At 72.6% G+C, this 115,343-nt stretch carries 95 protein-coding genes; 57 read left to right on the plus strand and 38 right to left on the minus strand.

All coding sequences use genetic code 11. The features are described 5' to 3' along the window. The first annotated feature begins 378 nt into the window (after positions 1-378). From ACIPN7_RS20485 to ACIPN7_RS20510, 6 genes are all read left to right on the plus strand, one after another. Positions 379-561 (plus strand): hypothetical protein, encoded by a 183-nt coding sequence (locus ACIPN7_RS20485; protein WP_400546450.1) that lies wholly within the window; start codon positions 379-381, stop codon positions 559-561. Then, positions 558-2,219 carry a DNA (cytosine-5-)-methyltransferase gene (gene dcm / locus ACIPN7_RS20490; RefSeq protein ID WP_400546453.1) on the plus strand — a complete coding sequence of 554 codons (1,662 nt, stop codon included), beginning with the start codon at positions 558-560 and terminating at the stop codon, positions 2,217-2,219. The genes ACIPN7_RS20485 and dcm overlap by 4 nt, the downstream gene beginning before the upstream one ends. 141 nt (positions 2,220-2,360) lie before the next feature. Further along, on the plus strand, positions 2,361-4,619 hold the full coding sequence (locus tag ACIPN7_RS20495; protein ID WP_400546456.1) for a DUF262 domain-containing protein: 2,259 nt from the start codon (positions 2,361-2,363) through the stop codon (positions 4,617-4,619). Then, a complete protein-coding gene (locus ACIPN7_RS20500) occupies positions 4,616-7,387 on the plus strand; it encodes a Z1 domain-containing protein (protein WP_400546459.1) in 2,772 nt (923 codons plus the stop codon). Before ACIPN7_RS20495 ends, ACIPN7_RS20500 begins: the two co-directional genes overlap by 4 nt. A 2-nt stretch (positions 7,388-7,389) precedes the next feature. Continuing rightward, positions 7,390-8,463 (plus strand): PD-(D/E)XK motif protein, encoded by a 1,074-nt coding sequence (locus ACIPN7_RS20505; protein ID WP_400547207.1) that lies wholly within the window; start codon positions 7,390-7,392, stop codon positions 8,461-8,463. Positions 8,464-8,544: 81 nt separating this feature from the next. After that, positions 8,545-9,111, plus strand: coding sequence for a very short patch repair endonuclease (locus ACIPN7_RS20510; protein WP_400546462.1), 567 nt, complete (start codon positions 8,545-8,547; stop codon positions 9,109-9,111). A 75-nt stretch (positions 9,112-9,186) separates the two neighbouring features. On the opposite strand, the gene ACIPN7_RS20515 is transcribed toward ACIPN7_RS20510, so the two are convergent. Together ACIPN7_RS20515 and metH are read right to left on the minus strand one after the other, a co-directional pair. Beyond that, positions 9,187-10,881, minus strand: a complete 1,695-nt coding sequence (locus ACIPN7_RS20515; protein WP_400546465.1) for a DUF262 domain-containing protein — start codon at positions 10,879-10,881, stop codon at positions 9,187-9,189. Positions 10,882-11,193: 312 nt separating this feature from the next. Next, positions 11,194-14,724, minus strand: a complete 3,531-nt coding sequence (gene metH / locus ACIPN7_RS20520; protein ID WP_400547210.1) for a methionine synthase — start codon at positions 14,722-14,724, stop codon at positions 11,194-11,196. A gap of 141 nt (positions 14,725-14,865) precedes the next feature. Here metH and ACIPN7_RS20525 point away from each other — a divergent pair, with 141 nt between their 5' ends. The 3 genes from ACIPN7_RS20525 to ACIPN7_RS20535 all read left to right on the plus strand — a co-directional run bounded on the left by ACIPN7_RS20525 (position 14,866) and on the right by ACIPN7_RS20535 (position 18,142). Next, the gene (locus ACIPN7_RS20525; protein WP_400546468.1) at positions 14,866-15,645 is read left to right on the plus strand and encodes an SDR family NAD(P)-dependent oxidoreductase; all 780 of its coding nucleotides are present in this window, start codon (positions 14,866-14,868) and stop codon (positions 15,643-15,645) included. Between the two features lie 366 nt (positions 15,646-16,011). Further along, complete coding sequence (locus ACIPN7_RS20530; RefSeq protein ID WP_400546471.1) at positions 16,012-17,286, plus strand: serine hydrolase domain-containing protein; 1,275 nt, start codon at positions 16,012-16,014, stop codon at positions 17,284-17,286. A 43-nt stretch (positions 17,287-17,329) separates the two neighbouring features. Beyond that, positions 17,330-18,142: a DUF554 domain-containing protein gene (locus tag ACIPN7_RS20535; RefSeq protein WP_400546474.1), complete on the plus strand. Its 813-nt coding sequence runs from the start codon at positions 17,330-17,332 to the stop codon at positions 18,140-18,142. Between the two features lie 19 nt (positions 18,143-18,161). Here the strand turns inward: ACIPN7_RS20535 and ACIPN7_RS20540 are convergent, their stop codons facing one another. Next, positions 18,162-19,103, minus strand: coding sequence for a LacI family DNA-binding transcriptional regulator (locus ACIPN7_RS20540; protein ID WP_400546477.1), 942 nt, complete (start codon positions 19,101-19,103; stop codon positions 18,162-18,164). Positions 19,104-19,264: 161 nt separating this feature from the next. Between ACIPN7_RS20540 and ACIPN7_RS20545 the strand changes: the two genes are divergently transcribed. The 5 genes from ACIPN7_RS20545 to ACIPN7_RS20565 are packed head-to-tail and all read left to right on the plus strand — an operon-like array spanning position 19,265 to position 24,153. Then, entirely contained in the window at positions 19,265-20,086 is an 822-nt protein-coding gene (locus ACIPN7_RS20545) for an ABC transporter permease (protein ID WP_400546480.1), read from the plus strand. Continuing rightward, positions 20,083-20,892: an ABC transporter permease gene (locus ACIPN7_RS20550; protein ID WP_400546483.1), complete on the plus strand. Its 810-nt coding sequence runs from the start codon at positions 20,083-20,085 to the stop codon at positions 20,890-20,892. Before ACIPN7_RS20545 ends, ACIPN7_RS20550 begins: the two co-directional genes overlap by 4 nt. Then, positions 20,889-21,935, plus strand: a complete 1,047-nt coding sequence (locus tag ACIPN7_RS20555) for an ABC transporter ATP-binding protein (RefSeq protein WP_400546486.1) — start codon at positions 20,889-20,891, stop codon at positions 21,933-21,935. The genes ACIPN7_RS20550 and ACIPN7_RS20555 overlap by 4 nt, the downstream gene beginning before the upstream one ends. Beyond that, entirely contained in the window at positions 21,932-23,029 is a 1,098-nt protein-coding gene (locus ACIPN7_RS20560) for a PotD/PotF family extracellular solute-binding protein (RefSeq protein ID WP_400546489.1), read from the plus strand. Before ACIPN7_RS20555 ends, ACIPN7_RS20560 begins: the two co-directional genes overlap by 4 nt. Before the next feature lie 29 nt (positions 23,030-23,058). After that, positions 23,059-24,153: an adenosine deaminase gene (locus ACIPN7_RS20565; protein ID WP_400546492.1), complete on the plus strand. Its 1,095-nt coding sequence runs from the start codon at positions 23,059-23,061 to the stop codon at positions 24,151-24,153. Positions 24,154-24,166: 13 nt separating this feature from the next. Here the strand turns inward: ACIPN7_RS20565 and ACIPN7_RS20570 are convergent, their stop codons facing one another. Next, positions 24,167-24,850, minus strand: coding sequence for an SDR family NAD(P)-dependent oxidoreductase (locus tag ACIPN7_RS20570; RefSeq protein WP_400546495.1), 684 nt, complete (start codon positions 24,848-24,850; stop codon positions 24,167-24,169). A gap of 92 nt (positions 24,851-24,942) precedes the next feature. Here ACIPN7_RS20570 and ACIPN7_RS20575 point away from each other — a divergent pair, with 92 nt between their 5' ends. Genes ACIPN7_RS20575 through ACIPN7_RS20585 form a run of 3 tightly spaced genes read left to right on the plus strand, consistent with a single transcriptional unit; the run spans position 24,943 to position 28,105 of the window. Beyond that, entirely contained in the window at positions 24,943-25,791 is an 849-nt protein-coding gene (locus ACIPN7_RS20575) for a helix-turn-helix domain-containing protein (RefSeq protein WP_400546498.1), read from the plus strand. Between the two features lie 41 nt (positions 25,792-25,832). Beyond that, on the plus strand, positions 25,833-26,933 hold the full coding sequence (locus tag ACIPN7_RS20580; RefSeq protein ID WP_400546501.1) for a GNAT family N-acetyltransferase: 1,101 nt from the start codon (positions 25,833-25,835) through the stop codon (positions 26,931-26,933). 26 nt (positions 26,934-26,959) lie between these two features. Next, positions 26,960-28,105 carry a GNAT family N-acetyltransferase gene (locus tag ACIPN7_RS20585; protein WP_400546504.1) on the plus strand — a complete coding sequence of 382 codons (1,146 nt, stop codon included), beginning with the start codon at positions 26,960-26,962 and terminating at the stop codon, positions 28,103-28,105. Here the strand turns inward: ACIPN7_RS20585 and ACIPN7_RS20590 are convergent. After that, positions 28,102-28,914 carry a TrmH family RNA methyltransferase gene (locus ACIPN7_RS20590; protein WP_400546507.1) on the minus strand — a complete coding sequence of 271 codons (813 nt, stop codon included), beginning with the start codon at positions 28,912-28,914 and terminating at the stop codon, positions 28,102-28,104. The genes ACIPN7_RS20585 and ACIPN7_RS20590 overlap by 4 nt on opposite strands. A 42-nt stretch (positions 28,915-28,956) precedes the next feature. Further along, positions 28,957-29,739 (minus strand): enoyl-CoA hydratase-related protein, encoded by a 783-nt coding sequence (locus ACIPN7_RS20595; RefSeq protein WP_400546510.1) that lies wholly within the window; start codon positions 29,737-29,739, stop codon positions 28,957-28,959. A gap of 60 nt (positions 29,740-29,799) precedes the next feature. Between ACIPN7_RS20595 and ACIPN7_RS20600 the strand changes: the two genes are divergently transcribed. After that, on the plus strand, positions 29,800-30,975 hold the full coding sequence (locus tag ACIPN7_RS20600; protein WP_400546513.1) for an acyl-CoA dehydrogenase family protein: 1,176 nt from the start codon (positions 29,800-29,802) through the stop codon (positions 30,973-30,975). On the opposite strand, the gene ACIPN7_RS20605 is transcribed toward ACIPN7_RS20600, so the two are convergent. After that, positions 30,941-31,528 carry a TetR/AcrR family transcriptional regulator gene (locus ACIPN7_RS20605; protein WP_400546516.1) on the minus strand — a complete coding sequence of 196 codons (588 nt, stop codon included), beginning with the start codon at positions 31,526-31,528 and terminating at the stop codon, positions 30,941-30,943. The genes ACIPN7_RS20600 and ACIPN7_RS20605 overlap by 35 nt on opposite strands. A gap of 72 nt (positions 31,529-31,600) precedes the next feature. Between ACIPN7_RS20605 and ACIPN7_RS20610 the strand changes: the two genes are divergently transcribed. Genes ACIPN7_RS20610 through ACIPN7_RS20620 form a run of 3 tightly spaced genes read left to right on the plus strand, consistent with a single transcriptional unit; the run spans position 31,601 to position 36,088 of the window. Continuing rightward, positions 31,601-33,160, plus strand: coding sequence for a carboxyl transferase domain-containing protein (locus ACIPN7_RS20610; protein ID WP_400546519.1), 1,560 nt, complete (start codon positions 31,601-31,603; stop codon positions 33,158-33,160). Continuing rightward, positions 33,160-35,115, plus strand: a complete 1,956-nt coding sequence (locus ACIPN7_RS20615; RefSeq protein WP_400546522.1) for a biotin carboxylase N-terminal domain-containing protein — start codon at positions 33,160-33,162, stop codon at positions 35,113-35,115. Before ACIPN7_RS20610 ends, ACIPN7_RS20615 begins: the two co-directional genes overlap by 1 nt. After that, positions 35,108-36,088, plus strand: coding sequence for a hydroxymethylglutaryl-CoA lyase (locus tag ACIPN7_RS20620; protein WP_400546525.1), 981 nt, complete (start codon positions 35,108-35,110; stop codon positions 36,086-36,088). Before ACIPN7_RS20615 ends, ACIPN7_RS20620 begins: the two co-directional genes overlap by 8 nt. On the opposite strand, the gene ACIPN7_RS20625 is transcribed toward ACIPN7_RS20620, so the two are convergent. Together ACIPN7_RS20625 and ACIPN7_RS20630 are read right to left on the minus strand one after the other, a co-directional pair. Further along, entirely contained in the window at positions 36,085-36,678 is a 594-nt protein-coding gene (locus ACIPN7_RS20625) for a hypothetical protein (RefSeq protein ID WP_400546528.1), read from the minus strand. The genes ACIPN7_RS20620 and ACIPN7_RS20625 overlap by 4 nt on opposite strands. A 28-nt stretch (positions 36,679-36,706) precedes the next feature. Continuing rightward, a complete protein-coding gene (locus ACIPN7_RS20630) occupies positions 36,707-38,245 on the minus strand; it encodes a WXG100 family type VII secretion target (protein WP_400546531.1) in 1,539 nt (512 codons plus the stop codon). A 183-nt stretch (positions 38,246-38,428) separates the two neighbouring features. On the opposite strand from ACIPN7_RS20630, the gene fgd reads away from it, so the two are divergent. Beyond that, entirely contained in the window at positions 38,429-39,430 is a 1,002-nt protein-coding gene (gene fgd / locus ACIPN7_RS20635) for a glucose-6-phosphate dehydrogenase (coenzyme-F420) (RefSeq protein ID WP_400546534.1), read from the plus strand. 25 nt (positions 39,431-39,455) lie between these two features. Here fgd and ACIPN7_RS20640 read toward each other — a convergent pair whose 3' ends face one another. Beyond that, entirely contained in the window at positions 39,456-40,115 is a 660-nt protein-coding gene (locus ACIPN7_RS20640; RefSeq protein WP_400546537.1) for a response regulator, read from the minus strand. Positions 40,116-40,123: 8 nt separating this feature from the next. Further along, complete coding sequence (locus ACIPN7_RS20645; protein ID WP_400546540.1) at positions 40,124-41,290, minus strand: sensor histidine kinase; 1,167 nt, start codon at positions 41,288-41,290, stop codon at positions 40,124-40,126. Between the two features lie 132 nt (positions 41,291-41,422). On the opposite strand from ACIPN7_RS20645, the gene ACIPN7_RS20650 reads away from it, so the two are divergent. Genes ACIPN7_RS20650 through ACIPN7_RS20660 form a run of 3 tightly spaced genes read left to right on the plus strand, consistent with a single transcriptional unit; the run spans position 41,423 to position 44,153 of the window. Next, a complete protein-coding gene (locus tag ACIPN7_RS20650) occupies positions 41,423-41,842 on the plus strand; it encodes a hypothetical protein (RefSeq protein WP_400546543.1) in 420 nt (139 codons plus the stop codon). Further along, positions 41,839-43,443, plus strand: a complete 1,605-nt coding sequence (locus tag ACIPN7_RS20655) for a multicopper oxidase family protein (RefSeq protein WP_400546546.1) — start codon at positions 41,839-41,841, stop codon at positions 43,441-43,443. Before ACIPN7_RS20650 ends, ACIPN7_RS20655 begins: the two co-directional genes overlap by 4 nt. Positions 43,444-43,463: 20 nt before the next feature. Further along, positions 43,464-44,153, plus strand: coding sequence for an HAD hydrolase-like protein (locus ACIPN7_RS20660; protein ID WP_400546549.1), 690 nt, complete (start codon positions 43,464-43,466; stop codon positions 44,151-44,153). On the opposite strand, the gene ACIPN7_RS20665 is transcribed toward ACIPN7_RS20660, so the two are convergent. Both ACIPN7_RS20665 and ACIPN7_RS20670 read right to left on the minus strand, forming a co-directional pair. Then, the gene (locus ACIPN7_RS20665) at positions 44,143-44,667 is read right to left on the minus strand and encodes an O-acetyl-ADP-ribose deacetylase (protein ID WP_400546552.1); all 525 of its coding nucleotides are present in this window, start codon (positions 44,665-44,667) and stop codon (positions 44,143-44,145) included. The two genes, ACIPN7_RS20660 and ACIPN7_RS20665, sit on opposite strands and share 11 nt — an antisense overlap. Further along, positions 44,664-45,128 carry a GNAT family N-acetyltransferase gene (locus tag ACIPN7_RS20670; protein ID WP_400546555.1) on the minus strand — a complete coding sequence of 155 codons (465 nt, stop codon included), beginning with the start codon at positions 45,126-45,128 and terminating at the stop codon, positions 44,664-44,666. The genes ACIPN7_RS20665 and ACIPN7_RS20670 overlap by 4 nt, the downstream gene beginning before the upstream one ends. A 222-nt stretch (positions 45,129-45,350) precedes the next feature. Between ACIPN7_RS20670 and ACIPN7_RS20675 the strand changes: the two genes are divergently transcribed. Beyond that, positions 45,351-46,913: an HNH endonuclease gene (locus tag ACIPN7_RS20675; RefSeq protein WP_400546558.1), complete on the plus strand. Its 1,563-nt coding sequence runs from the start codon at positions 45,351-45,353 to the stop codon at positions 46,911-46,913. 45 nt (positions 46,914-46,958) lie between these two features. On the opposite strand, the gene ACIPN7_RS20680 is transcribed toward ACIPN7_RS20675, so the two are convergent. The 3 genes from ACIPN7_RS20680 to ACIPN7_RS20690 all read right to left on the minus strand — a co-directional run bounded on the left by ACIPN7_RS20680 (position 46,959) and on the right by ACIPN7_RS20690 (position 51,164). After that, positions 46,959-48,194, minus strand: a complete 1,236-nt coding sequence (locus tag ACIPN7_RS20680) for a DUF6596 domain-containing protein (protein ID WP_400546561.1) — start codon at positions 48,192-48,194, stop codon at positions 46,959-46,961. Positions 48,195-48,212: 18 nt separating this feature from the next. Continuing rightward, complete coding sequence (locus ACIPN7_RS20685; protein WP_400546564.1) at positions 48,213-48,596, minus strand: YciI family protein; 384 nt, start codon at positions 48,594-48,596, stop codon at positions 48,213-48,215. A 90-nt stretch (positions 48,597-48,686) separates the two neighbouring features. Further along, entirely contained in the window at positions 48,687-51,164 is a 2,478-nt protein-coding gene (locus ACIPN7_RS20690) for a DNA topoisomerase (ATP-hydrolyzing) subunit A (RefSeq protein ID WP_400546567.1), read from the minus strand. 176 nt (positions 51,165-51,340) lie between these two features. Between ACIPN7_RS20690 and ACIPN7_RS20695 the strand changes: the two genes are divergently transcribed. The 5 genes from ACIPN7_RS20695 to ACIPN7_RS20715 all read left to right on the plus strand — a co-directional run bounded on the left by ACIPN7_RS20695 (position 51,341) and on the right by ACIPN7_RS20715 (position 57,192). Further along, positions 51,341-51,796 carry a hypothetical protein gene (locus tag ACIPN7_RS20695; RefSeq protein WP_400546570.1) on the plus strand — a complete coding sequence of 152 codons (456 nt, stop codon included), beginning with the start codon at positions 51,341-51,343 and terminating at the stop codon, positions 51,794-51,796. Between the two features lie 116 nt (positions 51,797-51,912). Continuing rightward, a complete protein-coding gene (locus ACIPN7_RS20700) occupies positions 51,913-54,735 on the plus strand; it encodes a GNAT family N-acetyltransferase (protein ID WP_400546573.1) in 2,823 nt (940 codons plus the stop codon). Positions 54,736-54,769: 34 nt separating this feature from the next. Continuing rightward, positions 54,770-55,348 carry a DUF5998 family protein gene (locus tag ACIPN7_RS20705; RefSeq protein ID WP_357476849.1) on the plus strand — a complete coding sequence of 193 codons (579 nt, stop codon included), beginning with the start codon at positions 54,770-54,772 and terminating at the stop codon, positions 55,346-55,348. Beyond that, a complete protein-coding gene (locus ACIPN7_RS20710; RefSeq protein WP_400546576.1) occupies positions 55,345-56,550 on the plus strand; it encodes an alkaline phosphatase family protein in 1,206 nt (401 codons plus the stop codon). Before ACIPN7_RS20705 ends, ACIPN7_RS20710 begins: the two co-directional genes overlap by 4 nt. A 9-nt stretch (positions 56,551-56,559) precedes the next feature. Next, entirely contained in the window at positions 56,560-57,192 is a 633-nt protein-coding gene (locus ACIPN7_RS20715; protein ID WP_400546579.1) for a thymidine kinase, read from the plus strand. Between the two features lie 13 nt (positions 57,193-57,205). Here ACIPN7_RS20715 and sepH read toward each other — a convergent pair whose 3' ends face one another. After that, entirely contained in the window at positions 57,206-58,369 is a 1,164-nt protein-coding gene (gene sepH, locus ACIPN7_RS20720) for a septation protein SepH (protein ID WP_400546582.1), read from the minus strand. Positions 58,370-58,489: 120 nt separating this feature from the next. Here sepH and ACIPN7_RS20725 point away from each other — a divergent pair, with 120 nt between their 5' ends. Continuing rightward, on the plus strand, positions 58,490-59,353 hold the full coding sequence (locus ACIPN7_RS20725; RefSeq protein ID WP_400546585.1) for an inositol monophosphatase family protein: 864 nt from the start codon (positions 58,490-58,492) through the stop codon (positions 59,351-59,353). A 311-nt stretch (positions 59,354-59,664) separates the two neighbouring features. After that, entirely contained in the window at positions 59,665-59,964 is a 300-nt protein-coding gene (locus ACIPN7_RS20730) for a DUF4193 domain-containing protein (protein ID WP_020014531.1), read from the plus strand. Between the two features lie 83 nt (positions 59,965-60,047). On the opposite strand, the gene ACIPN7_RS20735 is transcribed toward ACIPN7_RS20730, so the two are convergent. Beyond that, positions 60,048-60,491, minus strand: coding sequence for a DUF3093 domain-containing protein (locus ACIPN7_RS20735; protein WP_400546588.1), 444 nt, complete (start codon positions 60,489-60,491; stop codon positions 60,048-60,050). 77 nt (positions 60,492-60,568) lie between these two features. Here ACIPN7_RS20735 and dut point away from each other — a divergent pair, with 77 nt between their 5' ends. From dut to ACIPN7_RS20755, 4 genes are all read left to right on the plus strand, one after another. After that, positions 60,569-61,045: a dUTP diphosphatase gene (dut, locus tag ACIPN7_RS20740; protein ID WP_397396741.1), complete on the plus strand. Its 477-nt coding sequence runs from the start codon at positions 60,569-60,571 to the stop codon at positions 61,043-61,045. 125 nt (positions 61,046-61,170) lie between these two features. Then, entirely contained in the window at positions 61,171-61,896 is a 726-nt protein-coding gene (locus tag ACIPN7_RS20745) for a DUF3710 domain-containing protein (protein WP_400546591.1), read from the plus strand. 15 nt (positions 61,897-61,911) lie between these two features. After that, positions 61,912-62,298 (plus strand): OB-fold nucleic acid binding domain-containing protein, encoded by a 387-nt coding sequence (locus tag ACIPN7_RS20750; protein WP_400546594.1) that lies wholly within the window; start codon positions 61,912-61,914, stop codon positions 62,296-62,298. A gap of 92 nt (positions 62,299-62,390) precedes the next feature. Then, positions 62,391-63,071, plus strand: a complete 681-nt coding sequence (locus ACIPN7_RS20755; protein WP_400547213.1) for a DUF3159 domain-containing protein — start codon at positions 62,391-62,393, stop codon at positions 63,069-63,071. A 3-nt stretch (positions 63,072-63,074) separates the two neighbouring features. Here the strand turns inward: ACIPN7_RS20755 and ACIPN7_RS20760 are convergent, their stop codons facing one another. Further along, complete coding sequence (locus ACIPN7_RS20760) at positions 63,075-63,740, minus strand: TrkA family potassium uptake protein (protein ID WP_285103589.1); 666 nt, start codon at positions 63,738-63,740, stop codon at positions 63,075-63,077. Continuing rightward, the gene (locus tag ACIPN7_RS20765; protein ID WP_400547216.1) at positions 63,740-64,393 is read right to left on the minus strand and encodes a potassium channel family protein; all 654 of its coding nucleotides are present in this window, start codon (positions 64,391-64,393) and stop codon (positions 63,740-63,742) included. Before ACIPN7_RS20765 ends, ACIPN7_RS20760 begins: the two co-directional genes overlap by 1 nt. A gap of 87 nt (positions 64,394-64,480) precedes the next feature. Here ACIPN7_RS20765 and ACIPN7_RS20770 point away from each other — a divergent pair, with 87 nt between their 5' ends. The 4 genes from ACIPN7_RS20770 (at position 64,481) to acnA (ending at position 71,697) form a co-directional block, all read left to right on the plus strand. Further along, on the plus strand, positions 64,481-66,478 hold the full coding sequence (locus tag ACIPN7_RS20770) for an APC family permease (RefSeq protein ID WP_400546597.1): 1,998 nt from the start codon (positions 64,481-64,483) through the stop codon (positions 66,476-66,478). Positions 66,479-66,536: 58 nt separating this feature from the next. Beyond that, positions 66,537-67,937 carry a class I SAM-dependent RNA methyltransferase gene (locus ACIPN7_RS20775; protein WP_400546600.1) on the plus strand — a complete coding sequence of 467 codons (1,401 nt, stop codon included), beginning with the start codon at positions 66,537-66,539 and terminating at the stop codon, positions 67,935-67,937. Between the two features lie 47 nt (positions 67,938-67,984). Beyond that, a complete protein-coding gene (locus ACIPN7_RS20780) occupies positions 67,985-68,803 on the plus strand; it encodes an SGNH/GDSL hydrolase family protein (protein WP_400546603.1) in 819 nt (272 codons plus the stop codon). 131 nt (positions 68,804-68,934) lie between these two features. Next, on the plus strand, positions 68,935-71,697 hold the full coding sequence (gene acnA / locus ACIPN7_RS20785) for an aconitate hydratase AcnA (protein WP_400546606.1): 2,763 nt from the start codon (positions 68,935-68,937) through the stop codon (positions 71,695-71,697). A 124-nt stretch (positions 71,698-71,821) separates the two neighbouring features. On the opposite strand, the gene ACIPN7_RS20790 is transcribed toward acnA, so the two are convergent. From ACIPN7_RS20790 to ACIPN7_RS20810, 5 genes are all read right to left on the minus strand, one after another. Next, entirely contained in the window at positions 71,822-73,717 is a 1,896-nt protein-coding gene (locus tag ACIPN7_RS20790; protein ID WP_400546609.1) for an OmpL47-type beta-barrel domain-containing protein, read from the minus strand. Positions 73,718-73,746: 29 nt separating this feature from the next. Then, the gene (locus ACIPN7_RS20795; protein WP_400546612.1) at positions 73,747-77,742 is read right to left on the minus strand and encodes a ThuA domain-containing protein; all 3,996 of its coding nucleotides are present in this window, start codon (positions 77,740-77,742) and stop codon (positions 73,747-73,749) included. 37 nt (positions 77,743-77,779) lie between these two features. Then, a complete protein-coding gene (locus ACIPN7_RS20800; protein ID WP_400546615.1) occupies positions 77,780-78,838 on the minus strand; it encodes a multicopper oxidase domain-containing protein in 1,059 nt (352 codons plus the stop codon). 334 nt (positions 78,839-79,172) lie between these two features. Then, a complete protein-coding gene (locus ACIPN7_RS20805) occupies positions 79,173-79,790 on the minus strand; it encodes a hypothetical protein (protein WP_400546618.1) in 618 nt (205 codons plus the stop codon). A 118-nt stretch (positions 79,791-79,908) separates the two neighbouring features. Next, complete coding sequence (locus ACIPN7_RS20810) at positions 79,909-80,814, minus strand: alpha/beta fold hydrolase (protein WP_400546621.1); 906 nt, start codon at positions 80,812-80,814, stop codon at positions 79,909-79,911. Between the two features lie 81 nt (positions 80,815-80,895). Here ACIPN7_RS20810 and ACIPN7_RS20815 point away from each other — a divergent pair, with 81 nt between their 5' ends. The 5 genes from ACIPN7_RS20815 to ACIPN7_RS20835 are packed head-to-tail and all read left to right on the plus strand — an operon-like array spanning position 80,896 to position 84,764. Then, entirely contained in the window at positions 80,896-81,528 is a 633-nt protein-coding gene (locus ACIPN7_RS20815) for a TetR/AcrR family transcriptional regulator (protein ID WP_400546624.1), read from the plus strand. A 51-nt stretch (positions 81,529-81,579) separates the two neighbouring features. Beyond that, on the plus strand, positions 81,580-82,362 hold the full coding sequence (locus ACIPN7_RS20820) for an alpha/beta fold hydrolase (RefSeq protein ID WP_400546627.1): 783 nt from the start codon (positions 81,580-81,582) through the stop codon (positions 82,360-82,362). Between the two features lie 40 nt (positions 82,363-82,402). Continuing rightward, the gene (locus ACIPN7_RS20825; RefSeq protein WP_400546630.1) at positions 82,403-83,089 is read left to right on the plus strand and encodes an NUDIX hydrolase; all 687 of its coding nucleotides are present in this window, start codon (positions 82,403-82,405) and stop codon (positions 83,087-83,089) included. After that, on the plus strand, positions 83,089-83,835 hold the full coding sequence (locus tag ACIPN7_RS20830; protein ID WP_400546633.1) for a nucleotidyltransferase domain-containing protein: 747 nt from the start codon (positions 83,089-83,091) through the stop codon (positions 83,833-83,835). The genes ACIPN7_RS20825 and ACIPN7_RS20830 overlap by 1 nt, the downstream gene beginning before the upstream one ends. Beyond that, positions 83,832-84,764, plus strand: a complete 933-nt coding sequence (locus ACIPN7_RS20835) for a threonine/serine dehydratase (protein WP_400546636.1) — start codon at positions 83,832-83,834, stop codon at positions 84,762-84,764. The genes ACIPN7_RS20830 and ACIPN7_RS20835 overlap by 4 nt, the downstream gene beginning before the upstream one ends. A gap of 4 nt (positions 84,765-84,768) precedes the next feature. On the opposite strand, the gene ACIPN7_RS20840 is transcribed toward ACIPN7_RS20835, so the two are convergent. Together ACIPN7_RS20840 and ACIPN7_RS20845 are read right to left on the minus strand one after the other, a co-directional pair. Next, positions 84,769-85,473 (minus strand): DUF4241 domain-containing protein, encoded by a 705-nt coding sequence (locus ACIPN7_RS20840; protein WP_400547219.1) that lies wholly within the window; start codon positions 85,471-85,473, stop codon positions 84,769-84,771. Between the two features lie 10 nt (positions 85,474-85,483). Next, positions 85,484-86,374 (minus strand): aminoglycoside phosphotransferase family protein, encoded by an 891-nt coding sequence (locus ACIPN7_RS20845; protein ID WP_400546639.1) that lies wholly within the window; start codon positions 86,372-86,374, stop codon positions 85,484-85,486. Positions 86,375-86,474: 100 nt separating this feature from the next. On the opposite strand from ACIPN7_RS20845, the gene ACIPN7_RS20850 reads away from it, so the two are divergent. Together ACIPN7_RS20850 and ACIPN7_RS20855 are read left to right on the plus strand one after the other, a co-directional pair. Beyond that, a complete protein-coding gene (locus tag ACIPN7_RS20850; protein ID WP_400546642.1) occupies positions 86,475-86,903 on the plus strand; it encodes a DUF1801 domain-containing protein in 429 nt (142 codons plus the stop codon). Between the two features lie 103 nt (positions 86,904-87,006). Beyond that, the gene (locus ACIPN7_RS20855) at positions 87,007-89,070 is read left to right on the plus strand and encodes a HelD family protein (protein ID WP_400546645.1); all 2,064 of its coding nucleotides are present in this window, start codon (positions 87,007-87,009) and stop codon (positions 89,068-89,070) included. A gap of 9 nt (positions 89,071-89,079) precedes the next feature. Here the strand turns inward: ACIPN7_RS20855 and ACIPN7_RS20860 are convergent, their stop codons facing one another. Beyond that, on the minus strand, positions 89,080-90,531 hold the full coding sequence (locus ACIPN7_RS20860) for a GuaB1 family IMP dehydrogenase-related protein (RefSeq protein WP_400546648.1): 1,452 nt from the start codon (positions 90,529-90,531) through the stop codon (positions 89,080-89,082). 173 nt (positions 90,532-90,704) lie between these two features. Between ACIPN7_RS20860 and dxs the strand changes: the two genes are divergently transcribed. Together dxs and ACIPN7_RS20870 are read left to right on the plus strand one after the other, a co-directional pair. Continuing rightward, positions 90,705-92,600: a 1-deoxy-D-xylulose-5-phosphate synthase gene (dxs, locus tag ACIPN7_RS20865; protein WP_400546651.1), complete on the plus strand. Its 1,896-nt coding sequence runs from the start codon at positions 90,705-90,707 to the stop codon at positions 92,598-92,600. A gap of 20 nt (positions 92,601-92,620) precedes the next feature. Beyond that, the gene (locus ACIPN7_RS20870) at positions 92,621-93,712 is read left to right on the plus strand and encodes a glutamate--cysteine ligase (protein ID WP_400546654.1); all 1,092 of its coding nucleotides are present in this window, start codon (positions 92,621-92,623) and stop codon (positions 93,710-93,712) included. A gap of 7 nt (positions 93,713-93,719) precedes the next feature. Here the strand turns inward: ACIPN7_RS20870 and ACIPN7_RS20875 are convergent, their stop codons facing one another. After that, positions 93,720-94,091, minus strand: coding sequence for a helix-turn-helix domain-containing protein (locus ACIPN7_RS20875; protein WP_400546657.1), 372 nt, complete (start codon positions 94,089-94,091; stop codon positions 93,720-93,722). A 606-nt stretch (positions 94,092-94,697) separates the two neighbouring features. Between ACIPN7_RS20875 and ACIPN7_RS20880 the strand changes: the two genes are divergently transcribed. After that, positions 94,698-95,111 (plus strand): GNAT family N-acetyltransferase, encoded by a 414-nt coding sequence (locus tag ACIPN7_RS20880; protein WP_400546660.1) that lies wholly within the window; start codon positions 94,698-94,700, stop codon positions 95,109-95,111. Between the two features lie 27 nt (positions 95,112-95,138). Here the strand turns inward: ACIPN7_RS20880 and ACIPN7_RS20885 are convergent, their stop codons facing one another. Further along, positions 95,139-95,705: a hypothetical protein gene (locus tag ACIPN7_RS20885; protein ID WP_400546663.1), complete on the minus strand. Its 567-nt coding sequence runs from the start codon at positions 95,703-95,705 to the stop codon at positions 95,139-95,141. A gap of 179 nt (positions 95,706-95,884) precedes the next feature. After that, positions 95,885-96,529 carry an MSMEG_1061 family FMN-dependent PPOX-type flavoprotein gene (locus ACIPN7_RS20890; protein ID WP_400546666.1) on the minus strand — a complete coding sequence of 215 codons (645 nt, stop codon included), beginning with the start codon at positions 96,527-96,529 and terminating at the stop codon, positions 95,885-95,887. A gap of 64 nt (positions 96,530-96,593) precedes the next feature. Between ACIPN7_RS20890 and ACIPN7_RS20895 the strand changes: the two genes are divergently transcribed. The 4 genes from ACIPN7_RS20895 to ACIPN7_RS20910 all read left to right on the plus strand — a co-directional run bounded on the left by ACIPN7_RS20895 (position 96,594) and on the right by ACIPN7_RS20910 (position 103,241). Next, positions 96,594-98,813 (plus strand): DEAD/DEAH box helicase, encoded by a 2,220-nt coding sequence (locus ACIPN7_RS20895; protein WP_400546669.1) that lies wholly within the window; start codon positions 96,594-96,596, stop codon positions 98,811-98,813. 66 nt (positions 98,814-98,879) lie between these two features. After that, positions 98,880-101,408 carry a tetratricopeptide repeat protein gene (locus ACIPN7_RS20900; protein WP_400546672.1) on the plus strand — a complete coding sequence of 843 codons (2,529 nt, stop codon included), beginning with the start codon at positions 98,880-98,882 and terminating at the stop codon, positions 101,406-101,408. Positions 101,409-101,542: 134 nt separating this feature from the next. Continuing rightward, positions 101,543-102,424 carry a hypothetical protein gene (locus ACIPN7_RS20905; RefSeq protein WP_400546675.1) on the plus strand — a complete coding sequence of 294 codons (882 nt, stop codon included), beginning with the start codon at positions 101,543-101,545 and terminating at the stop codon, positions 102,422-102,424. A 70-nt stretch (positions 102,425-102,494) separates the two neighbouring features. Then, positions 102,495-103,241, plus strand: a complete 747-nt coding sequence (locus tag ACIPN7_RS20910) for a metallophosphoesterase family protein (protein WP_400546678.1) — start codon at positions 102,495-102,497, stop codon at positions 103,239-103,241. Here ACIPN7_RS20910 and ACIPN7_RS20915 read toward each other — a convergent pair whose 3' ends face one another. After that, the gene (locus ACIPN7_RS20915) at positions 103,242-104,012 is read right to left on the minus strand and encodes a methyltransferase domain-containing protein (protein ID WP_400546681.1); all 771 of its coding nucleotides are present in this window, start codon (positions 104,010-104,012) and stop codon (positions 103,242-103,244) included. Positions 104,013-104,276: 264 nt separating this feature from the next. Here ACIPN7_RS20915 and ACIPN7_RS20920 point away from each other — a divergent pair, with 264 nt between their 5' ends. Then, the gene (locus tag ACIPN7_RS20920) at positions 104,277-104,507 is read left to right on the plus strand and encodes a helix-turn-helix domain-containing protein (protein WP_400546684.1); all 231 of its coding nucleotides are present in this window, start codon (positions 104,277-104,279) and stop codon (positions 104,505-104,507) included. Positions 104,508-104,665: 158 nt separating this feature from the next. On the opposite strand, the gene ACIPN7_RS20925 is transcribed toward ACIPN7_RS20920, so the two are convergent. Beyond that, positions 104,666-105,298, minus strand: coding sequence for a metallophosphoesterase (locus ACIPN7_RS20925; protein ID WP_400546687.1), 633 nt, complete (start codon positions 105,296-105,298; stop codon positions 104,666-104,668). Between the two features lie 83 nt (positions 105,299-105,381). Then, positions 105,382-107,082, minus strand: a complete 1,701-nt coding sequence (locus ACIPN7_RS20930) for a hypothetical protein (protein ID WP_400546690.1) — start codon at positions 107,080-107,082, stop codon at positions 105,382-105,384. A 104-nt stretch (positions 107,083-107,186) separates the two neighbouring features. On the opposite strand from ACIPN7_RS20930, the gene ACIPN7_RS20935 reads away from it, so the two are divergent. Beyond that, the gene (locus tag ACIPN7_RS20935) at positions 107,187-108,617 is read left to right on the plus strand and encodes a PLP-dependent aminotransferase family protein (RefSeq protein WP_400546693.1); all 1,431 of its coding nucleotides are present in this window, start codon (positions 107,187-107,189) and stop codon (positions 108,615-108,617) included. Here the strand turns inward: ACIPN7_RS20935 and ACIPN7_RS20940 are convergent. The 4 genes from ACIPN7_RS20940 to ACIPN7_RS20955 form a co-directional block, all read right to left on the minus strand. Beyond that, entirely contained in the window at positions 108,562-109,884 is a 1,323-nt protein-coding gene (locus tag ACIPN7_RS20940) for an amino acid permease (RefSeq protein WP_400546696.1), read from the minus strand. The two genes, ACIPN7_RS20935 and ACIPN7_RS20940, sit on opposite strands and share 56 nt — an antisense overlap. Positions 109,885-109,933: 49 nt before the next feature. Beyond that, positions 109,934-111,742 (minus strand): potassium channel family protein, encoded by a 1,809-nt coding sequence (locus ACIPN7_RS20945; protein WP_400546699.1) that lies wholly within the window; start codon positions 111,740-111,742, stop codon positions 109,934-109,936. Between the two features lie 91 nt (positions 111,743-111,833). Continuing rightward, positions 111,834-113,987, minus strand: a complete 2,154-nt coding sequence (locus tag ACIPN7_RS20950) for a 3-hydroxyacyl-CoA dehydrogenase NAD-binding domain-containing protein (RefSeq protein WP_400546702.1) — start codon at positions 113,985-113,987, stop codon at positions 111,834-111,836. 3 nt (positions 113,988-113,990) lie between these two features. Beyond that, the gene (locus tag ACIPN7_RS20955; RefSeq protein WP_400546705.1) at positions 113,991-115,241 is read right to left on the minus strand and encodes a thiolase family protein; all 1,251 of its coding nucleotides are present in this window, start codon (positions 115,239-115,241) and stop codon (positions 113,991-113,993) included. Between the last annotated feature and the right edge of the window lie 102 nt (positions 115,242-115,343).

The raw sequence follows: 115,343 nt of genomic DNA on the forward strand, positions 1-115,343 counted from the left end.
TTGCGCTACCTGCCGACCCTTGCCCTTGACCAGCGCCGATGTAGGTCAGGACGTGAAGCACTCATGAGACCCTCGGCACCGCTGAATAGGGCTCTTAGTGTCGGGCATGGCAGACCAATGCGATCCGGAGACACCTGGGTCGCGCTCGCCGCCCGAGACCACTTGTCACCTACCCATGCAGCAGTCCCGACATCGCCGACCCACCTGTCACCCGAGTGCACTGCCAGGACTCGTCCTGCTTGGCGTTACGCGTCCTTTAGACGCCCATCGGGTGCGCGGATCGACGGTCCCGCCAGCAATCACATGGCGCTCTGGGAGGAGGTAGCCTCTGAGGTCCTGAGACGTGGACGTGCGCTCGTACGATCCGACACTGCGAACATGGCAGCCCTGATCACGAGGCACTGTCAATGTGGGGTGATGTTGATCGTTCGACTGCGCGGCGGGTTGCGCGCCGGGGTTGGTGGCTGGTTAGCTACGAAACGTAAAGAGCAAGCTTTGACTCAGTTGTGGCGCCAGGAGTTCTTCTGGGTGGCGTCGCAGCCATCGACGGGAGACCTGTGACGGACGACGCGTTCACGTTCATCGACCTCTTCGCAGGCATCGGCGGTTTCCACGCCGCGCTCTCGGGCCTGGGTGGTCGATGCGTCTACGTGGCGGAGAAGGACCCTGCTGCCCGTCGGGTGTACCAGGCGGCCTGGCTGGACAAGGAGCTCGACAAAGAGCCTACCGTCGACATCAACGATGACGTCCCGCTCGACACGGGCCACACGGTGAGTGAACTCGTGGAACGTGCTGAGCGCGGTGAGATCAAGCTCACAAATATCCCGAAGGACTTTGATGTCCTTGCCGCTGGATTTCCGTGCCAGGCGTTCAGCAAGTCTGGTAAGCAAGAAGGTGTTCTTGACCAGGTCCGCGGAACGCTGTTCTACAACATCCTGGTAATCGTGGCGATCCGCAGACCGAAGATCATCTTTCTGGAGAATGTCAAGAATCTAGTCGGACCCGCCCACAAGAAGACGACGTACCGAACGATCATCGAGACTCTTACCAAACAGCTCGGGTACGTTGTCAATCCCGACCCGACCATTTTCTCGCCGCACTTCCTCTCGCCCGAGATGGGAGGCGGGCCGCAGAGCCGAGAGCGCGTGTACATCCTCGCTGTACGGAACGACCTGTTGACTGGCTCGGATAGACCGTTCACAGGACCTGTAAGGTCGCCCGGCTGGTCGCCGGACGAGTGGCGCCTAACAGAGACCCGTCTTTCGGAGCGTGATGCGCCTGCGGCCATCACTGATGAGTGGGTAGAGAGCGCTTTGAAGGATCCGCAGCTTTCTGACCGGGCCAGGGAGGTGTCCCGCCTTCTTGGTGACATCGAGCAGTACAAGCTCACCAAGACTGACGACTGGTTCGGTGTCTACGAGACTCTGGTGAAGAAGGTGAGCGCTAGTGCACAGCACAAGCCCAACTCGCGGGGCTCTCGATTTCCCGGCCACCCGATCTGGTTCAACGTCAAGGATGAGGCCTGGGCAGCGCAGGAGAGGGCTGACGCGCGGGCGCACGAAGTGCCTGGCGCGAAGGCACGGCCGTGGAAGGTCGAGTTCCTCGACAAATCGAGCCGGTTCGTGACAGATTACGTCGACGTCCTTGATGGGCCAGCAGGTGTTTCATTGCTCGATCGGATCACGGAGCTCAAGAACAAGGCATGGCGAAAATTCGAGTGGCAGGCGCAGGATGCGACGTCTCTGAGCGAATGTCTCATCCAGGTCCGACCGTCAGGTATCCGGGTTAAGAAGGCGACATACACGCCGGCACTCGTCGCTATCAACCAGGCCCCCATCCTAGGAAAGGACAAGCGCAGGCTGACGCCCTACGAGGCCGGCCGGGTACAAGGGTTCCCCGATCATGTCTTCAAGGCGATGCAGCGGGTCGGGCAGCCTGACGGTCAGTCCTACAAGCAGTTCGGTAACGCCGTGCATGTCGGTACCGTCCAGTACGCGCTGGTCCGCTTCATGAAGCACCACTTCGGGAACGTCGAGCTTGATGGTGGTACGGGGCTCGGAGTCCTGCTCAAGCACTCCAGGGCGCACAGGGCTTGGCGTATCGACGAGGACGCCGCCTCGCTGGCTGCGGTAGCCGGGGAGAGGGCGCCGCTCACCTTGGCAGGCGCGATCGTCGACGACCTTGAGGACGCCGACCCGCGACTCGCGACGCTGATCTAGGTCGACCGTCGCCCTTCTTGTGATACGGAGCCTAGTTTCACCCACCTGACGCGGCGGTTCACCCACAGGTGACGCGGTCGGCATGGGGGCGATGTGTACTGTGATCGAGGTCATTGTCGCGATCAGTCAGGAGTCTTGTCGGTGGACTACGTCAGCGCCAGGTCGAAGGCTGCCGCGGTCGCCAGGATGTACCTGCTCGCTGACTGGACCCCAGAACCGCTCGGCCCTGGCAGCACGGAGAAGCGATCGGCGTTCGAGGCGCTCGGCGCCGCGATTGGCCTCGACCTCACGTCGGTGCGCTCCAAACACAAGTGCGCCGAGAGTCTTGCGCGCGCCCTCGGCACTGAGTGGGACGCGGGCTGCTGGTCGGCCGGCGACACGGTCACGCTCTTGGGAATGAACCGTCTCGTCGACGCGGCGAGCCGCGCCAGGATCGCATCGGTCGAAGCTCCCGAGGCGACTTCGCTGGTTGAGCGGCTCCTCTCCGCAGGAATCAGGCAGAAAGCCCAGCACAACAAGGAAGAACTGATGCCCCAGGATCTTACTGAGCTCGAGCGGGACGTTGCTGACTACCTCGCACGATTGAGCCAGTCCGGCCCTGTGCCGGAGGACTTCGGCCCTGTGTCGGCGCAATTCGGTCCGGAGGCCGTCCGGTTCGACGATGGCAGTTGGCGAGATCGCCTGAGCGACGTCCAGTCGTGGCTCCACCTGGCTGGCGCGTTGGACACCTCTTCTGCTGAAGCCTTCGACAGCAACCTCGCTCACCTGCTCGGCCTTGATGGTCCTGTCGCCATGGATGAACTGCTCGGTTCGCTGGAACAGCGCCTCGACCGAGCACTCGCGCTTCGAGACGAGTTCCTGGCGACGATGGAGGAGACCACAGAGGGCGCGGTAACCGAGGAGAGCGCGTCTCAGCGTTGGGTCGACTCCTGGGACGAGGTGATCGAGGACGAGGGTATCGAACAGAGCGGACAGATCGATGCTGTCGCTGACACCTGGCCTATCCAGACCTTCGTGCAACGCGCACGCAACGGACAACTCGATCTCAGCCCCTCCTACCAGCGGGCCGACGTCTGGCCGACGGGCGACGCGCAGAGGCTCATCGAGTCGATCCTCCGTGGCATCCCGTTGCCCTCGGTCATCATCCTCGAGAAGGTCGCTGCCGGCCGCACCGCGTACGAGGTCGTGGATGGCAAGCAGCGGCTGACCTCGGTCCTTCGCTTCATCGGGGCACACCCCAATGCGATCAAGATCGTGACCGCTAAGGCCGACGAGTGGGGCGTATCCGACGCTCTGGGCACCTTCCAGAAGGACTACCCGGCGTTCAAGTCGCTCTGGGCGGAGCACGAGCCTCAGCGATTGACCGCTCAGGTGGAGCGGCAATATCACTTTCCGTTTGCGCTGCGCGCGACGGATACGGCCGACAGTAGGAACCCCCTGACGGGAGATCGCGAAAAGCTCCGCGGCAAGTACTACAGCCAGATCCGTGACGAACTGATCGAGATGCAGGGCCAGCCATTGCCCGTATCTGACGTGTTCGAGCTCGCCTCGGACTACAAGATCCCGGTCATCAAGTACAAGAAGGTCACGACAGCGCAGATTCACGAGGTGTTCTCGCTCTACAACAAACAGGGCAAGCACCTCAACGCCGAGGAGATTCGTAACGCGCTGTACCACGAGCTCGATCTGATGCGCGCGCTCCTGGTCACTGCGGGCGACTCGAAGGACGTGGAGGCTGTTGCACCCTTCCTCCTGCCCGACTGGGACGACCTCGCCTCGACAGGCGCCGTCCTGACCCGGTACGAGTTTGGCGACGTAGGCTACAAGCGCACCAAGATCCTGTCGTGGGTCGCTGCCGCGCTCTTCCTCGACGACGCCGGGAAGGACGGCATCACCCGCTCGACGGCCGCGCACATCAATGCGCTGCTCCAGCGGGTCACCAACGACCGCCGTGATCCGCTCCGGGCCTCTGACACCGTTCGCCGTGCGATGCTCCTGCTCGATCACGGTCTCGACGCGCACGCCTGCGCCGCCGAAGCATGGCCGAAGCGGTTCCGGAGCGGCAGTGACAACGGCTCGGGCAAGTGGCAGGAACTGCGCCTGGTCGCCAGCCTCGTCGCCCTGTCAGCGGCATCTGCCGTCCTCGGGGACGAGCTCGTCGACATCTTCGAGGACGCGGTCCCAGAAATCAGGAAGGCCTCCGGGACCTGGGGCAAGCCACGAAAGAACCAGTCCAGGGACCAGTGGCGGTGGATCGGCTTTGTCGTCGGTGAGCTCCTAGCGAAACTAGGTGTCGATCCCGAGACGGCGCACGCCGCCCTCGCCGACCGGTTCGGTGCGTCGGGCCTGCGGACGCTGGTCGGGAAGAGCGAGGCGCCCGACGGCTTCGTCCGCGCATGAATGCGCACGACGGCGCGCACCACGGCGTCGAGCGGGTCACGCTCGTCAGAGAGCCGGGTGAATCCGACAGCTGGTGGACCGCTTACGCTGACCGCCTCGCGGCGTCAGGCATCGGAGGAACGAGCCGCGAGGTCATCGAAGCCGATGCTCGTTACATCGTCGATCACGGCATCTTCGGCGCCGGTGAGCCAACAGCCTCACGTTGGCCAGCGACGCGTGAGCGTCGAGGACTTGTCATGGGCGCTGTGCAGTCGGGCAAGACAGCCTCGATGCTGGCTGTCGCAGCCATGGCACTTGACCGGGGCGTCGACGCACTCGTCATCCTCGGGGGCACGCGAACGACACTTTGGATCCAGACGTTCGAGCGATTCCTCGGACAACTTGACACTCAGCCGAACGCGACCCGTCGCCGGCTCAGGATTCCCGCAGGGGAAGGCTCGGAGCTCGATGGCTCGGACCTCAGCCTGCTCTACTCACTGAGCGACTCAGGCGTGAAACGCGCGCTGCAGCGACGGCGCCCGATCATCGCCGTAGCGATGAAGAACACCGCGCACCTGGAACGACTAGGTCGCAACCTGCGCGACGTCGTCTACCCGCTCGCCATGCAACGAGACGAGCCGTTCCACCTTCTCGTCATCGATGACGAGGCTGACGACTCGTCCGTCGTCGATGCATCAGCCGAGGGCTTGGACGAGATCGACGTCCGTCGCAAGCAAATCCCTCGCCGGATCGTTGACCTGTGGGAGTCGCGCCAGCAGCGTGGCGAGACCGTGCAGGCCAACGTCTATGCGACCTATCTGGCATACACCGCGACACCTCAGGCAAACTTCCTCCAGGACGACACCAACCCTCTCGCGCCTACCGACTTCGTCGCCAGCCTCCGAACACCTGGCCCTTCCGGTGACCCTGTCGTTCGTGAGTCCGGCTACCGCATCCCCGACGGGATCAGAGGCTGGTACACCGGGGGCGAGATCTACTACAAGGCACTCGCAGACGTCCCTCTCTGTCTGCCTACAGACGATGCTGACCCGGCCTCACTCGTCCCTGACGCCGTGCGAGGCTTCCTCGTCGCCGCTGCCATCCGTCTGAACCGGTCTCAGGGCCGTGTGGGCCCATACAGCGCCCGAGGGAGCCGCTTCAGATCCTGGAATGAAGCGAAGGCCATAGTCATAGACCCCATGTCCATGCTGATCAACCCTTCATCCGCGAAAGAGAGTCACTTCGACGTCGCAGACGCCGTGATTGCCTGGGCGGGGGGCCACACCGAGGACCATTGCGACGGAGTAAACGTAGGCGCGCAAGGGCGTGACCTCGGCACAGAGGGCCTTGTCCGGGACATGGACGAGCGCCGTGACGCGTGGGTCACATGGCTCGATCGCTACCGCAGTGGAACCGCCAAGGTAGATGAACTCCTCACGCTGACGGACCCGAGGCCGGTTCCCGAAGCGTGGGACGTGGTCCGCCGTCTCATCCTCGAGGAGATCGCGCCCGGGACAAGGGTCGCCGTCATCAACAGCGACGAGCGGGCTGACGACCGCCCAGAGTTCTCGCCTCGGAGGGACGCGAACGGCGTTTGGTGCGCACCGGCGAACATATCGACGATATTCGTCTCCGGGAATGTCATGTCCCGGGGGCTCACGCTCGAAGGTCTCATGACGACTCTCTTTACGAGGAGTGCGTCGACGCCGCTCGCGGACACGCAGATGCAGATGCAGCGCTGGTTCGGCTACCGGGGCGGATATATCGATCTCTGCCGTGTACTCATGCCGAGGGATCAGCTCAACCTGTTCATGGACTACCACGAGAACGACGAGGCTCTACGGCGTGACGTCCTGCGGGCTATGGATTCGGGCACAGTCCCAGACCTCACGATCCTCCAGGGGCGGACATTCCGAGCGACAGGGAAGATTGCGAACCTGCGCGCCGAACCACTGTTCCCTGGACCGCGGCCGTTCGTCCGACACATGAACCCGGCAGGTGCTGATGGGGACAACCTAGGACTTGTCTCCAACCTCTTCGCCGGTGAGGTGCTCGCAGTGCCCGCCGGGTCCGCCAAGCGCGGCCTGCTCTTGCCCGATCCATTGAGTCTCACGGATGCTGCCGGTCTGCTTGAGAGACTTCGGTACGTCGACCATGGTCCAGGCTCGAGCGGGTTAGAGGCCTCCCGGTGGCAGTCAGTTGCAAACCATGCGCAGATCCCAGCGACTGACGAGTCCCTTCCGCTCTACAGAGCGCCCGACGTGGAGGGGTCGCGAGATCTAGGCAGTGAGTCGCCGTACGCGATCGCGGCATACCTCCGACTTTGGTCGGCAGTGGTCTCGCGGCGCGTTCCGGGACTGACATCCACGGACGAGCCGTCGGTGAGGTGGAGCCTCATCGAACGGGACCTCTTGGTGAGGCGTCAGCCGCGTTTTTGGGTAGGTCTTCGGTTCGGTGACGGGGAGGCGGTCGTGGATGGCCCGCTCACCAACGTCGCCTGGCCGGTGCGCCCGATGCTCAGAAGGGTCGTGGAGGGGACGAATGACCTCGACGCGTCGTGGGGTTCTCGGAACTACAGTGGCGATGTCATCCGCGGTGACGACCTCTTCGATCTTGTCGCCCGTGGGATCGAGCCCCAGGTAACACCCACGGGGGCTCGGTTGCCAGGGTCGGACGGGCTGATCCTGTTCCACGTCGTCGACCGATTCGATGGCCACCAGACGATTGCTGCTGGCGTGAGCGTGCCACTGGGCGGTCCAGACCACATCCGAGCACGATCGGGGGCGTGACGATGGAGAACGACAGGACGACATCCTTCGAGTGGCTGCGCGCCAAGCTGGAGCAGCATCCGTATGCGCCACGCCCTGGGCAGCGCGATCTGATCTGGGCCGACCCGATCCACTCGGCTGCCGTAGCTCGTGACGAGAATGGGTCCATCGAGATCTTCATCGCAGGACGTGAGATCAGAGCGACGACCGCCATCCTGCGTGAGACGCTCAAGCACCAGTCCTGGGCGAACGTGGACGGTGACGCGCTGCAGGCGAACCGTCTGGTTCTGCCCGAGTCATCGAACCTGCCCGGTGTAGCAGCATTCATCTGCGCGGAACTGTTGGCGAACGGACTGCAGGGTGACCCGCAGGAAGCCTTCAGCCGCACCGAGCCGGTCGTGGCTGCCCTGCTCTATCGCCAGATGCTCGGCAACGAGGTCCTGACCGGCCTCGCGGGAGAGCTTCTGCTCCTTGAGGCGCTCACTCGTCAGAGTTCGGACCCGGATGGCGTCGTCGAGTGCTGGTACGGGAGCGTCCCGTCGGCGCGAGACATTCAGCTCGGTCCGATCGGAGTCGAGGTCAAGGCGACCTCTGGGCCGTCCTCTACGCACGCGGTCCAAGGTATCCATCAAGTCGAACTCGGCCACGGTGTCAAGGACGAGCCCGAGACTGCGTTGTACCTCCTGAGCATTGGCATCAGGTGGCTACCCGGCGAAGCAGTGGGCGGTACCTCGATCCCGGCGCTCGTCGAGGAGATAGTGGGCCGGGTGGCCTTAGAGACCCAGGAGCGTTTTCTTGCCCGGCTGAGGCAGTATGGCGGGGACGCAGGCATTGGCTACGATCACGCGCACGACCAGCAAGAGCCACGGTACTCGCGCAGGTTCATGTCCACCTTTGAACGCCTCTACGACATGCTCGATCCCCGGATCCGAGTGTTGCGAGGTTCCGACGTCGACAACATCACTCACGTCGAGACGGACTCGATCAAGTTTCGGGTGGCGCTACCGCGACAGATTGACGGAGAGATCAACCCCACGACGGACATGGAGCCGATCGCCAAACGGCTCATGTCGGAGGCGAGTCGCGCATGGCGTTGACCATTCCGTTCACGAGCGCCGCCAGTGTTATTTGGCTCGGTGGCTGTTCACGGTCCTGCGGGACTGGTGCATGATCGCTGCATGGGGGACCTGATGAACGAGCGCGAGGATCTGACCCTGACTGAGGTGTCACGCCTAGCGATGGCCGCTCAGAGCGTGCCGCGCCATCCCGGTCCGTCATCGGACGGAATCTCGGAGCGGATGTCATCGGCGCGCCGCCGAGACACAAAGCCGGAGATCGCGCTGCGTCGGGAGCTGCACGCCCGTGGACTGCGATATCGAGTGGCGTACCCGGTGCCCGGTCAGCGTCGACGGACCATTGACATCGCGTTCACCCGGGCGAAGGTCGCCGTCATGGTCGACGGATGCTTCTGGCACGGCTGTCCGGAGCACGGGACTCGGCCCCGCTCCAACTCGGAGTGGTGGCGTACGAAACTTGCCGCGAACGCCGCACGGGACGCGGACACCAACCGTGTGCTGCAAGCCCTGGGCTGGCTGGTGATCCGCGTCTGGGAGCACCAGCCAGCCGAGTCAGCGGCGGACCTGGTTGAAGCGGCGCTCCAGGACCGACGTGCCGCAACGTGCGGAGGTATCAAATCGGCAGCGGTGATTCCAGAAGTACGCCCTCTCCGGGCGTGTCAGGGCTGACGACTCTGGCTCAGGTCGTTGCGTGGCATCCCAACGCGATCTGCCGTGGAGAAACGCGGTACCGACGACGCATTCTTAGAAGTGCCACACCTTGTCGTACGCGCGTGTCGCCAGGCGCGCAGTTCGAGCCTGCACCTGGTGCTGACCCCACGTCGGCTCGATCGCAATGTCCGCGACGTCGAACATTTTCGAATAGTTCGCCAGAATGTCTCGCTTCTTCTCGAAGGGTAGGCTGTCCATTTCGCTGTTGACTTTCTGGTCGAGCCACAGAAGGTTGCCCATCATCCCGACCCATGGCTGTCCGCCACTCTGCGGCGCGACGTGCTCGATGTTGCACTTTGCATGGTCGATGGCAGTGTGGAGTCCGGCAGCATCATGCATCTTGCGCAGCGTGTACTGGACGAGGCGCTTTGTGCGAGACGACTTCTCGGTGAACTGGAGAACCCTCGCGAACTCCGCCTCGAACGTGGCGCGGGTGGAGATCCCCTTCCGCAGTTGCTCGACGAGTTTGTCCACGATCAGGCCCGCGGTCTGGGGATCTGCTGCGGCTGAGACCTCGCGTGCATACCGCGCGTACATCTGGCTCTGGCCACCAGTGCTGCTCGCACCGACGACTGCAGTCGTGATGAAGTGAAAGTTCTCGACCGCGGTCATCGCTTGACGGAGCTTCTTGAGTTTGATTACCCCTCTTGTGTGTGCGCGAAGGAGCGCGAGGAGGAGTGGGCGCGGCTGTCGAACTGCAAAGATCTCTAAAGCGACAAGCGACTCCTTTACGCCAAGTTCCTCTGCTAGGCACGACCAACCGTTAGGGTTGGCGATTCGCGCGTATAGCGCTGCATCATCAACGAGCGCTTTGATCGTGTCTTCAGTGCTCATGCCCCCGAACTTGTCTGCCTTGATCCGGCGGAAGAGCTTTCGTTCGGAGACGTACGCGTTGCGTGAGAGCCACCAGTGGAGGATGTACGTGTTGGGATTGACACCATTTCCAGCCTCGGCGAGTGTCTCCCGCATGACCTGCCACTGTTCGGCGGGAAGGTCGAGGTCGCCGTTCTCCGCCTTCAACTGCGACATCAGTAGATTTTTCAGGAGGTCCACGACGTCAAGGTCGCGACCTCGGGAGTTCAAGGTCTCGAAGATCATGTACGCGTCGTCGACGTTGTCCAATACGATCCAGATTACCTGCAGTGATAGTACGCGGTCTCGAATTCTTTTGAGTCTGATGACGTAGTCATGGTCATCCTCGAGACGAACGCCGCCAGCGACGGCGGGACGTTCCTCAGACAGGCGCGTCGTAATGTCAGCGAAAGCCCGCTTGATGTTCGTCTGGTCCTCGTTAGCCGGCTGCACCACCGTTCGGGGCGCCCGCATCTGCACCTGCGAGGCTAGGAAGGTCCCTGCGGGCTCCGACTTCAGAACGAAGTGGTCGATGTTGTCGTCGTCCGTGCGCTCGATGTACTTCGTCACGCCGTCGGCAAGATCGGTCCGCCCGATCCCGACAAACATGTCGCGCAATGCGCAGAGCATGAGCGTCAGGGTCGTAATGCGTTGTTGCCCATCCACGATCGGGAAGGTGTCACGCTGAGTCTGGAACGCGACCATCGGACCGATGAAGTAACCATCGTCGTTGCTGTCGACGACGTCGGTCCAGAACTCGTCGAGGTTTTCCTGCCCCCACGAGTAAGGCCGCTGGAACCGAGGGATCTCGTAGTAGTCGGACTTAAGAATGTCCTTGATATCGCGGAGAACGGGTTGGAACGTGATCGTTGGCAACGTTGATCCTTCCGGTGCATCACGGGCGGGCAGGTGCAGGGAAGAGCCAGGTCAGGCTAGCGGGACGCGCCCGGATAGCCCAGCGTGAAAAGTCCCGTTCACCCACACGGCGCGATCAGGTGGGGCGACGTAGGGACATCCGGTATGGCGCGAGGATGCTGTTCCTGATGCGTCAGGCCGTCCGCTGGCGAAGTCGGGACCGGATAGCGAGAGCTGAAGCGGCCACGATGATTCCCACTTGGCCTCCGAGCGCCTGGGCCTCCCCGCTGCCGTCGCAGTTCGTGAGAAACTTATGCGGCTCGCTCTTGTTAGTCACACGGAGAAGTACTTCGCTTCCGGGTGGTGGAACACGAAGGCATCGGTGGACTGCTCCGGGTGCAGCTGGAGCTCGTCGGACAGCGTCACGCCCACCCGCTCCGGTCGCAGCAGCTCCACGACCTTGTGCCGGTCCTCCATGTCGGGGCACGCGGGGTACCCGAGCGACATCCGCGCCCCGCGGTACTCCAGCTTGAACATGCCCTCCACGTTCTTCGGGTCCTCGTCCCCGAAGCCCAGCTCCGAGCGCACCCGGGAGTGCCAGAACTCCGCCAGCGCCTCCGTGAGCTGCACCGACAGCCCGTGCAGCTCCATGTACTCGCGGTACTTGTTCGCCTCGAACAGCTTGGCGGTGTGCGCGGACACCGTGTCGCCCACGGTCACGAGCTGCACCGGCAGCACGTCGAACCGCCCGGTCTCCTCGACGAAGGACCGCGGCCGGACGAAGTCCGCCAGGCACAGGTGCCGGTCGCGCCGCTGCCGCGGGAAGTGGAACCGCAGCCGCTCGGTCCCGACCTCGCCCCCGGAGCCGCCGTCGGGCGCCCCGGTCCCGTTGAGGTCCCCGTGGTGCGCGACGACGACGTCGTCCCCCTCGGACCACACCGGGAAGTACCCGTACACCACGGTCGGGTCCATGATCTGGTCCGTGCGGATGCGGTCCATCCACTCCGCGAGGCGCGGTCGGCCCTCGGTCTCGACGAGCTCCTCGTACGAGGCACCGTCCTCGGAACGGCCGGGCTTGAGACCCCACTGGCCCATGAACGTCGCGCGCTCGTCGAGGAACGCCGCGTACTCCGAGAGCTGGACGCCCTTGACGATCCGCGTGCCCCAGAACGGCGGCTCCGGCACGGGGTTGTCGGCGGCCACGTCGGAGCGGGCGGGCAGGTTCTCGGGCGCCGTCTGGGTCACCGTCACCACGCCGTGCCGCCGCTTGCGCAGGGCGGGCAGGCCGACGTCGTCCGGCGAGGCGCCGCGCGCGACCCGCACCAGGGGCTCCATGAGCCGCAGGCCCTCGAACGCGTCCTTCGCGTAGCGGACGGTGCCAGGGAAGGCGCCGGCGAGGTCGTCCTCGACGTAGGTGCGCGTCAGTGCGGCCCCGCCCAGCAGCACCGGCCAGCGCTTCTCGTACCCGCGGGAGGCCAGCTCCTCCAGGTTCTCCTTCATCACCACGGTCGACTTCACGAGCAGCCCCGACATGCCGATCACGTCGGCGTCGTGCTCGATCGCGGCGTCGATCATGGCGCTCACCGGCTGCTTGATGCCGATGTTGACCACCGTGTAGCCGTTGTTCGTCAGGATGATGTCCACGAGGTTCTTGCCGATGTCGTGCACGTCGCCGCGCACGGTCGCCAGCACGATCGTGCCCTTCGACCCGTTGTCGCCCTCGACCCGTTCCATGTGCGGCTCCAGCAGCGCGACGGCGGCCTTCATCACCTCCGCCGACTGCAGCACGAACGGGAGCTGCATCTCGCCCTTGCCGAACAGCTCGCCCACCACCTTCATGCCCTCCAGCAGGTGGTCGTTCACGATGTCCAGGGCCTTCATCCCGGCGCCCAGGGCCTCCTCGATGTCCGGCTCCAGGCCTTTGCGGGCGCCGTCGATGATGCGCCGCGCGAGCCGCTCGCCCACGGGCAGCGCCAGGAGCTCCGCGGCGCGCGCGTCCCGGATCGCCCCGGCGTCCACGCCCTCGAACAGGTCCAGCAGCTTGGACAGCGGGTCGTAGGTCAGGTTCCCGTCGGCGTCCCACTCGCGGCGGTCCCACACGAGGTCGAGCGCCGTCTGCCGCTGCTCGTCGGGGATGGAGGACAGCGGCAGGATCTTCGCCGCGTGCACGATCGCCGAGTCCAGTCCGGCCTCGGTCGCCTCGTGCAGGAACACCGAGTTCAGCACCGCGCGCGCCGCCGGGTTCAGGCCGAACGACACGTTCGAGACGCCGAGCGTCGTGTGCACGCCGGGGTACTTGCGCGTGATGCGCCGGATCGCCTCGATGGTCTCGATCGCGTCGCGCCGCGTCTCCTCCTGGCCCGTGGCGATGGGGAAGGTCAGGGCGTCGACAATGATGTCGTCCACCCGCATGCCCCAGTCGCCCACCAGGGTGTCGATCAGCCGCGACGCGATGGCCACCTTGCCGTCGGCGGTCCGGGCCTGCCCCTCCTCGTCGATCGTCAGGGCGACGACGGCGGCGCCGTGCTCCACCACCGCCGGCATGATCCGCCCGAACCGCGACGTCGGCCCGTCGCCGTCCTCGAAGTTCACCGAGTTGACCACGCCGCGGCCGCCCAGCAGCTCCAGGCCCGCGCGGATCACGGCGGGCTCCGTGGAGTCGATCACCAGCGGGAGCGTCGACGCGGAGGCCAGGCGGGAGACGACGTCCCGCACGTCCGCGACGCCGTCGCGCCCCACGTAGTCCACGCACACGTCCAGCAGGTGCGCGCCGTCGCGCGTCTGGGCGCGGGCGATGTCCACCACGTCGTCCCAGCGGGCGTCCAGCATCGCCTCGCGGAACGCCTTGGACCCGTTGGCGTTGGTGCGCTCGCCGATCGCCAGGAAGCTCGTCTCCTGCCGCAGGTCCGTCGCGGAGTACAGCGAGGCGACGGCGTTCTCCCGTACGGGCTCGCGCGCGGCGACGGGCTGCCCGCCCACGGCCTCGACCACCAGGCGCATGTGCTCCGGCGTGGTGCCGCAGCAGCCGCCCACCAGGCCCAGGCCGAACTCGCGCGCGAACTGCGTGTGCGCGGCGGCCAGCTCCTGCGGCGTCAGCGGGTAGGACGCGCCGTGCGGACCGAGCACCGGCAGGCCCGCGTTCGGCATGCACGCCACCGGCATCTGGGCGTGCTGCGACAGGTGCCGCAGGTGCTCGCTCATCTGTTCCGGACCGGTGGCGCAGTTCATGCCGATCGCATCGATGTCCAGCGCCTGCAGCGCCACCAGCGCCGCGCCGATCTCGGAGCCCATCAGCATGGTCCCGGTGGTCTCCACCGTCACCGACACGATGATCGCGACCCGCTGCCCGGTCTCCGCCATCGCCTGCCGGCAGCCCGTCACCGCGGCCTTGGCCTGCAGCAGGTCCTGGCTGGTCTCGATCAGCAGCGCGTCCGCGCCGCCCTCGATCAGGCCCGCCGCCTGCTCGGCGAACGTGTCGCGCAGGTGCTCGTACGTGGTGTGCCCCAGCGACGGCAGCTTGGTGCCCGGGCCCATCGAGCCCAGCACCCAGCGCGGCCGGTCCGGCGTCGCGTGGGCGTCGGCGCGCTCGCGCGCGATCCGGGCGCCCTCGCGGGCCAGCTCGCGGATGCGGTCGTCGATGCCGTAGTCCGACAGGTTCGACCAGTTGGCCCCGAACGTGTTCGACTCGATCGCGTCGACGCCCACCTCCAGGAACGCGTCGTGCACCCCGGCGATGAGGTCGGGCCGCGAGACCGTCAGGATCTCGTTGCACCCCTCCAGCCCCTGATAGTCGTCCAGGGTCGGGTTCGCCTCCTGGATCATCGTGCCCATCGCGCCGTCGGCCACGACCACGCGCGTGCGCATCGCCTCCAGCAGGGCGGCGGAACGCTCGGCGAGCGTGGGCAGGGCGGCGGGCAGCGCGGTCACCCGGGCAGCGTAAGCCTTGGTCGCACGACGTCGCCGTGCGTGCCCGGCAGGCGGTCTCCCCCCGGTATCGTCCGCGACATGATGATGCACGACTACCTGGCCGCCCTGTTCTCCCTGGAGGGTCGCACCGCCGTGGTGACCGGCGGCAGTTCCGGCATCGGACGGGCCATCGCCGAGGCGCTCGCGCTGGCGGGGGCGCGCACCGTGCTCCTGGCGCGCGGCGCCGACCGGCTCGACGAGGTCGCCGCCGGCCTGCGCGAACGAGGCTGCGACGTGGAGACCGTCGTCGTCGACCTCTCCAGCCGCGACGGCATCCGCGCCGCCGCCGACGGGATCGTCGCGGCCGCCGGCGAGCCCGACATCCTCGTCAACAGCGCGGGCATCAACCTGCGCCCCCACCTCGGCCAGGTCGACCAGGAGACCTGGGAGGTCACCATGACCGTCAACCTGGAGGCGCCGTTCATGCTCGGGCAGCGGTTCGCGCCCGGCATGGCGGCCCGCGGCTTCGGCCGGCTCATCCACATCTCCTCGCAGCAGGCCCACCGGTCGTTCGTCGACAGCGGCGTCTACGGCGTCTCCAAGGGCGCCCTCGAGTCGCTCGCCCGCTCCCAGTCCGAGGCCTGGTCCCCGCGCGGTGTCACCGCCAACACCCTCGTGCCCGGGTTCGTCCTCACGCCCCTCAACCAGCACCTGCAGGACGACGCCGAGAAGGTCACGGCGCTCGCCGCCCGCACCACCGTGGGCCGCAACGGCGTGCCCGAGGACTTCGCGGGCGCCGCCGTCTTCCTCGCCAGCGCCGCCTCGGGCTACGTCACGGGCCACTCGCTCTTCGTGGACGGCGGCTTCTCGGTGCACTGAGCCCGGGTCGCGGCTTCGCGCCGTGTCGTGGTGCCGCCGGTGCCGCCGGTGCTGCCGCGTCTGGTCCGGGGTAAGACCTGCGCAGCCGGAGGGGTAACGGAGAGGTAGCACTGCTACGTGCTCGTAACCCTCCCGGCTGCGTAGGCGTTTCCCCGGCGGGGGGCTACCGCGGTGGCAGTCGATCTGCGCTGTCGCCGAGCGCCGGAGAAGTGTCGTGCGATCGAGGTTGGTTGCCGAGAGTAGACAACGTCTACCCAGAGCAACGGACTCCGATCGCCGACGTCCTCCGCGAGGCTCGTCCGCACGTCTTGCCGGTGCACCGGGTTTTCGGTGCACCTTGTGGTGCGGCCCGCGAGACTGACGCACGTGACGACGGGGCACGACAACGCGAACGCGGCGCGACGAGCGCGGGGACAGAGCACGCGGGGACGGGGCGCGCAGGGACGGGGCGCGCAGGGACGGGGCGCGCAGGGACAGAGCGTGCGGGGACGGGGCGCGCGGGGAGGAGCGCGGAGGGCGCTGCGCGGTGCGGCGGTGCTCGCGGTGGCGGTCGGTCTGGCGGGCCTGGCCGGGTGCGGTGCCGGGGGAGTCGAGTCGATCGAGCCCTTCCTGGACGAGACCCTGCCGGCCGGTTCCAGCGGCGCCCTCGTCGCCGGGCGGGGCACGACGATCGACGTCTGCCGCGGCTGGGGCGCCCCGGAGGAGCAGGACGCGGCGGGCGAGCAGGACGCGGCGGGCGAGCAGGACGCGGCGGGCGGGGAGCGCCCGGGCTGCGACACCGTCTTCGACATCATGTCGATGACCAAGCAGTTCACCGCGGCGGCGATCGTCCGGCTGGAGATGGACGGGCTGCTCGACGTCGCAGACCCGCTCTCGGACCACGTCCCGGGCGTCCCCGCGGACAAGCGGTCGATCACGATCGAGCACCTGCTCACCCACACCTCGGGACTGCCGGACAGCCTCGGTCCGGACGACGAGCCGCTGACCCGCGACGCTTTCCTGCGCGAGGCGCTGGGCTCGGAGCTGCTGTCGCGTCCCGGCGAGACGTACCTGTACTCCAACGTCGGCTACAGCCTGCTGACCGTCGTGGTCGAGGAGGCGTCGGGCCAGGACTACGAGGCCTACCTCGCCGAGCACCTGTTCCAGCCCGCCGGCATGACACGCACGGGCTACGTGCTGCCGGACTGGTCCACCGCGCACCTGGCCGTCGAGTACGACGCGGACGGCCGCGCGCAGGGCACGCCGCTGGACCACCCCTGGGCCGACGACGGCCCGTACTGGAACCTTCGGGGCAACGGCGGCCTGCTGTCCACGCCGCGCGACATGTTCCGCTGGCACGTCGCCCTGCGCGACGACACCGTGCTGGACGAGGCCGCACGGCGCGAGCAGTTCGAGCCGCGGGTGCGCGAGGCGCCCGACGACACCTACTACGCCTACGGCTGGGTCGTGGACGACCCGGACGATCCCCGGATTCTCTGGCACAACGGCGGCAACGGGCGGGCCTACGGCGAGATCGGGCGGGACCCGGCCGGCGAGGTGTTCGTGTTCTGGGTGGCCAACCGGTCCGCGGGCGACGGCTGGGACCTGGGGGAGAGCGGCACCGACCTCACCTCCGGGCTCTTCGAACGACTCAGCGGCTGAGCGGTCGAGCGGCGAGTCCGCGGCGCCGCAGTAGGCTCGCGCGGTGAACGTCGACTTCCCGGGCCTGGGCACTCTTGTCAACGTCGGGACGATCGTCGTCGGGTCGCTGCTCGGCATGGCGGTGGGGCACCGGCTGCCCCAGCGCACCCACGCGGTCGTGACCGACATCCTCGGCCTCGTGACCCTGCTGGTCGCCGCGCTGTCGGCGGTCGCGGTCACCGACGCGGCCTTCGTCTCCGCCACGGGCTCGGGCGCGCCCGTGCTGATCGTGCTCGGCTCCCTGCTGATCGGCGGCATCACCGGCTCGCTGCTCCGCATCGAGGATCGCCTGGAAGGGCTGGCCGGCACGATCCAGGGCTGGCTGGCCCGGCGCTCGGGCGGCCGGCGCACGTCCCACCGTCCCGTGCTGATCGACACGAGCGAGACCGGTCAGGACCCCGCGGCGCGGGAGCGCTTCATCGAGGGCTGGCTCACCGCGTCGCTGCTGTTCTGCGTCGGGCCGCTCGCGATCCTGGGGTCGCTGTCCGACGGGCTGGGCCGGGGCATCGACCAGCTCCTGCTCAAGTCGGTGCTCGACGGCTTCGCGGCGCTGGCGTTCGCGTCGTCGTTCGGCGTCGGGGTGCTGCTCTCCGCGGTGTCGGTCGGCGTGGTCCAGGGTCTGGTCACGCTGGCCGGGGTGCTGCTCGGGTCCGTGCTGCCGGACGCGCACATCGCCGCGCTCACGGCCACGGGCGGCCTCATGCTGGTGGGCATCGGCCTGCGGCTGCTGCACCTCAAGCAGATCCCGGTCGGCGACCTGCTGCCCGCCCTCGTGGTGGCGCCCCTGCTCACGCAGCTCGTGATCGTGCTGCGCTGAGCACGGGCCGCGGCCGGCGTCAGCCCCGCACGGGCACCGGCAGCCGCACCTGACGCCCCGTCTCGTCCTGTCCGTCGAGCTGGCGCGCCAGCAGGTCCATCGCGGTGCGGCCCAGCTCCTCGCCGTCCACGTCGATGGCGGGCGTGTGCTCCAGGCCGAGCGCCTCGATGACCGTGGGCTCCGTGCTCACCACCAGGTCGCGCGGCACCTCGACGCCGCGCGTGCCCAGCGCCAGCAGCAGACCCAGCCCGATGGACGTCGCGTACGGCACGACGGCGGTGGCTCCCGTCTCGACCACGGCCGGCGTCACCTCGACCCCCGCGACGAACGTCGCCGGGCGCGGGCCGAGCACGGTGAGCTCGGCGCCGGCCCGCTGCGCGGCGTCGCGCACGGCGGCGGTGCGCTGCCGGTCCTGCCAGGACCCCTCGGGCCCGCCCACGTAGACGATGCGCCGGTGTCCCTCGGCGGCGAGCCGGGTGGTCAGGGTGCCGAAGGCGGAGGCGGTGTCGGCCACGACCGACGTCATCCCGTCGATCTCGCGGTCCACCAGGACGGCGGCCTTGGCCGCGCCGATCCCGGCCACGAGCGTGTCGGTGCCGCGCGGCGCGACGACGAGGAACCCGTCGACCTGCCGGGACAGCCGCTCGACGGCGTCCGCGGAGTCCAGGGCGTGCACGGCCACGGTGAGCTGGAGGCCCGCCTCCTCGGCGCGCGCCTGGGCGCCCGCGATGATCGGGGTGAAGAAGGTGTTGTCCAGGGTGGGGACGACGATGGCGATGATGCCGGTGCGCCCGCGCGCGAGCTCGCGCGCCGCGCGGTTGGGCACGTAGCCGAGCCGGGCGGCCGCGGCCACCACGCGCACCGCGGTCTCGGGGGCCACCAGGCCGCTCCCGTTCAGCGCGCGTGACGCGGTCGCCTTGGAGACGCCGGCCACCGCGGCGACGTCGGACAGATCAGGCACCCGTACCTCCTTGGTCGTTGCGCACACTCTAGACGGCCGATGCAACCGTTTCCGCCCGCTCTGCCCGTGCGTGTAACAGGAAGTTAACGCGGGATTGCAGGAGCGCGGCCGCACATGCCTTAGGGTCCGATGGAACCGGTTCCATCAACGAAAGACGGCTCGTGCGAGCACGTTCCACAATCCTGCTGCTCCTGCCGGGGCTGGCGTTCCTGCTCGTCGGGTTCCTGCTGCCGGCGGTCGCGATGCTGTTCGCCCCGCCCGGCGTGACGTTCGCCCAGGTGATCGAGCGCATGGGCGCGATGCTCACCGACCCCTACGACCTCGGGATCATCTGGCGCACCGTGCGCATCGGCCTGATCGTCACCGCCCTGTGCGTGGTGCTCGGGTTCCCGATCGCCTCGCTGCTGGCCCGGTCGCAGTCCCGGTGGGCGGGCGTGCTGCTCGCGCTGGCGATCTTCCCGCTGCTGCTGAGCAACGTGGTGCGCACGTTCGGCTGGCTGGTGGTGCTCGGCTCCAACGGCGTCATCGGCCAGCTCCTGACCGGCCTGGGCCTCGTGGAGAAGGCGCCCCAGCTCCTGTACACGGAGCTGGCGATCGTGCTGGGCCTGGTCCAGCTCTTCCTGCCGCTGGCGGTCATCACCTGCTACTCCGCCGTCGCGCAGGTTGATCCCGGGCTCGACGAGGCGGCCCGGGGCCTGGGCGCCAGCCGCACCCGCTCGTTCTGGACCATCCTGGTGCCGCTCTCGCTGCCCGGCATCGTGGTCGCGGCCACGCTGGTGTTCGCGGGCTCCGTCACCGCGTACACCACGCCCTACCTGCTCGGCGGTTCGAGCCAGCGCATGCTCTCGACCCAGCTCTTCTCCTACGCGAGCGTCACGGTCGACTGGGCGGCGGCGTCGGCCACGGCGATCGTGATGACGGTGCTGGTCTTCCTGGTCTCCGGGATCTCGGCGTTCGTCGGCCGGAAGGGGGCCACCTCATGAGCCGAACCGTCACGCTGCGCCACCCCGTGGCCGGCACGCTCGCCGTGGCGGGCTACGTGATCATGATCGTGCCCATCCTGTTCGTCGTGGCCACGGCGTTCACCGCCGGCAGCACGCTGCGCTTCCCGCCCGAGGGGCTGTCGCTGAAGTGGTTCGGCGAGGCGGTGGCGTACTCGCCGTTCACGGAGGCCGTGGTCTCCAGCCTGGAGCTCGCGGTGCTCGCCACCGCGCTGGCCCTGGTGCTCGGCGTGCCGGTCACGCTGGCGATCCACCGGGGCAGGATCCCCGGCAAGGGGCTGCTGGAGGGCCTGTTCCTGTCGCCGCTCGTGGTGCCGGAGCTGGTCGTGGGCCTCGCGCTGTACCAGCAGCTCATGATCGGCCTGCACCTGGACAACTTCACCACCCTGCTGCTCGGTCACACGGCGCTGCTGCTGCCCTACGCCGTGCGCGTCACCGGGGCGTCCCTGGCGCTGGCGGACCCGGCCCTGGAGGAGGCGGCCCGCGGCCTGGGCGCCTCGCCGCTGCGGGCGTTCGTCACTGTGACGCTGCCGATGCTGCGTCCGGGCCTCATCTCGGCGGGGCTGCTCGGCTTCGTCACCTCGTTCAACAACGTGCCGCTGTCGCTGCTGCTGCAGACCCGCGACTTCCGGACGCTGCCCGTCACGATGCTCGACTACGTCCAGCAGAGCTACGACCCGATGGTCGCCGCCGCGTCCACGCTCGTGCTGGCCGCGACGGTCGTGGTGGCCGTCGTCGCCGAGCGCACGGTCGGCTTCGCCAAGATCTTCGGAGGAATCAACCGATGACCACCCCTGCCGCCGAGCTCGTCGGCGTCTCCCAGCGGTTCGGCAGCTTCACCGCCGTCGACTCGATCGACCTGCGGATCCCGCGCGGCCGCCTGACCACGCTGCTGGGCCCCAGCGGCTGCGGCAAGACGACGACGCTGCGCATGCTCGCCGGGTACGCCTCGCCGACGTCGGGCCGCATCCTGATCGACGGCCAGGACGCGACCCGCACCCCGCCGGAGAAGCGTGACCTGGGCATGGTCTTCCAGTCCTACGCGCTGTTCCCGCACCTGACGGTCGCCGACAACGTGGCCTACGGCCTGACGATGCGCAAGGTGCCCGCGGCCGAGCGGCGGCGCCGGGCCGGGGAGGCCCTGGAGCTCGTGGGGCTGGGGCACCTGGGCGACCGCAAGCCCAAGCAGCTCTCGGGCGGCCAGCAGCAGCGTGTCGCGCTGGCCCGCGCCATCGCCATCCGGCCCCGGCTGCTGCTGCTCGACGAGCCGCTGTCCAACCTGGACGCGCGGCTGCGCGTGCAGATGCGCGCCGAGATCCGCCGCATCCAGTCGGAGACCGGGCTGACGGTCGTGCTCGTGACGCACGACCAGGACGAGGCCCTGGAGATGTCCGACGAGATGGTGCTGATGCGCGCCGGCAAGGTCGTGCAGACCGGCGCGCCCCGCGACGTCTTCCCCGCGCCGGCCGACAAGTTCGTCGCCGAGTTCCTCGGCTACGAGAACTTCCTGACCCTGGCCGACGGCCGCGAGGCCGCCGTCCGCCCCGAGCACCTGCGCGTCCTTCCCGCGGACACCCCGCTGGACGGGCAGGCCGACGGCGCCGTCGCGCTCGACGCGGTCGTGGCCGACGTCGCCTACCGCGGCGTCGACCTGCTCGTCACTCTCGACGCCACCGACCCGGCCGGCGCGCCCGTGCGACTGCTGGCCGACCACCGGGCCGACGCCGCGACCGGGCCGGCGCCGTCGGCCGGCGACCGCGTCCGCCTGCTCGCGCCCCGGGCGCGCCTGGCCCTCCTGACCGCCGAACCCGCAACCGAAGGACTGTCATGACCCACGCTGTGCCTGCCCGCCGCGCCGCGGCACCGTCCGCCCGCCGCGCCACGGCGTTCGCCTCAGGCCTCGCGGCCACCGCCCTGCTGGTCTCCGGCTGCTCCGCCGGGGACGACGCCGCGGCCGAGGACACGATCGTCGTCTCCACGTTCCCGTTCGGCGTGGAGGAGTTCCAGGAGGCGGTGATCGACCCGTTCACCGCGAAGACGGGCATCAAGGTCGAGGTGGAGACCGGCTCGAACGCCGACCGGCTCTCGCAGCTCCAGGTGGCGGGGGACGACTCCGGCATCGACGTCATGCTGATCTCCGACTACTACGCCGCGCTCGGCCAGGAGAGCGACCTGTTCCAGGAGGTCGACGCCGCGAAGGTGCCGTCCCTGGACGAGGTGGCCGACTTCGCGCTCGAGGACGGCTACGACGGCCCCGCCTACAGCTACCAGCTCAACGGGACCATCTACTCGACCGAGGCGCTCTCGGCCGAGGAGGCCGCGCAGTGGGACCTGTACGGCGACGACCAGCTCGCCGGGAGCCTCGCGCTGCCGGACATCTCGGTCACGGCCGGGCAGCTCATGATCTCGGGCGTGGGGGAGACCTACGGTGACGGGCCGTACGACATCGACACCGCGCTGGACACCCTCGGCGGCTGGGCCCCGGGGATCCTGCAGTTCTACTCGTCGTCCACCGAGGTGACGAACCTGCTGACGCAGGGCGAGATCGTCGCCGCGGACTCCCTGAGCGGCTTCGCGACCGACCTGGTCGCCTCGGGCGAGCCGTACGCCTGGACGCCGCCGGCCACAGGCCGGTACATGGCCACCAACCGCGCCATGATCCCCGCGGGCGCCCCGAACGCGGACGGCGCGCACCAGTTCATCGACTACCTGCTCTCGGCCGCGGCCCAGACGAAGTCCGCCGAGCTCGTGGGCGACCTGCCCGTCAACCCCGCCGCGACCGTGCCGGACTCGATCGCGGCGGTCGTGGGCGACATCGCGGCCGACCCGGTCGCGGCCGGCTACTCGACGCTCGACCCGGCGGAGCTCGTGCCCACGCGCGGCGAGTGGGTGGACCGGTTCGCCCGTGAGGTGACGGCCGGCTGACCGGGCCCGACACCATGACGAGCACTGACATGAACACTGAACCGACCGGCACCGCGCTGGACCGCATGCCCAAGGTCGACCTGCACTGCCACCTCATCGGCACCGTCCGGGCCGGCACCTTCGCGGAGCTGGCCCGGCGTGAGGGCCTCGACCTGCCGGCCGAGCCCGAGCGGATCTTCGCGGACATCAACTCCCTGCCGCCGGACCCGGACCTGTACCGCGACACCCGCATCCCGGTGCCGCAGGGCCGTAGCGCGGACGAGCCCGAGGTCTCGTACTCGCTGTTCCAGGCCTCCCGCTGGGTCACGCAGGTGCTGCGCGACGCCGACGACCTCACCCGGATCACCTACGAGGCCTTCGAGGCGGCGCACCGCACGAGCGCGACGCGCCACCTCGAGGTGTCCTTCGACGCCGTGCCCGAGCACCTGGCCTCCCTGGGTTACCTCGGGTCGGTCGAGGCGTACGCCGAGGGCATCCGGATGGCCGAGCGCGACTTCGGCATGTCGGGCCGGCTCATCGCCGCGATCGACCGGTCGGGCTCCGGTGAGGACGCGCTGGAGCGCGTGCGCACCGTCGTCGACCACCCGCACGAGTACGTCGCGGGGATCGGCCTGGACAACCTGGAGACGGCAGGCCCGCCGGAGCGGTTCGCGGCGGCCTACCGGCTCGCCGGCGAGGCAGGCCTGGGCCGCACGGCGCACTCGTCCGAGCACGCCCCGGTCGCGGTGAACACCATCACCTGCCTGGACGTGCTCGGCTGCGACCGCATCGACCACGGCTACTTCGTCCTGCAGGACGACGACGTCGTGGCGCGGGTGCGCGACGAGCAGGTGCCGTTCACGGTGATCTCCACGACGTCGCGCCGCTCGTGGCGGCCGTGGCGGCGGGCCTCCATCGCCGCGATGCTGGACGCGGGGCTCAACGTGATCCCGGCGTCCGACGACCCGGGCATGTTCCCCACCACGCTGGCGGGCGAGTACCGCATCCTGGCAGACGACCTCGCGGTGCCCGACGACCGGCTGCGCCAGATGGCGCTCGCCGGCGTCGAGGCCGCGTGGCTGCCGCCCGCCGAGAAGGCGGCGCTGCGCACCCGGTTCGAGAAGGAGCTCGCGGACCTGGCCTGAGCGCCCGGCCCGGTCAGAACGGGAGCGGCCCGTTCTCGTCCCGGAGGGTCCCGGTCGGGCCGTCCGGGCCGAGGGTCGCCAGCTCCACGACCACGGCGGCCGACTCCTCGGGTGCGCGGCCGATGCCGAACGAGGCGGTCATGTCGGTGGCGGCGGTGCCGGGCTCCAGGGCGTTGAACCGGATGCCGGGGTGCGCCTTGGCGTACTGCACGGTCAGCATGGTGGCCGCCGCCTTGGACGCCGCGTACAGCGCGATCGGCAGGTTGTACTCCGGCCGCTCGGGGTTGGTCACGGCCCAGAAGGAGCCGGCGCTGCTGGAGACGGTCACCACCTGGGGGTTCGGCGACCGGCGCAGCAGGGGGAGCGCCGCCTCGGTGACACGTACGATCCCCACCGCGTTGGTGTCGAAGGACCGCAGCGCGGTGGGGCCGTCCAGCGTGGTGTCCAGGACGCCCGCGTTGTGCACCAGCACGTCGAGCCGGCCCGCGGCGTCGTCGATGGTCGCCAGCGCGGCGGCGACCGACGCGTCGTCGGTCACGTCGAGCTGGACGAACCGGGCGCCCAGCGTCGCGGCGGCCCGCGCTCCCCGCTCGGCGTCGCGGGCGCCGATCCAGACGTCGTGGCCCCGCTCCAGCAGCTGCCGGGCGGTCTCGTACCCGATGCCCTTGTTGGCCCCGGTGATCAGCGTGACGGTCATGCGTGTCCTCCCGAAATATGCGGCCCGGTCGGGCCGTTGGACACGCTATGAGCGGCCACACCGACCAGCCAGGACCCTCCGGAGACCGGGGTGTGGCAGGACCCCCTCTGCGCGATGCGGCCAACCCGTTGGGTGCGTACCTGCGGGCGCGGCGCGAGCTGGTCACGCCCCGGCAGGCGGGCCTCCCCGAGACGGGCACCCGGCGGGTGCCCGGGCTGCGGCGCGAGGAGGTCGCGATGCTCGCCGGCATCAGCGCCGACTACTACCTGCGGCTGGAGCGCGGGCGCGACCGCAACCCGTCCGTGCAGGTGCTGGAGTCCCTGGCGCGCGTGCTCCACCTCGACGACGCCCACTTCGCGCACCTGCGCACGCTCGTCGCCGACGCCCCCGGGCAGCGCGTCCGGCAGCGCGGGCACCACCCGGGCGAACAGGCCGTGCCCGACGGCGCGCGCAAGCTCCTGGACTCGCTGGTGCAGCCGGCGTTCATCGAGGGCCGGTACTTCGACGTCGTGGCCTCGAACGCCCTGGCCCGCGCGGTCGACCCGCGCCTGGACGTGGGCGGCAACCAGCTGCGGGACCTGTTCCTCGACCCGTCCGCCCAGGCGCTCTACCCGGAGTGGGCGAACGTCACGGAGTGCTTCGTGGCCAGCCTGCGGCAGTCCGCGGGCACCGACGTCGACGACCCGCGGTTCGTCGAGCTCGTCGGGCAGCTCTCCGCCAGCGCGCGGTTCCGCGAGCTCTGGGCGCGCCACGAGGTGCGCGGGCAGCGCGGCACCCCGCTGCGGATCGACCACCCGCACGTCGGCGAGCTGACCGTCAACCGGGAACGGCTCGGCATCGGCGGCGCCGAGCACCTGATGCTCGTCGTCTACCACCCGGACACCGGGTCCGCCGACGCCGACAAGCTGGCCCGCCTGGCCCTGGCCGGCGCCCGGGCATAAATCCCGTGGCCGACGGCACCCCGGTCGCCTAGCGTGGCGGCATGCCTCCCGTGCGCGCCACCATCGCCGACCGCGCCGCCGCGCCGGCCGACCTGACGCACCCGACCGCGGGCGGCCTCACCTGGCGCCCCTGGACTCGGGCGGACGTGCCCGCGCTGACGGCGCTCGTGCGCGCCGTCCAGGAGGCCGACGGCCGCGACTGGTTCACGCCCGCCGACGAGATCGCCGAGACCTTCGGCGCCCCCGCGTACGACCCGGCGCACACGCTGCTGGGCATCGACGCCGACGGCACACCGCTCGCGTACGCCCACGCCGAGCAGTTCCCCACCGAGGGCGCCACCATCCTGCGGTCCTGGCTCGTCGGCGGTGTGCACCCGAGCCGCCGCGGCGAGGGCATCGGCACCGAGCTGCTGGCCTGGGCCACGGGCCGCGCCCGGCAGGCGCTCGCGGCGCACGACGGCGACCCGCGGCTGGCCGGGCTGCCCGCGCGGATCGCCGTGGACCTCGTGGACGGCGACCCGGCCGAGCGGCGCGACCTGCTGCGCGCGGGCGGGTTCGAGCCCGTGCGCTACTACGCCAACCTGCTGCGCGACCTGGGCGCGCCCGTGCCCGCGGTCGGCCTGGAGCCGCCGCTGCGGCTGGTCCCGTGGACCGACGCCCTGGAGGACGCCGCGCGGCTGGCCCGCAACGACGCGTTCCGGGACCACTGGGGCAGCCAGCCGCGCACCGCCGAGTCCTGGCGGGCGTACCGCAGCTCCTTCGCGCCGCAGTGGTCGTTCCTCGTGGTCGACGAGTCGGTGCGCTACCCGGGCTCCGAGCACGAGCAGCCGGGGGACACGACGGTCGCGCCCGGCACCCCGTACATCGTGGGGCTGCACCGCGCCGGGCGGCACGAGCACGACTGGGCGACGCAGGGCTACACCGCCGGCTACACCGAGCTGCTGGGCGTGCGCCGCGCCTACCGCGGCCGCCGCATCGCCGTCGCGCTGCTGACGCACGCCATGCGCGTCTTCGCCGACGACGGCATGCAGCACGCCGAGCTCGACGTCGACACCGACAACCCGACCGGCGCCCCCGCCCTGTACGCCCGGCTGGGCTACGCCAAGAGCGACGGCTCCACCCTGTACGCCATCGAGCTGTGAGTCCGACGAGCCCTGAAGGAAGCACCATGACCACCGAGACCGACGACTCCGCCCCGACCGGCCCCGACCCGGCCGTTCCTGCCCCGATCGCCGAGCGCGCCGCCGCCCCGGCGGCCGTGACCGTGCCCACAGCGGGCAACCTCACCTGGCGCCCCGCCACCCGCGAGGACGTGCCCGTGTGGCTCGCCCTGCGCAACCACATCGCCCGCGCCGACGCCGAGCCGTACGTCGAGACCGCCGAGGAGATCGAGGAGATCTTCGACGGCACCTGGCGCGACATGAGCCGCGACTCCCTGCTCGGCTTCGACGCCGACGGCGCCCTCGTGGCCTGGGGCTACGTCGTCAGCCCGCCCGGTGACGTCACCGCGGTGCGGGCCTTCACCTGGGGTGGTGTGCACCCCGACCGGCGCGGCGAGGGCATCGGCCGCGAGGTGCTGGCCTGGGCGATCGGCCGCGCCCGGCAGCTGCTGGCGGCGTCGGGCAAGGACGTGCCCGCCCGGATCGCGGTGTTCGCCGAGGACGACGGGCCGGCGAGCAAGCAGCGCCTGTACGAGCGGGCCGGCATGGAGGTGCGCCGCTACTACTCCGACCTCGCGCGCCCCCTGACCGGCCCCGACGCCGCCCCCGTGCCCGAGGTGGCGCTGTCCGGGTCGCTGCGGCTCGCCCCGTGGTCCGAGGCGCTCGACGAGGCCACCCGCCTGGCACACAACGACGCCTTCCGCGACCACTGGGGCAGCCAGCCGCAGACCCGCGAGCAGTGGGCCGAACGCGCGGGCTTCGCGCCGCAGTGGTCCTTCGTCGTGGTCGACGACGCCCCCGACGTCGACGCGCTGCTCGCCTCGCCCGACATCGAGCCCGAGACCGCCGCCGCGCTCCGGGCGGGCGAGCCGCTCGTGGTGGGCTACTCCCTGGCCGGTCACTACCCCGAGGACTTCGCGGTGCGCGGGTACTCCTTCGGGTACATCGACATCCTCGGCGCGCGCCGCTCCTACCGGGGCCGCAAGGCCGCGCTCGCGGCGCTCGCGGCGAGCATGCGGGCCTTCGCCGCCGACGGCATGGAGTACGCCGCGCTCGACGTCGACACGGCCAACCCGAGCGGCGCCCACGGCTTGTACGCGAGCCTGGGCTACACCAAGACGACGGGCTCGCGCATGCTCTCCATCGAGCTCTAGCCCGCGAGGCGCTGGCGGCGGGCCTCGTAGAGCACCACCGTGGCCGCGTTCGCGGCGTTGAGCGAGCTCGCGGAGCCCGTCATCGGGATGCTCAGCGTCACGTCTGCGGCGTCCCGCCACGACTGGGTCAGGCCCGTGGTCTCGTTGCCGACCAGGAGCAGGACGGGCTGGGTCAGGTCGTAGGCGGAGACGTCGGCGTCGCCGTGCTCGTCCGTGGCCACGACCACGAGGGGCAGTCCGGCGGCCCGGCGCGCCGTCACCCAGTCCATGACCTCCGCCGTGGAGGGGGAGCGCACCACCGGCATCGCGAAGAACGAGCCGGTGCTGGCCCGCACGGACTTGGGGTCGTAGGCGTCGGCGGCGTGCCCCGTGGTGATCACGCCGTGGGCGCCGAACGCGTCGGCCGACCGCACGACCGCGCCGATGTTGCCCGGCTGCGTGGGCCGGTCGAACACGACGCCGAGGAAGTCCGGGCCCGCCTCGATGCGGTCCAGGTCGTCGGGCCGCATCGCGATGACCGCCAGCAGCTCGGCGTCCTCCTTCTCGGCGAGCTCGGCCAGCAGGTCGGGTGCCATCTTCACGTGCTCGGTGTGCGGGTGGGCCGCGAGCAGGTCCCGGGCCCACTGCGAGAGCCGGCGCTCGGCGTCGTACAGCAGGGCGCGGACCTCCCAGCCGTGCTCGACGGCCATCGTGATCGGCCGCACGCCCTGCACCAGGAACTCGCCCGCGCGGTGCCGCTTGTTGCGGTTCGTCACGAGGGTCTGGAGCTGCTGGAAGCGTGCGTTGCGCTGGGAGATCCGGGTAGCCACGCCCCCATCCAATCAGCCCGCGTCCCCTCGGGCCTCATCCGGTCAGCGCGCCAGCAGCTTCTCCATCGCCGCCCGGGCGCGCTCCGAGCCGAACAGCTCCGCCGAGGAGACCACGACGTCGTCCACGTGCGCGTCGAAGCGGGCCAGCACGTCCGCGTTGAGCAGCTCCTTGGTCGCGGCCAGCCCCTGCGGGTCGGCGGCGGCCAGGCCGTCGAGGACGGCGTCCACCTCGTCGTCGAGGTGCTCCAGCGGCACCGCCCGGGTCACCAGGCCCCACTCGGCGGCCTCCGCGGCGGTGAACTGTGCCCCGGTGAGGAAGGTGCGCTGGGCGGCGCGCGGCGTCATCCGTGGCAGCACCGCGAGCGAGATGACGGCGGGCGCGAGCGCCAGGCGGGCCTCGGTGAAGGCGTAGGTGATCTGGTCGGCGCTGACCGCGACGTCGCACGCGGCGACCAGGCCGATGCCGCCGGCCCGCACCGGCCCGTGCACGCGCGCCACGACGGGCTTGGGCAGGGCGAGCAGGTCGCGCAGCACGTCGGCGAGCCGGCGCGCGGAGACGGTCATGCCCTCGGCCAGGGCCTCGGTGAGGTCGGCGCCCGAGCAGAACGCGGGGCCGCTGGCCGCCAGCACCACGGCGCGCACGTCGTCGTGCGCGGCGCGGTCCAGGGCGGCCCGCAGCTCGTCGAGCAGGGCGAGGGACAGGGCGTTGCGCCGCCGGGGCGCGTCGAGCGTGATCCGGGCGTACGTGACGGGCGGGGCATCGGGCGGCGCGTCGGGTCGGTCGAGCACCACGACGTCGTAGGCGACCTGACTGAGGGTGGTCATCGAGAAGTCCTCCGGGTGGGGCCTGGCGCTGTGAGGTTAATGGTGGTTAACCTCTGTGACATGCGCAACATGCATACACCAGAGAACCCGGAGCACACCAAGCTCCGGGACGCGGTACGTGACTATGCCGACCGCGAGATCGCGCCCCACATCGCCCGATGGGACAGGGAGAGTCGCCTGCCCGTCGAGGTGGTGCACCAGATGGGTGAGCTGGGCCTGTTCGGCCTGACCACCCCGGAGGAGTACGGAGGGTCCGGGCTCGGGCTCACCGGGCTCTGCATCGCCGTCGAGGAGATCGGCCGCGTGGACCAGTCCGTCGGCATCACGCTCGGGGCCGGCGTCGGCCTCGGCGTGGGCACGCTGCTCGCCTTCGGCACCGAGGAGCAGAAGAAGACCTGGCTGCCCGACCTGGTCGCCGGACGGCGGCTCGGCGCGTTCGGCCTGACGGAACCCGGCGCGGGCAGCGACGCCAACGCCATGACCACCACCGCGGAGCTCGTCGACGGCCAGTGGGTCATCAACGGGGCCAAGCAGTTCATCACCAACTCCGGCACTCCCATCACCAGCGTCTGCACCGTCGCGGCGCGCACCGGCACCCGGCCGGACGGCAGCCCGGAGCTCAGTGCGATCATCGTCCCCACCGACACCCCGGGGTACGTCGTCGAACCCCTGCACGACAAGATGAGCTGGCGCTCCTGCGACACCCACGCGCTGCGCTTCGAGGACGTGCGCGTGCCCGAGGCCAACCTCCTGGGGGAGCGCGGCAACGGGTTCAAGCAGCTCATGATCTGCCTCAACACCGGGCGCGTGGCCGTGGCGGCGCTCGCGACCGGCTGCATCCAGGCCATGCTGGAGCTTTCGGTGGAGCACGCCGGCGTGCGTCCCACGTTCGGCGGGCCGATCGGCCGCAAGCAGGGTGTCGCGTTCCAGATCGCCGACATCGAGGTCATGCTCCAGGCGAGCCGGGCGCTCACCTTCCGGGCCGCGACCCTGAAGGACTCGGGTGCGCCGCTCGACGAGTTCCGGCGGGCCTCCTCGGTCGCCAAGCTCTACGCCACGGAGTCCGCCGTGACGGCCACGCGCATCGCGGCGCAGGTCTTCGGCGGCTACGGCGTCATGGAGGACGGGCCGATCGCCCGCTTCTACCGGGACGCGAAGGTGCTGGAGATCGGCGAGGGGACGTCCGAGCTGCAGCGCATGCTCATCGCGCGGGGTCTGGGCCTGCCGGTGGAGTGAGCAGGGCGGCGCGGGCCATGCGGGTCAGGAGGGCCCGCATGGCCGCGCGTCCGATGCGTGCGCTGTGCGGCGTCGAGTTGAGCAGGCCGAACGCGGCCTGCACGGCGGCCCGGGCCTCGGTACCGCCGAGGTCGGGACGCAGGGGGCGCAGCGAGTCGGTCCAGACGTCGATGTACGCGAGCTGGTGCTCCCGCACCTGTGCGCGGGCCTCGGCGCCCAGCGCGCCCCACTCGCGTTCCTGGATCACGATGAGGGCGGGGTTGTCGAGCGCGAAGTCGGCGTGCCGGGCGATCAGGGCGGTGAGGGCGCCGTCGGGCCGTCCGGCGGGCACGCCGTCGTCGGGCAGCAGCTCGCGCGCGCCGGCCAGGAGCTGGTCGGAGGCGTGCAGGAGGCACTGCCCGAGGATGTCCTCCTTGCCCGCGAAGTGTTTGTAGAGGGCGGGGCCGGAGACACCGACGGCCGCGCCGATGTCTCCCATGGAGACGCCGTGGAAGCCACGGGCGGCGAACAGGTCGGCCGCCGTGCTCAGGATCTGCTGCCTGCGCGGGGTCACCGGAGCAGTCTAGGAGCGACCTGCCGGAACGAGGGGTTAACGATCATTAACCAGCGGACTATGCTGCGGCACATGACCACCGACGTCGGCGTTGGACCGGATCTGCGCACCCTGACCGCGCAGCTGCGCGACCGGCTGGCGCGCGTGCGCCAGGGCGGCTCGCCCGAGGCGCGCGCCCGCCACACCGGGCGCGGCAAGCTGCTCGCCCGCGACCGGGTGGACCGGCTGCTCGACCCGGGCAGCCCGTTCCTGGAGATCGGGGCCCTGGCGGCCTACGACATGTACGGGGGCGAGTGGGCGGTGCCCAGCGCGGGCATCGTCACCGGGATCGGGCGCATCGCGGGGCGGCAGTGCGTCGTGGTCGCCAACGACGCGACCGTCAAGGGCGGCACGTACTACCCGGTCACGGTCAAGAAGCACCTGCGCGCGCAGCAGGTCGCGGCCGAGAACCACCTGCCGTGCGTCTACCTCGTGGACTCCGGCGGCGCCTACCTGCCGATGCAGGACGAGGTGTTCCCCGACCGCGAGCACTTCGGGCGCATCTTCTACAACCAGGCCAACCTGTCCGCCCGGGGCATCCCGCAGGTCGCCGCCGTCATGGGCTCATGCACCGCGGGCGGCGCGTACGTGCCGGCGATGAGCGACGAGGCCGTCATCGTGCGGGACCAGGGCACGATCTTCCTCGGAGGCCCGCCCCTGGTCCAGGCCGCCACGGGCGAGGTCGTCACGGCCGAGGAGCTGGGCGGCGGCGTCGTGCACACCACCACCTCCGGCGTCGCGGACCACCTGGCCGACGACGACGCCCACGCCCTGCGGATCGTGCGCGAGATCATCGCCACCACCCCGGCCGCCACCCCGCTGCTCGACCGCGTGCCGCCCGAGGAACCCGAGCTCGACCCCGACGGGCTGTACGACGTGCCCGCCGACCCGCGCACCCCGTACGACGTGCGCGACGTGATCCGGCGGATCGTCGACGGCTCCCAGCTCGCCGAGTTCAAGGCCCGCTACGGCGAGACGCTCGTGTGCGGGTTCGCGCGGATCGACGGCTACCAGGTCGGGATCGTGGCCAACAACGGCATCCTGTTCTCCGAGTCCGCGCTCAAGGGCGCGCACTTCGTGCAGCTCTGCGACCAGCGGCGCATCCCGCTCGTGTTCCTGCAGAACATCGCCGGGTTCATGGTCGGCAAGGAGTACGAGCACCGCGGCATCGCCAAGGACGGCGCCAAGCTCGTCACCGCCGTGGCCTGCACCTCCGTGCCCCGGTTCACCGTGGTGCTCGGCGGCTCGTTCGGCGCCGGCAACTACGGCATGAGCGGCCGCGCCTACGACCCCCGCTTCCTGTGGATGTGGCCCGGCGCCCGCATCTCCGTGATGGGCGGCGAGCAGGCCGCCTCCGTCCTGGCCACCGTGCGCAAGGACCTCGCCGACGCCCCCGCCGCCGACGTCGAGGCGTTCAAGGCCCCGATCCGCGACCGGTACGAGACCCAGGGCAACCCCTACTACGCCACGGCCCGCCTGTGGGACGACGGCGTGATCGACCCCGCCGACACCCGCCGCGTCCTGGCCCTCGGCCTGGCCGCCACGGCCGGCGCGCCGATCCCCGAACCCTCCTACGGCATCTTCCGGATGTGATGACGATGCACACCCTGCTCATCGCCAACCGCGGCGAGATCGCCCTACGGATCATCCGCACCGCCCGCCGGCTCGGCCTGCGCACCGTCGCCGTCCACTCCGACGCCGACACCGGCGCCCCCCACACCCGCGCCGCCGACGTCGCCGTCCGCATCGGCCCCACGCCCGCCGCCGAGTCCTACCTGTCGATCCCCGCGCTGCTCGCCGCCGCGAAGGAGACCGGCGCCGACGCCGTCCACCCCGGCTACGGGTTCCTGTCCGAGCAGGCCGAGTTCGCCCGCGCCGTGATCGGCGCCGGGCTCACCTGGGTAGGCCCGCCGCCCGCCGCGATGGACGCCATGGCCCGCAAGGACACCGCGCGCGAGATCGCCCGGAAGGCGGGCGTGCCAGTGCTGGAGTCGCTCGGCAACGTCAGCGGCGGCTGGTTCGCCATGCAGGGGAGCCGGACCTACCCGCTCCTGGTCAAGGCAGCCGCCGGTGGCGGCGGCAAGGGCATGCGGATCGTGCGCGGCGAGGACGAGCTCGCCGCCGCCATCGCCGCCGCCGGCCGCGAGGCCGCCGCCGCGTTCGGCGACGACACCCTCGTGCTGGAGCGGTACGTCGAGCACGGCCGGCACGTCGAGGTGCAGGTCCTCGCCGACGAGCACGACACCGTGCTGCACCTGCACGAGCGCGACTGCTCCGCCCAGCGCCGCCACCAGAAGGTGCTGGAAGAGGCCCCCGCGCCCGACCTCGACCCCGCCCTGCGCGACGCGCTGCACACCTGGGCCGTCAGCCTCGCCCGCGAGGTCGGCTACACCGGCGCCGGCACCGCCGAGTTCCTCGTCGACACCACCCCCGGCACCGGCGGCGCCTGGTTCCTCGAGATGAACACCCGCCTCCAGGTCGAGCACCCCGTCACCGAGGAGGTCGTGCGCGTCCGCGGCGAACGGATCGACCTCGTCGAGCAGCAGCTCCGCGTCGCCGCCGGCGAACCCCTCGGCTACACGCAGGACGACGTCGCCGTCACCGGGCACGCCATCGAGGCCCGGATCTACGCCGAGGACGCGTTCGGCGGGTTCCTGCCGCAGGCCGGAACCGCCACCCGCGTGCGCTGGCCCGCCTCGACCGGCCCGACCACCGTCCGGGTCGAAGCCGGGCTGGAGGACGGCACCGTCGTCCCCGCCGCCTACGACCCCATGGTCGGCAAGATCATCGCGCGCGGCCCCGACCGCGAGGCCGCCCGGCACGCGCTCGTCGACGCCCTCGACGACACCGCGATCGGCGGCCTCGTCACCAACACCGGATTCGTGCGGGCGCTCGCGGACTCCGGCGCGTTCCGCGACGGCGAGGTGCACACCGCCTGGCTGGACACCCACCCGCTGCCCGCGCCGGACCCGGGGCCCGCCCTGGTGGCGGGCGCCTGGGCCGTGGCCTCCGCCGCGGCGCGGGCCGGCGGAGACGGCTGGCGGCTCGGCGGCCCGTCCGCGGACACGTGGGTCGAGCTCGACGACGCGGTGCTCCGCGTGAGCGTCGCCCGGGGCGAGGCGCGGCGCGACGGCGCGCCGCCGACGTCGTGCCGGGCCGTGGGCGGTGCTGCCGGCACCGACGGTCTGCACCTGCTGGAGCTGGACGGCATGACCGCCCGGTTCGTGGTGGACGTGCGTCCCCGGTCCGTGGAGGTGAGCACGCGCGGGCACACCTTCCGGTTCGCCCGGCCGGGCGGCTCACGCGCGGCCGAGGCCGACCTGTCCGACGGCGTCGTGGTGGCCGCGATGCCCGGCGCCCTGGCTCGCGTGGAGGTGCGCGACGGCGAGACGGTGACCGCCGGGCAGTCGCTCGGCGTGCTGGAGGCGATGAAGATGGAGGTGGCGCTCGTGGCGCCGTCCGACGGTGTGGTGCGGGTCCGTGCCGCTGCCGGGGAGCAGGTCGCGGCGCGGCAGGTGCTGTTCGTCATGGAGGTGGCCGATGCCTGAGCCGATGCCTGGGCGGACGTCCCGGGAGTACCGCCGTCCCCAGGTGGTGCGCGACCTGGCCCTGCCCGAGCGCGTGACCGTCTACGAGGTGGGCCCGCGGGACGGGCTGCAGAACGAGAAGGCCGTGGTCCCGACCGCGGTCAAGGTGGACCTGGTCGAACGGCTCCTCGACGCCGGTCTGCCGTACGTGGAGGCCACGAGCCTGGTGCACCCGCGCTGGGTGCCGCAGCTCGCCGACGCCGCCGAGGTGCTGGACGCCCTGGTGGACCGGCTCGGCGACCGCGCCCGCGACCTGCCGGTGCTGGTGCCGAACGAGCGCGGCCTGGAGCGCGCCTATGACCTGGGGCTGCGGCACATCGCGGTCTTCGCCAGCGCCACCGACACCTTCGCCCGCCGGAACCTGAACCGGTCCCTGGACGAGCAGTACGCGATGTTCGAGCCGGTCATGACGCGAGCGCGCGCAGCGGGGATGCGGGTGCGGGCGTACGTCTCCATGTGCTTCGGCGACCCGTGGGAGGGCGACGTGCCGCTGGAGCAGGTGGTCACCGCGGGCAGGCGGCTGATGGACCTGGGCGCGGAGCAGCTCTCCCTGGGGGACACGATCGGCGTCGGGACGCCGGGGCACGTCGTCGCGTTGCTGGACGCGCTGAACGCCGCCGGCCTGCCCGACGACGTGCTGGCCCTGCACGCCCACGACACCTACGGGCAGGCGCTGGGCAACGTCGCGGCCGCGCTGCGGCACGGGGTCACCACGTTCGACACGTCGGCCGGGGGCCTCGGCGGGTGCCCGTACGCGGAGTCGGCCACGGGCAACCTCGCCACGGAGGACCTGCTGTGGATGCTGGACGGGCTGGGGATCACCACCGGGGTGTCCCTGCCGCGGGTGGTGGAGACCAGCGCGTGGCTGGAGCCGCACCTGGACCACGAGCTGACGAGCCGGACGTACCGGGCGTTGGGTGGAGGCGGGGACTAGCCGGCGGTCTCCACGACGTCCCGGACGTAGAACGTGTACCAGAGCCGGACGGGGGTCCCCGCGCCCTCGCCGACGGCCATGCTGGGCCTGATCGAGGTGGAGACCTCGCCGTTCGACCCGTTGTAGTTGTCCTTCGCGCGCGTCTCGTTGGTGTCGGCGGTCTCGGCCCACTGCGCGGTCCCGGCCCACTGGGCGACGAGTGCCGTGTCGACGCCGAGGAGCCCGGCGTCGGCCACCATCCGGTCGGCGGCGGCCTGGCCGTCCGCCTCGGTCCAGAACAGGTCGACGGAGTCCACGTAGCCGTGCCGCGTGGTCACCGTCATCTCCTCGGTGCTCCCGGACCAGGTGCCGGTGGGGAGCGTCAGGCTCACCGTGGCGTCCTCCGGCACGGTGACGACCACCATCTGGTCCGCCGGCAGCCCCAGCGTCTCCGCGTCGAGCGGTCGTGTCAGGTCCCACTGCATGCTGTTCCCCTCTCCGAAGAGCTCCACACCGTCGTCGTCCGCCCCGCCGACGTGCACGGTGCAGCCGGCCGTCACCGCGAGGGCGAGGACCGCGCACACCGCGAGGACCACGTGTCGTACGGACATGGCACCCACCCTGTCACGCCGCCGGACGTCACTGGTCGCCATCGACGCCCCAGTTCGTCGCCAGCCGGTCCACGATGCGGCCCAGCCGGTCCGGGTTGGTCAGCCGGTACTCCTCGATGCGGTCCGACACGTCGGTCTGCAGGATGTCCTGGGCGCGGCCCGGGTCGTTCCGCAGCAGCTCCTGGTACGCGGGCAGCGTGTCGGCCGTGATGTAGTCCCAGCGTTGTCCGACGTCGGCGATGTTCCCGTCCGGGAGCGGGGTCGTGACGGTGACCGAGCCCTGCAGCGGGTTGTCCGCGGAGATGCCCGTGAACGGGATGCCGACGCGCTCCGGTCCGGGTGTCTCCACGGTGACCTGCAGCGGGTCGTACTCACCGAACGTGACCGCGCCGGGGATCGACGCCTCGCCGACCACGGTCATCATGTAGGTCATCGCCTCGCCCGTCACCGGGTGGTTCCGCATGGCGTCGTAGTCGTCCGCGATGATCTCCTGCTGCTCCCGGCGCAGCATCTCGACGTTGCCCTCGGAGACGCGCTCCGGGTCACCCGACGCGACGTCCTCCCAGGCGTCGTACGTCCGCTCGTTGATCGCCCCGGACTCGTACATCCGCTGAATCTCCGCCATGCCGCCGTGCTCGTAGGCGGCGTGCATGGACGCCTGGTCGCGGAAGATCTCCTGCTGCATCGACAGGAAGCTGGTCTCGTAGAACCGCAGCTCGTCGTCCGTCATCCCGGCGACCTGCTCGATCAGGGCCCCCTGGGCGAGCCCGCCCGGCAGGTGCTGGAGCACCTCGCCGCCGACCTCGACACCCTGCGCGACGTCGCGCATCAGGGCCAGGTCGAGGAACCCGGCCGCGAACGACGGCCCGATCATCGCCGCCATGCCGGCCCACTGCAGGTCGGGGTTGTTCAGGTAGAGATCGGCGTAGTACTCGTAGACGGCCTCGATGTTCGCGCGGTTCGCCTCGGCGCCGAGGCGCGGGTCCCAGGAGAGGTAGTCGATGCCGGCGTCCTGGGCGGCCTGCCGGGTCCAGTGCGCGTTGGCGACCGGGCCGGCGTCCGGCCCGGGGTACAGGCCCTGCGCCTCCATGGCGGCCAGGAGCGCGGCGATCTGCTCGTCGGACGCCGTGGCCAGCCATTCCGTGCGCTCGCCCTGCGACAGGTCGAGGTACTGGTCCGGGCTGAGGGTGGGCACCGGGGGAGCCGCGGGTGCCTGGGCGCTGGTCGCGGTCGTGCCGCCCCCGGCACCGCTCGTCCCCGTCGCGCCGGCGGCCACCCCGGCGCCTCCCGCCAACCCGGCGTCCGCGCTGGTCCGATCCTGGTCGTCGGCGTTGCGGTCCAGGGCGTTGCCCGCCTGGACCAGGGAGTCGATGGCCGCGGACAGGTTGCCGCGGTGCGTTTCCGACCACTCGGCCCGGAACTGCTGCCCGCTGGGGCCGTACCAGTCCAGGTCGCCGATCAGCGAGTCCACCAGGGTCCGTGTGGTCTCCAGCGCCTGGGTCCGGTCCCGCATCGTGGTCGCGAGAGTGCGCAGCTGCGCGACGTCGGCGCCCCAGACCTCACCCATCGGTTCCCCCCTTGCTGTCAGCCGGCAGAGGCGAACCTAGCGGTACCCGGCCGAGGCGGCCATGGGGAGAACTCCCCGCCCCGGGTGATTCTGCCCTGTCGTCGGATCTGCCCTGAGCAGCAAGGATGTGATGTGCGCGACGAGCGGGTCCGCACCCGGGCGATGCGGCGTAGGGTCGCAACCGTGACTCTGAAGATCGGGTACAAGGCGTCCGCCGAGCAGTTCGGGCCGCGCGAGCTGGTTGAGCTCGCAGTACGCGCCGAGGAGGTGGGACTGGACAGCGCGATGGTCTCCGACCACTTCCTGCCGTGGCGGCACGAGGGGGGTCACGCGCCGTCGGCCCTCGCCTGGCTCGCCGCCGCGGGGGAGCGCACCTCCCGCATCCAGCTCGGCACGAGCGTGCTGACCCCCACGTTCCGGTACAACCCCGCCGTGATCGCGCAGCAGTTCGCCACGCTGGCGCTGCTCACCGAGAACCGGATCATCCTCGGTGTGGGCACGGGCGAGGCCCTCAACGAGACCGCCGTCTCCGGCATGGAGTGGCCCGAGTTCAAGGAACGGTTCGCGCGCCTGCGCGAGGCCGTGCAGCTCATGCGCGCGCTGTGGACCGAGGACTCGGTCGACTTCAAGGGTGACTACTACGAGCTGGTCGGCGCCAACATCTACGACCGGCCCGAGAACCCCGTGCCGGTCTACATCGCAGCGGGCGGCCCGCTCGTGGCGAAGTACGCGGGACGTGCGGGCGACGGCTTCATCTGCACCTCGGGCAAGGGCATGGACCTGTACACGGAGAAGCTGCTGCCCGCGGTCGCCGAGGGCGCGGCCAAGGCGGAGCGCGACGTCACGCAGGTCGACAAGATGATCGAGATCAAGATCTCCTACGACCGCGACCCTGCCGCCGCGCTGGAGAACACCCGGTTTTGGGCGCCGCTGTCGCTCACGCCGGAGCAGAAGCACAGCGTCACCTCGGCCACCGAGATGGAGCAGCTCGCGGACGAGCTGCCGATCGAGCAGGTCGCCAAGCGCTGGATCGTCGCGTCCGACCCGGACGAGGCCGTCGCGATGATCAAGCCCTACGTCGACGCCGGGCTCAACCACCTCGTGGTGCACGGCCCCGGCCACGACCAGGAGCGGTTCCTCACGCAGTTCGGCGAGGACGTGCTGCCGCGGCTGCGTTCCCTCTGACGCCGTGGCCGGGGCGCCCTGCCCCTCAGGGCGCCCTGACCAGGCCCGTCTCGTACGCGAGGATCACCAGCGCCGCCCGGTCGCGCGCGCCGAGCTTGGCGAGCAGCCGGCTCACGTAGGTGCGCGCGGTGGCCGGGCTGAGGTAGAGCTCGGCGGCGATCTCGTCGTTCGTCAGCCCGCGGCCGAGCTGCTGCAGCACCTCGCGCTCGCGCTCGGTGAGCGCGGCCAGCCGATCGTCGGCGCCGGTCCGGGGCGCCGGGCCGGCGGCGACGGCGCGCAGCACCGTGGCGGTCACGGCCGGGTCGAGCAGCGCGTCGCCCGCCGCGACCACGCGGACGGCGCGGCGCAGCTCGGCCGGGGCCACGTCCTTGAGCAGGTAGCCGGCCGCGCCCGACCGGACGGCCTCGAAGACGTGCTCGTCCTCGTCGAAGGTGGTCAGGACCAGCACGCGGGTGCCCGCCAGCGCGGGGTCCGCGACGATCTCCCGGGTCGCGGCCAGGCCGTCCAGCCGGGGCATCCGGATGTCCATCAGCACCACGTCGGGGTGCAGCTCCCGCACCCGGGACACCCCCGCGAGGCCGTCGGCGGCCTCGCCGACCACCGCGATGTCGCCGTCGCTCTCCGCGAGGGCCCGCAGGCCCGCGCGCACGAGCTCCTGGTCGTCCACCAGCACGATCCGGATCATGGCAGGTCTCAACCCTCCAGTCGCAGGGGCAGGTCGGCGACGACGAGGAAACCGCCGTCCGGGTCGTCGCCCGCGCCCAGGGTGCCACCCAGCAGGGCGACCCGCTCGCGCATCCCGGAGATGCCGGATCCGGGGACGACGTCGCGCCCGGCACCCCGGCCGTCGTCGGACACGCGCAGGGCGAGGCGGGCGCCGTCGACCCGCGCGGACACCGCCACGCGGGAGGCGTCCGCGTGCCGCAGCACGTTGGTCAGGGACTCCTGGACGATCCGGTAGGCGGCGGCGTCGATCGCGCCGTCGAGGGTGCCGGGCGGCACGTCGAGCGTGACGTCGACCGCGAGACCCGTCGCCCGGGCCGACGCCGCCAGCGCGTCGACGCCGGCCAGGCCGGTCGGCGCGGCGTCGGGCCCCGCGGCGTCGGCCCCCGTGGTGCGCGTGGACCCGCGCAGCACCCGCACCGTCGACCGCAGCTCGCGCAGCGTGCCCGACGTCGCCTCCCGCACGTGGTGCAGCGCGCCCCGAGCGGTGTCGTCGTCCCGCCCCACCGCCTCCGCGGCGACGCCGGAGTGCAGCGCGATCACCGACAGGTTGTGCCCCACCACGTCGTGCAGGTCCCGCGCGATGCGCAGCCGCTCCGCCTGCAGCCGCTGCTCGGCCTCGTGCGCCTCGTGCACGCGCGCCTCCCGCGAGAGGCGCACCGCGACACCCAGCGCGATCGCCGCCGCGACCAGCGCGAGGTTCGTGACCAGGTCGTACGGCGTCAGGTACTCCTCCGCGGTGCCCGTCACCCGGTAGTAGGTCGCGACGGCGACCAGCACGGCGCCCCCACCCACCGCCCAGCCGGTACGGCGCATCTCCGCCGCCGAGTACAGCGCCGCGACCGCCGGGAGCGCCATGCCGATCGGCGCGAACTGGAACGTGTAGTAGGCGAAGACACCCAGCACCGTGAGCACCACCATGGTGCGCGGCATCCGGCGCCGCAGCAGGACCAGCGCCCCGAAACCCACCGCGAACAGGTACGCCCCCGGCCCCGCGTGCCGCGCCGCGTCGGGATCCGCGGCGATGACGACGGCGACCACCAGTGCCATGGCGATCGCCAGGGCGACGTCGGTGACGCGTGGGTCGACCGCCGCACGTGGGTCGGCGGTCCGCGGGACCTCGCTCTGCTCGGGCACACCCGACACCCTACGGACGGCCCGACCCTGAGGCATCAGACCACGGTCCAGGGTTCGAGTCGCCTCCGGGCGACACCAGGAGACGATCCCGGGCCGATGTGACACCCGGGCCCCGGCGGGCACCGTCGGGACATGACCTCACCACACCTTCCCGACCGCCCCGCGGACGCCGGTCCCGCGGCCGTCCCCTGGACCCTCGTCGCGGGCCTGTCCGCGCTGGCCCTGCTCTGGCCGCTCACCGGCCTGACGGGTGCGCTCGGCACCGGCGCACCCCGGGCGCTGACGATCATCGGCCTCACCGCCGCCGTCTGGATCGGCGTCGTCGGGCTGGGCCGCGTGCCCCGCCCCGTGCTCACCCTGACCCTGACCGGCCTGGCCTACGGCCTGGTCGCCACCCTGATCGGCACGCTGGTCCCGGTGCTCTCCGGCTTCGGCCCGGGCGGCGGCCCGGCGTGGACCCTCGTGCCGGCCCTCGCCCTCGACACCATGTGGGGCGCGCTCGCAGGCCTCGTCGCGGCGGGCGTGCAGCGTCTGCGCCGGGGTGTCCGATGAGGCGCCGCGGCTCCGGCCGTGCGGCCGCCCGCCTCGCGGCGCTCGCGGTCCCGCTGCTCGCGCTCGCGGGCTGCGCCCTGGTCCCGGGATCGGTCACCCCGGTGGACGAGGTCGAGTTCACGAACGAGCTCGCGATCCCGCCCCTGGCGCCGTCGCGCGTCGTGGACGGCACGCGCGTCTTCTCGCTCACCGCGCAGGAGGGCACCACCGAGCTCCTGCCCGGGGTCGAGACCCGCACCTGGGGTTTCGACGGCTCCTACCTGGGGCCGACCCTGCGCGCCGAGCGCGGCGAACGCGTCGCCGTCGAGGTCACCAACGAGCTGGCCGAGCCGACCAGCGTGCACTGGCACGGCATGCACCTGCCCGCCGCGATGGACGGCGGGCCGCACCAGGAGGTCGAGCCGGGTGCCACCTGGCGTCCGACCTGGGAGATCGACCAGCCCGCCGCCACCCTCTGGTACCACCCGCACCCGCACGGCGCCACGGAGAAGCACGTCTACCGCGGCCTGGCGGGCCTGTTCCTCCTGGACGACGACGCGTCCCGCGGCGCCGAGCTGCCCCAGGAGTACGGCGTCGACGACGTCCCGGTGATCGTGCAGGACAAGGTCCTCGACGACGACGGCCAGCTCGAGCTGGAGGACAACGGCAGCGAACCCGGCACGCTCGGCGGGATCGTCCTGGCCAACGGCACGGCGGGGGCGTACCACGAGGTGACCACGGAGCGGGTGCGCCTGCGGCTGCTCAACGGATCGACCGCGCGCACCTACCAGCTCGGCTTCCCGGACCGGGAGATGGACCTGGTCGCGACCGACGGCGGGCTGCTCGACGCGCCGGTCCGGCTGGAGCAGGTGCGGCTCGCGCCCGGCGAACGCGCCGAGGTCGTCGTGCGCATGGCGCCGGGGGAGACCACGCGCCTGCACTCGTTCGAGGCCGACCTGGGCGGCGTCGTCGTCCCGTTCGCGATGGGCGGCAACGACGCGTTCGACGTGCTGGAGCTGCGGGCCGCCGACCGGCTCGCGCCGTCGCCCGAGCCCGCCTGGACGCCGTCCGTCCACGCCGGGCAGGACGCGCTGCACGAGGACGACGTGGCCGTGACGCGCACCTTCGAGCTCGACGACCGGCACATCAACGGGCAGAGCATGGACATGGCCCGGATCGACGAGGCCGCCACCGTGGGCGACACCGAGGTGTGGGAGGTGCGCAGCATCGTGCCGATGCCGCACAGCTTCCACGTGCACGACGTCCAGTTCCGCATCCTGTCCGTCGACGGCGACCCGCCGCCCCCGGAGCTCGCCGGGCCCAAGGACACCGTGTACCTGGAGCCGCAGCGCACCTACCGCCTGCTCATGCGGTTCGAGGACTACACCGATCCGGACGTGCCCTACATGTTCCACTGCCACATGCTGCTGCACGAGGACGAGGGGATGATGGGACAGTTCGTCGTCGTCGAACCGGGGCAGGAGCCGGGGACGGTTCCGGAGCACCACGCGGCCGGGCACGACGGCGGGGCCGCACCCGCACCCACACCCGCACCCACACCCGCCTCCGGGACGGGGCCCCGGAACGTGCCGGGCGCGGACGCGCACCAGGGGCACCACTGAACCTGTGCGACGCTCGTGCCGTGACTCTCACGCTCCCCTCCCGCGCCACGCACGTCCTGCTCGACCTCGACGGCACCCTCACCGACTCCGCGCCCGGCATCATCGCCTCGCTGCGCACCGGCTTCACGAACGCCGGCTTCGACGTCCCCTCCGACGAGGTGCTACGCACCTTCGTCGGCCCGCCCCTGGGGTCGAGCATGACCCGGGTCGGCCTGTCCGACGCCGACGCCGACGCCGTGATCGCCGCCTACCGGAGCGACTTCGAGGTGCACGGCATGTTCGACAACTCGGTGATCCCCGGCATGCCGGAGGCGCTCGCGGGGCTCCGGGAGTCCGGGCTGACGCTCCTGGTCGCGACGGCCAAGCCCGAGCACTACGCGCGGCAGATCGTGGAGCACTTCGGGCTGGACGACTACCTCGAGGGCGGGCTGGACGGCGTGCACGGCGCCGTCGCGGAGGCGGCCGGCCTGGTGCAGGGCAAGGAGGTCGTGGTGGAGCGGGCGGTGGCGCACGCGGTGGCCCTCGGGGCCGACGCCGGGCAGGTCGTGATGGTGGGCGACCGCGAGCACGACGTGCACGCGGCCGCCCACCACGGCGTCGCGACCGTGGGCGTGACCTGGGGTTACGCCGCGCCCGGGGAGCTTGAGGCGGCGGGCGCGGCCGCGATCGCGACGACGCCCGAGGAGCTGCGCAAGCTGCTCACGAGCTGAGCACGTCGTCGAACGCGCGCTGGACGCGTTCGTCGATCACGACGAACCGCACGTCCTGCAGATCCGCCTCGGAGTGCTCGACGAGCCAGTTCCGGGTGGTCACCACGGCGATGCGCGCGACGTCGGACACCGGCCAGCCGTACGCGCCCGCGCTGACCGCCGGGAAGGCGACCGATCGCAGGTCGAGCTCGGCCGCGACGTCGAGCGACCGTGCGAAGCACGACGCGAGCAGGGTCGGGTCGTCCTGGCCGCGGTGGAGGTTCGGCCCGACCGTGTGGATCACCCAGGACGCGGGCAGGTCGAAGGCGGGGGTGGCGACGGCGTCGCCGACGGCCAGGCCGTCGCGGTGCGTGGTGTTCCGGAGCCGTCGGCAGGCCTCCAGGAGGCGGGGCCCGGCGGCGGCGTGGATCGCGCCGTCGACCCCGCCGCCTCCCAGGAGCAGGGAGTTGGCGGCGTTGACGACGGCGTCGGCCTCGACGCGCGTGAGGTCACCGATCTCGACGGACAGGCTCATGTGGCTGCTCCCGGTTGAGGTGCCGGCGCGCCGGCGGCGCTGCCGGGGCGTTCCATCCATTTGTACTCCTCGGTGACCGGCGTCCACCCGAACTGCTCGTACAGCCCGTGGGCGTCGGCCGTCGCGAGGATCGTGCGGCGCAGTCCGAGCTGGTCGAGCTCGGCGACCACGCCGGCCACCAGCAGCTTGCCGATGCCATCCCCGCGCAGGTCCGGGTCGACGATGACGTCCGCGAGCCACGCGAACGTCGCGCCGTCGGTCACCACGCGGGCGAACCCGACGAGCTCACCCGTGGCCCGGCGGTAGACGCCGTAGGGCCGGGAGCCTGCGATGGCGGCGTCCATCACCTCGCGCGGGCGGTCCTTCGCCCAGTAGGTGTGCCGGGAGACGAGCTCGTGCACGCGGTTCGCGTCGATGCGGGCGGGGTCGGTGGAGAACTCGTAGGGCGGGTCGTCGTTCATGGGCTGGAGTCAACCACCGGACACCGACATCGGCTGAGGGGATTTCGGGTTCCGGATGCTGCCGATCGGCTGACGAGCGCCCGGTACGCGGTGGCGACGCTTTGCGCAGGCCTCTACGCGGCCGGCAGAAGACGAGCGGGCGAGCGTGCGGATGGCTAAGATCGAACAAGCGTCCGCAGCGTTGAAGCGCATGGGTATGGTGTGGATCAAGGGGGTGGTGACATGGACGACGGGCGGAAGTACAGGACGATGGGCCGTGCGCTCCTGGACGACCAGACCTCCTCGGGGCCGGTCGTGGCGGAAGGACTGCCGGCCTGGACGCCTGACGCCGTGCCGGTATCGGCCTGGCCGGTCGACCGGCTGCGGGCCGCACTGACCGGCGCGGTGGGCGCGGAGCTGGCGCGGGTGGTCGCGGAGGCCACGGACCCGGACGCAGGGCTGCTGTCCGACCTGCCGGACGACGCGCTGGGCGACCTGGTGGTCGCGTGCGGTCGGCTGCAGTCCTGGGCCGCCGGCCTGCAGGCCCGGACGGTGGGCGAGCGGGCCGGCAGGGAGACCAGCCCGCTGGCGCACAGCTCCCTGGTCGCGCAGGTGACGGGCGAGCTGGTGGTCACCGGGACGGAAGCCTCGGAGGTCGTGGTGCGGGGCGAGTCCGGTGTCGACCATCCCACGGTGATCACAGCGCTGACCGCCGGCCAGATCGACGTGCGGAAGGCGCACACGTTGCTGCGGTCCGCCGCGCAGCTCACGCCCGAGGAACGCGCCGAGGCGATCGCGCGCTACCTGCCGCAGGCGCCGTTCCGTACCTGGCGCTGGCTGCGGTCGAAGCTGCTGGCGTTCGCGAAGTCGCGGCACGGATCCGCAGAGACAGCTCAGATCGCCGCACGGCGCCGCAATGTCCAGCTCGACCGGGCGGAGAACGACATGGGCTGGCTGTCCGCGTACCTGCCGGCCGCCGATGCCACGGCAGTGTGGAACGTCATCGACGACATGGCGCACCAGCTCCAGCGCACCACGGGTGAGGACCGCGACCTGGGTCAGCTCCGCGCCGACTGCCTGACCGGCATCGTGACCGGCCGCCTGCTGCCCGCCGACCGGTTCGCGGAGGCCGGCGAGCAGACCGCTCCTGGCGCCCTTGGTTCCAACGGCTCCGCCCCCGGCGCGCACGACTGCGTGTGCGGCGGTAGGGCCCCGGTCCAGGTCGTGCGGGTCACCCCGACCCGGCCGATCGTGCGGGTCACGGTCCCGGCCACCGCGCTGCTGGGGCTGGACGACGCACCCGGAGAGCTGGACGGCTTCGGGCCCGTCACTGCGGACCTGGCGGGCCGGATCGCCGCTGACGCGACCTGGCAGCGTCTGGTCACCGACCCGTTGACGGGGGTCCTGACCGACTGTTCCACCACGTCGTACCGGCCGGGCACGGTGCTGCGACAAGCGGTGGTGGCCCGGGATCGAACCTGCGCGTTTCCGCACTGCGAGCATCCTGCGGACCGGGACGACCTGGACCACATCGTGCCCTTCGACCATGATCTCGACCGCTCGGTGCTGCCGCTCGACACACCCGGGCAGACCCGCGCCGACAACCTGCAACCCCTGTGCCGACGGCATCACCTGTTGAAGACGCACGGAGGATGGGGCGTCGTCCGGGACGCCGGCAGCGGCGTGACGACCTGGACCTCGCCGTCAGGCCGCGTACACAGGCGCCCGCCGACGGTGCTGGACACCCATGTGGAGCTCGACGACGTCGACCCGACTCGAGCTACGACCTCACGCTGCGGTCCCTGACCGGCCGACGCCTGCCGCGCCGGCCACCCGCCGTCCTGACCCACGTCACCCCGCGTGTCGGCGGCAGAACTCGCGCAGCGGGCCCTCGGGCACCACGTCGAGCAGCTCGCGGTACCGGCCGGCCGCCTCGTCGGCGCGGCCGGTGCGGCGGGCCAGGTCGGCGAGCGTGAGGCTTGCGTCGCGCGCGGCGTACGGCGGGCCGTCCGCGACCAAGGCCTCGAGCTCGCGCTCGACCGGGACGAGGTCTCCGCCGTCGCGCAGCGCCAGCCGGCCGAGCACCACCAGCCGGGCGACCCGCGTTGCCGGGGACGGCCAGGTGTCCGCGAGCGCGTCGTAGAGCTGGGCCAGTCGTGGCCAGTCCGTGCCGGCGGCGTCGGGCGCCGTGGCGTGCACGCCGGAGATCGCGGCTTCCAGCACGAAGCGGCCGGGCGGACCGGGAGCATCGGGTGACGTCGACCACGTGAGCGCGGTCGCGGCGTCGTCGAGCCCGGCGCGCAGCAACCGCCGGTCCCACGCCGACCGGTCCACCTCGTCGAGGGGGAGCGCCACGCCGTCACGCACCCGACCTGGTCGCCGGGCCAGGCCGAGCCGGCAGACCGCGCGCAGGCCGAGCACCTCGGGGTGGTCCGGGTACTCCGCGACCAGTGCCTCGGCGAGCGTCAGCGCGTCACGCGCCGGATCCTGTGTCGCGTCCGCGGGCTGCAGCTCCTCTCGCTGGCCCACGGTGAACAGGCCGGCCACGCAGGCGAGCACCACGGGCAGCCGAGCCGCACGCGCGGGCGGGTCGGGCACGGCGAACTCGCCGCGCGCCCGGGCCAGCGCCGACTTGGCGCGGGTGAGCCGGGCGGCCGCGGTCGCCTCGGCGATGCCGAGGTGCCCCGCGATCTGCCGGATCGTGAGCCCGCAGACCACGCGCATCGCCAGCACGAGCTGTGCGCCGGGCGCGAGCGCGTCGTCGCAGGCGACGAACAGCAGCGCGAGGCGGTCGTCCAGCTCGTCGCCCGGGGCGTGCGGCGTGTTCACGTCGGCCACCTCCGGGCGAGCGAGCTGGGGCTGGATCCGTTCGAACACACCCTGGTGGCGCAGCGCGTCGAACCAGGTGCGCCGGCCGACCTGCACGCACCAGCCCACCAGGTCGTCGATCGCGCCGTCGGGCTGCGCCGCGGCGCGCGCGAAGGCCTCGGCGGCGTACTCCTCGCCGTGGTCCAGGCTGCGTGTGGTCACCGCGAGCGACCGCACCACCTGGGGCCAGGCGGTGCGGAACGCCGCGGGATCGATCACCGGTCGGGGGGTCGTCGGTCAGGAACCGAAGTTCATCACCTTGCGCCACTCGACCACGTTGCCGCTCGGGACGAGCGCCGCGATCTTGCGCGCGGTGGCCTCGTCGCACTCGGCCCGGTAGAAGCCCGTGATCACCTCGTTGGTGTCGGTGAACGGCGCGTCGGTGTAGACGGGCTCGTCGCCGTCCTTGCCGAGGGCGACGAACCCGCCGTACTTCGCGTTCTGCAGCGCGTCGCCGCCGGTGATCTTCACGCCCAGGGCGGCCACGGCCTCGCTGAAGCGTTCGTGGGCGGCCATGTCCTCGGAGAGCTCCTGGCGGTTGCGCCCGCTCAGGTTCTCCGGGAGGTAGGCGTCCGAGTCCCAGTCGTTCTCGCGGATCAGGAAGACCCAGGTGTCGGTCATGACGTGCTCCTCGTTCGTGGGATGTTGACACGCCTTGGACGGGCGAGCCGCGCCGGAATCGACACCTCCCACCCCGCTACTTTCCCGAGATCACCCGATGACCGCGACCGGCACCGCGATCGGCGTCCCGGAGCCGTCCCGGCGCTGGTCCACCTCGGGCAGGTCGACGGGCTGGCCTCCGGCGCCGAGCGCGCGTGGGGGAGTGGCGCCGACCCAGGCCAGGATGAGGCCGTCCTCACCCTTCAGGAGCCGCTGCGACCGGACGCCGCCGGTCGCGCGGCCCTTGCCCGGGTACAGCGCGAACGGCGTCACCTTGCCCGCGCCCGGCTCGATGCCCGGCAGTGCGTCACCCGCGCCGGCAATCGTCACCACGGTCGCGTCGACCCCGGCCGGGACCGCGCCGAAGAACACGGCCCGCCCGCCCTCGGCGAGCTTGATGCCCGCCATGCCGCCGGCCGCGCGGCCCTGCGGGCGCACGGACGAGGCGGGGAAGTGCAGCAGCGAGGTGTCGTCGGCCACGAAGACCAGCTCGTCGTCGTCGGCCACGACGGCCGCACCGACCACGGTGTCGCCGTCCTTGAGCGCGATGACGGGCCACTCGTCGCCCTTGGCCGGGGCGTCGGACGGCGCGACCCGCTTGACGATGCCCGTCGCCGTCCCGACGGCGACGGTCGGCGCGTCGGCGCCGAGCCCCGTCACGGCCAGCACGCTCTCGCCGCGCTCCAGCTCCACGAGCTCGCTGACCGGGATGCCGCCCGACAGCGAGGGTGCGCCATCCGTCGGCGGGAGCGAGGGCAGGTCGAGCACGGAGATGCGCAGCATCCGCCCGGCGGACGTCACCAGGCCCACGACGCCGCGGGTGGACGCCGCGGCGTCGCCCCGCAGGGCGTCGTGCGCGGCGCGGTTGCCGTCCCGCGGCACCGGGACGTCGTCGGGGAGCCGGGCCAGCAGGCCGGTGGCCGACAGCACCACGCGGGTGGGCTGGTCCTTGATCTGCAGGTCGATCGGCTCGACGTTCTTCTTGCGCCCGTTCGCGGGGGCCACGGCCACCGAGCCGACGGACCCGCCCGCGGCGTCGAGCAGCACGGTGCGGCGCGGCGTGCCATAGGTCTTGGCCACCTCGCCCATCTCGGTGCTCACGAGGCGGCGCAGCAGCTTCTCGTCACCGAGGATCTGCTCCAGCTCCGCGATCTCGCGGCGCAGCTCCTCGGCCTCCTTCTCCAGCTCGATGCGGGAGAACTTGGTCAGGCGGCGCAGCTGCAGGTCGAGGATGTAGGAGGCCTGCGGCTCGGACAGGTCGAAGATCTCGCGCAGCCGGTCGCGCGCGATGGCGGCGTCGTCGGACGAGCGGATGACCTGGATGACCTCGTCGATGTCGACGATCGCGACGAGCAGGCCGTCCACGAGGTGCAGGCGCTCCAGGCGCTTGTCCAGGCGGTGCTGCGAGCGGCGCCGGACCACCAGGATGCGGTGGTCCACCCAGACCCGCAGCATCTCGAGCAGGCCGAGCGTGCGCGGCTGACCGTCGACCAGGGCCACGTTGTTGATGCCGAACGAGTCCTCGAGCGGCGTGACGCGGTAGAGCTGCTCCAGCACGGCGTCCGGGTCGAAGCCGGTCTTGACCTCGATCACGAGGCGCAGCCCGTGCGTGCGGTCGGTGAGGTCCTGGACGTTGGTGACGCCCTGGATGCGCTTGGCCTTGACGCCGTCGGCGATCTTCTCGATCACCTTCTCCGGGCCCACCAGGTACGGCAGCTCGGTGACGACGATGCCCTTGCGACGCGGGGTGACGTTCTCGATCCGCGCGGTGGCGCGGGTGCGGAAGCTGCCGCGGCCGGTGCGGTAGCCGTCGCGCACGCCCTCCAGCCCGACGATCTTGCCGCCCGTGGGCAGGTCCGGCCCGGGCACGAACCGCTGCAGGTCCTCCAGCGTGGCCTCGGGGTTCTTGATCAGGTGCTGTGCCGCCGAGACGACCTCGACGAGGTTGTGCGGCGCCATGTTCGTGGCCATGCCGACGGCGATGCCGGACGCACCGTTGACCAGCAGGTTCGGGATCGCGGCGGGCAGCACCTCGGGCTGGGTGAGCTTGTTGTCGTAGTTCGGCACGAAGTCCACGACGTTCTCGTCCAGGCCCGTGGTCATCGCCATCGACGGCGCCGCCAGCCGCGCCTCGGTGTACCGGGGGGCGGCGGGGCCGTCGTCGAGCGAGCCGAAGTTGCCGTGCCCGTCCACGAGCGGGAGCCGCAGCGAGAAGTCCTGCGCCAGGCGCACGAGCGCGTCGTAGATCGGGGCGTCACCGTGGGGGTGCAGCTTTCCCATGACCTCACCCACCACGCGCGACGACTTCACGTGCGCGCGGTCGGGCCGCAGGCCCATGTCCGACATCATGTACAGGATGCGGCGCTGCACCGGCTTGAGGCCGTCACGCGCATCGGGGAGCGCCCGCGAGTAGATGACGGAGTAGGCGTACTCGAGGAACGAGGCCTCCATCTCCGAGGCGACGTCGATGTCCACGACCTTCTCGTGGATCTCGCTCTCGTCGAGCGGCTGCGACGGCTTGCGCGCCATGGTTCGTGGGGCTCCTGGGCTCTGGGGCTGGACGGGGACAGGCAAACCGTACCCCGCGCCACCGACACTCCAGGCCCCGCACACGCCCCGGCGCACAGGAGCCTCTTCACGGACGTCTCACCAGGTCATCGCGGAGCCGTGTGCACAGACCTCGTCCTACCTGGCAGTATTCAGGTATGCCCGAATTGCCGCTGCTCAGCAGGTCGACGACCGTCCCGGGCTGGCTGGCCCGGATCGGCCTCGCCTACGGCGTGGTCGGGCTCAGCGTGGTGCCCGTCCTGGTGCTCGGCGCCCTGGTCACGTGGTGGATGCAGTCCTGGCGCTGCGCCCAGCAGGAGTGGGGCTGCCTGGAGCAGGGCATCACCATGTGGGCCGGCCTGGCGATCCTCGCGGCGGTGCTGCACATCGTGGTCGCCATGCGGGTCGGGCTCGGCGTGGTGCACGGCCTGGTGGTCGTCGCGGTCGCCGCCGTCGCCGCGAACGTGGCGCCGTCGGCCGGCGCGTGGCTGCTGCTCGCGGCGGGTCCCGCGGTCGCGGCGATCCTGACGGCGTCGGGCCCCAACCGGCGCCAGCGCCTCGTGCTCGTGGGCTTCGCCGTGATGCTGCTCGTAGGCATGGTCCTGGTGGGTTGACCGGTGGGTTGACCGGTGGGTTGACCGGTGGGTTGACCGGTGGGTTGACCGATGGGCTGACCAGCGGGCTGACGCCCGTACGGCGGCACCTCCGGCGGGGTCGTTAGCCTTGTCCCGTGGACCAGCCAGAACGGGCCGACCGGAAGGTGGGCACGGTGCGCTCGCCCTACGCGACCGGCTACCCGGTCGAGTGGGAGGCCGACGTGGTGCTGCGCGACGGCTCGACCGCGCACGTGCGCCCCATCCGGCCCGAGGACGCCGACGCGCTCCAGCGCTTCCAGATGGCCCAGTCCGAGCGCTCCACCTACCTGCGGTTCTTCGCCGCGCTGCAGCGCATCCCGGAGCGGCTGCTCACCCAGCTCGTCACGGTGGACCACGTGCGCCGGGCCGCGCTCGTCGCGGTCCGGCCGGGTACGGACGACGACGGCGCGAGCCGCGAGGACATCGTCGGCGTCACGCGCTACGACGTGACCGACGACCAGCCGGGGCGCCGCACCGCCGAGGTCGCGTTCAACATCGCGGACGCGCTCCAGGGCCAGGGCCTGGGCTCGGTCCTGCTGGAGCACATCGCCGCGGCGGCGCGCGAGCGGGGCGTGCACCGGTTCATCGCCGAGGTGCTGCCCCAGAACCGCGCCATGCTGGGCGTGTTCCGCGAGGCGGGCTACGACGTCGAGCAGCACCTGGACGACGGCGTGGTGACCGTCTCGGTCGACCTCGACCCCACGGACCGGTCCCGCGAGGTGATGGCCGACCGCGAGCACCGCACCGAGGCCCGCTCCATGCAGGGCCTGCTCTCGGCGCGGCGGGTGCTCCTGGTCGGCCCCGCGGGCACCGGCCGGTCCGCCGGCGACACCACCATAGACGAGCTGCTCGTCGCCCGCGTCCGCGAGGCCCACGCCGCCGACCCCGGCGACACCGAGCTCCTGGTGCTCGGCGACGACGTGACCTGGGCGGACCTCGCCCCTGACGGCAACGACGGCAACGGCGGCAGCGACGGCAACGGTGGCGACGGCGGCAACGGCGGTGTCGACCTCGCCGTCGTCGCCGCCCCGCCCGACGAGGTGATCGACGCCGTCCGCCGCCTGCGCGGCACGGGTGCCCACGGCGTCGTCGTGCTCTCGGCGGGCTGGGCCGAGGCCGGGCCCGCCGGCCTGGCCCGCCGCCGCGAGCTGCTGCGCACCGCGCACGGCGAGGGCATGCGCGTCGTGGGTCCGGCGAGCTATGGCCTGCTCACCAACGTGCCGGGCGCGCGCCTGCGCGCGAGCCTGGCCCTGACCGCCCCGCGCCCGGGTCGCGTGGGCCTGTTCAGCCAGAGCGCGCCGACCGCCGTCACCGCCGCGGAGACGGTCAAGCGGCGCGGCCTGGGCCTGTCCACGCTGGTCTCCGCGGGGCACCGGGCGGACGTGTCGGGCAACGACGTCATGCAGTACTGGCAGGACGACCCGCACACCGACGTCGTGTGCCTGTACCTGGAGACGCTCGGCAACCCGCGCAAGTTCTCGCGCATCGCCCGCCGCCTCGCGCTGGTCAAGCCCGTCGTCGTGGTCGTGGCCGGGCGGCACGGCAGCGTGGTGCCGCCCGGGCACACCGTGCGCGCCACGCGCGCCCCGCGCCGCATGCTCGACGAGGTGCTGCGGCAGTCCGGCGTGATCCGCGCGGAGAACACGCACCAGCTCATGGACGTCGCGCAGGTGCTGGCGCACCAGCCGCTCCCGGCGGGCGGCCGGGTGGGCATCCTCGCCGGCTCGCCGTCGCTCGCCGCGCTCGTGGCCGACGCCGTCGCGGCGGCGGGCCTGACCGCCGTCGGGCCGCCGGAGTCGCTGTCGGCGGGGGCGCCCGACGACGAGATCGCCGCCGCCGTCGACGCCCTCTACGCGCCGGACGCGTGCGACGCCGTCGTCATGGTCTCCGTGCCCGTGGTGCTGCCGCGCACCGGCGCGATGGCCCGCGCCGTGGCGGAGGCCGCCGCCCGCACGGGCCGCACCACCGTGGTCAGCGCGCTGGGCCTGCACGGCATGCCCGACGAGCTCGCGGCGAGCCACGACGGGCGCGAGGTGCGCCTGCCCGCCTTCTCCACGCCCGAGGACGCCGTCTGGGCCCTCGGCGAGGTGGTGCGCTACGCGCGGTGGCGCACCCAGGACCACGGCAGCCCGGTCCGCCCGGCCCTGCGGGAGGGCGTGTCCGACGGCGTGGCCCGCACCCAGGCGCGCACCCTCGTCGAGTCGCTGCTCGTCCGGCACCCCGAGGGCACGGTCCTGGACCAGGAGGCGGCGACCGAGCTCCTCGCCTGCTACGGCCTGAGCCTGTGGGGCTCCCGCAGCGTGCGCACGCCGCAGGAGGCGGTGGCCGCCGCGCAGGAGCTGGGCTGGCCGGTGGCGCTCAAGATCGCCTCGCCCGCGCTGCGGCACCGCGCCGACCTGGGCGGCGTGCGCCTCGACATCGCCGACGCCGAGGACCTGACGGAGGACGCCGAGCGCATGCTCGCCGCGGCCTCCGCCCTGCTGCCCGCACCCGACCCGGTGCTGGAGGTGCAGGCCATGGCGCCCACGGGCGTGGCGTGCGTGGTGCGGTCCGTGGAGGACGAGCTGTTCGGGCCCGTGGTCTCGTTCGGCGTGGCGGGCGACGCCGTCGACCTGCTCGACGACGTGACCCACGGTGTACCGCCGCTGACCGACGTGGACGTGGCCCGGATGGTGCGGGGCGTGCGCGCCGCGCCCCGCCTGTTCGGGTACCAGGGCGCGCCCGCCGCCGACGTCGCGGCGCTGGAGGACGTGCTGGCCCGCGTCTCGGTCATGGCCGAGGACCTGCCCGAGCTCGCGTCCGTGGAGCTGTACCCCGTGGCCGTCGCGGAGCGCGGCGCCTCCGTGCTGCACGCGACGATCCGGCTGCGCCCCGCCGAACGCCGGACGGACGCCCTGCGCAGGGCGCTGCCGGGCTAACGGCGAGAGCCCCTCTCATGGGATGATTCCCCTCGTGCCCCATGCCCCTACCGATGCCCGTGACGACCTGACCGCCCACCTGCACCGGGCCGGCTACTACCCGGAGCTCGTCGCGGACGTGCTCGACGTGGCCCTGGCCGGCGAGGAGGTGGTGGCCCACCTCGTGCAGGCCGAGACCACCTTCGACTCGGAGGTGCGCCGCCACCTCACGGTCCTGGTGCTGACCCCGACCCGCCTGGTCACCGCGCACGTCGACGACCACACGGGGGAGGACCCGGCCCGGTCCGGCTCGGCGTCCGCCACCACCGAGGTGGTGCCGGTGCGCGAGATCCGCTCCGTGGCGCTGACCCACGTGATCGCGGACCCGGCGCAGTACCCGCAGCGCGGGGCCACGCGCGAGGTCACGCTCGCCGTCGGCTGGGGCGCGGTCTCCCGCGTCGACCTGGAGCCGGCCTCCTGCGTGGACCCGAACTGCACGGCCGACCACGGCCTGACCGGCCAGGTGACGCCCGACGACGTGGTGGTCCGCGTCTCCGGCGAGGCCGAGGGCGACGCCGCCGTCCGGGCGGCCGTCGACTTCGCCCGGGCGCTGTCCCGGGCCACGTCTGCGTGAGCGCACCGCACCTGCCCGAGGGCCTGGTCGCGCCGTCCTACGACACGACCAGCCTCGCCGCCGTGCTGCCCGCCGCCGCGGGCGCGCTGGGGCACGACCTCACCACGGCCACGGGCCTGACGGCGGCCGGCTGCCGCGCGGCCCTCGGCCTGCCCGACGTCGACCGCGTCGTCGTCGTGCTGGTGGACGGGCTCGGTGCCCGCAACCTCGCCGAGCGCGGCGGTCACGCGCCGTTCCTGCGCGGCCTCCTGCGCGAGCGGGGCGAGGCCGCCGCCACGCTCACCTCCAGCTTCCCGTCGACGACGGCCGCCGGCCTGAGCATCCTCGGCACCGGCACCGCGCCGGGCCGCACGGGGATGCTCGGCTACACGCAGCTCAACCCGGACACCGGCAAGCTGGCCGCGGTGGTGCAGTGGCGCGACCTCGGCGACCCCGCCGACGTGCAGCGCGAGCCCACGGTCCTGGAGACGCTCGCCGCCGCCGGCACGCGGGTGGTGGCCCCCGGCCCGCGGAAGTTCGCGGGTTCCGGCATGAGCCAGGCCGCGCTGCGCGGCCCCGTGCACGTGGCCGCCGAGACGTTCGAGCAGCGCGTGGACGCCACCGTCGCGGCGCTGCGCCGGCCCTTCGACCCGGCGGGCACGGGGCAGAGCCTGGTGTACCTGTACCAGGGCGACGTCGACAAGACCGGCCACGGGTTCGGCTGGGACTCCTGGCAGTGGGGCGACGCGCTGGAGGCCACCGACCGGGAGCTGCGCCGCCTGCTGCGCAGCGTGCCGCGCGGCACCCTGGTGCTGGTCACGGCCGACCACGGCCAGATCACGGCCGACCTGACCACCCAGTGGGACGTCGCGACCGACCCGGCCCTGCACCCCGGCGTGGCCATGGTGGGCGGCGAGCCGCGCGCCCTGCACGTCTACACCGAGCCCGGCACCGACCCGGCCGACGTGGTGGCCCGGTGGGCCGAGCGGCTCGGGGAGCACGCCCTGGTCGTGCCGCGGGAGCAGGCCGTGGCCGACGGCTGGTTCGGGCCGGTCGCCGAGCACGTGCTGCCCGCGATCGGGGACGTCGTGGTGGCGATGACCGGCGCCGCCACCGTCGTCGACTCCCGGGTGCACTCCGCGAACGCGCGGGCGCTGCCCGGCGTGCACGGCTCCCTCACGCCGCACGAGATGCTCGTGCCGTTCCTGACCGCCCTCTCCTAGGAAGCTCTCGTGGCCCAGCTCGTCTTCTTCTCCGGGACCATGGACTCCGGCAAGTCCACCCTCGCCCTGCAGACCGACCACAACTTCCGCGCCCGCGGGCGTGAGGGGCTCATCTTCAGCCGGGGCGACCGGGCGGGTGCCGACCGGGTCTCCAGCAGGCTGGGCCTGGAGGTCGCGGCCGTCGAGGTGACCGACGACACCGACTTCTGGGTCGAGATCGGCGGCCGCCGCGCGGGCGGCGAGGCCGTCGACTACCTGGTGTGCGACGAGGCGCAGTTCTACTCGCCCGCGCAGGTGGAGCAGCTCGCCCGGCTGGTGGACGAGACGGAGATCGACATCTTCGCCTTCGGCATCACGACCGACTTCCGCACGCGGCTCTTCCCCGGCTCGGCGCGCCTCATCGAGCTCGCCGACCGCGTCGAGCTGCTCCAGGTGCAGTCGCTGTGCTGGTGCGGCGCGCGCGCCACGCACAACGCGCGCACCGTGGACGGGATCATGGTCACCGAGGGGGAGCAGGTGGTGATCGGCGACGTCGGCCTCGCCGAGGTCGCGTACGAGGTGCTGTGCCGCCGCCACCACATGCGCCGCATGACGGCGCTCACCGCGCGCCGCCGGTCGGCGGACGAGTCCCTCTGGGGCTAGCCGGACCCCGGCACTAGACCTCCGGGCGCGAGCCGAACACGATCTCGTCCCAGCTCGGCACCTGCGCGCGCGACTTGCGGCCGCGCTTGGGCGCGGGACGCTTGGCTGCCGCCGGCTCCTTGTCGGGCACGTTCGCCGGCTCCGGGGCCGCGGCGGGCTCGGGTTCCGGCGCGGGCCTCTCCTCCTGGTCCGACGGCGGGGGCGTGGCCGGCACGGGCCCCGGGATCTCCCACTGGCTCGGCCCCTCCCACTCGAGGTCGGCGGGGGAGTCCGGCACCTTGACGGACGGCATCCTGGGGCGGGACCCGCCCCGGCGCGCGCCGATGTCGACGACGGCCGCAGCCGGCTCCGGCGCGGACTCGTCCGGCTCGTCCGGGCTCGCCGCCGAGCCCGGGCCCGCCGGCCCGCCGTCCAGGTGGTCGAGCTCCAGCAGGTCGGGCGGCCCGACGTCGGGCGCGGAGCGCCGCGAGGGGCGCTGGCCGCGCCGCTCGGAGAGGTTGTCCAGCAGCAGGTCCGTGTCGTCGGGCTCGGGCGGGGCCGGCCGCGAGCCGCGCGGGCCGAGCCGCTGCGGCGGCAGGGTGGCGACGCCGGCGAGGGCCGGGCCCTCGTCGTCCTCGGGGAGGCCGAGCCAGCGGGCCTCGTCGTCGAGCGCCGTGACGAAGCCGCCGCGCGGCTCGAGGGACCAGCGGGCCTCGCGCGGCCGCTCGCCCGCGGTGAACTCGACCTGGACGATCCAGGGGTGGGTGCCCTCCCGGGTGGCGGTCCACCGCGCGTCGTCGGGCCGCACGCCGCGCGAGCGCAGGCGCTCGTCGGCGACCTCGCCGAGCGTGGTGGCGGTGTCGTCGTCGTTCAGCACGGCCTTGGCGCGCACGCGGGAGATCGCGTGCTCGCGCTCGGAGATGACGGGGTACTCGAAGCGCCGCACGTGCTCCACGGGCAGGCCCGAGGCCTCGGCGAGGGCCTCGCACGTCTCGCCCGCGCGCAGGCGCGCCTGGATCTCGCGCGGCCGCAGGGTGGACTCCTCCTGGGCGCGGATCGACTCCATGCGCGGACGGTCACCCCGGAGGGCGGCGCGCAGGGCGTCGGTGATCGGCAGGGTGCTCCGGGTGCCGTCGCGTGCGGCGAGGACGAGGCGTTCACCGTCCTCGTGCAGCCTCACCAGCTCCAGCTCGTCCATGCCAGTCCTCCCGGGGTAGTCCTGTGTGCCGAGCCTGCCACCGAGCGGGGGCGGCGCGGCGCAGGCGCGTCGGTGTGCCGCCGGATCGTAGCCCGCCGGCGGGTGCGGCAGGATGGGCGCGTGATCTCACCCGCATCGCACGAGCTGCCCGACGGCGTCACCGTCACCTCCCTCCGCGACCTCGCCGTCCGCCTCGCGACGGCGGCCGGGACCCTCGTGCGGGAGGGCAGACCGGAGCGGGTCGAGGTCGCCGCGACCAAGTCGAGCGACGTGGACCCCGTCACGGTCATGGACCGCGCCTCGGAGGAGCTGCTGCGCGAGATGATCGCGGCGGAGCGCCCGGACGACGCGATCCTGGGCGAGGAGGGCGACGACGTGCCCGGCACCAGCGGGCTGACCTGGGTGCTCGACCCGATCGACGGCACGGTGAACTACCTGTACGGGGTGGCGTCCTGGGCCGTGTCGGTGGCCGTCGTGGCGGGTCCGCCGGAGCCCGCGTCATGGACCGTGCTGGCCGGGTGCGTGCACAGCGTCGCCGACGGGCGGACCTGGTCGGCCGGGCTGGGCGAGGGCGCCACGCGCGACGGCGCTCCCGTCCGCGCGGGCGCGCCGGCGTCCCTGAGCACGTCCCTGGTGGGCACGGGCTTCGGGTACGACGCCGCGCGCCGGGCCGAGCAGGCCCAGGTCCTGGCGCAGGTGCTGCCCCGGATCCGGGACATCCGGCGGCTCGGCTCCGCCGCGATCGACCTGTGCCTGCTCGCGGACGGCTCGCTCGACCTGTACTACGAGCGCGGCCTGAACCCGTGGGACATGGCGGCGGGCGTGATCGTGGCCACCGAGGCGGGCGCCGTGGTGACGGGTCTGCGGGGCCTGCCCGCCGGGAACGCGATGACCGTCGCGGGTCCCCGGGAGCTCGTGGCGGAGCTCGCCGGGATCCTCGAGGCGGCGGACGCCGACGGTGCCGGGAGCGCCGTCGGCGGGTGATCTTTTTTATGACACACCCGTGCAAGAGCGGTCACCGTTGACCAGGGTCAAAAGGCCGAAAACGGGTCGTTGTCGCAGGTCAGAGCGTACGTGACCGGGGTTACACCGGTAGATGTAGCGCGCCTGACAGAAATGGTGCACAATCCGTGGGCCGACTCGGGAACAAAACCGGGGCCGTGTGCATTATCTGCGCGTACACCCGCTTGCGGTCGCTGTTCGACGGTGCTTGCGGTGTCCCGGCCGGGGCGGCGTCGAACCCCGGATGTCCCGAACCCTTCCGGCGCGACCACCTACCGACGGAGAACAACCACATGGCAACTGACTACGACGCCCCGCGTAAGAACGACGAGGATGTCGAGCAGGACTCGATCCAGGAGCTGCAGGCACGTCGTTCTGACAAGTCCTCGGGCGTTGTGGACGAGGACGAGACAGAAGCGGCCGAGGGCTTCGAGCTCCCGGGCGCCGACCTGTCGGGCGAGGAGCTCGCTGTACGGGTGCTGCCGCGTCAGGCGGACGAGTTCACGTGTTCGAGCTGCTTCCTGGTGCACCACCGCAGCCAGCTGGCCTACGAGAAGGCCGGCCAGATGATCTGCACGGAGTGCGCCGCCTGATCCACCAGGCCTTCGGCACTGACGACACGACCGGGCTGTCATGCGGCGCATGGCAGCCTTCGTCGTGTCCGGGCCCGGGCGGGCTAGCCGGCCAAGGCCTTGACCAGCAGCTCCGGGCGGCGTGTGGAGACCAGCCAGTAGGGGGTGGGGTCGGCCGGGTCGTCGAGCGCGACCCGCACCCCGGTCCGCGCCCACGCGCGCAGGCAGACGTAGGCGCGCGCGTCCAGGCCGGGGCCCAGCTCGTGCCGCATGGCGGCCACGTCCAGGGCCTGGGCCGCGCCCAGCAGCGCGACCGGGATCCGGGCGCTCCCGGCGCGCAGGACGCCGTCGGACACCTCGACGACGGGTGACGTCACGGCCAGGGCGACCGCCGACCCGACGCACACCAGCAGCCCGACGGCGACCGCCGCGGCCGCGTGCACGGGCCACAGCGCGATCGCCGCGATGGCGCCCAGACCGACCGTGCCGAGCCAGCCACCGGGACCGGGGAGAAGACGCTCGTGGAAGGTGAGGGTGGTCGCCGTCATGGACACATCATCCCAGCCCCCGGCACTGCCCCGGCACTCTTGCGGCGGCGCGGGCCCAGGTGGCGTACTCTTCCGGCGTGCCCACCCCTGAGCCAGCTCACGACGGCAGCACGGTCGACGTGCTCATCCGCCTCCTGGACGACGTTCCCGTCCCCTCCTACGCGCATCCCGGCGACGCCGGCGCCGACCTGGTGACCACGGTCGACGTCGAGATCCCGCCGCAGGGGCGGGTGCTGGTGCCCACCGGGGTCTCGATCGCGCTGCCGGACGGGTACGCGGCGTTCGTGCACCCCCGCTCGGGCCTCGCGACGAAGCACGGCGTGACCATCGTGAACGCGCCGGGCACCGTGGACGCGGGCTACCGCGGCGAGATCAAGGTCACGCTGCTCAACACCGACACGACGCAGGCCGTGAAGCTGGTCCGGGGCGACCGGGTGGCGCAGCTCGTGATCCAGAAGGTCGAGCGCGCGCGGTTCGTGCCCGCGCAGACCCTGCCCGGTTCGCACCGGGGCGACGGCGGCTTCGGCTCCAGCGGCGGTTTCGCCGGGCGCTGAACGCGTGTCCAGTTCGGCGCCGGACAGGTCTAGGCTGTAAGTAACGAGCGGATAACGCCGCCCGGCGCAGTAATGGGTGCGCCTGGGTGAGGCGAGCAATCGACGAACGACGAAGGAGTGTGGCTGTGGGTCTGTTCAGCCGACGAGGTACGGCGGATGAGCCCGCCTCGGTCGAGTGGGCGTCGGTGGAGGCCGAGCAGCAGAAGCGGCCCCACGGACCCTTCGACCGGTCCCAGGTGGACGAGATGGGCCCTCGCGTCGACCTCGGCGCCATCTGGCTGCCGGTGATGCCCGGTCTCGAGCTCCGCATGGAGATCGACAAGAAGACGCAGAAGGTCACCGGGGTGACGGCCGCGCTGGAGGGGTCCAACCTCCAGATCCAGGCGTTCGCCGCGCCGCGCACCGAGGGCATCTGGGACGAGATCCGGCACGAGATCGCGCAGTCCGTGAGCGGGCAGGGCGGCATCGTGGACGACGTGCCCGGCGTGTTCGGCCGCGAGCTGCTGGTGCGCATGCCCGTGACGGGCCCGGACGGGCAGCCCGGCCAGCGCCCGGCGCGGTTCGTGGGCGTGGACGGGCCCCGCTGGTTCATCCGCGGCGTGCTCGCGGGACGGGCGGCGCTGGACGCCGAGGCGGCCAAGCCGCTGGAGTCCGTGTTCGCGAACATCGTCGTGGTGCGGGACCAGAGCCCGCGCCCGCCGCGCGACCTGCTGCCCCTGGCGCTGCCGAAGTCGGCGCGCAAGGATGGTGCACAGCCGGCGCAGGAGCAGGCCGGTCCGCAGGGCGCCACACCGCAGATGTCGGACTTCAACCCGTTGCGTCGCGGACCCGAGATCACCCAGATCGGCTGACGAGGTGAACCACTGATGGGGCTCCGTTCGGCACTCGCCTCCCGCATCGCGGCGACGCTGGCCTCGAACGAGGAGGTCAGCGACACCGCGGAACGCGCGGACGCCTCCAAGAACGTCGGCTGTGCGGCGGTCACGTCCGTGCCCACCCGCTCCCGGGGCAAGGTCGCGGGCGTGCTGCGCTCGGTCGTGCTGCGCCCGCGCGAGGGCGTGCCGACCCTGGAGGCGGAGCTGTTCGACGGCTCCGGCGCCCTCGACCTCGTATGGCTCGGCCGCCGCACCATCGAGGGCATCGAGCCGGGCCGCCGGATCCGGGTCGAGGGCATGGTCTGCGACGTCGACGGGCGGCGCACCATGTTCAACCCGCGCTACGAGCTCCGGCCCCGACCGGGCGAGGCACAATAGCCCCCATGAGCGATCCCGCACGTCCTGACGTGCCCCCGGAGCAGCCCGTGGCGCAGTCCGCGGCACAGCCCGCAGAGACCCCCGCGCGCGGCATGCGTGCCCTCACCGGTGACGAGTTCTCGGCCGCGCAGGCCGTCGGCGGCGTGCGCGGCCTGGTCGAGGCGGTGCTGCCCGGCCTGGTGTTCGTGGTCGCGTTCGTGATCACCAACGACCTGACCGTCCCGCTGATCGCGTCCGTCGTGGCCGCGCTGGTGCTCGTCGTGGCGCGCCTCGTGCAGCGCACGCCGGTCACCCAGGCGCTGGGCGGCCTGCTCGGCATCGCCGTCGGCGTGGTCTGGGCCTGGACGTCCGGCGACGCGGAGGACTACTACGCGGGCGGCCTGCTGCTCAACGCCGGCTACCTCGTGGTGCTGCTCGGCACGATCCTCGCGCGCCGGCCCGCCGTCGGCTACGTGGTGGAGGCGCTGCGCGCCGGCCTGACGCCGGAGGCCGTCAAGGCCGAGGCCAACCGCACCGACGACCAGCCCTCGGCGTTCGCCGCGCTGACCGCCTGGCGGGACGACCCGGCCAAGATGCGCATGTACACGATCGCCACCTGGCTCTGGGTGGGGCTGTTCGCCCTGCGCCTCGCGGTCAAGACGCCGCTCTACTTCGCGGGCGACGTCGCCTGGCTGGGCACGTTCCACCTGCTGCTCGGCGTGCCGCTCTGGGCGCTGGTGCTGTACCTGACCTGGTACGTCGTGCGCCGGCCGAAGGCCCCGGCCGCGGCCTGAGCCTCAGCCCTTCGGGACCAGCAGCTTCTGCAGCGCGTCCGTGTCGGCGTCCGAGCCGGCGACCAGCAGCAGCTCGTCGCCGGCCTCCAGGGTGTCGTCCGGGCTCGGCACCAGCGGGCGGCCGTCACGCACGATCGTCGAGAGCGTGACGTCCGCCGGCCACACGACCTGGCCCACGCGCGTCCCGGCGACCCGGGAGTCGGCGGGCAGCGTCAGCTCCAGGATGTCGGCGCGCGAGTGGCTGAAGCTGAAGATCTTCACCAGGTCGCCGACGGCCACGGCCTCCTCGACCATCGCCGTCATGATGCGCGGGGTCGAGACCGCGACGTCCACGCCCCAGGACTGGTCGAACATCCACTCGTTCTTCGGGTTGTTCACGCGCGCGACCGTGCGCGGCACCCCGAACTCCGTCTTGCCCAGCAGGGAGAACACGAGATTCACCTTGTCGTCGCCGGTGGCGCCCACCACGACGTCGGCCTGCTCCAGCTCGGAGGCCTCGAGGGCGGGCAGCTCGCACGCGTCGGCCAGCACCCACTCCGCCTCGGGGACCTGCGAGACCCGCATGGCCGCGGGGTTCTTGTCGATCAGGGTGACCTCGTGCTCGTGGCTCAGCAGCTCCCGGGCGATCGAGCGGCCCACGGAGCCGGCCCCGGCGATGACGACGCGCATCAGTCCTCCTCGGCGATCGGTGCGGCGGTGAGGATGCGCTCGACGTCGGCGGACCGGTCGGCCGCCATGAGCAGGTGGAGCACGTCGTTCTCCTGGAGCACGACGTCGGGGGTGGGCAGGACGGCCGAGGTGTAGCGGGTCACGAACGCGACCCGCGCCCCCGTGGCGGCCTCGATGCCCAGCACGGGCCGGCCCACCCAGCGCCGGTGGTAGTCGATCTGCGCCAGCCGCACCGTGCCGGACGGGTCGCGGTACTCGTCCGTGAAGCCCAGCGGCAGCATGCGGCGCAGCACCTGGTCGGCGGTCCAGCGCACGGTGGCGACCGTCGGGATGCCGAGACGCTGGTAGATCTCCGCGCGGTGCGGGTCGTAGATGCGGGCCACCACGTTGTCCACGCCATAGGTCTCGCGGACCACGCGCGCGGACAGGATGTTGGAGTTGTCGCCGTCGGACACGGCGGCGAACCCGTAGGTGTCCTCGATCCCGGCCTGGACCAGGGTGTCCCGGTCGAAGCCGACCCCGGTGACCTTCTTGCCGGAGAAGTCCGCGGGCAGGCGCCGGAACGCGTCCGGGTTCTGGTCGATGACGGCCACGGAGTGCCCGCGGCCCTCGATCTCCTGCGCGAGGCTCGAGCCGACCCGGCCGCAACCCATGATGACGAAGTGCACGGACGGAACGCTACCGCGCCGCGAGGGCCCTGGGTGCGCTGGAGGCCATCGACGGGCATAGAGTCATCCAACGTGTCGGACATCGTCGATGCGGCCAAACGACTTCTCGTCGGCCGCCCCATGCGCAGCGAGAGCCTGGGGCACACGCTGCTGCCCAAACGCATCGCGCTGCCGGTGTTCGCATCGGACGCGCTCTCGTCGGTGGCGTACGCCCCGGACGAGATCCTCCTGACCCTGTCACTGGCGGGTATCGCCGCGCTGGCGTTCTCCCCATGGGTCGGCCTTGTAGTTGTCGTGGTGCTGCTCATCGTGGTGGCGTCGTACCGGCAGAACGTGCACGCCTACCCGTCCGGTGGTGGCGACTACGAGGTCGCCACCACCAACCTCGGCCCCTCGGCCGGCATCGGCGTCGCCTCCGCGCTGCTGGTGGACTACGTGCTGACGGTGGCCGTGTCGATCTCGTCCGCCGCCCAGTACGCGTCCGCGGCCATCCCCGGGCTGCGCGGCCACGAGGCGCTCGCCGCGGTCATCGCGGTGGTGCTGCTCACGCTGGTTAACCTGCGCGGCGTCAAGGAGTCGGGCACGGCGTTCGCCATCCCGACCTACTGCTACATGGCGATCATCGGTGCGCTCATCGTCACCGGCGCTTTCCGGTTCTTCTCCGGCACGCTGCCGCAGGCGCAGAGCGCGGAGTTCGAGCTGTCCGCCGAGGCCGCGTTCGACCAGGGTCTGGTCGGCATCGCGGGCGCGTTCCTGCTGGCCCGCGCCTTCGCGTCCGGCTGTGCCGCGCTGACCGGCGTGGAGGCCATCAGCAACGGCGTGCCCGCGTTCCGCAAGCCCAAGTCACGTAACGCCGCGACCACGCTGCTGCTGCTCGGCACCATCTCCGCGACGATGATCATGTCGATCCTCCTGCTGGCCCAGGCCACCGGCGTCCAGTTCGCGGAGGACCCGCACAGCCAGCTCACGCTGAACGGCGAGCCCGTCTCGGACCAGTACGTGCAGATCCCCGTGATCGGCCAGCTCGCCGAGGCCATCTTCTCGGGCTTCCCGCCGGCCTTCTACGCGGTCTCCGCCGTCACGGGCCTGATCCTGGTGCTCGCCGCGAACACGGCGTTCAACGGGTTCCCCGTGCTGGGCTCGATCCTCGGCCGCGACGGCTACCTGCCCCGCCAGCTGCACACCCGCGGCGACCGGCTCGCGTTCTCCAACGGCATCATCACGCTCGCCGTCGCGGCGATCGTCCTCATCGTGGCGTTCGACGCCGAGGTCACCCGCCTCATCCAGCTCTACATCGTGGGCGTGTTCGTCTCGTTCACGCTGTCCCAGCTCGGCATGCTGCGGCACTGGACGCGCGAGCTGCGCACCGAGCCCAATCCCGCGGTGCGCAGCCGGTACAAGCGCTCGCGCCTGGTCAACGGCGTCGGGTTCGGGCTGACCGGCATCGTGCTGATCATCGTGCTGCTCACCAAGTTCACGCACGGCGCCTGGATCGCCCTGCTGGCGATGGCCGTGCTGTTCGTGCTCATGCGGTCGATCCGCAAGCACTACGACCGCGTGCGCGACGAGCTGGCGCTCGACGACGTCTCCGCGGCGCGGGCGCTGCCGAGCCGCGTGCACGCCGTCGTGCTGGTCTCCAAGGTGCACAAACCGACCATGCGCGCCCTGGCCTACGCGCGCGCCGCGCGCCCGAGCACGCTCGAGGCCGTCAGCGTGGGCGTGGACCGCGAGGACGCCGAGAAGCTCACCGCCGAGTGGGAGGCCCTCGACCTGCCCGTGCCGCTGCGCATCCTCGACTCGCCGTTCCGCGAGATCACCCGCCCGGTGGTCAAGTACGTGCGGTCCGTGCACCGCGAGTCCCCGCGCGACCTGGTGATCGTGTACATCCCCGAGTACGTGGTGGGGCACTGGTGGGAGCAGCTGCTGCACAACCAGTCGGCGCTGCGCCTCAAGGGCAGCCTGCTGTTCACGCCCGGCGTCGTGGTGGCCTCCGTGCCGTGGCAGCTCGCCTCCACGCGCGGCCAGACGGGTCTGGAGGGTGACACGTTCCTGCGCGGCCGGCGGATGTGACGTAGCCGGAGCCCGTGACGGGGAGGGTCAGGGCGGGCCGTGGGCGATACTTGAGCACATGCCCCGCAACCCCGACCGTCGCACCGCGCCCGCAGACCCCGAGCAGGGCGGCCGCCCGCGCCGTCGTCCCCAGCGTTCCCCGCGGCCGGGCCGCACGCGGCGCGTGAGCGAGGCCGCCCCGGGGCCGGAGGTGGGGCAGGAGTTCGAGCTGGAGGTCGGCCCCGTGGCCCACGGCGGCCACTGCGTGGCCCGCCTGGACGGCCGCGTCGTGTTCGTGCGCCACACCCTGCCGGGGGAGCGGGTCCGCGCCCGCGTCACCGAGGGCGGCCCGACCTTCTGGCGCGCCGACGCCGTCGAGGTGCTCGAGGCGTCCCCCGACCGCGTCGAGCCCCTGTGGCCCGCGGCCGGCGCCGACGGTGTGGGCGGCGGCGAGCTGTCCCACGTCGCCCTGCCCGCGCAGCGCCGCTGGAAGACGGCCGTGCTCACCGAGCAGCTCCAGCGCCTGGCCCGCATCGACGCCGACTGGCTCGCCGAGCACGTCACGGTCGAGGCCGTGCCCGGCGACGACGAGCGCCGCGGCCTGCACTACCGCACCCGGATCGACCTGGTGGCCGACGCCGACGGTCATGCCGGCATGCGCAAGCACCGCTCGCACGACATCGTGGCGCTGAAGAAGATGCCGCTGGCCTCCGCCGAGCTGGCGGCGTTCGCCGTCGCCGAGGACGTGTTCACCCGCACCTGGACGCCGGGCGCCCGCCTGGAGCTCGTCGCGCCGTCCGAGGGTGACCCGGCGCTGCTGGTCGACGGCGAGCCGTGGCGCCGCGGCCGGCCGGACTCCCGGCCCAACGCCCGCCGCGCCGTGAGCGAGGTCGTGACCGGCCCGTGGGGCACGCACCGCTACCGGGTGGCCGCCGACGGGTTCTGGCAGGTGCACCGTGAGGCGCCGGCCGTGCTCACGGGCGCCGTGCTGGACGCCGCCGGCGCGAGCGCGGGGGAGCTGGCCGGGGCGACCGTGCTGGACCTGTACTCCGGCGCCGGCCTGTTCACGCTGCCGCTCGCGGACGCCGTCGGGCCCGAGGGCCGGGTGGTCGCCGTCGAGGGCGACGCGCGCGCCGTGAAGGACGCCCGCCGCAACGCGCACGCGCACGAGCAGGTGGACCTGCGCGTTGGCTCCGTGGACCGGGTCCTCGCGGGCGGGCCGGGCGAGGCCGACGTGCCCGCCGCGGACGTCGTCGTGCTGGACCCGCCCCGCTCGGGCGCCGGGCGCGCCGTGGTGGACGCGATCGCGGCCCGCGAGCCGCGCCGCGTGGTCTACGTGGCGTGCGACCCGGCGGCGCTCGCGCGCGACGTCGGCTACCTCGCGGCGCACGGGTACGTGCTGACGGGCGTGCGCGCGTTCGACCTGTTCCCGCACACGCACCACGTCGAGGCTGTCGCGGTGCTGGACCGGCAGGGCTGACTGGACGGTGGACGAAGCCCCAGGTCAGTGCGCATAGGATGCGCACCGTGAAGCGGTGGCTGGTGAGCGGCGGGATCGCGGTGTCGGTGGTGGCGGCGTTCGCCGTCGCCGTCCTGGTGGGCATGGTCCTGGGGGCCGGCGGCATCGCCGTCGGCGGTACGGGCGGGGCCTCGGTGCCCGCGCCGCGGGGCGCGCCGAAGGTCTGGGCGGAGTCCCCGTCGCCGTCGCCCTCGCCGTCCCCGGTGGCCGAGAAGGAGCCGGTGGCCCTCTTCGTCGGCGACTCCTACACGGTGGGGCAGGGCGCGACGTCGCCCGAGCTGCGGTGGAGCACCCTCGTGTCCGAGAAGATGGGCTGGCGCGAGCTCAACGTGGCCGACGGCGGCACCGGGTTCGTCAAGGGCAACCCCGAGCTGGACAAGCTCAACTACCCCGCCCAGCTCCGGTCCGTGCCGCAGGGCAGCGTGGACATCGTGGTGATCGCCGGCGGGCAGAACGACTTCAAGGACCTGCGGGCCGAGCCCGGGCCGGTCTTCGAGGCCGTCGCGGACACGTACGCCCTGGCCGTGCAGCGGTTCCCGGACGCCGAGATCGTGTCGGTCGGGCCCTCCACCCCCTGGGCGGTCGGCCTGGAGGCGCGCGCCCTGGACAGCGCGGTGCGGGCCGCGGCGGCCGAGGCGGAGGCCACGTACGTGTCGCTGCTGGACCCCAACATCGTCCAGGGCCGCCTCGTGCACGAGGACGGGATCCACACGACCGACGCGGGCAACGCCGCGATCGCCCGTCGGGTCGTACGGACGCTCCAGGCGCCCGCGGCCGAGCAGGAGGAGACGGGCGCCCACCCGGCAGATATCTTGACGTCAAGATAAATGCGATATGCTGGCTCCAGCAGCCCGGCCTAGGCTGGGTGAAGCCCCCTGGAACCCATGCGGCGGCTCCTTCGCGCGATGACCGCGCCTGTGAGAGCCGACGCACCGTCAGCCCCGCAGAAGGAGCCCGAGTGAGCACCGTGGACACGTTCGGATCAAAGGGAACGCTGGAGGTCTCCGGCACGTCCTACGAGATCTTCCGGCTCAGCGCGGTCGAGGGAGTGGAGCGCCTCCCGTACTCGCTGAAGATCCTCGCCGAGAACCTCCTGCGCACCGAGGACGGCGCGAACATCACCGCCGACCACGTGCGTGCCCTCGCGTCCTGGGACCCGGACGCGCAGCCCGACACCGAGATCCAGTTCACGCCGGCGCGCGTGATCATGCAGGACTTCACCGGCGTGCCCTGCGTCGTGGACCTCGCCACGATGCGTGAGGCCGTCGCCGCGCTCGGCGGCGACGCCACGAAGGTCAACCCGCTGGCCCCCGCCGAGATGGTCATCGACCACTCCGTGCAGATCGACGTCGCCGGCCGCGCCGACGCCTTCCAGCGCAACGTCGAGTTCGAGTACCAGCGCAACCACGAGCGCTACCAGTTCCTGCGCTGGGGCCAGACGGCGTTCGACGACTTCAAGGTCGTCCCGCCGGGCACCGGCATCGTGCACCAGGTCAACATCGAGTACCTGGCCCGCACCGTGATGACCCGCGAGGTGGACGGCGCGCTGCGTGCGTACCCCGACACCTGCGTCGGCACCGACTCGCACACCACGATGGTCAACGGCCTGGGCGTGCTGGGCTGGGGCGTCGGCGGCATCGAGGCCGAGGCCGCGATGCTCGGCCAGCCGGTCTCGATGCTCATCCCGCGCGTGGTCGGCTTCAAGCTGAGCGGCTCCATCCCGGCGGCCGTGACGGCCACCGACGTGGTGCTCACGATCACGCAGATGCTGCGCCAGCACGGCGTGGTCGGCAAGTTCGTCGAGTTCTACGGCGAGGGCGTGGCCCAGGTGCCGCTCGCGAACCGCGCCACCATCGGCAACATGTCGCCGGAGTTCGGCTCGACGGCCGCGATCTTCCCGATCGACTCGGTCACGGTCGACTACCTGCGCCTGACGGGCCGCTCCGAGGAGCAGCTCGCCCTGGTCGAGGCGTACGCCAAGGAGCAGGGCCTGTGGCTCGACGCCGACTCGGCCGAGCCGGTGTTCTCCGAGTACCTCGAGCTCGACCTGTCCACGGTCGTGCCCTCGATCGCCGGGCCGAAGCGCCCGCAGGACCGCATCGAGCTGACGAACGCGAAGTCGGCGTTCCTGCACGACCTGCCCAACTACGCCCCCGAGGTGGGTGCGGGCGCCGACGAGACCGGCTCCGAGTCGTTCCCCGCGTCCGACTCGCCGGCCCCGAGCAGCAACGGCCGCAAGCACGTGCACGTCACGAACTCCGAGGGCAAGGAGTTCGAGCTGTTCCACGGCGCGGTCGCGATCGCCTCGATCACGTCCTGCACCAACACCTCGAACCCGTCGGTCATGATCGCCGCGGCGCTGCTCGCGAAGAACGCCGTCGAGAAGGGCCTCGTGTCCAAGCCGTGGGTCAAGACCTCCATGGCGCCGGGCTCGCAGGTCGTGACCAACTACTACGAGAAGGCCGGCCTCTGGCCGTACCTCGAGAAGCTGGGCTTCCACCTGGTGGGCTACGGCTGCGCCACCTGCATCGGCAACTCCGGCCCGCTCGACGAGAAGGTCTCCGAGGCCGTCAACGAGCACGACCTGTCCGTCGTCTCGGTGCTGTCCGGCAACCGCAACTTCGAGGGCCGGATCAACCCGGACGTCAAGATGAACTACCTGGCGTCCCCGCCGCTGGTCATCGCGTACGCCCTGGCCGGCACCATGGAGTTCGACTTCGAGCACGACCCGCTGGGCCGCGACGAGGCCGGCAACCCGGTCTTCCTGCGTGACCTCTGGCCCTCGCCGGACGAGGTCGAGAAGACGATCGCGTCCTCGATCGACCGCAAGATGTTCGAGTCGGACTACGCCGACGTCTTCAAGGGCGACGAGCGCTGGGCCGCCCTGGAGACGCCCGAGGGCGACACGTTCGCCTGGGACAGCGAGTCCACCTACGTGCGCAAGCCCCCGTACTTCGACGGCATGGGCATGACGCCGGAGCCCGTCACCGACTTCTCGGGCGCCCGCGTGCTCGCCAAGCTCGGCGACTCGGTCACCACCGACCACATCAGCCCGGCCGGCTCCATCAAGGCCGACAGCCCGGCGGGCATCTACCTCGCCGAGCACGGCGTGGGCCGCCGCGACTTCAACTCCTACGGCTCGCGCCGTGGCAACCACGAGGTCATGATCCGCGGCACGTTCGCGAACATCCGCCTGCGCAACCAGCTCCTGGCCTCCGAGAACAACGGCGCGGGCGTCGAGGGTGGCTTCACCTTCAACTTCGTGAAGAACGCCCAGGACACGATCTACGACGCCGCGCAGGACTACGCCGCGGCCGGCACCCCGCTCGTGGTGCTCGGCGGCAAGGAGTACGGCTCCGGCTCGTCGCGCGACTGGGCCGCCAAGGGCACCGCGCTGCTGGGCGTCAAGGCCGTCATCACCGAGAGCTTCGAGCGGATCCACCGCTCCAACCTCATCGGCATGGGCGTGCTGCCGCTGCAGTTCCCGGCCGGCCAGAACGCCGACTCGCTGGGCCTGGACGGCACCGAGGTCTTCGACGTCACCGGCGTCACCGCGCTGAACGCGGGCGTCACGCCCGAGACCGTCAAGGTGACGGCCACCAAGGCCGACGGCTCGCAGGTCGAGTTCGACGCCGTGGTGCGCATCGACACCCCGGGCGAGGCGGACTACTACCGCAACGGCGGCATCCTGCAGTACGTGCTGCGCTCGCTCGTCGCCTGAGCCGGAGCGGAACCGCAGGCTCAGGCGACGGAAGGCACAGCCTCTGATGCACTGAGCCGAACGACGGCGCCCCGTCCCTCCTCGCGGAGGGGCGGGGCGCCGTCGTCACAGGGCCGTGCCGGTGCTACCGCCCGACGTCGGACTGGCGGGCGGCCCGGACCAGCTGCGTCACCTCCTGCGCGGTGAGGACGTCGGCGTCGTCGAGCTGGTCGGCGACCTGCTGCACGTGGCTCACGAACGCGCTGTGGCTGACCCACCCGCCGTCCGCGTCGACCAGGTCGGCGACCGTGCACCCGTTGCCGGTGTCGTAGTTGGTCACCTTGCTGTCCTTGTTGCCGATGATCACCGTGGGGCGCTCGTCGGAGACGGGGCAGGCGTCGATCGCGCCGCGTGCGACGTCGAACCGCAGCGTGCCGGTCCGGGTCACGTTGCCCGCGTTGTCGGTGGCCCGGTACGCGAACGCGTGCGACCCGGGCTCCGTGACCTCCACGGCGCCGGTGTACTCCCGGAAGGCGGTGTCGTCGAGCGCGTACTCGATGAACGCCACCCCCGACTCGTCGTCCCGGGCGGTGATGGTGACCGTGGCGGACCCGAGGTAGGCACCCTCGTCGTCCTGGTCGCCGTCCACCTGGGCCGACGCGATCGGCTGCGTGGTGTCCGGCGGGTCCTGCCCGTCCACCACGACCAGCTCCACGCTCCCGGGCTCGGAGGTGTTGCCCGCCGCGTCGGTGGCCCGGTAGCGCACGGTGTGCGCGCCGGTCACGTCCACGACCACGGGCTCCGTGTAGGCCGTCCAGCCGTCGCCGTCCAGGTCGAACTCGACGGACTCGACGCCCGACCCGGCGTCCTCGGCGAGGATCGCGACCGTCGCCGACGCGATGTACGCGCCGTCGCCGTCCTGCTCGCCGGTGACCTGGGTCGTGACGGTGGGCGCGGTCTCGTCGACCGGGGGCGCCTCGACCACGGTGAACGTGGCCGAACCCGGCTCCGAGACGTTGCCGGACCTGTCCGTGGCCCGGTAGGTCACGGTGTGCTCGCCCGGGGTGTCGACGACGACGGGCGCGGTGTACGCCGCCCAGCCGGCCCCGTCGAGGTCGTACTCGATGCCCGCCACACCCGAACCGGGGTCCCGGGCCGTGAGGTTCAGGGTCCCGGACCCGATGTACGCGCCGTCCGCGTCGAGGTCCCCGGTCACCTCGGCGGTGACCACCGGCGGCGTGGTGTCCTCGCCGTCGGGGGCGACGACCGTGATGTGCAGCATCTCCGGCTCGGAGACGTTGCCCGCCACGTCGGTCGCCCGGTACTCCAGCATGTAGGTGCCGGGCTCGTCGAGCACGACGGGGGCGGTGTACGGGGTGTACCCGGCCCCGTCCAGGTCGTACTCGACGGACTCGACGCCCGAGCCGTCGCCGTCGTCGGCCGCCAGGCTCACGCTCGCGGAGCCGATGTAGGCGCCCTCGTCGTCCTGGTCACCGGCGACGTCCGCCGTCACCGTCGGGGCGGTGGTGTCGTCGCCACCGCCGCCCTCGGTGACCACGAGCTCGCCCACCATGGTGCCGTGCCCCGGGATGGCGCAGAAGTACCGGTACGTGCCCGGGGTCAGGTTGACCTCGGCCTCGTAGCGGCCGCCGTTGGCGTCCAGAGGGTTGGCCAGGATGTCCAGCGTGACGTCCTGGTTGTAGCCCGGGGTGCCGGTGTCGAACGTCAGGGTGTGGGACATCCCGATGTTGTTGCCGGTCGCGGTGCTGTTCTCGAACACGATGGTGGTCGGCCCGGCGGCCGCCGTCGTGGGTGCGGACGCGTACGCCGAGACGCTCGCGCTCGCGGTGAAGTTCAGCACCTGGTCGGCCTGGGTGGTCGCCCCGTCGGTCTGGGCCGCCTGGCTGGCGGCCCGGTCCGGCGTGACGTCGGCGACGGGCTTGACGGTGGTGGTCTCGACGGCGGTGGCGGGTGCCAGCGGCAGCGCCACGAGGGCGCCGACCGCCGCCACCGCCAGCAGGCGGGACAGTCTGTGTCGCATGGGTGTTCCTCTCGTCTCCGCGGGCCTGGTCACAGGTCACGCACCCGGATGTTGCGGAACTCCATGGCGTCCGCGTCGCTGTGGTTCTGCAGACCGATGAAGCCGCTCAGGAACTGCCGCAGGTCGGTCGGCGGGTCACCGGCGCGCGAGGACTCCTTGCCCGGCGAGTTCTCGAACTCGTTGATCACCTCGCCGTTGCGGATGATCGTGTACTGCTGGCCGACCACCTGGATCTCGTAGGTGTTCCACTCGCCCTTCGGGGTGGGCCGGGCCTGCTCCAGGGTGTTGGGGTCGAAGTTGTACACCGAACCCGTCTTCTGGACCTCGCCCGTGGGACCGTCGTAGAGCTGGATCTCGTGGCCGCAGTAGATCGCCACCCAGGCCTCGGCGTCGGTGCCCTGCCCGCACTCGGGCCGGTCGTCGCGCGCCACCCGCGGGTCGGGGAACCGCGTGAAGACGCCGCTGTTGGCGAACCGTCCCTCCGGGGCGGAGTCCTTGAACTCCAGCTTCAGCGAGAAGTCGCCGAGCTCCTCCTTCGGATACCAGAGCATGCCGAGCCCTCCGGTGGCCAGGATCGACCCGTCCTCCTTCAGGTCGAAGGCGCCGCCCGGGGCCTGCCGCCAGTCGGCCAGCGTCTGGGCGGTGCCGTCGAACCACCACCGGTACCCGGTGCTGCCCTCGGTGCCGATGTCGGAGGACTGCGCCACGTTGATCAGCTTCTTGCGCTCGGCGACGGTGATCACCTTGTCGGCCCTCAGCTGGTCGGCCACGGCCGTGACGTGGTTGACGAACCGGCCGTTCGTGTCCCACTCCCGCTCGTCCTCGACCAGGTCGTTGATCGTGCAGCCGCCCAGGTCGTCGTTGGTGACGCCCGTGTTGTCCTCGCCGAACCACACGGTGCCCCGGTCGTCCGGGATCGTGCAGGTGGTCTCGGCGGGGACCTCCACCGTGGAGGTCTCGCCGTCGGCGTAGGTCACCGTCAGCGTGGCGTCGTAGCTGCCCACGCGGGCGTAGGTGTGCCGCGGGTTGGCCTCGGTCGAGGTGCTCCCGTCCCCGAAGTCCCAGGCGTAGGAGACGCCGCCCGAGCGGTCACCCGTGAAGGCGACGGTCAGCGGGGAGCTCTGCACGCTCGCGCCGGACGCGGCCGGCACCGGCGTCGCCGGGCCACCCGTGTAGCTGATCCGGACGAGCTTCTGGTTCGGGTGCAGCGAGAAGAAGCCGCCCGCGTAGTCCAGCAGGTACAGGGCGCCGTCCGGACCGAACTTGGCGTCCATCCAGCTCTGCACCTGCTCGTTGCCCGCGCCGCCCTGGATGATCTTGCGCAGGTCCTCGGCGAAGACCGGGGGACCGGCCTCGTCCACCGTGTCCGGGTTCACCGTGACGGCGATCCGGTTGCTCGCGTTCGACTGGTCGCCGATGAACCACTTGTTGTCCCAGTACGCGGGCCAGGCGACGCCGCTGTCGGTGTCCACCTCGGACCGGTGGTACGTGGGACCGTCCATCACGGCCTGACCGCCGCCCCGCAGGTACGGCTGGGTGTAGGTGGCTTCCTCGTCGACGTACGACGGGATGCCGTTCTCACCCTTCGGGAAGACCGGGCCGCCGCCGCTGGGGGAGTACCAGATCATGTTGTCGCGCACGGGCGGCAGGTCCACCAGGCCGGTGTTGCGCGGCGAGGTGTTCTTCGGGTGGTCGCAGTCGTACCAGCCGGTCAGCACCGTGGCGTCCTCGTTGCTGCGGTCACGGTAGGGCTGCCGGTTGCCCATGCAGTAGGGCCAGCCCTGGTTGCCCGCCGAGGTGATGATGGTCGCGGTCTCGTACTTGGCCGGCCCGAGCTCCGGGTCCGGCGCGCCCGCGTCCGGCCCCACCCAGGCCGCCGTCAGCCAGTCGTTCTTCTTGTCGTAGGCCAGGCGCGAGATGTTCCGCACGCCCATCACGTAGATCTCCGGGCGCGTCTTGTCGCCCGGGTCGTCCGCCTCGGGGAACAGGTTGCCCTCGGGGATCGTGAACGTGCCGTCGTCCTCCGGGTGGATCCGCAGGATCTTGCCGTTCAGGTCGTTCGTGTTGCCGGCTGTGCGGCGGGCGTCCTGGAACGAGAGGCCCGCGAACTCCTGCGTCCAGTTGTTGCCGGAGTAGCCGTTCGACCCGCCCGAGGAGTTGCTGTCGCCGGACCCGATGAACAGGTTGCCGTCGTTGTCGAAGTCCATGCCGCCGCCCGCGTGGCAGCAGCTGTGGATCTGCGTCTCCCAGTGCAGCAGGTCCTTGCGGGTGGTCTGGTCGATCGTGTCGGCCGCTGCGTCATAGGTGAAGCGCGAGACCGTGCGCTGGCCCACGCGCCGCTCGACGTCGATCGACTCGTGCGGCATCCAGTAGACGTAGATCCACTGGTTCTCCTCGAAGTCGGGGTCGAGCGTGATGCCGAGCAGACCCTCCTCGTTCTTGACCAGCTCGCTGCCGCTGCCGCGGTTGCCCATCACGTCGAGGGTGGTCAGCAGCTTGGTCTCGCCCGCCTCGGGGTCCCAGCGGTGGATCGTGCCGCAGCCCAGCCCCACGTTCGGGTCGTCCCACGAGACGATCGGGCCGGAGGGGCAGGCGCCCTTGCCGACGTAGAAGACGCCGCCGTCGGGCGCGACCGTGAGGCCGTGCGGCTCGCCGATCTGGTCGAGCGTGCCCGCGGTGTTCTGCGCGGTCAGGCGCTCGGCCTCGTAGTTCGCCGCGATGGTCGCCTGGCAGTCGCCGCGCACCATGCCGGCCGCCCAGAGCAGGCCGCCGAGCAGGTGGTCACGGAAGCCCTCCTCGGCGTAGCTCTCCGCGGTGCCGCCCATGCCGGTGTAGAACGAGCGGCCGCCGTCGTAGTCGCGGCACCACGAGATCGGGTGGAAGGCGCCGTTCGCGCCCTCGCCCGGGTCGTAGTCCCACTCCTGGACCTGCGCCACCGTGTGCACGTCGCCGGTCGGGTTCGGCGACCAGTTGAGCCACCGGTCCTCACGCGTCCAGTTCAGGGGCAGCCCGTCGTTGGCGGGGTGCGCGCGGTCGACGACGTTCACCGTCGCCTCCTGCACCGGGACCTCGGGGTCCGGCTCCTCCTCGCCCGAGGTGTCGAAGAGCTGGATCTCGGCGAGCTGGGTGAGGTCCTCGCCCGCGTTCGCCGTGATGTCCAGCCGGTAGTGCTGGTAGGCGACGTCGTTGTCGAGGTCGTAGTCGTTCGTGGCGAACCGGTCCGGGAAGTCCTCGCCGGCCTGCGTGTCCAGGTCGGTCCAGGTCTCGCCGTCCGTGGAGCCCTGCAGCGTCCAGTCCTGCGGGTCGCGGCCCTCGGAGTCGTTGGCCGAGGTGAGCGCGTACCGGGCGGCCGCGAGCGGCTCGTCCAGCTCGAGCTCGATCCACGCCGTCGGCTCGAACGCCAGCCACTTGGTGCGGGAGTCGCCGTCGATCAGGTTGGCGGCCACCTCGTTGGGCGCGTTCTCCGCGCTCGCGGTGGCGCTCGCCACCGGCAGCGGGTCGGGCAGGTTGCCCGCGGGCCGCGTGCCGATCAGGCCCGTGAACCACTGCGAGCGGGCCTGGGCCCGCGCCGCGTCGCGGACGCCGAGGAACCCGCCGCCGCCCTGCACGTAGGCCTTGAGCGCGTCCTCCTGCGCGGTGCTCAGCTCGACGCCCTCGGCGGACAGGAACACGACCCCGCGGTACTCCGCGAGGTTCTTCGCCGTGAACACCTTCGGGTCGCTGGCCGTGTGCACCGTGAAGCCGTTCTCGGCGCCGAGCTCCCGGATGGTCCGGGTCGCGACGGCGACCGGGTCCGCCTGGTCGGCGGCCGCGCCGTGGAACACGAGCACGGTGGGCTCGGCCGCGGCGGTGGTGGTGGCGGTGGCGGCGGGCACGACGGCCGCCGTGTCCGTGACGGCCGCCGCCACGGGGGCCGTGTCGACGGTGGTGGCGCTCCGCTGGGCCGCGGCCGGCGTCGTCGACATCGTGGCGACGAGGGCGGCACCGGCCACCGCGGCGATGATGCCTCTTCGGGTTCGTTCCATCACTGCTCCTTTGCGCGTGAACGGGGAGTCGGGGCGGTCAGTGGCCGGCATGGGCCGCCGCGCCGTCGGTCTCGGTGGTGGCCGTGCCGCTCATGGTGTGGCCGCCGTGCTCGTGGAACCGGTCGATCGCCTCCTGGGCGCCGGCGGGCATGCTGCCGTCGGCGTTGCGCACCAGGAAGACCCCGGCCATGCCGCCGTCCGAGTGGAACTGGACGTGGCAGTGGTACATCCAGGCCCCTGCGCCCACACCCTCGCCCGCCACGACCTGGAAGCCGAACGAGGAGCCGGGGTTCAGGTCGCGGGTGTCGATCACCCGGGTGGGGTCGTCGGGGCCGGTCAGGTAGCCGGTGCGGTTGTCCGCCCAGCGGTGCGCGTGCACGTGGAACGTGTGGAGCTGGTCCCCGTGGCCGATCGCGATGAACTCGACCTTCTCGCCCTTGTTCGCCTCCAGCATCGGGGTGTCGGGCGCGACCTTGTTGTTGATGGTCATGTCGTTGAACACGACGGTGTGCTGGCGGTCGGGCAGCGTGTCGCCCTCGCGCCGCACCACGAGGGCGCCGTACAGGCCGGCGCGCAGCCCGGGGGTGCCGTGCTCCCCGCCCATCGCGTGGTCGTGGTAGTGCCAGTAGCCCGCGGAGCCCGCCATCCAGGTGCCGTCGGCGCGCTGCTTCGGCTTGTGGCTCTTCCAGACGTAGGTGCGGGTCTCGCCGGGCTCGTTGAACGAGTCGTTGAAGGGGCTGCCGTCCGAGTCGGTCGCGTAGTCCACGCCGTGCGGGTGGATCGACAGGCGCTTGTCGGTGGTGTTCACGAGCTCGACCTGGAGGGTGTCGCCCTCCCACATCTCCAGCACGGGGCCAGGGATGGTGGCCTTTCCGGGCGTGAGCCCGTAGCCGTACTGGCCCCCGGGCAGCGCCTCGGCGTACACGGTGATGTGCCGGGTCGTGCCCAGGGCCGCCGACGAGACGGCGGCGGCCGAGTCGGAGCCGAGCGCCAGCGCCGCCGTCGGCGCCATGAGCCCGGCGAGGGTACCGGTCAGGATCGAGCGACGGGACACGCCGCCGGACTGGGTTGGGGCGTCAGTGCTGTTCTCGGGCATGGGTCTCCGTTCGACACCGTCGGGCAGGCGGGAGTGCCGTCCCGGCGAGACAGAAGTGCGGGAGGGGACAGGCTCAGGCGCGCGAAGCCGGTGGCGTCGACGCGGTGAGTGACAGCGTTGTCACGAAGGTGGACCTCATCGTCGTTCCCTCCAGGGGTGCGTCACGTGGTCGTCGGCGACGACGGCCACGCCCCCGTGGCAGGACGTACTCCACCGGGTGACTTTTCGAACATAGGAGGACTTATGCCGACTGTCAAGCAAAAGATGGACAAACAGTGACAGGATTCGTCTATGCGACCAAGCAAAGATCTCGGTGGGTCGCGGCGGGTCGGGGTCAGGCGAGCGCGAGCAGCAGCCACGCCGCCGTCGCGACCAGGGTCGCTCCGGTCAGCAGGCCGGTCAGCGGGTGGGCGAGCGCCGCGGTGGGGCGGTGGCCGCGCGGCCGGGTGACCAGGCGGAGGATCCAGCCGAGCGGCCAGGCGAGGAGTGCGGCCGCGAGCCCGGCCGCGGCGCCGAGGTACAGGCTCGGCACGGCGAGGGTGTTCGCGACGACCCCCACCTGGATCGCCGTGGACACCGCCACGACCGTCGGGATCACGTGCAGCCGGGACTTGCCGGTGGTCACGCCGGCCTTGTCCGCGTCCTTGGCGGCGGCGACCGCGCGGCGGTACCTCTCTGCGAGGAACCCGGTGCACAGCCGGGTCAGCCCGCCGTGCACGAGGAGCGCCGCCACGTAGATGCTCACGACCCGGCCGGTCACCACGCTGCCGTCGGGCCAGGCCCGGGCCACGGCCAGGGCGCCGAGCGCCGCGACGACGACGGCGAGCACCACGCCCGCCACGGGCAGGAGCCGGGACCACGGCCCGGAGTGCCGCACGGTCCAGACGAACCAGAGGGCCGCCAGGACGCTGACCGCAGTCGCTGCGAGGGCGCCGTCGCTCGTGTGCTCCATCGTCGTCCTACCTCCGGTTGAAATGGGTATAAACCGGACAGCAGAGTACGGCGTCGTCGCAGGTCAGGGAAGGTTTCCGGTATCCGACTGGTGATGTCGGCAGGAGTTCACGCGGAGTTCACCGCGCGGGAGCGGCGAGGTGGTCGAGGATCCGTCCCCGCACCGCGCGGTCGCCGAGGATCTTGTTGTGCCCCAGCCCGGTGGTGGTGAACAGCTCGCTCGAGTCCGCGTGGGCCTCGTGCAGCTGGACCGACAGGTGGTGGGGGTTCACGCGGTCCCCGTCGTCGTGCAGCCAGAGGGTCGGCACGGACGCCGGGACGGTGCGCGTCAGCAGGTCGAAGCGGTCGTAGACGTCCGGGTGGTCGGGCAGCCCGTACCGCTGGACGGTCGTCGCGAAGGCGTCGCGCAGCACCCAGGGGATCCCGGCCCCGCGGACGAAGCCGTCGGTCGTGACGCGGACCGAGGTGAGCCCGGCGATCGCGGTGAACCGCTCGGCCTTGATGCCCTCGTGCAGCGCGATCCCCGCGCCGAGCACCCCGAGCGAGTGTCCGACGACCGCGGACCACGGAGCGTCCTCGGCGTCGGACAGCCGGCGGATGATCGCCAGGTCGTCGAGCCCGGTGCGCCGTTGCCCGCCGGAGGCGCCGTGGCCGGGTGCGTCGTAGGCGACGGCCCGGAGCCCGGCTCCGGTCAGGTCCTCGATGACGCGCCCGAAGGCGGATGCGCGGGACTGCCAGCCGTGGACCAGGAGGACGCCGGGCGCGCCGGGGTCGCCCCAGGAGTAGGTGGCCACCGTGATCGTGCCGCCGGCACCGAGGCGTCCGTCCCGGCCGCGCCGGAACGTGGGGTGGTGCTCGAGCGGGGTGCGCCGCGCCGAGTCGTGGACGGCCTGGTCGGCGGGCCGGACCGGGGTCCGTGCGCCGACGCGCCAGTAGGTTGCCGCGCCGAGGGCCAGAGCGGCCGGCGGCGCGACGCGGCCAAGGGTGTTGAACAGTGCGCGAGCGGCGCGCCGGGTCTGGGGCACGGGGACCTCCGGGGTGCGGTGATTAATCTGTACGATCGTTCGCACACTATCTGATGAGCGAACGGTCGTACACTCTCTTGTGTGAACGAGTCGACCGATCTTCGCCGCCTCCGTGGTGACCGCACGCGCCGCGCCGTGCTGGACCACGCGGTGCAGGAGGCGTCCGTGCGCGGCCTGGACGCGCTGTCGTTCGGCGCGCTGGCGGAGGCCGTCCCGGTGAACAAGAGCGGGATCGCCGGCCTGTTCGGCTCCAAGGAGAAGCTCCAGCTCGCCGCGCTGGAGCGTGCCGTCGAGATCTACACCGAGCACGTCATCGTCCCCGCCCGGTCGGCCGACCGGGGCCTCGCCCGGCTCTGGGCGCTGGTGCTGGCCTGGATCGAGTACTCGCGGTCGCGGGTGTTCCAGGGCGGGTGCTTCTTCCGCACGGTCGAGGTGGAGTTCGACATGCGCGACGGTGCCGTGCACGACGCGGTCGTCGCGGCCCAGCGGTCCTGGGAGTCGTACCTGGTGCACCAGGCGCAGCTGGCGCTCGACGCGGGCGAGCTCGCCCCCGGCACCGATCCCGACCAGGTCACCTTCGAGATCAACGCCCTGCTGAACGCCGCGAACGACCGGTCCCTGCTGCTCCGCGACGACGCCGTCTACCGGCGGGCCCTGGAGGCCGCACGGTCCCTGCTGGCGGCGCGCGGCGCCGATCTCGCCGCATTACGGTAGAAACGTTCAATTGTTTCAAACCCGTATACATACCGTCGTTACCCTCTGTTCATGGCGATGTGGCAAGAAGTTCCCGGCGGCACCTCCCAACCACCCGCGGCCGTCGAGCTCGTCACGACCAGATGGGGCGCCGGCCCGGGCCGGGCCCTGCTCCTGCACGGCATCGTGTCCGCCGGGGCCACCTGGTGGCGGCTCGCCGAGACCCTCGCCGACGACGGCTACGAGGTCGTGGCCCCGGACCTGCGCGGGCACGGCGCCAGCCCGCGGGCCGGCTCCTACCTGCTCGCCGACCACGTCGCCGACGTCCGGGCCCTGGGCACCGGCTGGGACCTCGTGGTGGGGCACAGCCTGGGCGGCCTGCTCGGCGCGCTGGCCGCGGACGCCGACCGGCGGTTCACCCGCCGGCTCGTGCTGCTCGACCCCGCGCTCGACGTCGAGGAGGACCGGTTCGAGGCGGTCGCCGAGGCGGAGATCCGGGACGCGACCAACCCGCCGTCGGCCCGGTCGGTGCAGGGTGCGCACGCGGCCTGGGACCGGCGGGACGCCGCGGCCGTGGCCGCCGCCGCGAAGGCCGCCGACGCCGCGGCCGTGGCGCACACCCTGCGCGACAACGCGCCCTGGCGGCACACCGCCGTCGTCACCCGCCTGACCGTGCCGACGCTCGTGCTGGGCGCCGACCCGGCGCGCGGCGCGCTCTTCCAGCCCCGGACCGGCGTCGAGCTGATGATCCGCAACCCGAGCGTGCGGGCGCGCGTCGTGGTGGGCGCCGGGCACGCGGTGCACCGCGAGCGGCCGTCGGCCGTGGCGACTGCGGTCCGGTCGTTCCTCTGGTGACGCGTCCGGGAGGGTCCCCGGCCGGGGTTAAGGTCGGTCGGTGAGTTCCTCCGCATCCGCGCGCAAGCAGCTGGTCGCCCTCGCCGAGCGGGGCTTCGAGGGCCCGTGGCGGCACGCGCGCGGCGACTTCACCGGCGGGGCGCGCCCCGCGTCCGTCCTCGTGCTGTTCGGCGTGCTCGACGACCTCGCCACCGACCGCGACGACCACGACCTCGCGGTGCCCGCCGACCTCGACGTCCTGCTGCTGGCGCGCGCCGCCACGCTGCGCAGCCACGCCGGGCAGGTCGCCTTCCCGGGCGGCCGCGCCGACGACGGCGAGGACGCCGTCGCGGCGGCCCTCCGCGAGGCCGTCGAGGAGACCGGCCTGGACGCGTCCGGCGTCGAGGTGCTCGGCGCGTTCGGCGAGCTGCCCATGCCCGTCAGCAACCACGTGGTCACGCCCGTGCTCGGCTGGTGGGCCCGCCCCACGCCCGTGCGCGTGGTCGACGTCGCCGAGTCCGCGCACGTCTTCCGCGCCCCCGTGGCAGACCTGCTCGACCCCGCCCACCGGTTCACCACCGTGCTCCGCCGCGGCAACCAGACCTGGCGCGGCCCTGGCTTCCACGTGCACGACGGCGACCTGACGCACCTCGTGTGGGGGTTCACCGCCGGGATCCTCGACGCCATGTTCGACCAGCTCGGCTGGACCGAGGACTGGGACCGCGACCGGGAGCTGGGCATCTCGTGATGTTCACGACCGACACCCGCGAGGCCCTGCGCGGGACGCTGGTGGCCGCCGCACGAGCCGACGACGCCGTTGCGGCCGCCGCACTCGTCGGCAGCGGGGCGACCGGGCGCGAGGACGAGTGGTCGGACATCGACCTGGTGCTGCGCGTCGCCCCCGACGGCAACCCGGCCGACGTCGCTGCCCGATGGACCGAGACGATGTACGTGACCCACGGGGCCGTGCACCACCTCGACGTCGTGGCCGACGGCGTGCTCTACCGCGTGTTCCTGCTGCGAGGCTCGCTGCAGGTGGACCTGTCGTTCTGGCCCTACGAGCGGTTCCGCGAGACCGTGCCGGGATTCCGGCTCCTGTTCGGCGACACCAACCCTCCCGCGCACCTGCCCCCGCCAGCTCCGGAGCGCCTTGTCGGCATGGCCTGGCTGCACGCGCTGCACGCCCGGTCCGCGATCGCCCGAGGACGCCACTGGCAGGCGATGTCCATGCTCGACGGCGTGCGCGAACAGCTCGTCTCGCTCGCCTGCCTGCGGCACGGGCTCAGCCCCCACCAGGGCCGCGGCGTCGACGACCTGCCCGCCGCGGAGCTCGAGTCGCTCGCCCCGGTGCGCGCGGCCACCGCCCGGCCGGACGAGCTGCGCAGAGCCCACGACGCGGCCGTCCGGGCGCTCGGCGACGAGGCCGCACGACACGACCCCGCACTGGCCGGCCGGCTGGCCGGAGTGTTCGAAGACCTGAGGAGGACCCGATGACCGAGGTGACCCGCGACGCCATCCGCGCCGCAGAGACGCTGATCCGCCCGCACGTGCGGCACACCCCCGTGCTGGAGGTCGACCTCGCGGACTTCGGCCGCCCGGCGCAGCCCGTGGCGCTCAAGCTCGAGTGCCTCCAGCACTCCGGCTCGTTCAAGGCCCGCGGCGCATTCACCAGCCTGCTGACCAGGGACGTTCCCGACGCCGGCGTCGTCGCCGCCTCGGGCGGCAACCACGGGGCCGCCGTCGCCTACGCCGCGGCCCGGCTCGGGATCCCCGCGACCATCTTCGTGCCGAGCGTGACCTCCCCGGCCAAGGCCGAGCGCATCCGCGGCTACGGCGCCAAGCTCGTCGTGGGCGGCGACCGGTACGCCGACGCGCTGGCCGCGAGCGAGGAGTTCGTCGCCGGCACCGGGGCCATGACCGTGCACGCCTACGACCAGCCGCAGACCCTGATCGGGCAGGGCACCCTCGGCCTCGAGATCGCCCAGGACCTGCCCGACCTCGACACGCTGCTGGTCGCCGTGGGCGGCGGCGGGTTGATCGGCGGCATCGCCGCCTGGTTCCGCGGCGACGTCAAGGTCGTGGCCGTGGAGCCCGAGGGGTCGCCCACGCTGCACCGGGCGCTCGCGGCGGGCGAGCCCGTGGACGCGCCCACCGAGGGGATCGCCGCCGACTCGCTCGCGCCGAAGCAGGTGGGCGGGCTCATGTTCCCGCTGGCCCAGCAGTTCGTGGCGCAGTCCGTGCTGGTCAGCGACGAGGCCATCGCCTCGGCCCAGCTCTCCCTGTGGGAGGCCGCCCGCGTGGTGGCCGAGCCGGGCGGCGCGACGGCGCTCGCGGCGCTGCTGTCCGGGGCCTACGTGCCCGAGCCGGGCGAGCGGGTCGCCGTGCTCGTGTGCGGGGCGAACACGAGCGCCGTGCGGTTCTGAGGGCTCAGGCCCCGTCGCCGTCCTCGTCGTCCTGCTCCGGGCCGGCGACCAGCAGGTCGATGTGCACGCCGAGGAGGGACCCGTCGGCGGCGTGCGTCGTGACCACGGGGTAGAAGCCGTCGCCCCAGCCGGAGTGGCTCAGCACCACGTTCTCGCCGGCCTGGGCCAGCGGCATCGTCACGTTGGCGGTGCCCTCCCGGTAGTGGTCGGGGCTGTCCATGAGCTCGAACCACGAGGTGGGCTCACCCGAGTCGAACACCTCGTCGTACCAGTCGGTCGAGTCGTCGTCCGGCATGCACGCGGCGATCGCCTCGGCGTCCGCGAACCCGACCGTGCCGGCATCGACGCCGACACCGTAGTGCTCCCCGTCGGCCGGAGCTCGGCCCCCTCCGGGGTGACGCCCCGTACCTCGGCGACCGGACCGCCGTCCGACACCACGAGCGAGAGGTACGCCTCCCGCAGATGGCTCCCGTCGCGGGCCTGCGAGACGTCGGCGACGGTCACGAACGCGGGGTAGGAACCCGGCGGGACGGCGACGACCAGGCCGTCGCCGAGGTTCACGTAGGGGTCGGACGCCTCCAGGCGTCCCGACGGGACGTGCAGCAGCCCCAGGCCGTGCACGGTCTGGGGGTGCTTCGTCCCGTCGGGCGTGCCGTCGAGCAGGGCGAAGAAGAGCTGGTCGTAGGTCATGCGAGGAAGGTAGCCGCAGCCGCTGACACTCAGCCGAAGAGCTGTTCCAGCGCGTGCTCCCCGACGCTCGCCATGACCGGGTGGGTGTCCGGGTAGGAGAAGCAGATGGCGGTGTACAGCAGGGCCCAGCCCGTTGCCCTGCGCCACATCCCGGCGTCCCAGCCGCGCCCGTCCCGGGCCTGGGCGTCGATCACCGCGCGGAACCGCGCGCGGCCCTCGGTGTCGAAGGTGAGCCACGCCGTGCCGAGGTCGGAGGCCGGGTCGCCGCTGGTGACGTCCCCGAAGTCGATCACGGCGGAGAGCCGGCCGTCGTGGGCCACGAGGTTGGCCGGGTGCGGGTCGCCGTGCAGCCACACGGGGACGCCGTCGTACGCGGGCGCGTCGACCGCCTCGGTCCACAGGGTGCGGGCGCGCTCGTGGACCCGTTCCGGGAGGAGCTGGAGGCGGTCCTCGAAACTCGCGGACCGCTCGATGATCGGGATGCCGCGGAACTCGTTCACCGGCGCGTCGTCGGGCGCCGGCTGGTGCAGCGCCACGAACACCCGCGCCAGGTGCTCCGCCCACGGGGTGCGCGCCGCCGCCGGGACGGTGGCCGCCGCGACGCCGTCGGCCCACCGCACGACGCCCCACGGCCACGGGTAGCCGAGCGCCGCGCTGGGCGTGCCGACGCGGACCGGGTCCGGGACGGCGACGGGCAGCCGCGGGGCGAGCAGGGGGAGCACCCGGTGCTCGTTGCGGATGAGCTGCGCCCCGAGCTCGCGGCGGGGGAGGCGCAGGGCGAGGTCGTCGCCCAGCCGGAACATCACGTTGTCCCAGCCGTTCGCGACCAGCTCCAGGGGCCGTCCGGCGAGGTCGGGGTGCTGCTCCCGCAGGAGGGACCTGGCGAGGCCGACGGTGACATCGAGGTCTGCGGCGACCACAGGGGACTCCTTGCTGGTGAGAGGGTTGGAGCCGTTCACCCTACCGGCGGTGCCGACCGCCGACCTCACCCGGAGCCGGCCGGGGCGCGATACTGGACCGATGGTGACCACCTGGACCGACGTCGATCCCGCCGCCTACATCGACGCGGTGACGCCGGCCGTGCGCAGGCGTGACGCGCAGACCCTGAGCGACCTGATGGAACGGGTCACGGGCGAGACGCCGCGCATGTTCGGCCCGTCGATCGTCGGGTTCGGCGAGTACCACTACGAGTACCCGAGCGGCCGCTCCGGTGACGCGCCCGCCGCGGCGTTCGCCCCGCGGAAGCCGGCCAGCACGCTGTACCTGGCGGACGGCGTCGCCGCGTACGCCGACCTGCTGGCGCGGCTCGGCCCGCACACCACCAGCGTCGGCTGCCTGTACGTGAAGGACCTCGACCAGGTGGACCTGGAGGTGCTCGAGGAGATCGTGCGCCGGTCGTGGACCACGGTCACCTCGGGGACGTTCGGGCAGCGGGCCCGGGATTCCTGAACCGGCGTCCGGAACCGCGCGCCACGCCCGGACGCGGTGCAGCCCCGGGAACGTTCCGGCGCACGATCGCGTTGACACCAGGTTCCGACAACGAGGAGACCCGGTGCAGCCACGCCAGACCGAGCAGTCCGCCGAGCAGCAGTACGTCGACGACCTGTACGCCCGGCTCGACCGCGAGACCGAGCGCGTGCGCGCGGACCTCGACGACGCCGTGCGCGCCTCCTCGACCGACCCGGCCGAGGCCTACACGCGCGAGGTGCGGGTGGCGATGCTGGGCCGGCGCGCCCGCACCCTGGGCGCCGCCGAGCACCACCTCTGCTTCGGCCGGATCGACGGCGCCGACGGACGCACGCTGCACATCGGCCGCACCGGGCTGAGCGACGGCGACGACCAGCTCCTCGTCGACTGGCGGGCCGAGGCCGCACGCCCGTTCTACGCCGCCACGGCCGCCCACCCGATGGGCCTGCGCCGCCGACGGCACCTGGCCCTGGACGACCGTCGGGTGTCCCGCGTCAGCGACGAGATCCTGGACGGCACCGAGCCCGGGCCGCACGACGTCGTCGGGGACGGGCCGCTGCTGGAGGCCATCAGCGCCCGCCGCACCGGCCGCATGCGCGACGTCGTGGCCACGCTCCAGGCCGAGCAGGACGCGATCATCCGCTCCGCGCACCGCGGCGTCACCGTCGTCCAGGGCGGCCCCGGCACCGGCAAGACCGTGGTCGCGCTGCACCGGGCCGCGTACGTCCTGGCGGGCTTCGACGAGGCGCGGACCGACGGCGTCCTCGTGCTCGGCCCGGGCACGCGGTTCCTCGACTACATCGCGGAGGTGCTGCCCTCCCTCGGCGAGAACGACGTGGCGATGAGCACCGCCGACCGCCTCGTCGCGGACGCCCTCGGCCTGGCCGAGCCCGCGGCCGCGGGCCACGAGCTGCGCCGGGCCGCGGGCGACGCCCGGCTGGCCGACGAGCTGGCCGAGATCGTGCGGGACCACCAGGCGCCGTCCGGCACCCTGACGGTGCTGGTCGACGGCGACCCGGTCACGCTGGACGAGCACGCGCTCGCCGAGGCGCGCGAGACCGCCGGCGGCACCGGCCTGCCGCACAACCAGGCCCGGGCGCTGTTCAAGGACCTCGTCGTGGAGTGGGTGGCCGACGAGGTGCAGGCGCGCGCCCGCGTGTTCCTCGCCAAGCTGGACGAGGACATCGAGGTGCTCACCGGCGGCGTGAACGTCGACAAGGCGGCGGCCGGCGACCTGGCACGGCTCGGCTTCGCCCCGGACGAGGGCGGCGCCTTCGGGCACGCGGCCGCCGTGGCCGAGCTGGACCCGGGCGCGCTGCAGGCCGAGCTCGCCGAGGACGTCGCCCTGGAGCGGGCGGTCGAGGGCGCCTGGCCGCACCTGGTGGCCCAGGACGTGGTGCTGGACCTGCTGGACGCGCACCCCGAGCTGACGGACCCCGGGCGCGCGCCGTCCGACGGCGAGACCCCGGCCTGGACCGCGGCCCACCTGCCCCTGCTGGACGAGGCCGAGCACCTGCTCGACGGCCCGCCCGCCCGGATCTACGGGCACGTGGTGGTGGACGAGGCGCAGGAGCTGACGCCGATGCAGTGGCGGTCCGTGCTGCGCCGCTGCCCGGGCCGCTCGATGACCGTGGTCGGCGACCTGGCGCAGGCCGGGCCGGCGACCGGGGCGGCCTCGTGGGCCGACGCGCTGGGCACCGACCTGGCCCGGCGCGCCGACGTGCGCACCCTGACCGTCTGCTACCGCACCACCGCCGAGGTGCTGGAGGTCGCGGCGCCGCTGCTCGCCCGGATCGCCCCCGACCAGGCGCCCACCCGCGCGGTGCGGCACGGGGACGTGCCCCGGCGTGTCCCGGCGGCGCCCGGCGAGCTGGTCGCCGCCGTCGTGCGGGAGGCGGGTGCGCTCGCGGCCGTGGGGCCCGACGACCTCGTGGCCGTCGTCGCCGCGGACGCGCGGGTGCGCGAGGTCGCCGACGCGCTGGACGGCACGCGGGTGCGGGTGGTGCCCGTCTCCCAGGTGCGCGGCCTGGAGTTCGACGCCGTCGTGGTCGCCGACCCCGACGGCATCACCGCCGCGCGACCGGGCGGGGAGCGCGACCTCTATGTGGCGCTGACCCGCCCGACGCGGCGGCTGACCGTCGTCGGGTAGGCCACCCGCTCACCAGCTCGTCGCGACCGGCATGCCCTCCTGGTAGCCGGCGGCCGACTGGATGCCGACCACGGCCCGCTCGGAGAACTCGGCGAGCGACCGGGCCCCGGCGTAGGTGCACGAGGACCGCAGGCCGGACGTGATCTCGTCCAGCAGGTCCTCGACGCCCGGGCGGGCCGGGTCGAGGTACATCTTGCCGGTGGAGATGCCCTCCTCGTACAGCGCCTTGCGGGCCCGGGCGAAGGCCGAGCCGCTCCCGGCGGTGCGCGCCGCGACGGCCCGGGCCGAGGCCATGCCGAACGAGTCCTTGTAGAGCCGGCCCGTGCCGTCGTCCTTCAGGTCGCCCGGCGACTCGTACGTGCCGGCGAACCAGGAGCCGACCATCACCTGCGACGCGCCGGCGGCCAGCGCGAGGGCGACGTCGCGGGGGTGGCGCACCCCGCCGTCGGCCCAGACATGCTTGCCGAGCTCGCGCGCGGCGGCCGCGCACTCCAGGACGGCGGAGAACTGCGGCCGTCCCACGCCGGTCTGCATGCGGGTGGTGCACATGGCGCCCGGGCCCACGCCGACCTTGAGGATGTCGGCGCCGGCCGCCACGAGGTCGCGCACGCCGTCGGCCGTGACCACGTTGCCGGCCACGACGGGCACGGTCGGGTCCACGGACCGCACCGCGTCCAGGGCGGCGAGCATCTTGGTCTGGTGGCCGTGGGCGGTGTCGACCACGAGCACGTCCACGCCCGCGGCCAGCAGGTCCTTGGCCTTGGCGGCGACGTCGCCGTTGATGCCCACGGCGGCGCCGATCCGCAGGCTGCCGGACGCGTCCAGCGCGGGGGAGTAGATCGAGGAGCGCAGCGCGCCCTTGCGGGTCAGCACCCCGGCCAGGAGGCCGTCGCGCACCACCGGCGCGAGGTCGAGCCGGGCGGAGTGCAGCACGTCGAACGCCGCTTCCAGCCCGCCCGGACCGTCCAGCAGGGCGGCCTCCAGGAGCAGGGGCTCGGCGGACATCACCTCGGACACCCGGGTGAACCGGTCCACGTCGGCGCAGTCGGACTCCGTCACGACGCCCACGGGCCGGCCGTCCTGGACGACGACGGCGGCGCCGTGCGAGCGCTTGCCCAGCAGGGTCAGCACGCTGTGCACGGTGTCCTGCGGGGCGACCACCACCGGCGTCTCGATGACGGGGTCCTTGGCCTTGACGTCCGCGACCACGCCGGCCACGACGTCGGCCGGGACGTCCTGCGGGATGATCGCGATGCCGCCGCGCCGCGCGACCGTCTCGGCCATGCGCCGGCCGGCCACCGCGGTCATGTTCGCGACGACGACGGGGATGGTGGTGCCGGTGCCGTCGTCGGACGCGAGGTCGACGTCGAACCGCGACGTGACGTCCGAGCGTGACGGGACGAGGAACACGTCGCCATAGGTGAGGTCGGTTGCCGGGGTCTGCTCGTCGAGGAATCGCACGTTCACCAAGAGTAAAGAGTTTGCCTGCCTGTGCCTATGAGTCGGGACACATCGTTGTGGAGGTATCGGAGACAGGCGTGGCAGGTGGCCCCGGCGTGGCACAGTGGAGGTGTCGGTGCCCCTTAGAGTAGGGCCCCGATTCGCCCCTCACCGGGCACGACGAAAGGACGCGCATGGGCTTGCTGAGCGACATCCGTTCGCCCGAGGACGTCCGGGCGATGACGCCCGGGCAGATGCCGGAGCTCGCCGAGGAGATCCGCCGGTTCCTGGTGGACAGCGTCTCGCGCACCGGCGGGCACCTCGGCCCCAACCTCGGTGTCGTCGAGCTGACCATCGCCCTGCACCGGGTCTTCGACTCGCCCCGCGACACCCTCGTGTTCGACACGGGCCACCAGTCCTACGTGCACAAGCTCCTGACCGGCCGCCACGACTTCTCCGACCTGCGCAAGCGCGGCGGCATGTCCGGCTACCCGAGCCGCGCGGAGTCCGAGCACGACGTCGTGGAGAACTCCCACGCCTCCACCGCCCTGTCCTGGGCCGACGGCATCGCCAAGGCCAACCAGGTGCGCGGCAAGGACGACCACGTCGTGGCCGTCATCGGCGACGGCGCCCTCACGGGCGGCATGGCCTGGGAGGCGCTGAACAACATCGCCGAGAGCCGCGACCGCAAGCTCGTCGTGGTCGTCAACGACAACGGCCGGTCCTACTCGCCGACCATCGGCGGGCTTGCCAACCACCTCGACACGCTGCGCACCACGCGCGGGTACGAGGCCTTCCTGAGCTGGGGCACGCGCGCCCTGCACCGCTCCGGGGCGCCCGGACGCTTCGCGTGGCGCTGGCTGCACGGCCTGAAGAAGGGCCTCAAGGACGTCGTCGCGCCGCAGGGCCTGTTCGAGGACCTGGGCATCAAGTACATCGGGCCCGTCGACGGCCACGACACCGAGGCGCTCGAGCGCGCGCTCGGCCGCGCCAAGGCGTACGGCCGCCCCGTGATCGTGCACGCGATCACCGAGAAGGGCCGCGGCTACAAGCCCGCCGAGGACGACATCGCCGACCGGTTCCACGCCGTGGGCGTCATCCACCCCGAGACCGGGCTGCCCGTCGCGGCCAGCCGGTTCGGCTGGACCAAGGTCTTCGCCGACGAGATCGTCAAGATCGGCCGCCGCCGGTCCGACGTCGTCGCGATCACCGCCGCCATGCTGCACCCCGTGGGGCTCGCCCCGTTCCAGGAGCAGTTCCCGGAGCGCACCTTCGACGTCGGCATCGCCGAGCAGCACGCCGCGACGTCGGCCGCGGGCATGGCCTTCGCCGGCCTGCACCCCGTCGTCGCCGTCTACGCCACGTTCCTGAACCGCGCGTTCGACCAGGTCCTGATGGACGTCGCCCTGCACAAGGCCGGCGTCACCTTCGTGCTGGACCGCGCCGGCATCACCGGCGACGACGGCGCCAGCCACAACGGCATGTGGGACATGGCCATGCTGCGCATCGTCCCCGGCCTGCGCCTGGCCGCCCCGCGCGACGAGACGACGCTGCGCGCCGCCCTGCGCGCCGCCGTCGACGTCGACGACGCACCCACCGTGGTCCGCTACCCGAAGGGCGCGGTCGGCGACGACATCCCCGCGGTCGAGGAGCTCGACGGCGTGGACGTCGTCGGCCGCTTCTCCCCGGACGCGAACCGCGCCCAGGCCCCGGTGACCCGCAAGGTGCTCGTCGTCGGCGTGGGCTCGATGGCGGCCTGCGCCATGGAGACCGGCGCGGCGCTCGCGGCGCACGGCGTCGAGGCCACGGTGGCCTCCCCGACGTGGGTGCTGCCCGTGCCGGAGAACCTGGTCAAGCTGTGCGGCGAGCACGACCTCGTGGTCACGGTCGAGGACGGCGTCGTCGACGGCGGCGTGGGCGACATGCTGGCGCAGCGCGCGGGGGAGCAGGGCATCGGCACGCCGCAGGTGCACATGGGCCTCCCGGTCCAGTTCCTGGACCACGCGAGCCGCGACCACATCGTCCGGGCGCAGCGCATGACGGCGGCGGACGCCACCCGGGATGCCCTCGCGGCGCTCGCCCTGCTGTGACGGGTGCTGTGACGGGTGCGGTGACGACGACCAGGCGCACCGTCGGCGTCGAGGAAGAGCTCATGCTCGTGGGGCACGACGGTGCGCCCATCGCGCGCGCCCAGGACGTGCTCGGGACGGCGGAGCCGGACGACGGCCCGCTGGAGCACGAGTTCATGGAGGAGCAGATCGAGACGGCGACGCCGCCGCGCTCGACGCTGGAGGACGTCGCCGCGGCGATCCGCGAGGGCCGGGCCGGGGCCCAGGCGGCCGCCGAGCGGCACGACGCGCGGATCGCGGCCCTCGGCACGTCGCCGCTCGCGTTCGCCGGGACGACGGTCGGCAAGCTCCGCTATCTCCAGGCGCGTGCCGAGTTCGGCCTGACCGCTCGCGAGCAGCTCACCAGCGGCTGCCACGTGCACGTCTCCGTGGCCGACGACGCCGAGGGCGTGGCCGTGCTCGACCGCGTCGGGCCGTGGCTCGCGCCGCTCCTGGCGCTGTCGGCGAACTCGCCGTTCTGGATGGGCGACGACTCGGGGTACGCGAGCTTCCGCTCGCAGGTCTGGTCGCGCTGGCCGACGGCGGGCCCGACGCGGGTGTTCGGGTCGCCGGAGGCGTACCACGCCGCCGTCGCGGGCCTGGTCGCGACCGGCACGATCCTCGACCAGGGGATGGTCTACTTCGACGCTCGCCTGTCGGCGCGGTACCCGACCGTCGAGATCCGGGTCGCCGACGTGTCCCTCTCGGCCGACACGGCGACGCTGCTGGCCGCGCTGGCCCGCGGCCTCGTGGAGACGGCGGCGCGGGCAGCGGCGTCCGGTGAGCCGCCGCCCGGGGCGCCCGTCGAGGTGCTGCGCACCGCCCTGTGGCGGGCGGGGCGCTCAGGGCTCTCCGGCGACCTCGTGGACCCGCGGACCTGGCGGCCGGCCCCGGCGCACGACGTCGTGGGCGCGCTCGTGGACCACGTCCGCGACGCCCTCGTGGACCTCGGCGACCTCGACACCGTGACCGAGCTGCTCGGCGGGCTCTGGGCCCGGGGCAACGGCGCGTCGCGCCAGCACGCCTGGGCGGCCCAGTCGGGCGGGGACCTCGGTGCCGTCGCCCTGCGCGCGGCGGACGCCACCCTGGAGTGAGGGGCGCTCAGCGGTAGTTCCCGGCCAGCTCCCGCACCGGCTTGCGCGGCTCGGTGACCAGCACCGCGACGTCGCAGCCGAAGAGCTGGGCCAGCACGCCGACCTGGTCCAGCGTCCAGGCGGTCCGGCCGCGGAACCGCTCGGAGACGGCGGCCCGCGACAGCCCGACCTCGGCGGCGATCTGCCGCTGGCTCAGGCCCCGCCGCGCGGCCTCGAACCGGACGGCCGCCGCGCACACCAGTGCCAGGCCGTCGAGGTACAGGGTCGGAGCGGGTCGCGGGGCGACGGCGGGGGCGTCGCCGGCGTCGTCGAGGTCGGGGTCGAGGGCGCCGTCGAAGAGCGGGTCGCGGTCGAGCGGGTCGTAGTTGGTACGTGCCATGCGACCAGCCTGCGCGCCGGCGGGCGCTTCCGGAGCTTGTCCACAGGTCGTTTCCGGGGTCGCGCGAGTACCGTCCCGGGGTAACGCACACCCGGGTGAGGGGTGCCGGGCGGGCTGAACTTCGTTCGCCACAGACCCCGGGAATTTCGGCCTGGGTGGACTGTTCGGCTGAGGTGGATTTCTCGGGGTTCCGGCGGCCGAAGTTCAGCCCGCCCGGCACCCCTCGTCCGGGTGCGGCTTGCCTCCGCCCGACACGCCGTCGGCTCCCGCGACACGCCGATGGCTGCGGTGCCTTGTCGCGTCCCGATTTCAGGTTGCCCATGTCCCGTGGGACCTGGAACGGTCGGGCGATGGATCTAGCCGCCGCCTTCCCGCCGTTCGGGCTCCGGGTCACCAGCGGGGACCTCGAGCTGCGCCTGCCCGACGACGCCGAGCTCGTCCGCCTGGCCGACGTCGCCGCGGCGGGCATCCACCCGCCTGAGCGGAGCCCGTTCCTCGTCCCGTGGAACCTCGGGGCGCCGGACGAGGTGCGTCACGGCTTCCTGCAGTTCCACTGGGCGTCGCGCGGCAGGGTCTCACCCGAGGCCTGGGGGGTTCGAGCTCGGGGTGTTCCGCGACGGCGAGCCCGTCGGCGTGCAGGGCGTGGGCGCCAGGGCGTTCGCCGCGACCCGTTCCGCCGGGACCGGTTCCTGGCTCGGCCTGGCTCACCACGGCCAGGGCATCGGCAAGCGCATGCGGCTGATGGCGCTGCACCTGCTCTTCGAGGGGTTCGACGCCGCCGTCGCCACGACCGAGGCGTTCGACGACAACCCGGAGTCCAACGGGGTGACGCGGTCGCTCGGCTACGCGCCGAACGGCGTCGCGCTCGTGGACCGGCAGGGCACGGCGGCCACGGAGAACCGCTACCGGATGACCCGCGAGATGTGGGCGGCGCGGCCGGACCTGCACCGGCCGGACGTCACGCTCGCGGGCGTGGCCCCGGTCCGGGCGATGCTCGGTCTGGACGAGCGGCCGGCGTGAGGCCCGCCCGGGTCGCTCCGGATCGCGCTACTTCTTGGCGAGCGCCCACCAGATGATGCCGCCGATCAGGAGCAGGAAGCCCAGCCCGCCGATCAGGAGGCCGAGCAGGAGGACGAGTCCGCTGCCGCCGATCCCGGCCACGCTCTCCGCGTTGAACGGGCCGCTCACGGCGATGCTCACGTCGTCGGTCGCCACCCGCGGGTCGACGACGATGGCGTGCGTACCCTCCTCGTCGGGGACCAGCACCCCGACGGGGTGCACCGTCCAGCCGTTGACCTCCAGGGAGCCGGACTGGTCCGGCCGGTTGATGCGCACGGGGCCGCTCGGTCCCTCGGCGCCCACCGACGAGGTGGGCAGGCTGGCCGACGAGTCCTGCGAGACCTCGAGGACGAGGTAGGCGCCCCGCTCCTGGACGTCGAAGGGCAGGGGCGTGGTGGACGGCCCCAGGGCGAGCGCGTCGCTGCCGGCCGTCCCCTCGCGGGTGACGAGGTCCGTGGGCACCAGCTCGACGATGCCCCGGGCGGCCCCCGCGAAGCCCACGACGGCCACGATCACGCCCACCAGCAGGACGGCGATCGCACTGAACGTGAGCACCTTGGGGCCGGTCCTCCGCGGTCGTGGCGGGGGGTACGGCCGGCCCCCGGCCGGCACGGGCTGCGGCAGGATAGGGCCGGGAGCGGGCTGTTCCGGAGGAGGTGCGGACATGTTCGCATCGTCCCTCCGTGCCCGGGAGCTGCCAACCAGAGCCGCGAAGTTCACCCCCGCCCGGGCACTCAGCCGTAGATGGTCTCGGCGTACCTCGGGCCGTAGTAGGCGTCGAGCTCCTCGAGGCTGGCGTCCTTGCGCTCCAGGGTCCGCGAGATGACCGCGCGCCGCGGCACGGACTCCTGCCCCCACGTCTCGGGGTCCCACGTCTTCGAGCGCAGGAACGCCTTGGAGCAGTGGTGGAACACCTCGTCGATGTCCACCTCCAGGGAGAGCACCGGCACGTTGCGGCGCACCTGGAGCTCCGCGAGGTAGGGCGCGTCGCGCACGAGGCGGGCCCGCCCGTTCACGCGCAACGTGTCCCCGCGGCCGGGGATCACGAAGATCAGGCCCACGTGCGGGTTGGCCAGCACGTTCAAGAACCCGTCGGTGCGCCGGTTGCCGGGGCGCTCGGGGATCGCGATCGTGTGGTCGTCCAGCACCCGCACCAGCGAGCCGGCCGGGTCGCCCTTGGGTGAGACGTCGAGGTTGCCCGCGGCGTCCGACGTCGCGACCAGGCACAGCGGCGCGGCCTCGAGCCACTGCCGGTCGAGCTCGTGCAGGGCCGGGCGGACCTTGCCCGCCGCCGCGCCGAGCGGCGGCGGGATGATCTCGCGGAGCTCCTCGACCGTCGTGACCGGCGTCCCGCCGAACTTGCTCTGCTCGTGGGTCATGCCCCCAACATAGACCCCGACGTAAATGGGGCATGTCAGACCATCCGGGTACGCTCGCAGCGCCATGACCGAGCAGACGACCCTCCCCAGCCCAGCACCAGCCCCCGCCGTCGGCCCGCCGCGGCCGTGGAAGGCACGCGCGGCCCGCCGCGTCCTGGAGCAGGCCGAGGCCCTGCTCGACGACGCCCGGCTGCTCACCACCGCCGACCTCGGCCTGCGCGAGCGCGTGCGCGACGCGTACACGGCGACCCGTGAGGTCCGCGTCCACGCCGACCTGCGCACCGTCCCCGTCACGGCGCTGGAGGAGCGGCGCAAGAAGCTGCGCGTCGCCGTCCTGGAGAAGGCCGGCTTCAAGCACGTCACCCAGGTGCTCGTCGCGGGGACCGACCGGCTGGTGGAGGCCGGCATCGGCGCGGGCACCGCGAAGCTCGCCACGTCCGCCGCCCGCGAGCTCGCCGACGAGGTCGACGCCGACCTGCGCTTCCGCATCGACATCGACCCCGACGACCCGTACGCCACCGTGCTCGTCCAGTCCCTGTACGCGTTCGGCCTGGCCACCGACGCCCGGCACCGGCACCTCGACGAGGCGCGCCGCGTGGCCGACGTCGTGCCCGCACACCTCGAACCCGCCCGCCTCGCCACCAGCGTCTGGCGCCGGCTCGTCGCGCCCGCCGACCGGAAGGCCGCCGCCCTCGCGGCCGTCTCGGCGCTCGCGGAGCAGGTGGACGCCGCACGGCTGACCGACGACGCGCGGGCGGTGCGCGCCGCCGTCGGGCAGCCGCCGGAGGGCGGCGAGGTGTGGGCCGACTTCGAGGCGCGGTCCGCCGAGTACTACGGGCTGCTCTCCCAGGTCGTGGACCTGGGCGACGACCACGAGGCCGCGGAGGGCGGCCTGCCCGCCGACGTCGTGCGGCGCGTCGAGGCGCAACCCCTGGACCGCACCCTGCTGCGGGCCAACCTGCGCGGCTACCAGCAGTTCGGCGCGAAGTACGCGCTGGTGCAGCGGCGCACGATCCTCGGCGACGAGATGGGGCTGGGCAAGACCATGCAGTCCATCGCGGTGGCCGCGCACCTGGTGGCCACGGGCGGCACGCACGTGCTGGTGGTCTGCCCGGCGAGCGTGGTGACCAACTGGAAGCGCGAGGTCGAGCAGCACTCCGACCTGCGGGCCCTGGTGCTGCACGGCACCGACCGGGAGCGGGCGGCGGAGGGCTGGATCGCGGACGGCGGCGTGGCCGTCACGACCTTCGAGGTGCTCGGCCGGCTCGACCTGCCCTACGACCTGCGGCCCGCGCTCATGGTCGTGGACGAGGCGCACTACGTGAAGAACCCAGAGACGCTGCGCGGCCGCGAGGTGCGCCGGTGGGCCGACCGCTCCGACCGCGTCCTGTTCCTGTCCGGCACCCCGATGGAGAACAAGGTCGCCGAGTTCAAGAACATGGTGGGCTACCTGCAGCCCGAGGTGGCGGGCCAGCTCGACCCCAACGCCGGGCTGTCCGGGGCCAAGGCGTTCCGCCGGATCGTCGCGCCCGCCTACCTGCGCCGCAACCAGGAGGACGTGCTCACCGAGCTGCCCGAGATGGTGCAGGTCGAGGAGTGGGAGCAGTTCGGCCCGGTCGACGGCGCCGCCTACCGTGACGCCGTGCTCGCCGGGAACTTCATGAAGATGCGCCGCGCCGCGTTCGCCGTCTCCGCGGCCGACGACTCGGCCAAGCTGGTCCGCCTGCGCGAGCTCGTCACGGAGGCGGTCGACGCCGGCCGCCGCGTCATCGTCTTCTCCTACTTCCTATCGGTCCTGGAACAGGTCATGGACCTGCTCGGCGACCTCGCCGTCGGACCGCTGACCGGGTCGGTGCCCGTGCCTGACCGGCAGACCATGGTGGACGCGCTGTCCGCGCCCGGCGGACCGTCGGTGCTGGTCAGCCAGATCACCGCCGGGGGAGTGGGGCTCAACGTGCAGGCCGCGAGCGTCGTCATCTTCTGCGAGCCGCAGGTCAAGCCCACCATCGAGGCGCAGGCCGTGGCGCGCGCCCACCGCATGGGCCAGACCCGGACCGTCCAGGTGCACCGGCTCCTGGTCGAGCAGTCCGTGGACCAGCGGATGATGGAGATCCTCGGGTCCAAGTCGGCGCTGTTCGAGGAGTTCGCGCGGCAGTCCGAGATCACCGACGCCTCCCCGTCCGCGGTCGACGTGGCCGCGCCGGCGGAGGTCGCGTCGTCCGAGGCCACGCTGTCGCGCACGATCCTCGCCGAGGAGCAGGAGCGGCTGCGCCGCACACCATGAGATGCCCCGTGCCCGCCCATTTCGGTGTGATAACCGCTTCGCGTGGGATTGGGGTTCACTGACGGTGTGTCCACGTTGTCGTCACGCCGCCGTACGGCGCTCGCGCACACGATGTCGCCCGGACGGCTGCTCGCGCCGGAACGACACGTCGTGCCGTTCGTCGGCCGGCGCGCCGAGCACGCCTCGCTCGTCGTGTGGTGCACCAGCCCCGAACCCGTGGGGGTCCGGCTGGTCACCGGCCCGGGCGGGGTGGGCAAGACCCGCCTCGCGCGCGAGCTCGCCCAGCACATGGCCCGCGCCGGCTGGACCTGCCTGAACGTGCCGGACGGCGCGGAGCCGCGTGCCCTGGCCGCCGTCCCCGACGGCGCCCCGGCCCTCCTGGTGGTCGACGACGCCGACGCGCGCGGGCCGGCGCTGGCCGACCTCCTGGCCGACGCCGCCCGGGGGCGCAACGGCGCCCTGCGCATCGTGCTGGTCGCGCGGGCCGCGGGCCCGTGGTTCGACCGGCTCGCGGCGACCGACCTGGCGGTCCGGGCGCTGCTGGAGGCGGGCCGGGCCCGGGAGGACCTCCCGGCCGCGGTGCTGCCCGGGCAGGTGGACGCGCAGGTCGTGGCGGCCTTCGTCGAGCCGTACGCGGACGCCCTGGGACTGCCCGCGCCGCAGGTCTCGGTGGCGTCGGTCGCGGGCGGCGCCCGGATGCTCGACCTGCAGGCGGCCGCACTGTGCGCCGTCCTGCGCGCGCAGGCACGGGGGCCCGGCGGCACGCTGCCCGTCGACGTGTCCGACGCCCTCGACGAGCTGCTGGAGCACGAGCGCTGGACCTGGTACCGCTCCGCCGAGGAGGCCGGGCTGCTGGGCGAGGCGGGCCTGCTGCCGGAGGCGCTGGACGGCCTCGTCGCCGCGGCCACCCTCACCGGCGTGCGGACGGCGGACGCGGCGGAGCGCCTCGTGCGTCGCGTCGCCGCCGTCCTGCCGGGCGTACGGCCCGGCGCGGAGCACGACGTCGGCCGGTGGCTGCTCGACCTGGACCCGCACCGGGCGCTGCCGGCCCGCCTGGTGGACCCCCACCTGCTGGCGGAGCTCACGGACGTGCCCGAGCTGATCCGCGCCTGCCTGGCCGGGGCCGGCACGCCCGCGGTGCGCCGGGCGGCCCTGCGCACGGCCGGGCTCGTCGTGGACCGCCTCGACGGGCGCACCGGCGACCTGGACGCCGCCCTCGACCTGCTCGGCGCGGCGGTCGCCGCGCTCCCCGCGGACGCCGACACGCTGCGTACCGTCACGGGCGTGCTCCCGCGCCCGTCGCTCACGCTCGGCGAGCTGCGCGCCGAGGTCACGCTGCGCACGCTCGCCGCCACCGGCCGCGACGACGTCGCCCGCCGAGCCGAGGCCCTGGCCGAAGCCGGTCTCGCGCTGGGCGACGTGGGCCGGGCCGCCGACGCCGAACCGTACGAGCGGGAGGCGGTCGGCCTGCTCCGCGAGCCGGCCCAGGCCGACCCGCGGCGGTACCGGCCCCGGCTGGCGGCCGTGCTGGCACACCTCGGCGCCACCTGCGCGGCCCAGGGCCGACCGGCCGATGCGCTGCCCTGCCAGGAGGAGGCCGGGTGCCTGCTCCGCCTGGTCGCGGCGGACCACCCGGACGCGGTCGCGTTCGACCTGGCCGCGGCGGAGACGGCCGCGGCGGCGACGCGCGCCGAGCTGGGGCAGCCGCTGGTCGCGCTCGGGCCGAGCCGCGCGGCGGTCGCGCTGTGGCGCGAGCTCGCGCGCCGCGGCCCCGAGCGGTGCGCCGCGCCCCTGGCCCGCTCGCTCACCGAGGTGGCGCGCCGGCTGCTGGAGCTGGGCCGGGGCGCGGAGGCGATGGCCCCCGCCGAGGAGGCGCTGGAGCTCCGGCGCCGCCTGGTCGCAGCAGCCCCGGACGAGCACCTGCCCGGCCTCGGCGACGCGCTGGCGGTGCTGGGGAGCGTGCTGACCGTGCAGGGGCGGACCGAGGAGGCGACGGCGCACCTCGTGGACGCCGTCGCCGTCCGGCGGCGGACCGCCCAGGAGAACCCGGGGCGTTACCTGGCGGACCTCGCGCGCTCCCTCCGGGCGCTGGGCGTCCGGCTCTCCGACGCGGGCCGGTGGGAGGAGGGCCGTGAGCTCCAGCAGGAGGCCGTCGAGGTGCTGCGGCGCCTCGCGGCGGAGGACCCGGGACGGTACGTCCCCGAGCTCGCCGAGGCACTGTCGGCCCTCGGCGTCACCCACTCCCGGCTGCACCGGTCGCAGGAGGCGCTCGACGCCGAGCACGAGGCGACCAGGACGTGGCGTGGCCTGGCCGACGCCGACCCGCACCGGTACCGGGCCCGGCTCGCCCAGTCGCTGAGCAACCTGGGTGCGCTCCTCGCCGTCCTCCGGCTCGGTGACGAGGCAGTCGAGCTCGTGCGCGAGGCCGTCGCCCTGCTGCGGGAGCTCCTGGCCGAGAACGCCGCGAGGTACCGGCCGCGGCTCGTCGAGGCGCTGCGGACGCTGGCACTCGCGCTGCACGACCAGGAGCGGTTCGACGAGGCGCGGCGGGTGCGGGCCGAGGCGCTGGAGCTCGGGGGACTGGCCGCGGCGTAGGGACGGCAAGCCCGTACCGGGCGCGGGCTGTACGAAACTGATGTTTCGTAATTATGTAGACTTGACCAATTTGTTGCCTTAGGCTTGTGACACAAGGACCAGGTCGTTGTGTGCGAGCCCTGGGGGTGGTCCACATGCAGAACTGGGCACGGGGAAGTCTGCTGGTCGTCGCGCTCGGCGCGATGTCGAACCTCGCTCTCACGTTCATTCCTGACGTGATGCCGCACCGCGTGACGGTCGCGATCGTCTGGTCCACGGCCGTCGCGACCGTGGTGATCGCCGTCGTCTACCTGTTCGAGCAGACCTTCGCCGCACGCCAGCGCGCGCAGCGCGAGGCCGAGCAGGAGCGGGCCCGGCTGGTCGACGAGCTGCGCCAGCACCGCGGCATCGAGTGGGTGAGCGCGGACCGCGAGCACCGGAACGCGTCGCTGGACATCTGGCGGGCGGCGCGCCGCCAGGTCGTCGTGTTCGGCTTCGGCATGACGAGCGTCGCGCGCGACCCCAACCTGATCTGGGCGATGGTCAACCGCGGCGTGGACGTCGACGGCATCAAGGTGGACCCGGAGTGGCTCGTGGACCACCCGGCCATCGCCGCGACGATCGACAGCTACTACGACCGGGACGAGGCGTTCATCGGCCAGGTGCTCCAGGCGCACGACCGGCTGGAGGGTCTCGCCCGGCAGATCAACGAGGCCGGCAGGGGCCAGCTGAACATCCACACCTACCGGACCACCGTCCAGTACAGCGGCTCGATCCGGGACCCCGGCACGCCCGAGGCGTCCGGCTACGTGGAGTTCCACCTGTACCGCAAGTCCATCGAACGGCTCGGCATCGGGCTCAAGCAGTACGACGGCGACGACGACCTGAACCCGCCGATCCTGCAGCACGTGCTGCACTCGCTCGCGCTCGCCGTGGGGCATCCGGTGCCGGCCGAACGCAGGCCGCGGGCGCTGGGGCCGGGTGACGAGGGCATGGTGCTGGGCGAGGAGGGCGGGCGTCCGGGGGCGGTGCGGTGACCGGTGCCGAGGCTCGGCCACCGTCTGGAAAGCGGGTGACGCCGAGGTGGGATGTGGGACGATCCAAAACGTGTCTTTAGAGCGAATTGCCCTGATCAGTGACGTCCATGGCAACCTCACTGCCCTCGACGCCGTGCTCGACGACATCGAGTCGCGCGGTATCGAGCGCGTCATCAACCTGGGTGACCTCGTCGGCAAGGGGCCGCGGGGGAGCGAGGTCGTCGACCGGTGCGACAAGGCGTGCGACGTCAACATCCGGGGCAACTGGGACGATCACCTGCCGGTGTGGGAGGACGAGTCGTCGCACGAGATGATCTGGTGGCGCGACGAGCTGCGCCAGGACCAGCGCGACTGGCTCCGGGCGCTGCCGCTGAGCCTCGACCTGCTGATCAGCGGGCGCCACATCAGGCTGTTCCACGCCTCCGCGACGAGCCCGCACGTGCGCGTGCGCGCCCACCACACGTCCGCGGAGTTCGACGGGATGTTCGCCAACACACCGATGACCGGCGGCGGGGCGCGGCCGTCCGTGGTCGGCTACGGCGACATCCACGACACGTTCGTCGAGGTGGCGCACGGTCGCACTCTCTTCAACGTGGGCAGCGTCGGCAACCCCCTGGACGAACCCGTGCCCAGCTACGCGATCCTCGAGGGAGTCGTGGACGAGCCCGCCCAGGCACCGTTCGGGCTGCAGTTCATCCGGGTGCCGTACGACGTCGAGGGCGAGATCGCGGCCGCGGCCAGGCTGGGTATGCCCGCGCTCGACCCGTACGCGGTCGAGCTGCGGACCGCCGTGTACCGCGGGGTCCAGGGTGTGTGATCAGGCGGGCCGCGTCACGACGACGTCGACCCAGAGCTTGCCCGGGGCGTCCGGGTCCACGATGACCCACGGCTGCACCGGGACCTTGACCCCGTAGACCTCGCGGGCGGCCTCGCCGACGAGCCAGACGAAGGTCCGGTAGGTGTAATGGTTCCGCCAGCGGGTGGCACCCTGCCCGCCCGCCCCGACCTTGACCTCCAGGCCGCGGCGGTCCGCCGTCGCGGCAGTGGTCGAGATCAGGGCGGTACCCCCGGGGGTGACGTGGCCGAGCACCTTGCGCACAGCGTCGTCGTCGGCCTCGGGTGGGAAGAGGTGGACGAAGGCCGTGGCGAGCACGAGGTCGAAACGTCTGTCGTCGAGCGAGACGGTCGCACCGCCCTCGTCGGTGTAGCAGCCGGCCAGGAACTCGCCGTGCAGCAGCGACGGCTTGTTCGGCAGGGTCGGGTCGGACATGAGCTCCCGCGCGGCGGAGATCATCGGCGCCGAGAAGTCCACCCCCGTCACGCTGTACCCGAGCATGGACAGCACGCGCGAGTGGGTGCCGTCAGCGCAGCCCACGTCGAGAGCCGTCGGCTGCTCCGGTCCGGTGATCTCCGGTACTCGTTTGGAGAGCCACTTCTTGGCATTTTCTTGGCGGATGTCGGTTGTGCCCTTGTATGTTCCGGCCAGCAGATCGTAGGCGGCGCGGTTGATATCAAGAATTGCCTGGAGATCCGGCGGCCTGCTGCTGACTGCTGGAATCAGTGCGGGCACTGCGGACGGCGCGGCCATCCATCCCCCTCGCGCGCGATGGATCGTTTCGATCCGCCAATTGACAGGAATAACGCCGGGTCGCACGTCGGGACCGGCCGAATGGCGCTTATCGTGTCACAACTTCCGGGCACTTGCTTTCACATGTTCACCTGCCGCTTCACCCGCCGCACGTGAGGAATTATCGCGACCCTGCCCCGACGGGAGAAAAGAATCATCGGCCGATATCGAAACTCGCACCGATTCGACTGGACTCGGGGCGCCGGAACGCGCAAGACTGGCGGTGTGAACGAGATCACATTGGAAGCCGAAGCCGACAGTCCGCACGAGGACCTCACCACGCTCGAAGCCGCGCGGTTGCTGGGAGTCTCGAAGTTGCACGTCATCGACCTTCTCGAGGCCGGTGAGATCGACTATCACATGGTCGGTGCAGACCTCATGTTCAGCGCCGCGGAGATCGAGTCGTACAAGTTCGACCGGGAGCACCGCGACGCGGAGTCTCTCGTATCCGCATGACCCCCGCGTCGCGGACGACGCCCTGGCGTATCCGCTGACGCAGCGCGTGTGCCGCGAACCTGCGACGCCACGCACCTGACGCCTGAGCGCACGTTCATCACCTGCGAACGTGCGCTCTTGTCATGTCCGGGCCGGGCGGGCTCGGGCGAGCCGCCGCGTCACGCCCATGCCAGCGGCTCCAGGTCGCGCGGCCCCTCGGCGACCAGGTCGGCGATCGTGCCGGCCGAGACCGGCCGCCCGCCCCACGCGTCGACGCCGACGTTGATCTGCCGCCCGCGCTGCCGCCAGGTGTCGTGCACGTGGCCGTGCACCACCCAGCCGCCCCGGTCCGCGAGCCGGTACTCGACGAACCGGTCCGCGCCGTGCGAGTCGCCCTCGAAGGGGAAGTGGGACAGCTCGAAGGTGTAGCCGTCCGCCGTGACCGGCTCCGGCCGGTCGTGTATCTCGGCGAAGCCCGCCGCCAGGTAGCGCTCGCGCTCCTTCGCCCGGCGCCGCTCGCGCGCCTCGGGCTCGCCCTTGCGGAGGGAGCGGTCGCCCTCCCAGCAGCGGTCGTGGTTGCCGGGCACGAGGATCTTGCGCCCCGCCAGCCGCCCGATGTTGGCGAGCGACTCGTCGAGGGCGCCGAGGGCGACGTCGCCCAGCACCCACACGGTGTCGTCGTCGGTGACGGTCTCGTTCCAGAGCTGCACGAGCCGGGCGTCCATGGCGCCCACGCCGGGAAACGGGCGGTCGCAGAACCGGATGATGTTGAGATGTCCGAAGTGCAGGTCGGACGTGTAGTACGTAGTCATGTCGGAACGTATTCAACCGGTCCCGTGCCGCCGAGGGAACTCCAATTCGGCGGCACGGGCCGATCCGGTCAGTCGATCAGCGGTCAGTGTTCATAGGTCCAGGTGCAGAGCCCGCCGCTGGCGGTGTAGCTCACCTTGTCGACCTCGTTGCCGAGCCAGCCCTGCACGACGCCGTCCGAGCGGGTGGCCGTGATGTAGTCGCCCTTCGGGATGGTGACCGTCGTGCTCGGGTGCGTCAGCGAGTAGGCGCTGCACTCGGGGTCGTCGCCTTCCGGGACGTACTCGCAGTCGTCGCACGCCTCGATCTCGACGACGCCGGTCGCCGGCCCGGTGTAGACCATCTCGAACTCGTCGGGGCTGTAGTTGTAGACGGTCAGCGTGATCGTGCCCTCGGGCTCGTCGCGGGCCGGCACCTTGACGCCCGCCTTGGGGTCCACCAGGGCGATGCCCGCGGCGATCTGGACCCGCTCGGCGTACTGGGCCTCCTTGGCCCTCGGGTAGGACTCGAGCAGGCCGGCCAGGTTCTGGGCCGACGCCGCGTACTGCCTGCGCTCGAGCTGCTGCACGCCGCACCTCAGCAGCCCGGCCGGCACCTGCTTGCGCGCCTCGTCCGCCAGGGCGCTGACCTTGCCCGAGTCGAACCCCGCGAGAAAGCCCGTCGACCCCGTCACGTGCACGGTGTCGTCGCAGCCGTCCTTGCCGGCCAGGTCCTTGAGCAGCCCGTCCCGCCACGTCTTGAGGTCGCCCGGCAGCGCGGCGGCCGGGTCGCTGACCGGGTGGTCGACCAGGAGCTCGGTGAGGTACTTCTTCGCGGTGGGGAACTGGCCGAGGCCGGCGGAGCGGATGCCGCAGTCGTGCAGGGCGCCCGGCACATCGGCCTCGGCGACACCCTGCAGCGGTCCGGGGGTGCCCGGCTCGGCGAAGTGCCGCACCACGGTCAGCGCGTTGCACGCGTCCTTGCCCTTGGCCTGCGCGTACAGGTCGTCGACGAGCCCGGGGACCCGGTCGGCGGCACGCGTGCCGGGGTGCTCGTCCGCCGTCCGCACGTACGTCGCGTACGCGGCGTCGTACTCGTCCCGGAACGGCCCGAAGACCGAGCCGGCGCCCTCCAGGCTCTCCTGAGCCTGGTCGAGGTCGTAGGCGAGGTACTGCTCCAGCACCTCGTGCTGCGTCACCACGTAGCCGGCGGCCAGCAGCGGCACGACGGCGAGTGTCGCCCACGCGACCCGGCCGGCGGTGCGGGGCGACCAGACGGTCCGACGCCGGGCCGCACGCCGTGCCCGCCGTCGGGCGAGGAGCGCGGCGTCCAGCGCGAACAGGGCGAGCGCGCCCACGTAACCCACCGCCCACCAGACGGCGATCGGGTCGCGCCCGATCGGCAGCGCGACCCAGGCGAGCCCCGCGGTCGCCGCCAGTGCGACGGCCAGGCGGACCCACGCCCGCAGGTGCAGGTAGCCCAGCCCGAGGCCGCTCAGGTTGAGCAGCGCGGCGGTCAGCGGGCGGGCCGCCGGCGGCAGGTCGTCCCGGTCCGCGGGCTCGTCGGACGCTCCGGTCGGGCCGCCGGGCTCGTCCGCCCCGGGCGTCCCTTCGGGCGTCACGACGGATGACGTCTCGTGCGCTGCGCCGGACGGAGCCCGTGCGGCCGCCGCCCCCGGGACCGCAGCCCGGGCCGCCGCTTCGGACAGCAGCTCGGAGACGGTCTCGTCGGTCGTGTCGGGCGGTTCTGACGTCGCGCCGGACGGATCCTCGTCCGAGGCCTTCTCCGGTGCGGTATCGGTGCTCATACGCCGGGATGCTAGGGCCGACGGCCGGGCGAAAAGCCCGAAAACACCTGGTTAGCCGGGTGATTTGTTCGCTGAGTCCGAACTGTGACGAGCCGGCCCGCCCGATGAGCCATGATCGGCAGGTGGACCTCGCCGTCGATCTCAGCAACCGGACCGGACGTACCGACGCGATCTACCGCGCCCTGCACGCCGCGCTCACCACGGGCCGCGTGCCGGCGGGGGAGCGGCTGCCCTCGACGCGCGACCTCGCTCAGGACCTCGGCGTCTCGCGCGCCAGCGTCGCCACGGCGTACGAGCGGCTCGTCGCGGAAGGCTTCCTCGAGACGCGGACCGGCGCCGGGACCTTCGCGACCGCGGCCGCGCGCGACGCGGTGCCCGCCCGGCGGCGCAGCCCCGGTGTGCTGCGGCCGCGCGCGGGCTGGCGGTGGACCGTGCAGCCCGCCAGCGGCGACGTACCGGCCCCCGCCCACGACTTCCGCGTGGGCATCCCGGACGCGAGCCTCTTCCCGTTCGACACCTGGCGGCGGCTGCTGGCGGCCGAGTCGCGCGCGGGCGGGGCCGCGGCGGGCTCCTACGGCGGCCCGGCGGGCCTGCCCCGGTTCCGCGCGGCCGTGGCCCGCTACGTCTCGGGGGCGCGCGGGGTCAGCGCCGGGCCCGACGACGTCATCGCGACCACGGGCGCCCAGCAGGCCCTCGACCTGGTGGCGCGCGTGCTGCTCGAACCGGGGGACGTCGTCGCCGTCGAGGACCCGGGGTATCCCGAGGCCCGGGAGCTGTTCGCGCTGCACGGGGCGCGGGTGGTGCCCGTGCCGGTCGACGCCGAGGGCCTGGTCGTCGACGAGATCCCGGCGCGTGCCCGGCTGGTCTACACCACGCCGTCGCACCAGTTCCCGCTCGGCATGCCGCTGTCGCTCGCTCGGCGCCGCGCGCTCCTGGCGCACGCGGCGCGGCACGACGCCGCGGTGATCGAGGACGACTACGACAGCGAGTTCCGCCGCGCCCGCCGTCCGCTCGAGTCCTTGCAGGCCCTGGACCGGGACGGCCGCGTGGTCTACGTGGGCACCTTCTCGAAGTCGCTGCTGCCGGGCCTGCGCGTGGGGTACCTCGTGGCGCCGCCGTCGCTGCGCGAGGCGCTGCTCGCCGCGCGCCAGCTCACCGACGGGCACGGGGCCGTGCACGTGCAGGGCGCGCTCGCGCGCCTGATCGACGACGGCCTGCTCGCCCGGCACGTCCGCAAGGCGTCCGCGGTCTACGCGGAGCGGACCGAGATCCTCCTGGACGCGCTGGCCGGGCTCCCGGTCGAGCCCGTCCCCGCGGCGGCGGGCCTGCACGTGGCGGCCTACCTCGCCGACGCCGCCCCGCTGACCTCGACCGCCCTGGTGGCCCGCGCCCGACGCCGGTCCGTCGCCCTGGACTCGCTGGCCTCCTTCGCGACCGGTCCCCACCGGGACGGCCTCGTGCTCGGCATCGGCGCCGCGGTCACGAGCTCGATCCGGCCAGGCATCCAGGCTCTGGGTCGCCTGCTGGAGCCGTGACGGGCGTGGTGACGGGCGCCGCGACGGGTGCCGCGGCCCGCGCCCGGCGCCGGCGCCAGGCGGTCCAGGCGAGCCCGCCCAGCGCGGCGACCACGGGGCCGGTCATGTGGGCCCCGGTCATCACGAGCAGGCCGAGCGCGGCCACCAGGGACACGGCCGCGCACCACCAGGCCGCGCCCCACCGGGGCAGCAGCCGCAGCGCCGCCGCGGTCCCCACCACGTAGAGCAGGGAGAACGTCGCGGTCGCCATGAGCAGGATCGCGTCGGTGGACTGGTGCGTCGCGGCGAGCACCGCCGTCGTGCCGAGCGCGACGACCGTGATGAGGGCCAGGGAACGGCGCGGCGTGCGGCCCGGCGCGCTCGCGAGCCAGCCCGGCAGCGCACCGTCCCGCGCGAGGGCCGCGCCCATCCGGCTGCCGCCCGCGAAGTAGACGTTGATGGCGCCCACGGTCAGCAGCACCGCCACCACCGTGGTGACCGGCCGGGCGTGCTCGCCGAACCCGAGCACCAGCAGGTCCGACAGCGGGGCCGGGCCCGGGGTGGGGCCGAGCACCGCGACCGTGGCGAACGCGACGCCGAGGTACAGCACGCCGACCACGGCCACGGCGATCGCCGTGGCCCGCGGGATGTCCCGGGACGGGTGGCGGTACTCGGCGGACAGCGAGCCCAGGATCTCCCAGCCGGCGAACGCCCAGACGAGCAGCGCCGCGGCCGAGCCGACCGCGCCCCACCCGTGCGGGGCGAACGGCGTGAGGTGGCCCGGCTGCGCGTGCGGCAGCGCCACCACCACGGCCACGGCCAGCAGCAGCGCCACCGAGCCCGCGATGACGAGCTGCGCGGTGCCGGAGACACGCAGGTCGAACCAGTTCATGACGGCGCACACCGCGATGACGGCGACCGTCGTGACCAGGGCGGTGCCGGCCCCGCCACCGGTCGCGTCCGCGACGTAGGCGCCCGCGAAGCCCGCTGCGGCGGGCGCGCCCACCGGGATGGTCGCGTAGAACGCCCAGCCGACCATGGTGGACGCCCGCTCGCCGAACGCGAGCCGGGCGTAGGTGGCCACGCCGCCGCCGTCGGGGTGCCGGGCGCCGAGGGCGGCGAACGTCGTGGCGAGCGGGACCGACAGGAGCACGAGACCCGCCCACGCCACGAGCGAGGCCGGACCGGCCACGCCGGCGGCGAGGGCCGGGAGCGAGATGACGCCGGTGCCGAGCATGGCGCCGAGGGTGAGCGCCGCGCCCTGGGGGACGCTGAGACCGTTCTGCATGGTCCTGACCCTAGGGGCGAGGTGGACCGGCGAACGGTCCGATCCCGGGTCAGTCGTTCAGGCCGATCGCCGCCCGGGTCAGGCCCGCCGGGGCGCTCGCCAGGTCGCGCAGGTGGAGCAGGCCCGCGGTGGTCGCGATGACGAACACGCGGTCGCCCGGGTTCAGCGTGCGGCCCTGCGACGGCTCGAACATGCGCCCGCCCCCGCCGCTCGAGTGGGTCACCGAGTCGATCGCCAGCAGGCGGCTGCGCACGGGCGGCCCGTCGCCGTCCGGATCCCCGGCGTCGCTACCGGCGCCGGTCTCGTCGAGGCCGACGTCGCTGCTGTGCGCGCCGTCGAGGACGCTGCCGCGCTCGACCAGGATCTCGGCGAGCACGAGCACCCGGTCCCGGTACGGGATGGTGGCCTTGACCTCCTGGCCGATCATCGCGGCCGCGAAGGACGGCGCGGCCAGGAACGACGAGCTGAGCCCCACGGAGTCCGGGATCTCGCGCCGGATCCGCCGGGCCAGGTCCCGGTCGAACACCCGCAGGACGGTGCGCAGGCTCGCCGGAGCGTCCTTGGCCCGGGGGATCGAGCGGGCCGCGAAGCTGATCCCGATGGTCGTGGCGCCGCCGCTCGTGACCACGACGATCGCCTGCGCGGCCCCGACGTACGCGCCGCGCAGGGTGGTGGCCCGCCGGGCGTCGCCGATCACCACCGGCACGTCCCGGGCGCGCGCCACCGCGATGCCGCGGGCGGACTTGTCGACGTCGACGGCGATCACCGGCACGCCGCGCCGGTCCAGGGAGCGCACGATGCGCGTGCCGAGGTCACCCATGCCGACGACGACCACGTGGTCGGACATCGCGTGCAGCGGGGAGCCGGTGTCGAGCAGCCGCTGGGTGCGCACCACGCCGTCGACCACCACACCCGTGACCCAGGGGATGACGGCGACGCTCACGACCGTCAGCGCCACCTGCGTGACCTTCACGACCGGGTGCGCGTCGTGGTCGGGGTCGCTGCCCGCCAGGGAGGGCAGCACCGCCTCGTACAGCGCCCCGAGCAGGGACGCGCCGGTGGCCAGCTTGATGGTCACGGCCCCGACGAGCACCACCACCAGGAGCACCCCGGCGGCGAGCAGGAGGTTCCACCCGGAGGTGAGCGCCAGGGTCCGCAGGTACTCGCCGAACCGGCGGCGCCGGTGCGGGTCCACCTCGTCCTCGTCGGGCTCCAGCTCCGCCCGGACCTCCGGCAGCACGTCGTTCTCGCCGGCGTCCGCCAGGAGCACCTTGGGGGTCAGCGCCGCCAGCTCTTGCGCGCTCGGGAGGGCCACGACCGTGTCGGCCCCGTCGGTCGCGAACAGGACCATGCGGGTGGGCAGGGACGGTTCCTCGTCCGAGACGGTGACGAGGCGGCGGTGCCGCACCGGCAGCCGGACCTGGCGCCGCAGCGCCGCGCCGACGATCTCGGGTGCGGCGAACGCCGACGACGACAGGACCGTGCAGCGGTCGTGCTCCAGGTGCCGGCCCAGCGACTCGTCGAAGATACGGACCACGACGTGCAGCGCGGGCCATGCCTCGCGCAGCAGGAGCGCGAGGGCCACGTTGCCGCCGTCGTCCTGGTCCACGAGGGCGGCCGCGGCGGCCCGGTCCGCGCCCGCCGCCCGCAGGGCCTTCTCGTCGACGCGCTCGGCCGCCAGGACGTCCACACCGTCCAGCACGGCCATCTCCTGGGCGTACCGCGACGCGCGGTCGGGCACCAGCACGGTGACCGTGCCCCGGAAGCGGGTGCTCAGCGCCCGGGTGAGGCGGAAGGCGAGGGGACCGTCGCCGACGACGACGTAGTGCGCGCGCGTGACCGGTCCGGCGGCTGTCATGTTCGCAGAGCGTAGCGGGACCCTCCGACACCGGCGCACGTCGGGTGCGCCGGTGCCGGAGGGTCCCGTGGGTGGGGCCGTCAGGCCCGGGTCACGAGGCGGGGACGTTCGCCACGCCGTCCGGCAGGAACCGCCGGCCCAGGACCTTCTCGCTGTAGCCGGTGCGGTCCAGGTACGGCGTGATGCCGCCCGTGTGGAAGCCCCAGCCGGCGCCGAGGATCATGGCGAGGTCGATCTGCTGCGGCCCGGGCACCACGCCCTCCTCCAGCATGAGGCCGATCTCGGTGGTCAGGGTGGTGAGCACCGCGTCGAGCACGCCGTCGCCGTCGAGCACGACCTCGCCGTGGCGGCCGGTCCCGCCCGCGACGAGGGCCTCGCCGAACACGGCCTGGATGGCCGGGTCGACGGGCTTGGGCAGGCCCTTGGCCGGCGCGTCGAGCACCACGCGGGTGCCGTCGGCCACCAGCTTCTGCAGCCCGGGGGAGGCCGGGATGCGGTCGCCCAGATCCTCGCGCAGCGAGGTGAGCACGTGCAGGCCCACCGCGGGGCCGACCAGGTCCAGCAGCTCGAACGTCGGCATGGGGAAGCCGAGCGGGGCGAGCGCGCGGTCCGCGACGTCGACCGGCGTGCCGTTCTCGATGGCGTCCATGACCTTGCCCATGACGAGCAGCAGCAGGCGGTTGACCACGAAGCCCGGGCGGTCGCCCGACAGCACCGCGGTCTTGCGCAGCTTCTTGGTGACCGCGAACGCCGTGGCCAGCGCCTCCTGCGAGGTCTTGTCGGCGTTGATCACCTCGACCAGCGGCATCTGGGCCACGGGGTTGAAGAAGTGGATGCCGACCACGCGCTCGGGGTGGGCCAGATCGGCCGCCATCTCGGTGACGGACAGCGCCGAGGTGTTGGTCGCCAGGATGGTCTCGGGGGAGATGACGCCCTCCAGCTCGGCGAACACCTTCTTCTTGAGCCCCATCACCTCCGTGACGGCCTCGATGACGAAGTCGCAGGAGGCGAACTCGCCGATGTCCGTGGTGCCGGACACCGAGGAGACGATGCGGGTGGCGGCCTCCGGCGTCAGGCGCCCGCGGCCGGCCAGCTTCTCGGCCGTCTCGCGGACGAAGGCCAGGCCCTTGTCCACGCGCTCCTGGTCGAGGTCGCGCATGACGACGGGCACGCCGAGGCGCTGGGCGAAGAGGAACGCCATCTGGGCGGCCATCAGGCCCGCGCCCACGACGCCGACCCGGGTGATCGGCCGGGCGAGCTTCGGGTCCGGGGCGCCCACGGGCTTCTTGCCGGCGCCCACCAGGTTGAACGCGTAGATGCTGGCGCGCATCTCGTCGGACATGATCAGGTCCGCGAGGGCCTCGTCCTCGGCCGCGAACGCGTCCGTCTTCGAGGCGTTCCGGGCGGCGGCGATCAGCTCCAGCGCGCGGCCCGGGGCCGGCCGCGAGGTGCCGACCACGGCGTCGAGCTGGGCCTTCGCGGCACCGACGACGGCGTCCCACACGGGCTGCGGGTCGAGCTCGCGGCGCGGCACCTCGATCTCGCCGGTGACCACCTTGGCGGCCCAGATGATGGACTGCTCCAGGAAGTCGGCGGCGTCGAACTGCGCGTCGACCAGGCCGATCGCCAGCGCCTCGGCGGGCTTGAAGGGCTTGTTCGCGGCCGGGCGGGTGAGGATGACCTCGACGGCCTTCTCGACGCCGACCAGGCGCGGCACCAGGTACGCGCCGCCCCAGCCGGGCACCAGGCCGATGCCGGTCTCGGGCAGGCCGAGCGCGGCGGCGTCGGACGCCACGGTGCGGTAGTCGCAGTTCAGGGCGACCTCGAGGCCGCCGCCCAGCGCCAGGCCGTTGACGAACGCGAACGTCGGCACGCCCGTGGCGGCCCGCAGGTCGCCCAGGATCGTGTACGCGGCGTGGCCCATGCGGCCCAGCTCGACGGCCTCGTCGTGGCCGTTCAGGGTGGTGACGCCCTTGAGGTCGGCGCCGGCGGCGAGGAAGTACGGCTTGCCGGTCACGCCGACGGCGGCGAGCTCGCCGGCCTCGGCGCGGGTGCGGACGATCTCCAGGGCCGCCTTGAGCTCGGCCATGCCGGCCGGCCCGAGCGTGTTCGGCTTGGTGTGGTCCAGGCCGTTGTCGAGCGTGACCAGCGCGAGGACGCCGGCGCCGCCGGGCAGCGTCACGTCGCGGACGAGCGAGTGGGTGACGCGCTCCGCCGGAGCGCTGGGGGTGGTGGTCTCAGGCACGGGTCAGTTCTCCTCGTCCGTGTGGCCGGAGTAGTCGGCGTGGTGCGGGTTCTCCCAGATGACGCTGCCGCCCTGGCCCAGGCCCACGCACATGGCGGTCAGCCCGTAGCGGACCTCGGGGTGCTGCTCGAACTGGCGGGCGAGCTGCGTCATGAGGCGCACGCCGGAGCCGGCCAGCGGGTGGCCCATGGCGATCGCGCCGCCGTAGGGGTTGACGCGCGGGTCGTCGTCGGCGATGCCGTAGTGGTCCAGGAAGGACAGCACCTGCACGGCGAACGCCTCGTTCAGCTCGAACAGGCCGATGTCGTCGATGGTCAGGTCGGCGGCCTTCAGCGCCTTCTCGGTGGAGGGCACGGGGCCGTAGCCCATGATCTCCGGCGGCACGCCGGCGTACCCGTAGGACACCAGGCGCATCTTCGCGGGCAGGCCCAGCTCGGCGGCGACGTCGCCGGCGGCCAGGATGGCGCCCGTGGCGCCGTCGGTCAGCGGGGACGACGTCGCGGGGGTGACCCGGCCGCCCGGGCGGAACGGCGTCTTGAGGCCCTGGATGGACTCGAAGGAGGTCTCCGGGCGGGGCAGCTCGTCGGCGGTGGCCAGGCCCCAGCCCAGCTCCGCGGAGCGGACGGCGACGGGGACCAGGTCGGGGTCGATGTTCCCGTTGGCCAGGGCCTTGGCGTACTTGGCCTGCGACTCGACGGCGAACCGGTCGGCGCGCTCCTTGGTGAGCTGCGGGAACTTGTCGTGCAGGTTCTCCGCGGTGACGCCCATGTTCAGGGACTGGGGGTCCACGAGCTTCTCGGCCACGAACCGGGGGTTGACGTCGGCGTCGAAGCCCATCGGGTGGCGGCCCATGTGCTCCACGCCGCCCGCGATCACGACGTCGGCGGCGCCCATGGCGATGCCCGCGGCCGTGGTCGTGGCGGCCGTCATGGCGCCGGCGCACATGCGGTCGATGGCGTAGCCCGGCACGGACTGGGGGAGACCGGCGAGCATGCCCACGGTGCGCCCGAGCGTGAGCCCCTGGTCGCCCTGCTGCGTGGTGGCGGCGATGGCCACCTCGTCGATGCGCTCCGGCGGGAGCTCGGGGTGCCGCCGCAGCAGCTCGCGCACCACCTTGACGATCAGGTCGTCGGCACGCGTCTGCGCGTACATGCCGTCGGGCTTGGCCTTGCCGAACGGCGTCCGGGCGCCGTCGACGAAGACGACGTCGCGTACGGCACGGCGGGCACGCGGTGTTTCCGGGGCTGCGGTCATCAGCAGAACTCCTGGGGTTTTCGGGACGGCGGCGTCCATGAGCGACGCCGCTGGATCGAGATACACGCTACCGCGAGTACCGGTAAAAAGCACGCACGATCT

The organism is Promicromonospora sp. NPDC090134 (assembly GCF_044746965.1).
In the GTDB taxonomy this organism is placed as follows: domain Bacteria; phylum Actinomycetota; class Actinomycetes; order Actinomycetales; family Cellulomonadaceae; genus Promicromonospora.

What these genes read in the sequence shown, in the direction of transcription:
- ACIPN7_RS20485 (WP_400546450.1), top strand. Translation starts at nt 379, where the DNA reads ATGGCAGCCCTGATCACGAGGCACTGTCAATGTGGGGTGATGTTGATC.
- ACIPN7_RS20500 (WP_400546459.1), top strand. Translation starts at nt 4,616, where the DNA reads ATGAATGCGCACGACGGCGCGCACCACGGCGTCGAGCGGGTCACGCTC.
- ACIPN7_RS20505 (WP_400547207.1), top strand. Translation starts at nt 7,390, where the DNA reads ATGGAGAACGACAGGACGACATCCTTCGAGTGGCTGCGCGCCAAGCTG.
- ACIPN7_RS20510 (WP_400546462.1), top strand. Translation starts at nt 8,545, where the DNA reads ATGGGGGACCTGATGAACGAGCGCGAGGATCTGACCCTGACTGAGGTG.
- metH (WP_400547210.1), bottom strand. Translation starts at nt 14,724, where the DNA reads ATGCGCACGCGCGTGGTCGTGGCCGACGGCGCGATGGGCACGATGATC.
- ACIPN7_RS20525 (WP_400546468.1), top strand. Translation starts at nt 14,866, where the DNA reads ATGATGATGCACGACTACCTGGCCGCCCTGTTCTCCCTGGAGGGTCGC.
- ACIPN7_RS20550 (WP_400546483.1), top strand. Translation starts at nt 20,083, where the DNA reads ATGAGCCGAACCGTCACGCTGCGCCACCCCGTGGCCGGCACGCTCGCC.
- ACIPN7_RS20555 (WP_400546486.1), top strand. Translation starts at nt 20,889, where the DNA reads ATGACCACCCCTGCCGCCGAGCTCGTCGGCGTCTCCCAGCGGTTCGGC.
- ACIPN7_RS20560 (WP_400546489.1), top strand. Translation starts at nt 21,932, where the DNA reads ATGACCCACGCTGTGCCTGCCCGCCGCGCCGCGGCACCGTCCGCCCGC.
- ACIPN7_RS20565 (WP_400546492.1), top strand. Translation starts at nt 23,059, where the DNA reads ATGAACACTGAACCGACCGGCACCGCGCTGGACCGCATGCCCAAGGTC.
- ACIPN7_RS20570 (WP_400546495.1), bottom strand. Translation starts at nt 24,850, where the DNA reads ATGACCGTCACGCTGATCACCGGGGCCAACAAGGGCATCGGGTACGAG.
- ACIPN7_RS20580 (WP_400546501.1), top strand. Translation starts at nt 25,833, where the DNA reads ATGCCTCCCGTGCGCGCCACCATCGCCGACCGCGCCGCCGCGCCGGCC.
- ACIPN7_RS20585 (WP_400546504.1), top strand. Translation starts at nt 26,960, where the DNA reads ATGACCACCGAGACCGACGACTCCGCCCCGACCGGCCCCGACCCGGCC.
- ACIPN7_RS20595 (WP_400546510.1), bottom strand. Translation starts at nt 29,739, where the DNA reads ATGACCACCCTCAGTCAGGTCGCCTACGACGTCGTGGTGCTCGACCGA.
- ACIPN7_RS20600 (WP_400546513.1), top strand. Translation starts at nt 29,800, where the DNA reads ATGCGCAACATGCATACACCAGAGAACCCGGAGCACACCAAGCTCCGG.
- ACIPN7_RS20610 (WP_400546519.1), top strand. Translation starts at nt 31,601, where the DNA reads ATGACCACCGACGTCGGCGTTGGACCGGATCTGCGCACCCTGACCGCG.
- ACIPN7_RS20615 (WP_400546522.1), top strand. Translation starts at nt 33,160, where the DNA reads ATGACGATGCACACCCTGCTCATCGCCAACCGCGGCGAGATCGCCCTA.
- ACIPN7_RS20620 (WP_400546525.1), top strand. Translation starts at nt 35,108, where the DNA reads ATGCCTGAGCCGATGCCTGGGCGGACGTCCCGGGAGTACCGCCGTCCC.
- ACIPN7_RS20625 (WP_400546528.1), bottom strand. Translation starts at nt 36,678, where the DNA reads ATGTCCGTACGACACGTGGTCCTCGCGGTGTGCGCGGTCCTCGCCCTC.
- ACIPN7_RS20630 (WP_400546531.1), bottom strand. Translation starts at nt 38,245, where the DNA reads ATGGGTGAGGTCTGGGGCGCCGACGTCGCGCAGCTGCGCACTCTCGCG.
- ACIPN7_RS20640 (WP_400546537.1), bottom strand. Translation starts at nt 40,115, where the DNA reads ATGATCCGGATCGTGCTGGTGGACGACCAGGAGCTCGTGCGCGCGGGC.
- ACIPN7_RS20650 (WP_400546543.1), top strand. Translation starts at nt 41,423, where the DNA reads ATGACCTCACCACACCTTCCCGACCGCCCCGCGGACGCCGGTCCCGCG.
- ACIPN7_RS20655 (WP_400546546.1), top strand. Translation starts at nt 41,839, where the DNA reads ATGAGGCGCCGCGGCTCCGGCCGTGCGGCCGCCCGCCTCGCGGCGCTC.
- ACIPN7_RS20665 (WP_400546552.1), bottom strand. Translation starts at nt 44,667, where the DNA reads ATGAGCCTGTCCGTCGAGATCGGTGACCTCACGCGCGTCGAGGCCGAC.
- ACIPN7_RS20670 (WP_400546555.1), bottom strand. Translation starts at nt 45,128, where the DNA reads ATGAACGACGACCCGCCCTACGAGTTCTCCACCGACCCCGCCCGCATC.
- ACIPN7_RS20675 (WP_400546558.1), top strand. Translation starts at nt 45,351, where the DNA reads ATGGACGACGGGCGGAAGTACAGGACGATGGGCCGTGCGCTCCTGGAC.
- ACIPN7_RS20685 (WP_400546564.1), bottom strand. Translation starts at nt 48,596, where the DNA reads ATGACCGACACCTGGGTCTTCCTGATCCGCGAGAACGACTGGGACTCG.
- ACIPN7_RS20690 (WP_400546567.1), bottom strand. Translation starts at nt 51,164, where the DNA reads ATGGCGCGCAAGCCGTCGCAGCCGCTCGACGAGAGCGAGATCCACGAG.
- ACIPN7_RS20695 (WP_400546570.1), top strand. Translation starts at nt 51,341, where the DNA reads ATGCCCGAATTGCCGCTGCTCAGCAGGTCGACGACCGTCCCGGGCTGG.
- sepH (WP_400546582.1), bottom strand. Translation starts at nt 58,369, where the DNA reads ATGGACGAGCTGGAGCTGGTGAGGCTGCACGAGGACGGTGAACGCCTC.
- ACIPN7_RS20730 (WP_020014531.1), top strand. Translation starts at nt 59,665, where the DNA reads ATGGCAACTGACTACGACGCCCCGCGTAAGAACGACGAGGATGTCGAG.
- ACIPN7_RS20735 (WP_400546588.1), bottom strand. Translation starts at nt 60,491, where the DNA reads ATGACGGCGACCACCCTCACCTTCCACGAGCGTCTTCTCCCCGGTCCC.
- ACIPN7_RS20750 (WP_400546594.1), top strand. Translation starts at nt 61,912, where the DNA reads ATGGGGCTCCGTTCGGCACTCGCCTCCCGCATCGCGGCGACGCTGGCC.
- ACIPN7_RS20755 (WP_400547213.1), top strand. Translation starts at nt 62,391, where the DNA reads ATGCGTGCCCTCACCGGTGACGAGTTCTCGGCCGCGCAGGCCGTCGGC.
- ACIPN7_RS20760 (WP_285103589.1), bottom strand. Translation starts at nt 63,740, where the DNA reads ATGCGCGTCGTCATCGCCGGGGCCGGCTCCGTGGGCCGCTCGATCGCC.
- ACIPN7_RS20765 (WP_400547216.1), bottom strand. Translation starts at nt 64,393, where the DNA reads ATGGGTTGCGGCCGGGTCGGCTCGAGCCTCGCGCAGGAGATCGAGGGC.
- ACIPN7_RS20775 (WP_400546600.1), top strand. Translation starts at nt 66,537, where the DNA reads ATGCCCCGCAACCCCGACCGTCGCACCGCGCCCGCAGACCCCGAGCAG.
- ACIPN7_RS20790 (WP_400546609.1), bottom strand. Translation starts at nt 73,717, where the DNA reads ATGCGACACAGACTGTCCCGCCTGCTGGCGGTGGCGGCGGTCGGCGCC.
- ACIPN7_RS20795 (WP_400546612.1), bottom strand. Translation starts at nt 77,742, where the DNA reads ATGGAACGAACCCGAAGAGGCATCATCGCCGCGGTGGCCGGTGCCGCC.
- ACIPN7_RS20800 (WP_400546615.1), bottom strand. Translation starts at nt 78,838, where the DNA reads ATGCCCGAGAACAGCACTGACGCCCCAACCCAGTCCGGCGGCGTGTCC.
- ACIPN7_RS20805 (WP_400546618.1), bottom strand. Translation starts at nt 79,790, where the DNA reads ATGGAGCACACGAGCGACGGCGCCCTCGCAGCGACTGCGGTCAGCGTC.
- ACIPN7_RS20820 (WP_400546627.1), top strand. Translation starts at nt 81,580, where the DNA reads ATGGCGATGTGGCAAGAAGTTCCCGGCGGCACCTCCCAACCACCCGCG.
- ACIPN7_RS20830 (WP_400546633.1), top strand. Translation starts at nt 83,089, where the DNA reads ATGTTCACGACCGACACCCGCGAGGCCCTGCGCGGGACGCTGGTGGCC.
- ACIPN7_RS20835 (WP_400546636.1), top strand. Translation starts at nt 83,832, where the DNA reads ATGACCGAGGTGACCCGCGACGCCATCCGCGCCGCAGAGACGCTGATC.
- ACIPN7_RS20850 (WP_400546642.1), top strand. Translation starts at nt 86,475, where the DNA reads ATGGTGACCACCTGGACCGACGTCGATCCCGCCGCCTACATCGACGCG.
- dxs (WP_400546651.1), top strand. Translation starts at nt 90,705, where the DNA reads ATGGGCTTGCTGAGCGACATCCGTTCGCCCGAGGACGTCCGGGCGATG.
- ACIPN7_RS20875 (WP_400546657.1), bottom strand. Translation starts at nt 94,091, where the DNA reads ATGGCACGTACCAACTACGACCCGCTCGACCGCGACCCGCTCTTCGAC.
- ACIPN7_RS20890 (WP_400546666.1), bottom strand. Translation starts at nt 96,529, where the DNA reads ATGACCCACGAGCAGAGCAAGTTCGGCGGGACGCCGGTCACGACGGTC.
- ACIPN7_RS20895 (WP_400546669.1), top strand. Translation starts at nt 96,594, where the DNA reads ATGACCGAGCAGACGACCCTCCCCAGCCCAGCACCAGCCCCCGCCGTC.
- ACIPN7_RS20905 (WP_400546675.1), top strand. Translation starts at nt 101,543, where the DNA reads ATGCAGAACTGGGCACGGGGAAGTCTGCTGGTCGTCGCGCTCGGCGCG.
- ACIPN7_RS20915 (WP_400546681.1), bottom strand. Translation starts at nt 104,012, where the DNA reads ATGGCCGCGCCGTCCGCAGTGCCCGCACTGATTCCAGCAGTCAGCAGC.
- ACIPN7_RS20925 (WP_400546687.1), bottom strand. Translation starts at nt 105,298, where the DNA reads ATGACTACGTACTACACGTCCGACCTGCACTTCGGACATCTCAACATC.
- ACIPN7_RS20930 (WP_400546690.1), bottom strand. Translation starts at nt 107,082, where the DNA reads ATGAGCACCGATACCGCACCGGAGAAGGCCTCGGACGAGGATCCGTCC.
- ACIPN7_RS20935 (WP_400546693.1), top strand. Translation starts at nt 107,187, where the DNA reads ATGAGCCATGATCGGCAGGTGGACCTCGCCGTCGATCTCAGCAACCGG.
- ACIPN7_RS20940 (WP_400546696.1), bottom strand. Translation starts at nt 109,884, where the DNA reads ATGCAGAACGGTCTCAGCGTCCCCCAGGGCGCGGCGCTCACCCTCGGC.
- ACIPN7_RS20945 (WP_400546699.1), bottom strand. Translation starts at nt 111,742, where the DNA reads ATGACAGCCGCCGGACCGGTCACGCGCGCGCACTACGTCGTCGTCGGC.
- ACIPN7_RS20955 (WP_400546705.1), bottom strand. Translation starts at nt 115,241, where the DNA reads ATGACCGCAGCCCCGGAAACACCGCGTGCCCGCCGTGCCGTACGCGAC.